The 115,343-nt window shown below is 32.9% G+C and carries 106 protein-coding genes and 3 pseudogenes (2 of these 109 cut by a window edge); 14 read left to right on the top strand and 95 right to left on the bottom strand.

What is annotated here, in order from left to right:
• The 6 genes from ACNQGG_RS08425 to xrtF form a co-directional block, all read right to left on the bottom strand.
• Positions 1–1,174, bottom strand: the 5' portion of a protein-coding gene (locus tag ACNQGG_RS08425; protein WP_417962967.1) for a TonB-dependent receptor plug domain-containing protein. Its footprint begins 836 nt before the window's first position; only the first 1,174 of its 2,010 coding nucleotides appear in the window; it begins with the start codon at positions 1,172–1,174; its stop codon lies beyond the left edge, outside the window.
• Between the two features lie 75 nt (positions 1,175–1,249).
• A complete protein-coding gene (locus tag ACNQGG_RS08420; RefSeq protein ID WP_417962965.1) occupies positions 1,250–1,651 on the bottom strand; it encodes an HYC_CC_PP family protein in 402 nt (133 codons plus the stop codon).
• Positions 1,652–1,704: 53 nt separating this feature from the next.
• Positions 1,705–3,060: an MBL fold metallo-hydrolase RNA specificity domain-containing protein gene (locus ACNQGG_RS08415; RefSeq protein WP_417962963.1), complete on the bottom strand. Its 1,356-nt coding sequence runs from the start codon at positions 3,058–3,060 to the stop codon at positions 1,705–1,707.
• Positions 3,061–3,102: 42 nt separating this feature from the next.
• Entirely contained in the window at positions 3,103–3,933 is an 831-nt protein-coding gene (locus tag ACNQGG_RS08410; RefSeq protein WP_417962961.1) for an ATP cone domain-containing protein, read from the bottom strand.
• A 58-nt stretch (positions 3,934–3,991) separates the two neighbouring features.
• Entirely contained in the window at positions 3,992–4,435 is a 444-nt protein-coding gene (locus ACNQGG_RS08405) for an exosortase F system-associated membrane protein (RefSeq protein WP_417962959.1), read from the bottom strand.
• Positions 4,410–4,961 (bottom strand): exosortase family protein XrtF, encoded by a 552-nt coding sequence (gene xrtF / locus ACNQGG_RS08400; RefSeq protein ID WP_417962957.1) that lies wholly within the window; start codon positions 4,959–4,961, stop codon positions 4,410–4,412. Before xrtF ends, ACNQGG_RS08405 begins: the two co-directional genes overlap by 26 nt.
• Before the next feature lie 76 nt (positions 4,962–5,037).
• Here xrtF and ACNQGG_RS08395 point away from each other — a divergent pair, with 76 nt between their 5' ends.
• From ACNQGG_RS08395 to rpe, 6 genes are all read left to right on the top strand, one after another.
• Positions 5,038–5,493 (top strand): GAF domain-containing protein, encoded by a 456-nt coding sequence (locus tag ACNQGG_RS08395; protein WP_417962955.1) that lies wholly within the window; start codon positions 5,038–5,040, stop codon positions 5,491–5,493.
• A gap of 35 nt (positions 5,494–5,528) precedes the next feature.
• A complete protein-coding gene (locus ACNQGG_RS08390; protein ID WP_417962953.1) occupies positions 5,529–6,536 on the top strand; it encodes an energy transducer TonB in 1,008 nt (335 codons plus the stop codon).
• A gap of 108 nt (positions 6,537–6,644) precedes the next feature.
• Entirely contained in the window at positions 6,645–6,911 is a 267-nt protein-coding gene (rpsO, locus tag ACNQGG_RS08385; RefSeq protein ID WP_066079886.1) for a 30S ribosomal protein S15, read from the top strand.
• A 153-nt stretch (positions 6,912–7,064) separates the two neighbouring features.
• A complete protein-coding gene (locus ACNQGG_RS08380) occupies positions 7,065–9,200 on the top strand; it encodes a polyribonucleotide nucleotidyltransferase (RefSeq protein ID WP_417962950.1) in 2,136 nt (711 codons plus the stop codon).
• Positions 9,201–9,365: 165 nt separating this feature from the next.
• A complete protein-coding gene (locus ACNQGG_RS08375; protein ID WP_007137700.1) occupies positions 9,366–10,229 on the top strand; it encodes a sigma-70 family RNA polymerase sigma factor in 864 nt (287 codons plus the stop codon).
• Positions 10,230–10,662: 433 nt separating this feature from the next.
• Positions 10,663–11,325, top strand: coding sequence for a ribulose-phosphate 3-epimerase (rpe, locus tag ACNQGG_RS08370; RefSeq protein ID WP_417962948.1), 663 nt, complete (start codon positions 10,663–10,665; stop codon positions 11,323–11,325).
• Positions 11,326–11,407: 82 nt separating this feature from the next.
• On the opposite strand, the gene ACNQGG_RS08365 is transcribed toward rpe, so the two are convergent.
• The 8 genes from ACNQGG_RS08365 to ACNQGG_RS08330 all read right to left on the bottom strand — a co-directional run bounded on the left by ACNQGG_RS08365 (position 11,408) and on the right by ACNQGG_RS08330 (position 28,061).
• A complete protein-coding gene (locus tag ACNQGG_RS08365) occupies positions 11,408–12,304 on the bottom strand; it encodes a carbohydrate kinase family protein (protein ID WP_417962946.1) in 897 nt (298 codons plus the stop codon).
• 123 nt (positions 12,305–12,427) lie between these two features.
• Positions 12,428–14,650 (bottom strand): alpha-galactosidase, encoded by a 2,223-nt coding sequence (locus ACNQGG_RS08360; RefSeq protein WP_417962944.1) that lies wholly within the window; start codon positions 14,648–14,650, stop codon positions 12,428–12,430.
• Positions 14,651–14,840: 190 nt separating this feature from the next.
• Positions 14,841–16,583: a RagB/SusD family nutrient uptake outer membrane protein gene (locus ACNQGG_RS08355; RefSeq protein ID WP_417962942.1), complete on the bottom strand. Its 1,743-nt coding sequence runs from the start codon at positions 16,581–16,583 to the stop codon at positions 14,841–14,843.
• Positions 16,584–16,592: 9 nt separating this feature from the next.
• A complete protein-coding gene (locus ACNQGG_RS08350) occupies positions 16,593–19,742 on the bottom strand; it encodes a SusC/RagA family TonB-linked outer membrane protein (RefSeq protein WP_417962940.1) in 3,150 nt (1,049 codons plus the stop codon).
• A gap of 12 nt (positions 19,743–19,754) precedes the next feature.
• A complete protein-coding gene (locus ACNQGG_RS08345; protein ID WP_417962938.1) occupies positions 19,755–21,356 on the bottom strand; it encodes a glycoside hydrolase family 32 protein in 1,602 nt (533 codons plus the stop codon).
• Positions 21,340–22,680 carry a sugar porter family MFS transporter gene (locus ACNQGG_RS08340; RefSeq protein WP_417962936.1) on the bottom strand — a complete coding sequence of 447 codons (1,341 nt, stop codon included), beginning with the start codon at positions 22,678–22,680 and terminating at the stop codon, positions 21,340–21,342. The genes ACNQGG_RS08345 and ACNQGG_RS08340 overlap by 17 nt, the downstream gene beginning before the upstream one ends.
• Before the next feature lie 718 nt (positions 22,681–23,398).
• The gene (locus tag ACNQGG_RS08335; protein ID WP_417962934.1) at positions 23,399–24,937 is read right to left on the bottom strand and encodes a glycoside hydrolase domain-containing protein; all 1,539 of its coding nucleotides are present in this window, start codon (positions 24,935–24,937) and stop codon (positions 23,399–23,401) included.
• A gap of 400 nt (positions 24,938–25,337) precedes the next feature.
• On the bottom strand, positions 25,338–28,061 hold the full coding sequence (locus ACNQGG_RS08330; RefSeq protein ID WP_417962932.1) for a hybrid sensor histidine kinase/response regulator transcription factor: 2,724 nt from the start codon (positions 28,059–28,061) through the stop codon (positions 25,338–25,340).
• 787 nt (positions 28,062–28,848) lie between these two features.
• On the opposite strand from ACNQGG_RS08330, the gene ACNQGG_RS08325 reads away from it, so the two are divergent.
• Complete coding sequence (locus ACNQGG_RS08325; protein ID WP_417962930.1) at positions 28,849–30,051, top strand: DUF6600 domain-containing protein; 1,203 nt, start codon at positions 28,849–28,851, stop codon at positions 30,049–30,051.
• An 859-nt stretch (positions 30,052–30,910) separates the two neighbouring features.
• Entirely contained in the window at positions 30,911–31,651 is a 741-nt protein-coding gene (locus ACNQGG_RS08320) for a tyrosine-protein phosphatase (RefSeq protein ID WP_417962928.1), read from the top strand.
• 556 nt (positions 31,652–32,207) lie between these two features.
• Here ACNQGG_RS08320 and ACNQGG_RS08315 read toward each other — a convergent pair.
• The 43 genes and pseudogenes from ACNQGG_RS08315 to recR all read right to left on the bottom strand — a co-directional run bounded on the left by ACNQGG_RS08315 (position 32,208) and on the right by recR (position 81,283).
• Positions 32,208–34,163, bottom strand: a complete 1,956-nt coding sequence (locus ACNQGG_RS08315) for a polysaccharide biosynthesis protein (protein WP_417963026.1) — start codon at positions 34,161–34,163, stop codon at positions 32,208–32,210.
• 584 nt (positions 34,164–34,747) lie between these two features.
• Complete coding sequence (gene rfbA, locus ACNQGG_RS08310; RefSeq protein ID WP_417962926.1) at positions 34,748–35,617, bottom strand: glucose-1-phosphate thymidylyltransferase RfbA; 870 nt, start codon at positions 35,615–35,617, stop codon at positions 34,748–34,750.
• Positions 35,618–35,751: 134 nt separating this feature from the next.
• Positions 35,752–36,798: a dTDP-glucose 4,6-dehydratase gene (rfbB, locus tag ACNQGG_RS08305; RefSeq protein ID WP_417963024.1), complete on the bottom strand. Its 1,047-nt coding sequence runs from the start codon at positions 36,796–36,798 to the stop codon at positions 35,752–35,754.
• Between the two features lie 356 nt (positions 36,799–37,154).
• The gene (gene rfbD, locus ACNQGG_RS08300) at positions 37,155–38,018 is read right to left on the bottom strand and encodes a dTDP-4-dehydrorhamnose reductase (protein WP_417962924.1); all 864 of its coding nucleotides are present in this window, start codon (positions 38,016–38,018) and stop codon (positions 37,155–37,157) included.
• Positions 38,019–38,316: 298 nt separating this feature from the next.
• Entirely contained in the window at positions 38,317–38,865 is a 549-nt protein-coding gene (rfbC, locus tag ACNQGG_RS08295; RefSeq protein WP_417962922.1) for a dTDP-4-dehydrorhamnose 3,5-epimerase, read from the bottom strand.
• A 132-nt stretch (positions 38,866–38,997) separates the two neighbouring features.
• Positions 38,998–39,878: pseudogene (locus ACNQGG_RS08290) on the bottom strand (IS982 family transposase).
• A gap of 958 nt (positions 39,879–40,836) precedes the next feature.
• Positions 40,837–43,206: a GumC family protein gene (locus ACNQGG_RS08285; RefSeq protein ID WP_417962920.1), complete on the bottom strand. Its 2,370-nt coding sequence runs from the start codon at positions 43,204–43,206 to the stop codon at positions 40,837–40,839.
• A gap of 9 nt (positions 43,207–43,215) precedes the next feature.
• Complete coding sequence (locus tag ACNQGG_RS08280) at positions 43,216–44,007, bottom strand: polysaccharide biosynthesis/export family protein (RefSeq protein ID WP_417962918.1); 792 nt, start codon at positions 44,005–44,007, stop codon at positions 43,216–43,218.
• A gap of 226 nt (positions 44,008–44,233) precedes the next feature.
• Positions 44,234–45,376 (bottom strand): DegT/DnrJ/EryC1/StrS family aminotransferase, encoded by a 1,143-nt coding sequence (locus ACNQGG_RS08275; RefSeq protein WP_417962916.1) that lies wholly within the window; start codon positions 45,374–45,376, stop codon positions 44,234–44,236.
• A 40-nt stretch (positions 45,377–45,416) separates the two neighbouring features.
• Positions 45,417–46,493 (bottom strand): acyltransferase family protein, encoded by a 1,077-nt coding sequence (locus ACNQGG_RS08270; protein ID WP_417962914.1) that lies wholly within the window; start codon positions 46,491–46,493, stop codon positions 45,417–45,419.
• A 43-nt stretch (positions 46,494–46,536) separates the two neighbouring features.
• Positions 46,537–47,429: pseudogene (locus ACNQGG_RS08265) on the bottom strand (IS1595 family transposase).
• A 203-nt stretch (positions 47,430–47,632) separates the two neighbouring features.
• Entirely contained in the window at positions 47,633–48,181 is a 549-nt protein-coding gene (locus ACNQGG_RS08260; protein ID WP_417962912.1) for a sugar transferase, read from the bottom strand.
• Positions 48,182–48,193: 12 nt separating this feature from the next.
• Positions 48,194–48,853, bottom strand: coding sequence for a metallophosphoesterase family protein (locus ACNQGG_RS08255; protein WP_417962910.1), 660 nt, complete (start codon positions 48,851–48,853; stop codon positions 48,194–48,196).
• Entirely contained in the window at positions 48,844–49,734 is an 891-nt protein-coding gene (locus ACNQGG_RS08250) for an NAD-dependent epimerase/dehydratase family protein (RefSeq protein WP_417962908.1), read from the bottom strand. The genes ACNQGG_RS08255 and ACNQGG_RS08250 overlap by 10 nt, the downstream gene beginning before the upstream one ends.
• Before the next feature lie 5 nt (positions 49,735–49,739).
• Positions 49,740–50,786: an ATP-grasp domain-containing protein gene (locus tag ACNQGG_RS08245; RefSeq protein WP_417962906.1), complete on the bottom strand. Its 1,047-nt coding sequence runs from the start codon at positions 50,784–50,786 to the stop codon at positions 49,740–49,742.
• The gene (locus tag ACNQGG_RS08240; protein WP_417962904.1) at positions 50,779–51,408 is read right to left on the bottom strand and encodes a sugar transferase; all 630 of its coding nucleotides are present in this window, start codon (positions 51,406–51,408) and stop codon (positions 50,779–50,781) included. The genes ACNQGG_RS08245 and ACNQGG_RS08240 overlap by 8 nt, the downstream gene beginning before the upstream one ends.
• 235 nt (positions 51,409–51,643) lie before the next feature.
• The gene (locus ACNQGG_RS08235; RefSeq protein ID WP_417962902.1) at positions 51,644–52,870 is read right to left on the bottom strand and encodes a glycosyltransferase family 4 protein; all 1,227 of its coding nucleotides are present in this window, start codon (positions 52,868–52,870) and stop codon (positions 51,644–51,646) included.
• A gap of 18 nt (positions 52,871–52,888) precedes the next feature.
• The gene (gene wecB, locus ACNQGG_RS08230; protein ID WP_417962900.1) at positions 52,889–54,031 is read right to left on the bottom strand and encodes a non-hydrolyzing UDP-N-acetylglucosamine 2-epimerase; all 1,143 of its coding nucleotides are present in this window, start codon (positions 54,029–54,031) and stop codon (positions 52,889–52,891) included.
• A 23-nt stretch (positions 54,032–54,054) separates the two neighbouring features.
• Complete coding sequence (locus tag ACNQGG_RS08225; RefSeq protein WP_417962898.1) at positions 54,055–55,173, bottom strand: polysaccharide biosynthesis C-terminal domain-containing protein; 1,119 nt, start codon at positions 55,171–55,173, stop codon at positions 54,055–54,057.
• Between the two features lie 23 nt (positions 55,174–55,196).
• Positions 55,197–55,616, bottom strand: a complete 420-nt coding sequence (locus ACNQGG_RS08220) for a cupin domain-containing protein (RefSeq protein WP_417962896.1) — start codon at positions 55,614–55,616, stop codon at positions 55,197–55,199.
• Positions 55,617–55,638: 22 nt separating this feature from the next.
• Positions 55,639–56,532, bottom strand: coding sequence for an IS1595 family transposase (locus ACNQGG_RS08215; RefSeq protein ID WP_417962894.1), 894 nt, complete (start codon positions 56,530–56,532; stop codon positions 55,639–55,641).
• 111 nt (positions 56,533–56,643) lie between these two features.
• Positions 56,644–57,678 (bottom strand): polysaccharide biosynthesis protein, encoded by a 1,035-nt coding sequence (locus ACNQGG_RS08210; protein ID WP_417962892.1) that lies wholly within the window; start codon positions 57,676–57,678, stop codon positions 56,644–56,646.
• Entirely contained in the window at positions 57,679–58,794 is a 1,116-nt protein-coding gene (locus ACNQGG_RS08205; protein WP_417962890.1) for a glycosyltransferase, read from the bottom strand.
• Entirely contained in the window at positions 58,778–60,010 is a 1,233-nt protein-coding gene (locus ACNQGG_RS08200) for a hypothetical protein (protein WP_417962888.1), read from the bottom strand. The genes ACNQGG_RS08205 and ACNQGG_RS08200 overlap by 17 nt, the downstream gene beginning before the upstream one ends.
• Before the next feature lie 146 nt (positions 60,011–60,156).
• Positions 60,157–61,206 carry a glycosyltransferase gene (locus tag ACNQGG_RS08195; protein ID WP_417962886.1) on the bottom strand — a complete coding sequence of 350 codons (1,050 nt, stop codon included), beginning with the start codon at positions 61,204–61,206 and terminating at the stop codon, positions 60,157–60,159.
• The gene (locus ACNQGG_RS08190; protein ID WP_417962884.1) at positions 61,196–62,374 is read right to left on the bottom strand and encodes a glycosyltransferase family 4 protein; all 1,179 of its coding nucleotides are present in this window, start codon (positions 62,372–62,374) and stop codon (positions 61,196–61,198) included. The genes ACNQGG_RS08195 and ACNQGG_RS08190 overlap by 11 nt, the downstream gene beginning before the upstream one ends.
• Positions 62,371–62,892, bottom strand: coding sequence for an acyltransferase (locus tag ACNQGG_RS08185; RefSeq protein WP_417962882.1), 522 nt, complete (start codon positions 62,890–62,892; stop codon positions 62,371–62,373). The genes ACNQGG_RS08190 and ACNQGG_RS08185 overlap by 4 nt, the downstream gene beginning before the upstream one ends.
• A gap of 3 nt (positions 62,893–62,895) precedes the next feature.
• Positions 62,896–63,921: a glycosyltransferase family 2 protein gene (locus ACNQGG_RS08180; protein WP_417962880.1), complete on the bottom strand. Its 1,026-nt coding sequence runs from the start codon at positions 63,919–63,921 to the stop codon at positions 62,896–62,898.
• The gene (locus ACNQGG_RS08175) at positions 63,922–65,148 is read right to left on the bottom strand and encodes an oligosaccharide flippase family protein (protein ID WP_417962878.1); all 1,227 of its coding nucleotides are present in this window, start codon (positions 65,146–65,148) and stop codon (positions 63,922–63,924) included.
• Positions 65,145–65,543 carry a polysaccharide biosynthesis C-terminal domain-containing protein gene (locus ACNQGG_RS08170; protein ID WP_417962876.1) on the bottom strand — a complete coding sequence of 133 codons (399 nt, stop codon included), beginning with the start codon at positions 65,541–65,543 and terminating at the stop codon, positions 65,145–65,147. The genes ACNQGG_RS08175 and ACNQGG_RS08170 overlap by 4 nt, the downstream gene beginning before the upstream one ends.
• Positions 65,540–66,445 (bottom strand): NAD-dependent epimerase/dehydratase family protein, encoded by a 906-nt coding sequence (locus ACNQGG_RS08165; RefSeq protein ID WP_417962874.1) that lies wholly within the window; start codon positions 66,443–66,445, stop codon positions 65,540–65,542. Before ACNQGG_RS08165 ends, ACNQGG_RS08170 begins: the two co-directional genes overlap by 4 nt.
• 10 nt (positions 66,446–66,455) lie before the next feature.
• Positions 66,456–67,535, bottom strand: a complete 1,080-nt coding sequence (rfbG, locus tag ACNQGG_RS08160; RefSeq protein ID WP_417962872.1) for a CDP-glucose 4,6-dehydratase — start codon at positions 67,533–67,535, stop codon at positions 66,456–66,458.
• A 4-nt stretch (positions 67,536–67,539) separates the two neighbouring features.
• Positions 67,540–68,310: a glucose-1-phosphate cytidylyltransferase gene (gene rfbF / locus ACNQGG_RS08155; protein WP_417962870.1), complete on the bottom strand. Its 771-nt coding sequence runs from the start codon at positions 68,308–68,310 to the stop codon at positions 67,540–67,542.
• A 372-nt stretch (positions 68,311–68,682) separates the two neighbouring features.
• Entirely contained in the window at positions 68,683–69,666 is a 984-nt protein-coding gene (locus ACNQGG_RS08150; protein ID WP_417962868.1) for a UDP-glucuronic acid decarboxylase family protein, read from the bottom strand.
• Between the two features lie 706 nt (positions 69,667–70,372).
• Positions 70,373–71,330: pseudogene (locus ACNQGG_RS08145) on the bottom strand (GDP-L-fucose synthase family protein).
• Positions 71,331–71,336: 6 nt separating this feature from the next.
• Entirely contained in the window at positions 71,337–72,344 is a 1,008-nt protein-coding gene (locus tag ACNQGG_RS08140; protein WP_417962866.1) for a mannose-1-phosphate guanylyltransferase, read from the bottom strand.
• A 47-nt stretch (positions 72,345–72,391) separates the two neighbouring features.
• Entirely contained in the window at positions 72,392–73,675 is a 1,284-nt protein-coding gene (locus ACNQGG_RS08135; protein WP_417962864.1) for a nucleotide sugar dehydrogenase, read from the bottom strand.
• 399 nt (positions 73,676–74,074) lie between these two features.
• Positions 74,075–74,539: a UpxY family transcription antiterminator gene (locus ACNQGG_RS08130; protein WP_417962862.1), complete on the bottom strand. Its 465-nt coding sequence runs from the start codon at positions 74,537–74,539 to the stop codon at positions 74,075–74,077.
• A 312-nt stretch (positions 74,540–74,851) separates the two neighbouring features.
• Complete coding sequence (locus tag ACNQGG_RS08125; RefSeq protein WP_417962860.1) at positions 74,852–76,243, bottom strand: UDP-glucose 6-dehydrogenase; 1,392 nt, start codon at positions 76,241–76,243, stop codon at positions 74,852–74,854.
• A 67-nt stretch (positions 76,244–76,310) separates the two neighbouring features.
• On the bottom strand, positions 76,311–77,294 hold the full coding sequence (locus ACNQGG_RS08120; RefSeq protein WP_417962858.1) for an SDR family oxidoreductase: 984 nt from the start codon (positions 77,292–77,294) through the stop codon (positions 76,311–76,313).
• 24 nt (positions 77,295–77,318) lie between these two features.
• Positions 77,319–79,787 carry a polysaccharide biosynthesis tyrosine autokinase gene (locus tag ACNQGG_RS08115; protein ID WP_417962856.1) on the bottom strand — a complete coding sequence of 823 codons (2,469 nt, stop codon included), beginning with the start codon at positions 79,785–79,787 and terminating at the stop codon, positions 77,319–77,321.
• Between the two features lie 15 nt (positions 79,788–79,802).
• On the bottom strand, positions 79,803–80,591 hold the full coding sequence (locus ACNQGG_RS08110; RefSeq protein WP_417962854.1) for a polysaccharide biosynthesis/export family protein: 789 nt from the start codon (positions 80,589–80,591) through the stop codon (positions 79,803–79,805).
• A gap of 71 nt (positions 80,592–80,662) precedes the next feature.
• Positions 80,663–81,283 carry a recombination mediator RecR gene (gene recR / locus ACNQGG_RS08105; RefSeq protein WP_417962852.1) on the bottom strand — a complete coding sequence of 207 codons (621 nt, stop codon included), beginning with the start codon at positions 81,281–81,283 and terminating at the stop codon, positions 80,663–80,665.
• A 130-nt stretch (positions 81,284–81,413) separates the two neighbouring features.
• On the opposite strand from recR, the gene ACNQGG_RS08100 reads away from it, so the two are divergent.
• Complete coding sequence (locus tag ACNQGG_RS08100; RefSeq protein WP_417962850.1) at positions 81,414–82,922, top strand: sodium:solute symporter; 1,509 nt, start codon at positions 81,414–81,416, stop codon at positions 82,920–82,922.
• 133 nt (positions 82,923–83,055) lie between these two features.
• Here ACNQGG_RS08100 and ACNQGG_RS08095 read toward each other — a convergent pair whose 3' ends face one another.
• Positions 83,056–83,421, bottom strand: a complete 366-nt coding sequence (locus tag ACNQGG_RS08095; RefSeq protein ID WP_416857776.1) for a CoA-binding protein — start codon at positions 83,419–83,421, stop codon at positions 83,056–83,058.
• A gap of 158 nt (positions 83,422–83,579) precedes the next feature.
• On the opposite strand from ACNQGG_RS08095, the gene ACNQGG_RS08090 reads away from it, so the two are divergent.
• Complete coding sequence (locus ACNQGG_RS08090) at positions 83,580–84,209, top strand: MarC family NAAT transporter (RefSeq protein WP_417962848.1); 630 nt, start codon at positions 83,580–83,582, stop codon at positions 84,207–84,209.
• A 40-nt stretch (positions 84,210–84,249) separates the two neighbouring features.
• Here the strand turns inward: ACNQGG_RS08090 and ctlX are convergent, their stop codons facing one another.
• The 4 genes from ctlX to eno all read right to left on the bottom strand — a co-directional run bounded on the left by ctlX (position 84,250) and on the right by eno (position 88,924).
• Positions 84,250–85,185: a citrulline utilization hydrolase CtlX gene (ctlX, locus tag ACNQGG_RS08085; RefSeq protein ID WP_417962846.1), complete on the bottom strand. Its 936-nt coding sequence runs from the start codon at positions 85,183–85,185 to the stop codon at positions 84,250–84,252.
• A 24-nt stretch (positions 85,186–85,209) separates the two neighbouring features.
• Positions 85,210–86,124, bottom strand: a complete 915-nt coding sequence (locus tag ACNQGG_RS08080) for a dimethylarginine dimethylaminohydrolase family protein (RefSeq protein ID WP_417962844.1) — start codon at positions 86,122–86,124, stop codon at positions 85,210–85,212.
• 65 nt (positions 86,125–86,189) lie between these two features.
• Positions 86,190–87,473 carry a citrate synthase gene (locus ACNQGG_RS08075; protein ID WP_417962842.1) on the bottom strand — a complete coding sequence of 428 codons (1,284 nt, stop codon included), beginning with the start codon at positions 87,471–87,473 and terminating at the stop codon, positions 86,190–86,192.
• Positions 87,474–87,631: 158 nt separating this feature from the next.
• Entirely contained in the window at positions 87,632–88,924 is a 1,293-nt protein-coding gene (gene eno, locus ACNQGG_RS08070; protein WP_417962840.1) for a phosphopyruvate hydratase, read from the bottom strand.
• A gap of 396 nt (positions 88,925–89,320) precedes the next feature.
• Here eno and ACNQGG_RS08065 point away from each other — a divergent pair, with 396 nt between their 5' ends.
• Positions 89,321–90,658, top strand: coding sequence for an erythromycin esterase family protein (locus ACNQGG_RS08065; RefSeq protein ID WP_417962838.1), 1,338 nt, complete (start codon positions 89,321–89,323; stop codon positions 90,656–90,658).
• Between the two features lie 91 nt (positions 90,659–90,749).
• Here the strand turns inward: ACNQGG_RS08065 and carA are convergent, their stop codons facing one another.
• The 33 genes from carA to rpsL form a co-directional block, all read right to left on the bottom strand.
• A complete protein-coding gene (gene carA, locus ACNQGG_RS08060; protein WP_417962836.1) occupies positions 90,750–91,850 on the bottom strand; it encodes a glutamine-hydrolyzing carbamoyl-phosphate synthase small subunit in 1,101 nt (366 codons plus the stop codon).
• A 461-nt stretch (positions 91,851–92,311) separates the two neighbouring features.
• Positions 92,312–92,797, bottom strand: a complete 486-nt coding sequence (rplQ, locus tag ACNQGG_RS08055; protein ID WP_417962834.1) for a 50S ribosomal protein L17 — start codon at positions 92,795–92,797, stop codon at positions 92,312–92,314.
• A gap of 36 nt (positions 92,798–92,833) precedes the next feature.
• Positions 92,834–93,826, bottom strand: coding sequence for a DNA-directed RNA polymerase subunit alpha (locus tag ACNQGG_RS08050; RefSeq protein WP_039110214.1), 993 nt, complete (start codon positions 93,824–93,826; stop codon positions 92,834–92,836).
• A gap of 21 nt (positions 93,827–93,847) precedes the next feature.
• On the bottom strand, positions 93,848–94,453 hold the full coding sequence (rpsD, locus tag ACNQGG_RS08045) for a 30S ribosomal protein S4 (RefSeq protein WP_416850248.1): 606 nt from the start codon (positions 94,451–94,453) through the stop codon (positions 93,848–93,850).
• 90 nt (positions 94,454–94,543) lie between these two features.
• Entirely contained in the window at positions 94,544–94,927 is a 384-nt protein-coding gene (gene rpsK / locus ACNQGG_RS08040) for a 30S ribosomal protein S11 (protein WP_024981527.1), read from the bottom strand.
• Between the two features lie 8 nt (positions 94,928–94,935).
• Positions 94,936–95,310: a 30S ribosomal protein S13 gene (rpsM, locus tag ACNQGG_RS08035; RefSeq protein WP_416842889.1), complete on the bottom strand. Its 375-nt coding sequence runs from the start codon at positions 95,308–95,310 to the stop codon at positions 94,936–94,938.
• 2 nt (positions 95,311–95,312) lie between these two features.
• Positions 95,313–95,429, bottom strand: a complete 117-nt coding sequence (gene ykgO, locus ACNQGG_RS08030; protein ID WP_008992256.1) for a type B 50S ribosomal protein L36 — start codon at positions 95,427–95,429, stop codon at positions 95,313–95,315.
• A 12-nt stretch (positions 95,430–95,441) separates the two neighbouring features.
• Entirely contained in the window at positions 95,442–95,657 is a 216-nt protein-coding gene (gene infA, locus ACNQGG_RS08025) for a translation initiation factor IF-1 (RefSeq protein WP_007136545.1), read from the bottom strand.
• 3 nt (positions 95,658–95,660) lie between these two features.
• Positions 95,661–97,007 (bottom strand): preprotein translocase subunit SecY, encoded by a 1,347-nt coding sequence (gene secY / locus ACNQGG_RS08020; RefSeq protein ID WP_417962830.1) that lies wholly within the window; start codon positions 97,005–97,007, stop codon positions 95,661–95,663.
• A gap of 13 nt (positions 97,008–97,020) precedes the next feature.
• Positions 97,021–97,473 (bottom strand): 50S ribosomal protein L15, encoded by a 453-nt coding sequence (rplO, locus tag ACNQGG_RS08015; RefSeq protein WP_417962828.1) that lies wholly within the window; start codon positions 97,471–97,473, stop codon positions 97,021–97,023.
• Positions 97,474–97,484: 11 nt separating this feature from the next.
• Positions 97,485–97,667, bottom strand: a complete 183-nt coding sequence (gene rpmD, locus ACNQGG_RS08010) for a 50S ribosomal protein L30 (protein ID WP_027310825.1) — start codon at positions 97,665–97,667, stop codon at positions 97,485–97,487.
• Between the two features lie 12 nt (positions 97,668–97,679).
• A complete protein-coding gene (rpsE, locus tag ACNQGG_RS08005; RefSeq protein ID WP_035668102.1) occupies positions 97,680–98,207 on the bottom strand; it encodes a 30S ribosomal protein S5 in 528 nt (175 codons plus the stop codon).
• Positions 98,208–98,213: 6 nt separating this feature from the next.
• The gene (gene rplR, locus ACNQGG_RS08000) at positions 98,214–98,564 is read right to left on the bottom strand and encodes a 50S ribosomal protein L18 (protein WP_416842885.1); all 351 of its coding nucleotides are present in this window, start codon (positions 98,562–98,564) and stop codon (positions 98,214–98,216) included.
• A gap of 11 nt (positions 98,565–98,575) precedes the next feature.
• Positions 98,576–99,118: a 50S ribosomal protein L6 gene (gene rplF / locus ACNQGG_RS07995; protein WP_416842884.1), complete on the bottom strand. Its 543-nt coding sequence runs from the start codon at positions 99,116–99,118 to the stop codon at positions 98,576–98,578.
• Positions 99,119–99,135: 17 nt separating this feature from the next.
• The gene (rpsH, locus tag ACNQGG_RS07990) at positions 99,136–99,534 is read right to left on the bottom strand and encodes a 30S ribosomal protein S8 (RefSeq protein WP_035668108.1); all 399 of its coding nucleotides are present in this window, start codon (positions 99,532–99,534) and stop codon (positions 99,136–99,138) included.
• 123 nt (positions 99,535–99,657) lie between these two features.
• The gene (gene rpsN, locus ACNQGG_RS07985; RefSeq protein ID WP_007136553.1) at positions 99,658–99,927 is read right to left on the bottom strand and encodes a 30S ribosomal protein S14; all 270 of its coding nucleotides are present in this window, start codon (positions 99,925–99,927) and stop codon (positions 99,658–99,660) included.
• Between the two features lie 3 nt (positions 99,928–99,930).
• Positions 99,931–100,482 (bottom strand): 50S ribosomal protein L5, encoded by a 552-nt coding sequence (gene rplE, locus ACNQGG_RS07980; RefSeq protein WP_091173704.1) that lies wholly within the window; start codon positions 100,480–100,482, stop codon positions 99,931–99,933.
• Between the two features lie 2 nt (positions 100,483–100,484).
• Positions 100,485–100,799 carry a 50S ribosomal protein L24 gene (rplX, locus tag ACNQGG_RS07975; RefSeq protein WP_282711769.1) on the bottom strand — a complete coding sequence of 105 codons (315 nt, stop codon included), beginning with the start codon at positions 100,797–100,799 and terminating at the stop codon, positions 100,485–100,487.
• Positions 100,800–100,810: 11 nt separating this feature from the next.
• On the bottom strand, positions 100,811–101,179 hold the full coding sequence (gene rplN / locus ACNQGG_RS07970; protein WP_026717863.1) for a 50S ribosomal protein L14: 369 nt from the start codon (positions 101,177–101,179) through the stop codon (positions 100,811–100,813).
• Between the two features lie 2 nt (positions 101,180–101,181).
• Positions 101,182–101,442, bottom strand: coding sequence for a 30S ribosomal protein S17 (gene rpsQ, locus ACNQGG_RS07965; protein ID WP_039110222.1), 261 nt, complete (start codon positions 101,440–101,442; stop codon positions 101,182–101,184).
• 17 nt (positions 101,443–101,459) lie between these two features.
• Complete coding sequence (rpmC, locus tag ACNQGG_RS07960; RefSeq protein ID WP_035668115.1) at positions 101,460–101,651, bottom strand: 50S ribosomal protein L29; 192 nt, start codon at positions 101,649–101,651, stop codon at positions 101,460–101,462.
• A 13-nt stretch (positions 101,652–101,664) separates the two neighbouring features.
• The gene (gene rplP, locus ACNQGG_RS07955; protein ID WP_007803637.1) at positions 101,665–102,090 is read right to left on the bottom strand and encodes a 50S ribosomal protein L16; all 426 of its coding nucleotides are present in this window, start codon (positions 102,088–102,090) and stop codon (positions 101,665–101,667) included.
• A 19-nt stretch (positions 102,091–102,109) separates the two neighbouring features.
• The gene (rpsC, locus tag ACNQGG_RS07950) at positions 102,110–102,871 is read right to left on the bottom strand and encodes a 30S ribosomal protein S3 (RefSeq protein ID WP_416836432.1); all 762 of its coding nucleotides are present in this window, start codon (positions 102,869–102,871) and stop codon (positions 102,110–102,112) included.
• 2 nt (positions 102,872–102,873) lie between these two features.
• A complete protein-coding gene (rplV, locus tag ACNQGG_RS07945; protein ID WP_035668120.1) occupies positions 102,874–103,287 on the bottom strand; it encodes a 50S ribosomal protein L22 in 414 nt (137 codons plus the stop codon).
• Between the two features lie 6 nt (positions 103,288–103,293).
• Positions 103,294–103,572 (bottom strand): 30S ribosomal protein S19, encoded by a 279-nt coding sequence (gene rpsS, locus ACNQGG_RS07940; RefSeq protein WP_007136562.1) that lies wholly within the window; start codon positions 103,570–103,572, stop codon positions 103,294–103,296.
• Positions 103,573–103,578: 6 nt separating this feature from the next.
• Positions 103,579–104,403 carry a 50S ribosomal protein L2 gene (gene rplB / locus ACNQGG_RS07935; RefSeq protein WP_035668122.1) on the bottom strand — a complete coding sequence of 275 codons (825 nt, stop codon included), beginning with the start codon at positions 104,401–104,403 and terminating at the stop codon, positions 103,579–103,581.
• Positions 104,404–104,409: 6 nt separating this feature from the next.
• A complete protein-coding gene (gene rplW, locus ACNQGG_RS07930; protein ID WP_104000023.1) occupies positions 104,410–104,700 on the bottom strand; it encodes a 50S ribosomal protein L23 in 291 nt (96 codons plus the stop codon).
• Positions 104,701–104,706: 6 nt separating this feature from the next.
• Positions 104,707–105,336, bottom strand: coding sequence for a 50S ribosomal protein L4 (gene rplD, locus ACNQGG_RS07925; protein ID WP_417962818.1), 630 nt, complete (start codon positions 105,334–105,336; stop codon positions 104,707–104,709).
• Entirely contained in the window at positions 105,336–105,953 is a 618-nt protein-coding gene (gene rplC / locus ACNQGG_RS07920; RefSeq protein WP_039110224.1) for a 50S ribosomal protein L3, read from the bottom strand. The genes rplD and rplC overlap by 1 nt, the downstream gene beginning before the upstream one ends.
• 154 nt (positions 105,954–106,107) lie before the next feature.
• A complete protein-coding gene (rpsJ, locus tag ACNQGG_RS07915) occupies positions 106,108–106,413 on the bottom strand; it encodes a 30S ribosomal protein S10 (protein ID WP_011963470.1) in 306 nt (101 codons plus the stop codon).
• 11 nt (positions 106,414–106,424) lie between these two features.
• Positions 106,425–108,581, bottom strand: a complete 2,157-nt coding sequence (gene fusA, locus ACNQGG_RS07910; RefSeq protein WP_417962815.1) for an elongation factor G — start codon at positions 108,579–108,581, stop codon at positions 106,425–106,427.
• 10 nt (positions 108,582–108,591) lie between these two features.
• The gene (rpsG, locus tag ACNQGG_RS07905; RefSeq protein WP_035668130.1) at positions 108,592–109,068 is read right to left on the bottom strand and encodes a 30S ribosomal protein S7; all 477 of its coding nucleotides are present in this window, start codon (positions 109,066–109,068) and stop codon (positions 108,592–108,594) included.
• 74 nt (positions 109,069–109,142) lie between these two features.
• Entirely contained in the window at positions 109,143–109,526 is a 384-nt protein-coding gene (gene rpsL / locus ACNQGG_RS07900) for a 30S ribosomal protein S12 (RefSeq protein ID WP_007136570.1), read from the bottom strand.
• 180 nt (positions 109,527–109,706) lie between these two features.
• Between rpsL and ACNQGG_RS07895 the strand changes: the two genes are divergently transcribed.
• The 3 genes from ACNQGG_RS07895 to ACNQGG_RS07885 all read left to right on the top strand — a co-directional run.
• Positions 109,707–111,410, top strand: a complete 1,704-nt coding sequence (locus tag ACNQGG_RS07895) for a BamA/TamA family outer membrane protein (RefSeq protein ID WP_417962813.1) — start codon at positions 109,707–109,709, stop codon at positions 111,408–111,410.
• A gap of 85 nt (positions 111,411–111,495) precedes the next feature.
• Entirely contained in the window at positions 111,496–114,633 is a 3,138-nt protein-coding gene (locus ACNQGG_RS07890) for a SusC/RagA family TonB-linked outer membrane protein (RefSeq protein ID WP_417962811.1), read from the top strand.
• Between the two features lie 19 nt (positions 114,634–114,652).
• A protein-coding gene (locus ACNQGG_RS07885; RefSeq protein ID WP_417962809.1) for a SusD/RagB family nutrient-binding outer membrane lipoprotein crosses the window boundary here: on the top strand, positions 114,653–115,343 show its beginning. The gene runs 731 nt beyond the window's last position; 691 of the gene's 1,422 nt are visible here — the first part of the coding sequence; it begins with the start codon at positions 114,653–114,655; the stop codon falls past the right edge of the window.

Below are 115,343 nucleotides of genomic sequence, written 5' to 3'. Positions count from 1 at the left end.
AAAAAGTTCCTAAACGATTGTGATTATCAATTCTTCCGCCCAGAATGATACTGAAATTATCTTCATTGTCATAGGTATACTCGAAAAAAGCACCCACTGAATTATCAATTCTAGAAAAGTCATTTATATTGACAAATTCTTGGTATTTATCATATGTAAAATTCAAACCCGCAGCAAACTTATTCATTATGTTACTGATAATCGAATTGAAAATCAAGTTCGAATAATAACTGCTTTGTTTAATATTGTATTGGTTCAAACCAAAATAAGACTGTTGATTATGGCTGTTAAAAGCATTCTGAAAACCTATACTCTGATAAGGCAAGTCTTTAAAAACATACCCCACTTTTGTGGAAACATCAAATCGTTTCGTGTTGATTTCAGAACCCCAATAATTTGTAGTTCCTTTGTCTTTGTCTTGATCAAAGTCTAATTCTCCGGTTTGTTTTTCATCATTCATATACCTGAAATTAATAAAACTCACCCAACCTTTTTCGGGATTGTAATATTGGTATCTATTAAGAATATTGATTTGTTTGGCTAACGGATTATCCAAAAAACCATCATTATTCATATCCGTTTTTGCAATTCTTGTATTTCCGTGAAGAAACAGACTGCTACTCCATTTATCTGATATTTTTCTATTGAAATGGGTGTTCAATTCAAAGCGGGAATCTGACGAACCATAGGCATTCAGAAAAAATGGAATATCATTGATGGGTTTAATTAATTCCGTATTAATTTGCCCCGAAATACTTTCATATCCATTCACTACACTTCCGGCTCCTTTAGTGATCTGGATACTTTCGACCCAAGTTCCCGGCGTAAATGACAATCCGTATGCTTGAGATGCCCCACGGACTGAGGGGATATTTTCTTCGGTAATCATCAAATAGGGACTGGTCAACCCCAGCATTTTGATTTGTTTTGTTCCAGTCAAAGCATCTGAAAAACTAACATCAATCGATGGATTCGTTTCAAAACTTTCGGCTAGATTACAACAGGCTGCTTTAAGTAACTCTTTGCTTGTAATTAGCGTGGTATTACCCGTTACCGTAAATGATTTCTGAATCCCTTTTTGCTTTTTTATCACTTTGACTTCATTCAGTTTTTCTTGAGAAAACAGCGTAATTGAAAACAAAATAATAACAAATAGCGTTATTGATTTTTGCATGGCAAAATATTTTAATGTTTATAAGAAGTAATTTCAAATCATACAAAATGATTTGACTTTTAAAAAACATTAAAATCAGGCGTAGAAAATATATTGGCTGTAAAGCTTAAAAAGTGGCGGCGAATGAGCGTCGCAGTAATAAGAGTTCTTTTCGAAGCTTTTAAAATTGGCAACTCCAGAAAAAACAATTGGATCCCATTCTTCAATTAAAAATGGAATATCCGTATTTAAAGAAAATGCTTTTATAAGTAAATTATCTGATTTCTTTTGAAAATGAACTACTTTATCTTTGCAGCAAGCTGATTTTTTTTCGATTTTTCCGCAACAATTTTTTTCAAAATCCTGAGATAAAAAAGGAGTTTTCAAAGAAACTGAAGCGATTTTATCACCACAATAATGCACATCGAAAGCCAATCCCACATTGGAAACCAACAGGAAAAAAGCAAGAAGAATACTGATGTGCTTTTTGAATTTCATTTTGCAAAAATACTGATTTAATCAATCTATAAAATCAAAGTTCTGTTAAAAAATTAAAGCTCAAACTCTTGTCCCATCAAAGGAACTTTACAATCAAAACCATATTTCTCCTGAATTTTTATTCGAAGTTCATCAGCAGGCGCATTTTCACCATGGACTAAAAATACTTTTTTAGGTTTATTTTCCAATGCAGAAAGCCAATTCAGCAAATCTTTTTGATCACCATGTGCTGACAATCCTTCTATCTCAAGAAATTTTGCAAGAACTTGGTAATATTTACCATGTATTTTAATTTCTTTTGCTCCTTCCAATAATTTTCTTCCGCGTGTTCCTTCGGCCTGATAACCAACTATGATTACCGTCGTTTCAGGCAAACCGATATAATGTTCCAGATAAGTCAAAACCCTACCACCAGTGACCATTCCGCTTGCTGCAATCACTACTTTAGGCTGTTCATCAAAAATAGTTTCAATCGTTTCCTGATAATCAGAAACCAGTGTGAACATTTTACTCATTTCGGTACAATCATGCACCGATAATTTATGCCAATTTTTATTATTGATAAAAATTTCCAACGCATTAATTCCCATTGGAGTATCAATAATATAGGGAATATTAGGAATTTTGCCTTCTTCCTTAAGTTGCCATAGCAAGTACATAATCATTTGGGCGCGCTCAACGGCAAAACTGGGAATAATGACAGTTCCTCCCTTTTCGACTGTATTGTTGATATACATTTCCAGTTCTAGTTTAGCATCCGTATTGGGATGAAGTCGATCTCCATAGGTACTTTCTAGAAATATATAATCCCCTTTTTTAGGCTTGGTTGGCGGATACAGCAGCACATCATTATCACGCCCTATATCTCCTGAAAAAACCAATGTTTTATTTTCAAGCGTTACTTCAATGCTACAGGCGCCAATAATATGTCCTGCATTAAAAAAAACAGCCGAAATTTCTGCATCTAAGGGAATGGATTCATTGATTTTAATGACTCTAAAATGTGGGAAAACTTTTTGCGCTTGCCCTACTGTATAAAGCGGTTCAGCAACTTCATGTTTAGAAAATTTCCCTTCATTAGCAATTCTTGCTTCTTCTTCCTGAATTTTAGCACTGTCCAGAAGAATCAACTTGGCAACAGCCATAGTAGGGCTTGTACAATAAATTTTACCTTTAAAACCTTGATTAACTAATCTGGGTAACCAACCACAATGGTCTAAATGTCCATGGGTCAACAAAACAAAATCTAGAGTTGAAGGTAAAATAGGTAATGGTTCCCAGTTGAGTTCGCGCAAAGGCTTAATCCCTTGAAATTGACCGCAATCTATCAAAATCCGAACTCCATTGCTTTCGATTAATGTTTTAGAACCAGTTACAGTTCCCGCTCCCCCAATAAATTTAATTTTCATTTGATTTGAATTTAAAATTAAACAATCCAAAATCCATTATTTTCAAATATATCCACACAAATCCGAAGCTTCTTTTAATACATTTTTAATTCGGCTATTGCTCAATTCAATTTTTTCTAAACAATCTGAATTATTTATAATCTCTTTCACCAAAATTACATTCAAGATTAACAATTTATCCTTTTCAGCGAGTGATAATGTAGTTAAACAAGTTACAGGATAGAGATTACCGTTGTCATTTTTTGTTTTTAAATTATTGTCCTCAGGATAATTCCAACTTAATAAATTCAATTCTGAACAATTTGCAAAATCGATAGCATCTGTAGTAAACCTGTTATTGGTGACAATCCAACATTTTAAAATAATTTCTTCCTGGCCAAAAACAGCATGCTGACGTCCTTTTAAATCATTAAAACGGGACAATATATACATAGGAACCTTCACATCAGACGCTGCGTCTCTACCGGCATGATATTTACATTCAACCATCGCAACAGTACCATTTTTCTTGACTACAACATCAATTTCATGCGAAACACATTTCCCTTGTAAAGTCAAATTAGTAACGGCTTCATATTGTTCAGCAAAAAAAAGTCGGGCTATATATTTCTCAAAGAAAAAACCTGCTGGCCCTAATAATCGTATTGCTTCTTTCAGATTATAGCGTGCAGCATGCGAATTAGCTGTTTTTTTCAACATCGTAAAAGCCATTTTGTAAATTTGCTTCGTAGCAATTCCTTCGTAGATTTCACTTTGAATTGATTGTAAAATTCTCTCAACAACTTCGTTATTGGCTCCTGATTTTAACAACGATTTTTTTAATTTTTCAGCATTAAATTCAACAATATCACCGGAATTTTTTATTATCTTCATACCCTTATCGTGTTGATAATTAATAAATTAATTCAACATTAAAGATAAATAAAAAAGATTACTTATTTTGTATTTGAAAATAAAATCCCGGGACAAATAACAAAACAAAAATGGGTTGGATTAAAAAGCGTCGAACATAAAAAAGAACTAAATTACTATGTTCTCTGCAGTAGAAAATTATAAAGAAAAAAGTACTAATTAAAATCATAAAGAAAAAATAATATAAAACTAAGGCAAATTTCACCATCTGTATTTCTTCGAAAAAGACATAAATTATCCCTAATGATATAACGGTATTCAATGTATAACGGAAAAGTAGACCCAAAAATAATTGGAATGAATTGAGACTTGGTAATGGTAAATGAGTAAAATCACTTTTGAAGTAATCTAAAAAAGGATCATAAAACAATTGATTCTCATAGGCACGAATAAGCACCAATAATGCAACTAAAAAAACAAACTGTACCAGTCTAATTTTATTCTTTAATAGTTTTTGAAGCATATCTTGAAAATTTATTAACCCAAATTAACCACAAAATAATAACGACTCCGTAAATAAATAAAGGAAAAAGCACTCCGTGTAAAAATTGCTTTTGATTTGGGAAATTAAACATCAATACACATAAAAAACCTATTCTTAATACATTCAGTACATAGATAAATAGGCTTCCGCCAAAAATAAAAAGTAGTGTTGGTTTTAATTTTCCTGAGAAAGCTACCACAAAGGACACAAACAAAATAATAACACTAATAGCATTACAGCCTTCAATAATTCGAGCCATATATTTTTGGTTATAAAATAGCTTAATGTAAGGTTCAAATTTATTCTCTTCAACAGTCGCACTATGATCAAACAATTGCAATACTTGCTTTGTATTTCTACCTACCAATCTTGTAATTGCGTCCAATTTATTTTCTCCAAAACTATTAAGATATTCTTGGTACAAAAACGTAAGAACGATATAGGTCAAAAAAAAGGTAGCCAGAAAAAACAAAAAAGGTTTGTAGAGAATAAAATATTTTTTCAAAATCTATTTTTTTAACAAATTTATATAATTTTTGAAACCTGCTTTAAATACTTTTGTATAAATATAAATAAAAACCATGACATTTCCAGAATTACAGCCAAAAGTAACCGAAATTATACTAAACACAACGCTTTCCAGAGACGAAAAACTTCTATCTGTCTGTCAGCTTCTAAGTGACTCTATTGACCATTACAATTGGGTAGGATTTTATTTTGCCAATCAGGAAAATAAAACTTTACACTTAGGTCCCTATGTGGGAGCTGCAACGGATCATACCGTGATCCCTTTTGGAAAAGGTATTTGCGGACAAGTGGCGGTTTCTAATGAAAATTTTGTCGTTGCTGACGTTGCGGCACAAGACAATTACATCGCCTGTAGCTTCACGGTAAAATCGGAAATTGTGGTTCCGCTTTTTGTAAACGGGGAAAACATTGGACAAATTGATATTGACAGCCACGTCCTAGATCCTTTTACCGGAGCTGACGAACGCTTTTTGGAATTTGTAAATCAGGAAGTGGCAAAGCTGTATTAAAATTATTACATTTGGTTTCTAACTAACCAAATTTCATGAAATCAATTCTACTTTCCTTATTATTTCTTTTTATTCCAAAACTAGCTATTTCGCAGATTATAGAACCAACACGCTATAATCTAGATTCTTTACATCATCCAACAACCAAGAATGATTACAAATACATCAGAGTTGTTGAAAATTACAAAAACCAACCCGATTTATTTATTTTCACTGAATATTATCAATCAGGAACGATCTGTATGAAAGCCATTTCGAAGAACAAAAATGAAGCAAAGTTCGAAGGGCCACGTATTGATTATTACGAAAACGGAAATAAAAAACAAGAGTCAAACTATGTTGATAATAAGATCCGCGGAAAACAAATTGATTGGTATGAAAACAAAGAAAAAAAGTCAGAAAAAGAGATAGTATGGCACTCCAAACATAAAAGATACTACTCAAAAACACTTCAATCTTGGAACAAAGAAGGAAAACAAACGGTAATAGACGGTAACGATCAATTTGAATACTCTGATGACAAACTCTATGAAATAGGCGAACTAAAAAACGGCGAAAAACAAGGTATTTGGGCAGGAAAAGATCTTAAGGAAAAATTTAGTTTTACAGAAATATATAATGAAGGAGTACTCGTTTCAGGCATTAGCACCGATGAAAATAACACTAAATATACTTACAAAGAACTTACAACAAAAACTACTCCTGCTAAAGGATTCACTGATTTTTACACACATGTAGGCAAAAATTTCAAAGCACCCGATGTAAAAGGACTGAAAGGAAAAATATACACAACCTTTGTGATTGATAAAGATGGAAGTATCACCGATATTAGAGTTCTAAGGGATCTTGGTTATGGCTCTGGAAAAGAAGCTATTAAAACCATAGCAAGTTATGGCAAATGGATTCCTGGAAAAACGAGAGGAGTTCCTGTAAAAGCATTGTATTCTTTACCAATAACCATACAAACAGCAGAAGGGAATTATCAAAGACAATCCTCTCAGATGGGAACAGATATCATAAAAAACACGAATTCAAATTGGTAGCAATCAAATTAATTGAATTGCATTGCTAATTCATAATTATTTTCTACCTTTGCAGCCGTCTTACAATGGATGTACGACATACATAAAAATCATTAAACAAATATTGGAATGTATTTAACTAAAGAGATTAAAGAAGAGATCTTCGCTAAACACGGAGAAAAAACAAACACTGGAAAATCAGAAGCACAAATTGCTTTATTTACTTTCAGAATTAGCCACTTAACGGAGCACTTGAAAAAAAATCGTCATGATTATAACACAGAGCGTTCATTAGTATTACTAGTAGGTAAAAGAAGATCTTTGTTAGATTACTTGAAGAAAACAGAAATCAACAGATATCGTGAGATTATCAAAGTATTGAATATCAGAAAATAATCAATCTATAAGAGGTGCGAAAGTGCCTCTTTTTGTTTTTATATACAACAATAAAAAAGTTTGGTTTTTCATTGGGTTTTAGGCATTAACTACGCAAAACAACAACTACAACACAACTAGAACCCATTGTTTAATCTAAAGAGAATTAAAATTATGATTCCACAATTATTTGTAGAAAACATCGATTTAGGAGATGGCAGAAGCATCTCAATCGAGACAGGACGTTTAGCGAAACAAGCTGACGGCGCTGTAGTAGTAAGAATTGGAAAAACTGTTATTTTAGGAACAGTAGTATCTTCAAGAAAAGCAACTCCAGGTATCGACTTTTTACCACTTACGGTAGATTATCGTGAAAAGTTTGCAGCAGCAGGACGTTTTCCTGGTGGTTTCTTCAAAAGAGAGGCTCGTCCAAGCGATAACGAAGTTTTAACAATGAGATTAGTTGACCGTGTATTGCGTCCACTTTTTCCAGATGATTATCATGCTGAAGTACAAGTAATGATTCAATTAATGTCTCATGATGATGAAGTTATGCCTGATGCATTAGCAGGATTAGCAGCTTCGGCAGCATTAGCTTTATCTGACATTCCTTTCGAAACTTTAATTTCTGAAGCTCGTGTAGGTCGTATTGATGGTAAATTTATTATCAATCCAAGTCGCGCACAATTAGAATTATCAGACATCGACATGATGATTGGTGCTTCAACAGATTCTATCGCAATGGTAGAAGGCGAAATGAAAGAAATTTCGGAAGCTGAAATGGTTGAAGCCATAAAATTTGCTCACGAACATATCAAAGTACAAATTGCAGCGCAAGAAAGATTGGTAGCGGCATTTGGAAAAAAAGAAGTTCGTACGTACGAAACTGAAAAATCTGACGATGCCATTTACGCTAAAGTAAAAGCAGTTGCATATACTAAAATTTATGATATTGCAAAGGTTGGATCTTCTAAACAAGAGAGAACTACTGCATTTGCAGAAGTAAAAGAAGAAGTAAAAGCATCATTTACAGAAGAAGAATTGGCAGAAAATGGAGACTTAGTAGGGAAATATTTCTACAAAGTTAACAAAGAAGCTGTTCGTAATGTAACACTAGATTTAGGAACACGTCTTGACGGAAGAAAAACGACAGAGATCAGACCTATCTGGTGTGAAATAGATTATTTACCATCGGTTCACGGTTCAGCATTGTTTACACGCGGAGAAACTCAAGCTTTGGCAACAGCTACTTTGGGAACTTCCAGAGAAGCAAACCAAATTGATTCACCATCTCAACAAGGAGAGGAAAAATTCTATTTGCATTATAATTTTCCCCCATTTTCTACAGGAGAAGCGCGTCCATTAAGAGGAACTTCCAGAAGAGAAGTTGGTCACGGAAACTTAGCACAACGTGCTTTGAAAAACATGATTCCTACAGATTGCCCTTATACAATTCGTGTAGTTTCTGAAGTATTAGAATCTAACGGTTCTTCTTCTATGGCAACCGTTTGTGCTGCAACATTATCATTAATGGATGCTGGAATTCAAATGACACGTCCCGTTTCTGGAATTGCAATGGGATTGATTACTGACGGTGATCGTTTTGCAGTTTTATCAGACATTCTTGGTGACGAAGATCACTTAGGAGACATGGATTTCAAGGTAACTGGAACTTCAGAAGGTATTACGGCTTGTCAAATGGACATCAAAATTGATGGATTGAAATACGAGATTATGGAAGCTGCTTTGGCTCAAGCCAGAGATGGTCGTTTACACATTCTTGGAATTCTAACAGATACTTTAGCAACTCCAAAAGTAGATGTTAAAGCGTATGCTCCAAAAATTATCACAAGAACTATTCCTGGTAACTTTATTGGTGCGTTGATTGGACCTGGTGGAAAAGTAATTCAAGAATTACAAAAAGCTACAGGAACAACTATCGTAATTAATGAAGTTAACGAACAAGGAGTTATCGAAATTCTTGGAACTGATCCTGCTGGAATTGAAGCGGTATTGGCTAAAATCCAATCGATTACCTTCAAACCACAAATGGGCGAAGCGTATGAAGTAAAAGTAATCAAAATGTTAGATTTTGGTGCAGTTGTTGAGTACCTTGACGCCCCAGGAAACGAAGTATTACTTCACGTTTCTGAATTGGCATGGGAAAGAACAGAAAATGTTGCCGATGTAGTAAACATGGGTGATGTATTCATGATTAAGTATCTAGGTTTAGATCCTAAAACTCGTAAAGAGAAAGTATCTAGAAAAGCCTTAATGGCAAGACCTCCACGTGAGGAGAAAAAAGAGTAATCAGATCTTAGTTTACTAAAGGTTTATTTATAGAAAATCCCGTTTCATGTATTTGAAACGGGATTTTTGTTTTTTTCTAAAATTTATTTTCCAAACTATTGTAACTTTTTGGAAACTTCATACGTATAACTAATTGTACACTTAAAATTTAGGAGACAAAAAAACATGAGACAACTAAAAATCACCAAGCAGGTAACCAATCGCGAAACTGCTTCATTAGACAAGTATTTACAAGAAATTGGAAAAGTTGACCTTATTACCGCTGACGAAGAGGTAGAATTAGCACAAAAGATTAAAGCCGGTGACCAGAAAGCATTAGAAAAATTGACAAAAGCCAATTTACGTTTCGTGGTTTCGGTAGCAAAACAATATCAAAATCAAGGGTTAACCCTTCCAGATTTGATTAACGAAGGAAATTTAGGATTGATAAAAGCAGCACAACGTTTTGATGAAACTCGTGGTTTCAAATTCATTTCGTATGCCGTTTGGTGGATTCGTCAATCTATTTTACAAGCATTGGCAGAACAATCCCGTATCGTTCGTTTGCCTTTAAATAAAATTGGTTCTATCAATAAAATCAACAAAATGTACGCTTTATTAGAGCAATCTAACGAGCGTCCACCATCTGCTGAAGAAATTGCAAAAGAACTTGATATGACCGTAAATGACGTAAAAGAGAGCATGAAAAACTCCGGTCGTCACTTATCAATGGATGCTCCTCTTGTAGAAGGAGAAGATTCTAACCTTTACGATGTATTGCGTTCTGGTGAATCTCCAAATCCAGACAGAGAATTAATCCACGAATCATTGCGTACTGAAATCGAGCGTTCATTAGAAACATTAACTCCAAGAGAAGCTGATGTTGTTCGTTTGTACTTTGGTCTTGGTGATCAACACCCAATGACATTAGAGGAAATTGGAGAAACTTTCGACTTAACTCGTGAGCGTGTACGTCAAATCAAGGAAAAAGCAATCCGAAGATTGAAACACACTTCCAGAAGTAAAATATTAAAAACCTACTTAGGTTAATTCACAATATTCCCCAATTAAAATTTTTAAATTTTAAATCTTTTAATTCAAAATGAACAACAGTTTGATTGACTGTTCGTTTTTTGATTGATGATTGAAACTCCGGCTGATTACCGGAGTTTTATTTTTTAATCTGAATTCATTTCAGATTCTTGAATTCATTTCAGATTCTCTTGACCCTATTCCTGTTTAAAATCATTTAGGCGTAACCCTCCGTAAAAACTTCGGGTCGGGCTTTTCGTTACAATCTTTTTATTTTTAAAAAAAATAAAAAGGATTTCCACTTCAATCCCTTACGCAATGTACGCACAACTTGCGAGTTGTCTATTCTTACTAAAAAAATTTTCGCCAATTGCTCCAAAAAAACTACTTTTGCACAAACAATACATCTGTAAAGATGCACTGCAGTGCATCTCAACAAAACAACTATACAATGAAAAACACATTAATTGCTCCATCAGTTCTTGCTGCTGATTTTGCTAATCTGCAACGCGACATCGAAATGATCAATAATAGTGAAGCCGATTGGTTTCATATTGACATCATGGATGGCGTTTTTGTACCAAACATCTCTTTTGGAATGCCTGTTCTTGAAGCTATTTCAAGACATGCAAAAAAAACAATCGATGTTCATTTAATGATTGTAGACCCAGACCGATACATCAAGACTTTTGCTGATTTAGGAGCAAATATCTTATGTGTACACTACGAAGCCTGTACCCATTTGCACAGAACCTTGCAAGCCATTAAAGCTGAAGGTATGAAAGCCGGAGTAGCTTTAAATCCACACACAAACATTGACCTTTTGGAAGATGTAATCAATGATATCGATTTGGTTTGTATCATGAGTGTAAATCCAGGTTTTGGCGGACAATCATTTATAGAAAACACTTACACTAAGGTTCAAAAATTAAAAGAACTAATTACCAGAAAAGGAGCCAATACCATTATAGAAATTGATGGCGGCGTTACTGATAAAAATGCAAAACAACTTGTAGAAGCCGGAGCCGATGTTCTTGTGGCAGGAAGTTATGTTTTTAAAGCAGAAAATCCAACAGTGACGATTGCCGATTTGAAGAAATTAACTTCTTTTTAGTTCACACTAAATTGCATAAAAAAGCCAAAGATATTGCTTCTTTGGCTTTTTTTATACATTTAATTTTATGCTTTCTATTTTATCAAAGCATCATGAATTTAGTTATTTCTTTTTCGGAAATTTTAGGATTGGCTCCTTCATGTCCTGCAACTAATGCCCCAACAGCACAAGCATAATTCAACGATTTTTGTGGTGATTTCCCTCTAAGCAATTTGACTATGAGGGAGGCTAAGAAAGAATCCCCTGCTCCTACAGTATCAACTACTTTTATAAAATAACCGCTATTGTAATAAAATTTATCATTGTAATACAAGACAGCTCCAAATGCCCCTTTGGTAACACAAACATGTTTAGTATTCGTTTTTTCAGCGATAAATTTAATATTCTGCTCAAAGGAATTATAGGGTGATTCCAATTGCTGACTTATCTCATATAATTCTTCATCATTGAGCTTAATGAAATCTGCTTTTAACATTAATTCATAAAGGACATCTGCCGTATAATACGGAGCCCTTAGATTGGCATCCAAAACCTTATATTTAGCTTTGTCCAAAAGGGCATACAGAGTAGATCTGGAAACCTCATCACGGCATATTAAACTCCCGAAAACAAAAGCATCTGATTCCGAAACTTTTTCATCCATTTCTTTACTAGGTGTAATTTTGTCCCAGGAAGACGGGTAATGAATATCATAAGAAGCATTTCCCTTTTCGTTAATCATAACATTTACTACACCTGTTTTATAATCTTCCCCTATTTGGATAGCATCCGAACTCACATCCTGATTATTTATAAAAGATATAATTTCGTTCCCATCTTCGTCGGCACCAACACGACTTATGATTGTTGTTTCTGCCCCCAAAGAATTCATTCGAAGTGCAACATTCAAAGGCGCTCCTCCAATTTTTTTATGAGTTGGGAAAAGGTCCCATAAAACCTCTCCAAAGCTAACTACACTTAGCATATATTTTGTATTCATCTTATAAATTTTAAAAAATTAAGAGCCTGTTTAAGCTACTAAATAAAGCCACAAGCCCTGTTTTATTTTCCCAACTCCTAATCCAATAGTTAAGAAAACTATTGAACCTAAATGTGGTTTTACTTATTTAACTTCATTTATCTCCAGCAACACACTTGTTCTTTGCAAAGTAACATTAGGATTGAATCCTGCTTTCATTAAAAAATCCCCTGTAAATACTTTGTCCGAAGCAATTGTTGAAGTAACACCCGGATACAAATTAATTTCTTTTACGGTATATTTTTTCTTTGGATTTAATCCGTTTAATACAACCGGTCGTTCCGTAGCAGTGATACTAAATCTATTATTCACTAAGTAGTTAAAAACAATTGCTTTGCTTTTATCTGGATTTACATACATCAATGCAGCAATATCATTTTCATGTGGATTGACCAAACGAAACATATCGCCGTGCCACACTATATCTTTAAATGAGTTGTAATTTGTTATGGCTTGTTTGCAAAATAATTTATCATTCTCGTTCAGTTTACCAACAACAATATCAAAACCCAATTTGCCCATACTAGCCACATCCACCCTAAATTTCAGTGGTTGTTTTCCCCAATCGGTGACATGATTATCAGTGGCAATCGAAGGAAAAAAATAAGAATAATCCCATTGCATAAATATTCTTTCTAAAGGTTCCGTGTCATCGCTTGGCCAAAATTCAGTGAAATATTTCAAAAATTCATAATCCCCGCGACCACCTCCTCCGGAACAAAGCATCATAGGAACTTTTGGATATTTTACACGAATGCGTTGAAGGACTTTATACAATCCTTTCATGTAATCCACGTACAAATTAGACTGAGGCAACCCTTTTTTATTGAGATATACAGAATAAGCATTATAAATAACCGCATTACAATCCCATTTTATGAACGCTAATTCTGGATTTTTCACAAATAAATCATCTACTATTCCAAAAACAAAATCCTGCACCTCGGGATTCGACAAATCCAGCACCATTTGATTTCTATAATAAATTTCAGGTCTTTCCGGTTGTCGGATTACCCAATCCAAATGCTTTTCATACAATTCACTTTTGGGATTTACCATTTCAGGTTCAATCCAAATACCAAATTTCACTCCTTCTTTTTTGGCTTCTTTGACCAAATAGCCCAATCCGCTCGGTAGTTTCTTTTTATTCTCCTGCCAGTCGCCAAGCCCCGCATCATCATTGTTTCTTGGGTATTTATTACCGAACCAACCGTCGTCCAATAAAAACAGATCAACCCCTAAATCTTTTGTATCCTTAAATAAGGCTTTTATTTTATTTTCATCAAAATCAAAATAGGTGGCTTCCCAATTGTTTAATAAGGTCAGCCGTTCTCCTTGGCCATCAAGTATTCTGTATTTTCTTGCCCAATCATGCAAATTTCTACTGGCTTCCCCCGTTCCATGATTTGACAAAGCATAAATTAAAGAAGGTGTTTTAAATATTTCGTTTGGAGCCAGAGAATATTCTGAAGCGAACGGATTGATACCCGCGATTAAACGAAGATTTTTATGGGAATCGATTTCAAAATCAAGTTTGAAGTTACTGCTCCAAGCCAACTGTCCCAACAGAACAGTCCCTTCATTTTCTGAAGCTGGTTTACCAAATGACACCATAAAATTAGGCGTTTGCAAAAGCATCGCCCGTGTTCCTAATTTAGAATCTACTGTCCTTATTCCTTGCAAAAGCTTTGTTTCTATAGGCTGCATTTCTTTTAGATATTCTCCCTGAAAACTCGTTAGATAGAAATCTTTATTGGAAAAATATAAATTAGCAGAAGCATATTTTTGCAATAAAACCCGTTTTTTCTCCTGATGCTTTATTTCTGTCCATTGTTCGATTACATTTTCTTTTGCCCAAACTTTGTAGAACAAAGTAACTTCAAAAGGATAAATGGGATCTTTCAGAAGAATACTTGTAACAGAAGTATTAGCATCAATATTTTCTTTTTTATGACTCACATATTTCAGTTCCAAAGAAGGATTTCCGTCTGCATGTTTGACCTGAATGGCGGGCTCGGATAGATTCCAAGTACCTGCAGGTGTGTACGATGAATTGTAAATTCCCGCATTGGCTTCATCATAATTATAATTCGCTGAAACAGCCGCATATTCACTTTCATTGTCAAGGGGTTTTCCAAAATAAATGGTCCTCAATCTATTGTTACTATCCGTTTGCAACAGTAAAACATTGTTTGCAGTCGCAATAGGAATGGTTACTCTTTGAGCTGATAAACTGATTGCAGTAATCATAAAACTAAAAAGGAATACGATTTTTTTATTAAAATAGGACACTCGTTTTTCTTCCATAATACTTATTTTAAAACACAAATTTTTGTAAGTCTAAAAAATCTAATGAAAACATCATCAAACTAAATACGCTTAGCAAAAGCATTTCATGCAAATTACTAAAAAATTTAAAAATTAAAGGCAAGTATAATACTTGCCTTTAACCTAATTTAAAACACTAACCAAACAAACATTATTAGTAACCTTATTTTTAATATCCAGGATTTTGTTTGTATAAACCTCCGGTAAAATCAATTTCTCTTTGAGGTATCGGATAATATTCATCTCTACCGGCAGTAAAATGTGCATTTGAAAGGAAATCTTTCTTTGTTTTTTCTACACCAAGATAAGCGTTCAAAACTTGTTCTGCTTTACCCCATCTTACAAGATCAAAAAACCGAGGACCTTCCATTCCAAACTCCAATCGTCTTTCAAACATAAGTGCTTTCATAGCATAATCTTTTGACGGAAAAGAAGTGTATTGAGCAATTTTATAAACATCTGAAGCTCCTGCTGCCAATGGCATTGCTTTACTAGCTGCAGCTCTTGCTCTAACTTGATTAATTATAGGTAATGCTTCAGTATATCTGTTTAATTGTATCAATGCTTCTGCTTTAAATAATAACACATCTGCATATCTTATAAAATCAACATTTTTTGAAGTACCAATGAACGGTCCATTTTTCACATAACAAGAACAGTCCGGAGATTGTTGCTCTTTCATATTTCCAAAGTATCCATAAACTCCAGGATCTCTGGCCCAACTGAATTTGTAAACCATATCACCAGTTGTTTTCAGTGTGTTTTTGTATTTAAATGGTCTTCCTGGAACGCCCACTGTATGGTCAATCCTAGGGTCAATAGTAACACCTGCAGCAATTGGCGCATTTCCGTTCCCATCCACTGCGTTAAAAATATCTGAATTGTTAAAAGTATCTAATAACGGTAAACCGTTAGCATCTGTTCTAAAAGCATTTACCATATTCTGGCTCGCCATGTGAAAACCACAACATCCATAAAGAGGTGTACCATGAGGAGAATTTAACCCAGTTACAAAACTAACTCTTCCTGTATTGGTACCATCATTGATAGAAAACTGAACAGCCCAAATAGATTCTGATCCATTATCATGACCATCTAAAAAGTTATTCCCAAAGTCCGGTTCTAAACTTCCGGTTACTTTATCAGCATAATCAATAACTTCTTGTAATCTGGCTGCATTAATAGTCGTAACCAAATGTTTATCATTTTGTTCGTAAGCCTGATACAATCTTAATTTTGCTAAATAAGCAGCTGCTGCATTTTTATCTGCTCTCCCAACTTGACCTTGTGATTGCTCTAAATTATCGAATGCAAAACGAAAATCATCTGCAATCTTATTCCACAAATCCTCATTTGACAAATCATTGGAAGTTTTTAGAATTTGTTCCTGAGTCAACTCTTCTGTTATAAAAGGAATTTTCTTAAACAACAATTTCAACATAAAATGAGAATGTGCTCTTAAAAAGCGCAATTCCGCTTGTCTCACTTTTTTTAACGGGTAATCCGCATCAGGAATCGCATTGATTACAGATAAAGCAAAATTAGCTCTTGAAATCGCTTTATAGTGATTCGTCCAAGTTCTAGGTAACATCCAATCTCCATAATCCGGAGTGGTTAGATTATATTGTTCGTAACGATCTATAACATCAACGTCTCCACGACCGCCTCCGCCTTTGTAAGCATCATCTGACCGTACACTTCCATAAACCCATTGGTGCGTTATTGGCCCCACCATTTCATCATTTCCTATTGCTGCATAAGCCGCATTAACAAGGGCATCAGCATTTGCAGCCGTTGCCACATTCCCGGAAGATAATACTCCGGTAGGTTCATAATCTAAAAATTCTTTGCTACAGGATGCCAAAAATAGGATTGACAAGAAGCTGATAACTATTTTATTATATTTTTTCATGAGAATTAATTAAAAATTAAAGTTTACACCTAATGATAAAGTGGTAGGCACTGGTATTCTGTTAACATCTGTTCGCTCTGGATCTGATCCTATGTATCCCTTTGGAGTAAACCAAAATAAATTCTCCCCTTGTGCATACACTCTACATCTGGTTATGAATCCTGTTTTACCTACTAACCCTTCAGGAAGAGAGTATCCAATTTGTAGATTTCTAAGTTTAAAATATGAATTATTTCTAAAAAGATAATCTGAGGTTTGAGTATCATTATGTGCTAATGATAGAGACGGCACATCAGTATTTGTATTCGTTGGTGTCCAAGCGTTAAACGTTCCTGGCCCCGCATTTTCTCTTCCTTGAACAAAATTGTTCCAGAAAATATAAGGATCAACTCCAATTCTTCCTGCTACACCAGAACCAAAAACGGAGAAGTCAAAATTCTTATACGCTAAACTAATATTAATACCATATTCTAATTTTGGAAGTGTTGTTCCAATAAAAGTTCTATCATCAGAATTTATTTTGTCATCACCATTGATGTCTACAAATTTTATTCCTCCCAGTCTAGAACCAACTTGAGTCGCATGAGAATCGATATCTGCCTGACTTTGGAATAATCCATCGGTTTTAAAACCAAAAATTTCAAATTGTGAATGCCCAATTATAGAGTTTAAAGCTGTACCTGGATATGCAGCCCTAACTTCGGCTGGTAAATCTGTAATCTTATTTTTTGTTGCTCCAAAATTTGTGGAAACATTAAAATACAATCCATTATCTAATTTATCAGCATATCCTACCGTAAGTTCCCAACCCTTATTTGCAGTGGAAGCTCCATTTACAAAACGTTGCTGCCCTTCTCCTACAGCAGATGCAACTGGCGGTTTAATTAAAATCCCTACTGTGTTTCTTGAAAAATAATCAAAGGAACCCGATAATTTATTTTCAAAAAAACCAAAATCAAGACCAACGTTAACCTCTTTGGTAGTTTCCCATTTTAGCCCTGAATTAGCTGCTTGTATAGATACAAAACCAGAAGGTAAATTCCCTGTATTAGCCCCATTCAAATCATAGGCAGTTCCAACATTATAATAGATATTGAAAAAATCAGGAAAATATACATTTTGATTCGGTCCGTATCGCGCTTCATACAATCCAAAACGAGCATTGTCTCCAATAGATTGATTCCCCACTTCTCCATAACCAGCGCGAAGTTTAAGTGTTGATATTGCTTTAATATTTTTTAAAAATTCTTCATTATTAATCTTCCAACCTACAGTAGCGGCAGGGAAAATTCCATACCTGTTGTCTTCTCCAAATCTTGACGAACCATCTCTTCTTATGGTGAATGTAGCTAAATACCTGTCGGAGAACGCATAGTTCACTTTACCAAACTGAGAAAGCAGTCTGCTACCTGTTGAAATCCCATTATTTGTTCTAATTCCTGTTGCTGCAGAAAGTGTAAAATAAGATTCTGATTCTACTGCAAATCCTTCGGCACGAGCATATAAAGTATTCAAATCGGTTTTAGTCGATTCAGTACCTACAACTACTCCAATTTTATGATTTGAAACTTTCAAGTTATAACTTAACGTGTTTGAAATTGTTAAACTTGAATATTTATTGGTGTCAAAAGTCAAACTATTGGTACTTCTATTTACAAACCCATTGCTCACAGTTGGCTCAATGTCTTTTCTATTAAAATCATTAAAATCCATTCCGATACTATTTCTGAAGGTAAGATTTTTCAAAATATCAATTTCTGTAAAAACATTACCGTACAAAGCCATTTTTTTGCTATTATCCCATCGGTTTAGATATTGCATCAATAAAGGATTATTTCTGTCTGAATAACCCGATCCTAATGGTCCCGCATACTCACCGGAGGCAGTAAATACAGGAATAGTTGGTGCTAAAGTTATCGCTAAACCTGGTGTTGGTGCATTTCCTACATCATTGGCGGCACTTCTTTCGTTAGACTGTGTAAATTGAGAGTTTACACCAAACCTAACTTTATCATTGAATAACTTGAAATTGGCATTAAGTCTGGCTGAATATCTTTCATAATTAGTATACTTCAACATTCCTGAGTTATCTAAATAACCCATATTCAATACCGCATTTGCTTTATCAGATCCACCAGATACGGATAAATCATTGTTAATTAGCAATCCTGTTTTATACATCGTATCCTGCCAATCGGTATCTCCCACAGGCACATTGGTATTCCCACCCACAAAAGGTTTAACCGTTACGCTGTTTAACACTGGGTTATTAAAATCATTATTCCAGTCAAAATTATATATTTCGCCATACCCACCAGCCGGATCTGCATGATCATTAACTGATGCCTGCCACAAAACCTTACCTCTGTCCAGCGCATTCAACATTTTATAGCGTTGTTTCTTCTCAGAAAGAACAGAAACGCTCGTACTATAAGAAACACTCGTTGCACCACCTTTGGCAGCATTTTTTGTTGTTACAATAATAACACCATTTGCAGCTCTGGAACCATAAATAGAGGACGCAGACGCATCTTTCAAAACTTGAACAGATTCTATAGCACTTGGATTTAAACTGGCAAACACTTCTGGTCGTACTGTAGGAACTCCATCAATCACATACAATGGATCTGTATTTCCCAGCGTACTTACTCCCCTGATTAAAATCCTGCTATTAGCACCACTTGGATCACCCGATTTTTCAATGGTCAATCCGGCAACTCTACCTTGCAAAGCCTGCATAGCATTTCCAGAGCTCATACTTTGACCTGCAATAGGTTTTAAATCTACTACCGTTACGGCTCCTGTTACATCTACTTTTCGCTCCTTTGAATATCCTACTACTACAATTTCGCTTAAATTGATAGATTCAGGTTTTAAAATAACATTGATGGATTCTTGTCCGTTCAATTTAATTGACTGAGCTGTAAAACCTGTAAAACTAAATACCAAAGTAGCATTCTTATCTACATTGTTAAGCATATAATGACCATCAAGATCTGTTGTGGTAGCATTATTTGTTCCGGATACCGTAATTGTTGCCCCAGGAAGCGACATTCCGTCTTCGGAAGAGGTTACCACTCCTTTTATTCCTATATTCTGGGCCGTAAGTGAAAAAAAGGAGCCCATTAAAATTAGATAGAGGATGATTTTTTGTTTCATAATTTAGATAGTTTAGTTAAATTTTAGTTGGTTAATTATTAAATTTTCAATTGTGAAATTGAAATTTGCTTTAGTAACTGAAAATGTTTCCATTGGTTTTTCTGGAAAAAATATTTCGGTCATAACTGTTTGTCCGTTATTGTAAAACACTTCGATTGAGGTTTTATCGATTACTACCCGTACGTCCATTTTATCAAAATCTTTGGTAAATGGCGCTTTAGAAATTTCCTTTGCAAAAACATCTGAAAAAGATAAATTCCCTGATTTTCTTCTATCGATAAAAAAGTATTTGTCTTTTGTATTGATACCAAAATGTATAGCGTTATTAGCATTATTGGAAAGTGAAAAAGTGTAGACATCTTTTTTCAAGTTCTTCATTGTAAAATGAATATCCAATCTTGACAGATCAACTAGTGATTTATCAATTAATACGGTTTTTTTCTCACTAATTTTAAGCACCTCTTTTTTTATGGTCTTTGACACATAATTTTGTAATTCCTTAACGGGCTGAGAAGAAACTCTGAAATGATTCCCTGCTTCTATTAGTTTTAATTCCCTTGGTAGCGTCATACTCCCTCTCCATTTCTCTGTAGGAACTTTATTCGCATATTGCCAATTGGACATCCAACCTGTAAACAATTTTCTACCATCAGTCTCTGAAATATTTGACCAGGTAACACCCGCATAATTATCTCTTCCATAGTCAATCCAAAGTGATTTATGCTGTTTCAAATCCTGAGAAAAGGATTCATCCAATGTAAATGTGGTACCATCAAAATCTCCAACAAAATATTGAGTAGCCGAACCACCATTAGGACCTCCAGGATTTATACTTAGCAAAAGCACCCATTTATATTCATCAGAACCATCTATAAGCATCGGGAAAAAATCTGGACATTCCCAAACACCACCATGAGCCCCAATGTTTTTACCAAAATCAGAAAGTAACTGCCAATCTTTTAAGTTTTTAGAACTATAAAACATCGTTTTATCTCCTGCTGCTAAAACCATTAACCATTGTTTATGGACATTATCCCAAGTCATTTTTGGATCTCTGAAGTCATTAATATTTGGAAATTTGACCACTGGATTTTTCTCATACTTAGTCCAAGTCAACCCTTCGTCTAACGAATACGCAATTCCTTGCGATTGAACACCTGCTTCCCCTGCTTTCTCTTTTACAGGATTGTGATAGGTGAACATGGCGACAATCGGCGGGTTTTGTAAACTACCAAAGCCAGACGTGTTTTTTAAATCAACTACAGCACTTCCCGAAAAAATATATCCTTTTTCATCTGGATAAATAGCTATTGGTTTTTCGGTCCAAGTGATTAGATCGTTACTTATTGCATGGCCCCAGTGCATCGGACCCCATACATTTGAATCCGGATAATGTTGGTAAAAAAGATGGTAATAGCCATTGTAAAAAAACATACCATTGGGATCATTCATCCATCCTTTTTTTGGTGAAAAATGAAAATTGGGTCTGTAAAGTTCTTCCTCTGAATACACTTTTTTATCCAAAAGGGACGATTCTTTGCACCCAAATAAAGTCAGCAATCCCATTGCACAACATATCGACAAGAAGTATCTTTTTTTAGTTACTGTAATCATAGTTTTCTTTTTTTATTAATTTTTTACTTAATTCTTCTAAGGAAATCCCTTTAGTTTCCGGCATCAAAACCGCAACAAACACTAGCTGAAAAACCATCATTACTGCGAAAAACAAAAACACAACTCCAGGGCCTATCGTCGAAAATAGAAATGGAATCAGCGATGGAATTATTGCTGCTAAAACCCAGTGCGTTGTGCTTCCAAAAGCTTGGCCGGACGCTCTAAGATGATTTGGGAAAATTTCTGAAATAAAAACCCAGATTACGGCTCCTTGACCTATTGCATGGGCAGCAATAAATAAGAACAGGAAGATTGGAACTGCCATTCCCTGCCAATGAAAAAAGAAAGCCATAGCAACAAGAGATAGTGAAATAATGTATCCAACCGAACCAATATACATCAAGACTTTTCTCCCTAATCTATCAATTAGAAAAACCCCAATCAGCGTAAAAACTAAATTTATGGCTCCAATTCCGATACTGCTCAGTAAAGCGGTACTTTCTCCCAAACCTGCTTCTTGAAAAATTCTCGGTGAATAATATAAGAAGGCATTAATACCTGACAATTGATTAAACAGTGCTATAAAAAAGGCTAAAATCAAAGGGGTGCGGTATTTTTTCATGAAAATATTTTCATTGGAAAGAGTCGTATCGTTACTATGCTGGTTAATCTCTACCATCATTTTTTCAAAGTCGGCTTCTTGTCCCATTAGTTGCAAGACTTTTTTAGCTTCCTCATTTCTGGATTTAGACAATAGCCATCTTGGGCTTTTGGGAATTGTACAGATAAATACGGTATAAATAAAAGAGGGAATTGCTTGTACTCCCATCATCCATCGCCATGAATTTTCACCCATGTTCCTTAATAAGTAATTGGAAAGAAAAGCAACCAGAATTCCCAAAACAATATTGAATTGATACAAAGCAACCAGTTTACCTCTATCTTTTGCAGGTGCAATTTCAGAGATATAAGCGGGCGCAGCTATTGTTGATGCTCCAACCCCAAGGCCTCCAATAAATCTAAATGCGGCAAAAACAAATGGATCATTTGCAAAAGCAGAACCAATAGCCGAAATGAAGAATAAAATCCCTATCCATAATAGTGTATTTTTTCTTCCTATTTTATTAGTTGGAATACCACCAAATATTGCTCCGAAAACAGTACCCCATAAAGCCATTCCCATAACTACTGTTCCATGGAAAGCATCTGAGGAATTCCATAAAACTTGTAGCTTTTTATCAGCTCCAGAAATAACAACGGTATCAAATCCAAAAAGAAACCCTGCAAGCGAAGCAATCAGCGACCAAACAACAATTTTTTTCATTATCAAAAAATATTAAATTAGATTGCTAAGATATCCGCATAAATTTTGCTTTTATTTTGAGGATGTTACAATTGCATTTAATACTATTTAATAATTTAAAATATTTACATAATAGTCTGTTTTTAAGTACTTTACACTTAAAAACAAATAAAGAACTACCTCGTTGTAGTTTGACTATGTTACACTAGTTACAATTATGTTACGCCAGTTTTAAAAAAAAAATAGATATTCAGGAATAAAAAAAAGTCACTTTATCGATTTTATTCAATTAATAAAATTTTAAATTTATTTTTAGAAGAAGTTTAAAAATTATCGATAAAAAAAATGAATTTATTAAGCAATTCTATATTACGAAGTATTCTAAAGGTTTAAGAAAATTACACAGATGAAAATGCAGTGTAATCTCAAGATTCAAGCATGTTTTTTATATCTGAGTACAGGAATTGTAACAAGAACAAGACAACATATATTAAAACAATTCTCTATACATCTATTTCAAATAGTTGCATCCAGTATGGAAAGCAGTAGAATTATTGCATTGAAATAGAGCCATAAAAAAACCACCAAAATTAGATTTTGATGGTTTTGATTTTTACAAGTAATAAAAGTAAAAAACGAACAGAATTAATTTTAATTACTAAACCTGAATCTTTATAAAAACAAGCGTTGTAATAAAGATTGCAAAGGCTGGGTTCAACATTTTGTATAGAGCCTGCTTTTATTTAAAAATTTTTAAATCTGAAAAAGTTACTTCACCATTATCAGCAAAAATAGCCCACGGATTTTGATTCATTTTATAAATACGATTTGTAAAAGCTATTTCGTCATTAATGTATATCACACATACCGAATTTTCAGAAATAATTGTAATATCAAACTCTTTATTAACAGGAACATTTAGCGGAAGCTTCGTTACATTTAAGGAAGACGCATTTTTTATAACCTTATCTAATCGTAATTGATTTTTGGCTAAATCGAATACAATGGCAAATACTTCATTTCGTGCTCCACAGGCTCCAAATTCAAAACCAAATTGAGTGGATGATGTCGCTTTTATATGTGCTTTAATTTTAAATGCGCCCGTTTTTCTTTCAAACACTGAGAATGCTTTTTCAGTGTCACTACCCTTCAATGTATATACATCTCCTTGCTTAGTAGTTCCAAAGCCTATTTTCGCATTTAAAGCTTCATTAATAATAAACTTGTTGTCTACACCATTGGGTATCGCAATGCCAAATGTTCCATTTGGATGCTGAACAAGTCGATGCGTTACAAGCGATCCAGCCCAATCAAAAACAGCAGCATCACTATTTTTATTTTTAGTAGGACACCATCCGGTTATATATCGGTTTACACCATCGGTAACTGTTTTTCCAGCATAGAAAGCAATTCCATCTAAGGCATTATTTACAGGAGTAATCCAAGTATTGGCAGTCAGTAAACGGTATTTATAGTGTACCATTCGATCATCAATATTAGAATAAATCAAATACTGATAATCACCCATACTAAATACATCTGGGCATTCAGTTATAAAGGTAGTTGCATCCTCATAAAATGGTTTTTCCAAAGTCCAATCTCTTAAATTAGCAGAACTGTATTGAGCAATAACTGCCCGCCATGGCACAGTACTATTAGAAACTAAACCAACCTCAGAACGTGTTGCAATCAACATTTTATACGTCCCTGTACTTTTATCTTCAATGACGATTGGATCTCTAAATTCATTGCGATCATATCCCCAAGAAGCCTGCAACAAAAAGGAAGTATCTTTGGTCCACTTTTTTAAATCTGTAGACGTTGCAAGCATAATTTTTTCTTTAGGATCAAGATTTCCGTTATGTCCTGTATAGAAAGCGTAATAAATTCCATTCAATTTAAAAACGGATCCTGTACCCAATGCTCCATCCTGCTCAGTAGCGGTTCCAGTAGCAATCATTTCGCTATTGCCAGTGAATGTTGCAAAATCAGTTGTCGTTACTTTGTACCAAGGATGAAATGTAGGCAATGTATTTCTCGCATCATACAAATAGAAAATATGGAATATTCCATTTTCATAAAATGGTATAGGATCACCAACCCAGCCTACTGTGGGTCTAAAGAAAGTTCGATATGCATTATCCAATTCATTAGGAGTTTGACACGCAGGAGCGTTTGTTTCTACAATAGGGGTTTCAGTTGGTTTATCCTCTTTAGTGCAATTATTAAATAATGCTAAACAAAGTGGAAGGCATAAAAACGTACGGTTTATTTTCATATTTTGATAGTTTGCGAGGATTATTAAGTACACAAAAAAGCCTTGATAATCTCAGATTAAATATTTTTATCAGAAAAACGAAGCGATCAAAAAGAAATTGAAAACTCCCAAGATCTTTCGCATCAGCACTTTAAAATGAAACAAAAAAATTAGTTCTGTTTAAATCTTAAATTCAATTACTAAGATATTTTTAAAAAACTGGTTTTTATATCAAGAATGTTGCTCTTATATATGCTAGTTTACAAAAAACCATCAAAAACAAAACAACACACTAATTACCAAACAATTAGATACAAAAAAAGAAGAGCAACTACTTTGCTGTAGTTGCTCTTATGTTACCTAAAATACAATTATGTTACGCTATTTTTCTTAGGAAGAAACCCGTTCAATAGAAAACCATCTATTTTTTACTTTTATATTCTTTAGGTGTAACACCAAATTTATTTTTAAAAGAAGTTGAAAAATAATTTGGTGAGGAGAAACCAACCGCATATGCAATTTCTGAAATATTTAAGTCCGCCTTTTTTAGCAACTCTTTTGATTTATCTAATCGCATATTATTAATATGATCACTGACACTAATTCCTAATATAGCTTTAACTTTTCGATACAATTGTACCCGTGAAATAGTTAAACTCCGTGCAAGATCTTCAACGGTGTAAGCAGAATTATCCAAGTTTTTTTCAATAAGATCATTCAACTTTCTTAGAAAATCTTGTTCAGAAACACCAAAATCACCATCCTCAATATTTAAAATACTATTGGTATAATAAAATCGAAGCTTTTCTCTGTTAAAGAGCAATCCTTTAATAGATTGGGCTAATACTTTTAAATTAAAAGGTTTTGTCAAAAAGATATCGGCACCACTTTCTAGAGCCTTCAAATAGGAATCTTGATTATCCGAAGCGGTAAGCATTATAATAGGAATATGTGACGTTCTTAAATCTTTCTTGAGTATTTCACAAATTTGGAAACCATTCTTTTCAGGCAAATTCAAATCACAGATAATAATATCTGGAATTAATTCCAATGCTCTTTCAATTGCATTGGTACCATCAGAAGCAAAAAAAGTATATTCTGCAGAAAATTTATGAGACACAAAATCTAAAAGCTCTTTGTTGTCCTCTATATATAGAATCGAATATTTATCTTCGGTGTTTTTGGGTTCAATACTTTGAATAAACTCTGAATCCAGATAATCCGGTTCATGAACATAATCTAGCATTGGCTCTTTTATTATATATTTTTCATCAAGATGCTCTTTTCCTAATGGTAATGTAATTATGAATTCTGCTCCATTTTTTGAATTAATTTCTATTTTTCCATGGTGTAGATCGACAAAACTTTTTGATAAATGAAGTCCTATTCCAGAACTGTTTCTGTAATTATTTGAACCTTGATAAAAAGCGTTAAAAACCTCCTTCAACTCATTTTCTGGAATCCCTATACCCGAATCTTTAAAGTAAATTTTAACGGAATTATTGGGTTTATCTTCTTTTATTGCAATCGAAATTTTACCCTTTTCAGGAGTAAATTTAAAGGCATTTGACAACAAATTAAAATAGACTTTATCCATTAGATTTCGATCAATATAAACTTCTAATTCCGGATTGTTAGTTATCAATGAAAAATCTATATTTCTTTTCTTCGCTTCCCGATCAAAATCACTAATAATACTTTTTGAAAAATCTAAAATATTAGTTTTTGATGCTCTCAAAGTAAATTTTTGGTCCTCTGTTTTTCTATAGTCTAATAATTGATTAATTAACCGCAGCAACCTTCTGGAGTTGTTATACATCAAATTAATTTCCTTATTCACGGAGACCCCTTTATTTCTAAATTCATTCCCCAAAGATTCTATAGAACTCAATATCAATGTTAACGGCGTTTTGAATTCATGAGACAAACCTGTAAAAAAATTAAGTCTTGCTTCGTTACTTCGCTTTAATTCTTCAGAAAATTTTTCAATCTCGTTTCTTTGACTGACAATTTTTTTATTCGTTTCTTCTAATTCTTTCTTCTTACGACGAATTGTAATTCCAGAATAAATACTATATATCGCTAAACTTAGCACAATTATAAATAGAGAAATTAAAAGTTTCAGAAGGTTACTCTGACTTGAATATTTCTTTTCCTGATTTTTAATAATCTTTTGTTGTTGCTCAATATCAGACTGTTGAATTGTTATTTTATCAAATTGATTGCTCATTATATCTGCATTAAGAGAGTCAATCAATATCGTATTCAATTTATTATTTTTAGGAACAATTTCTTGATTGACTATTTTCAACGCTAATCGTATCGCCTCGCTACCGCCTGTTGGGTATAAAACAGTTGCTTCTAAAATTTTATCTTTAACATATTGAATCCCTCCGAATGGTCCATTAAGCCCATCAACCCCTATAAATTTTATTTTTTTATCTAACCCTTTATCCTTGGCAATTTTCCATGCGTTATACGCAATTAAATCATTAAAGGCATACACGTAATCAATATTAGACAGACTATCTAATAACTTTATATAATTTTTTTTTGGATGCCCAAAATCATCTGAATCGATGTCAAAAACTTTAATACCCGGATATTGTTGAACAATTTGTTTAAACCCCGAGCTTCTTTCTAAACCGGGCGATGTATCTAAATCTCCATAAATTTGAATCACATTTGCATGTCCTTTAGAAATTGAAACGAGATGTTTCCCCGCTAATCGTCCCACCTCAATATTGTCTGCACCTAAATACGCTGTATAATTAGTCGTATTTACTTTTCTATCAACTACAATTACCGGAATACCTTTACTCTTTGCTTTTTCTATTACTGGGACAATAGAATCAGATTCAAAAGGAGAAACTATGATAATATCTACTTTATCTTCAATAAACTTTTCAATATCATGAATCTGTTTTTTGGGTTGACGATTCGCATTATAAATTTTCAAGCTAACCTCTGGATGAAGTGAAGCTTCAACCTCCATTGCATGATTCATTGATGCTCTCCAAATATCGTCATCCACACTTTGTGAAAATCCAATAGAAATTTTCTTTCTATCACCTTCTGATGAATTACAGGAATTCAGTATACATATAAAACTTGCCAGTAGTATAAAACAGCCTCTTCTTGACATACGGTTTATGATTATAAAAATAACAATATAAAAAATTTAGAATGATTTCAGTTATTCTTGTAATTGATTTTTCCAAAATCATGTCTATAATAGTATCCGTGACTATAGACGCTCTTAACTTTACAAAAATGATTCCTGATTATGATAATTTCAAATGGCGTAGTAATTGTTCTTTTTTGTCGAACTAATATCATTTTCTTTTGAGTTTAAAATGATTATTACAATTATGGACAAATATATAAAAAATGGTAGTACTATTTCATTTTACATAATGATTTTCTTTTTAGTAACTTAATTTGTCAATAATAAGAAAATACACAGGCATCAAGAGAAAAAGATTTTTTTGTTTGAAATGTAAGATTTTATATTAGATAAATAAAAGATGCCCTATTCGGATTAGTATCCGAATAGGGCAATTGGTGTATTAAATTTTTAGATTAAACACCGTTTTTCATATACTTCTTTACTATAGAATTAGCAGATTAAAAAATAATTTAAATTCAAGTATTATGCCGTGGACAAAAACAGATTACCTCAATTCCATAAAGAACCTTCCTGCAACAGTATAGAATAAGCCATTGAAATAGCAAATGCTATACTTGAAGATAGGCATACCAATGAAGGGATTGCAATAGCCATCGCCATCAGCCGAGCCAAATGGGCTCCAGAAAATTACGCAAGCTTTTTAAAAGTTATTTAACAGCCAATAATCTATAAAATGCTTACCTTTAATACGATACAATTTTAATTGCGTTTTTAATCAACTGATAATTAAACAATTACTATTATGAAAGCAACGGCTAAAATTTTTATTCTGTTCCTTGCTGTCAATTCGGTTATCTTGATGATTCCTCAAAAAGCAGCTGCACAGGTATCCATTAACTTCCAGATTTTTTATGATGACTTAAGTCCATACGGTTATTGGATTGATACTCCAAAATATGGATACGCTTGGGTTCCCAATGTATCTGCTGCATTTATCCCTTACAGAACTAACGGATATTGGGTATATACTAATGTTGGCTGGACCTGGGTTTCTAATTATTCATGGGGATGGGCGCCTTTTCATTATGGACGCTGGTATTATGATCCTTATCATGAATGGATTTGGATTCCAGGTTATGAATGGGGACCTGGATGGGTCATCTGGAGAAGATCTGAGGGGTATTACGGATGGGCACCAATAGGGCCAGGTATAAGTATTTCTATTGCCTATGGCAGTGGTTATCGTTTGCCCTACAATTATTGGACATATGTACGAGACAGGGATTTTGGAAGAACTAATATTTATAATTATTATGTTCCTTCATCAAATAATGTTACAATCATTAACAATTCTACAGTGATAAATAACATTCAGAGAGACTATTCAACTCAAGTAAGATACAATGCAGGGCCTAATAGAACTGAGGTGCAAAATCGAATTGGTAAAACAATTTCCACAGTAACCCTAAGGGAAAGAAATAGACCAGGTCAGAATCTGAGTAACAGAGAACTTCATATATATAGACCCCGGGTAGAAAAACGCAGAGCTTCCGAACGAGAACCAGCCCCGTCTAAAGTGGTCCCATTGAAAGATGTAAAACCAGCTGGGCAAAGAACTCAGCCACGGAGAGGAAATCAACCAGTCAGACAGCAAGAACCCCAACGACAACCTAATGATCTGCCAGCAAGACAACGGCAACGAATGGAGCAGGAGACTAAAGAACAGCAAGCCAGACTGCAACGAATGCAGCAGGAGACTAAAGAACAGCAGGCCAGACAGCAACGAATGCAGCAGGAGACTAAAGAACAGCAGGCCAGACAGCAACGAATGCAGCAGGAGACTAAAGAACAGCAGGCCAGACAGCAGCGAATGCAGCAGGAGACTAAAGAACAGCAGGCCAGACAGCAGCGAATGCAGCAGGAGGCAAGAGATCAGCAGGTCAGACAGCAGCGAATGCAACCACAAGCGAAACCACAACAAAAACAGGGACGACGAGATGATTAGTAAGCGAAGTACTAACAAAATTACTTACTTCATCATTCCATCCGATAAAAGGCTGCTGTTCCAATATTAAAGTGGACTATTGAAATGGCCGGGAATCGAAATTTCAGAGTATAAAATAAATTTATTCTTTAAATTACATATCATTGAAAAATGAAGTGAAATGGAAACGTTTTAATTCACTTAAAATTAAGGCCATGAAAAAATTAATTTATACAATCAGTTTAGTAATAATCATATCATTGTTTAATGCGTGTTCAGCGGGCTATGTTTCAGTAGAACCTTCGTACCAAGAAACATATAGACCACCGCGTCCCAGCAGTAGCCATATCTGGATAGAAGGCAACTGGTATTGGGACAATAGAACACGCACTTATTATCATAGGGAGGGCAATTGGATTATACCGCGTCAAGGCCGTTATTATGAAACCGGTCATTGGATTCAAACTCGTCGCGGGTATCGTTGGGTCCCGGGCGGATGGCGATAATTGTTGTGTTAACTCCATTAATTGAAAAAAAATTAAAATTTAATCTTAAAAAATAATGATTATCGACTATTTAATTTTCAATCTATACTTACAGTAAGTATCTCCGTAAAAAACGACAACAAAAATTACTTTTAGTTGTCGTTTTTTGCTTTGCTAGCTATGTTATTATTTCTTTGCAGACAGTTAAGAACAATACATCATGTCGGGATTTCATCCCTTTAACAAAAATACAAATATTTCAAAAGCTAGAGGTTTAAATAACACCCCTGACACACAAATAGAAAGCTGTTCAGTGAAGTCTTAATACCGATTCTAACAACTGAAATCTGCAAAGTGAACATTAAATACTGATTACTTTTTTCTACATTTGCACCATGTTTTCACTTTTCAAATCAAAACCCTTACTTAAGGATTTAATTCCGGACAACCACATCGATATTCACTCGCATCTTTTGCCGGGTATTGATGATGGCGCCAAAAATTTTGAGGATACACTAAGACTAACCAAAGCGCTTCAAGGATTTGGAGTTTCACAGTTTATTACAACTCCGCACATTATTCAGCATGTATGGGACAATACGCATGAACAGATTCTATCCAATGCCACAACAACAGCATCTGATTTAAAAAAACAGACTATTACTGTTCCTTTTAAAGCTGCCGCTGAGTACCTGATGGATGATCAGTTTGTAAGGCTTTTTCAATCACACGATTTATTGACGCTCAAAGACAATTATGTATTGGTAGAAATGTCCTATATCAATGCTCCCATTCAATTGTTTTCCATATTATTTGACTTACAGGTGGCGGGATACATTCCTGTTTTAGCTCATCCGGAACGGTATTTATTTTATCATAACAATTTTAATGAGTATCTAAAACTGAAAAGAGCTGGCTGCTTGTTTCAGTTAAATTTACTATCGGTTGTTGGGTATTATGGTCCCGAAATCACTAAAATAGCAGAACAATTACTACAAAAAGGAATGTATGATTATGTAGGCTCTGATGTACATCACAACAATCATATTGCGTCCTTCGGTCAAAAAGTAAAACTAAAAGATATAGTCCCGCTGAAAGAAGCCATTGCCAACAATCAGTTTTTTAAGTTTGAGTAATCCGTTTTTTGGAAGTGAAAAAATCTCGAAATGATGTTGCCAATACACATCAATAGCCTATCATGTCAGTTCAAGTGATTTTATAAGTAGCGAAAGCATTTTTATAAAATTGTATCGAGAACCGTTGCAAAACCAAAACCTCATCTAAACAAACACTTCGTCAGTTCGAGTGATTTTATAAAGTAGCGACAGCGTTTTTATAAAATTGCATCGAGAACCCTTTCAAAACCAAAACCTCATCTAAACAAACACTTCGTCAGTTCGAGTGATTTTATAAAGTAGCGACAGCATTTTTATAAAATTGTATCGAGAACCGTTGCAAAACCAAAACCTCATCTAAACAAACACTTCGTCAGTTCGAGTGATTTTAAAGCTAAGATAATATTCCTAAACAAACGACACAATTAGCTTTAAAAATCGCATCGAGAACCATTGTACAAACTATATCCTTCATCATTACAATGAGTTCAAATTAAGCACTATTTTAAACTAAAAAAGCTTACAAAGAATAGTTCTTTGTAAGCTTTTTTTGAGCAAACCGTTTTAAAATAAATTATTACTTGTCTAATAATTCAAAAGTGGAATTCATACTTTTAAACTCGGGAACAATTTTTTTCATTTTAAGCACAATTTGGTCATTATCAAAATGATTCGCTATCCTTATAAGTTCTTCAATATCGGTATTCAAAACTTCAAAATCGTCTAGAATCTCTTCAGAAATCATAATTTTTTCATGGTAGGTAGGCAATGTTTTTGAGGTATCATTAAGCAACTCTTCGTATAATTTTTCTCCGGGTCTTAATCCGACAATTTGTATTTTTATATCCCTTTCTGGTATAAAACCAGCTAACTTAATCATCTTTCGGGCCAAATCGATAATTTTAACGGGTTTCCCCATGTCAAAAATATAAATTTCTCCTCCATTACCCATGGCTCCAGCCTCTAAAACTAATTGACAGGCCTCTGGTATGGTCATAAAGTACCTGATAATATCTGGATGTGTAATCGTAATTGGACCTCCATTTGCAATTTGCTTGGTAAACAATGGAACAACTGAACCATTAGATCCTAATACATTTCCAAAGCGAGTCGTAATGAATTTTGTTGCATTTTTTTCTCCGTTATCCTTACTCTTCAATTGTAAGGACTGCACATACTTTTCAGCTATTCTTTTGCTGGCTCCCATTACATTGCTTGGGTTTACTGCTTTGTCAGTCGATACCATTACAAATTTTTTAACCTTATAAAAGCACGATAAATCGGCAAGAATTTTTGTCCCTTCTACATTGGTGAGAATGGCCTGAGAAGGATTTTCTTCCATTAAGGGAACATGCTTATAAGCAGCTGCATGAAAAACAACTTGTGGCGCATATTTTTTAAAGACACTATTCATAGCTTCTTTATTCCTTACATCAGCAATAACGGTGTGCATTTTAGAATTAGAATCCAAACCACTCATCTCCAAACACATGTGATGCAACGGTGTTTCTGCCTGATCCAAAATAATAACAACCTTAGGACTAAAACCTAATACTTGACGAACAATTTCACTCCCTATGGACCCTGCTGCTCCGGTAATTAAAACGGTTTTATCTTTTAATTGTTTGGATATTGATTTATTATCTAACACTATAGGCTTTCTTTCCAGTAAATCTTCAATTTGAATACTCTTTACTTTTTGGCTAATCTCTTTTTGATTCTCCCAATCAGAAATCAATGGCACCGTGTACACTGTATAATTGAATTCTAAACATTGATCTACAATAACCAATCGCTCTTCTTTTGATAAACTTTTATCAGCAATAATAACAGCCTGAGCATTAACGGAACGCATTAATGGTGGTAGTTTTTTCTTCTTAACCAATATGGGCAAATCCAACATTCTTTTGGTGGCGTTCTGATTGTTTTTATCGACAAACCCAACAATTTTAAAACGGGAAGGGGTTTCAACTTTTAAAGCTTTTGCAACCGATATTGCATTCGCATCTGTACCATAAATTATCGTTCTGATTAATTTATTCGACCCTCGTTCTGAAAAATAAATTTCAAAAGTTCGTTTGATTATGACACGATATAAAAACAATCCGCAAAAAGAAAGTACTATATTGATAAAAAAAGCAGTATTTAAAAATGCTTTTTGTCCATAAAACAACTCGTAACCAAAGTTTAAGAAAAGAAATAGAACGAGCACAGCCATTTGTGAAAACAAAAGCTTAACGGCATCAATATAGGAAGAGTGCCTAATAATTCCAGAATAGGTCCTAAACAACCAAAAAAAGAAAATATTAATACCAAAAAAACAACTTATGAATAAATATCTTTGTGGCGTAATAATGTAGTCTAATCCAGTTCCCTTAAATATTAGGATAGTAAAAAAAAACGCAAGTACTAAAACCGAAAAATCGATCATAATAATAATCCATCTGGGCAGATAGCTTAAATTATGAATATTAAATTTTAAATTTTCTCTTGAAAAAAAATTAGGACTAGATGATAGCCCCTTGTTTTTAATAGTACTCAAAGTTTTTTTTTTAAAGATTAACTACTTGGCATGCATCAAAAATAACATTTAATGGATGAAAAAAAAAATCATATTGATTCAATTTACTCTAATCTTCGAATAGATACAACAAGATATGTAGTACATCCCTTAGTATCAACCAAAATTCATATTTAATTAGAGAAATAAAATAGGCTAATCCGTTGGGTACAATTGTTTTTTTACAACAAATTTTAGTCAGTTAGAGTGTTTTTCGACAGTTTGTCACGACACTTAAGGATATTGTGGCATAAAGCGCGAAAAAATATACCGATAGCTATCGGGATGAGAATTGTTTTTTAATAATTATATCATCAATCAATAATAAAATTGTTCAATATTTTTTGTCTCATCGAGCCAGTCGAGATGCAATAAAGGGTTTCGACTTAAGCCTGCCCTGAGTTCTTATTGAAAGAGGAAAGCCCCACATAGTAAAAAATCGGGAATGGTAGTGTTTCTAGTCAGTTCGAGTGTTTTTTTTTGTGGAGTAAAACGCAACAAAATATGTATCGAGAACCATTTAATAATAATAATAATAATAATATGCAATCCGTCCTCTAGAGTTTATGCTTCAACAATCCCAAAAGATACTCCCCATAACCTGATTTTTTCAAAGGTTCCGCCAATTCTGTAAGTTGTTGATCTGAAATAAAACCTTGTCTCCAGGCGATTTCTTCGATACAACCTACTTTTAGTCCTTGACGCTCTTCTATAACCTGTACAAATTGCCCTGCCTGCATTAAACTGTTAAAAGTCCCGGTATCCAACCAAGCCGTTCCTCTGCTTAAAATACCCACTTTCAAAGCTCCTTTTTCCAAGTACACTTTGTTCACATCGGTAATTTCATATTCACCACGAGCACTTGGCTTGATATTTTTGGCAATTTCGACTACTGAATTATCATAAAAATACAAACCGGGTACTGCATAATTTGATTTAGGCTTCAAAGGTTTTTCTTCGATCGAAAGGGCTTTGAAATTAGCATCAAACTCAACTACACCATAGCGTTCTGGGTCAGAAACGTGATACGCAAATACCACCCCGCCGTCCGGATTGGTATTTGTTTGCAACAACTCATCCATATTAGAACCAAAGAAAATATTATCTCCTAATACTAAAGCTACACTATCATTACCTATAAATTCTTCCCCAATAACAAAAGCTTGAGCTAATCCATTTGGGATTGCCTGCTCTGCATAACTGAATTGACAACCTAATGCTGCGCCATCTCCTAATAATTTCTTAAAATTAGGCAAATCATGAGGTGTCGAAATAATTAATATTTCATGAATCCCAGCCATCATTAAAGTAGACAACGGATAATAGATCATGGGCTTGTCATAAACTGGCATCATTTGTTTGCTCATCGCTAAAGTTAATGGGTGCAAACGGGTTCCTGAGCCTCCTGCTAATATAATTCCCTTCATATTTTTTGACTTTTAGTCTTTCGACTTTAAACTTTTGACTAATTTTTCACAAAAAAACGAAATACTGAAACCTGAACACTGATTACTGCACTCTGTTTACTATAAACTGATTACTGAACACTGAACACTGATTACTAATGATACTGTTTTTCGTAATAAGTAGCATACTCACCAGAAGTGATATTATTCAACCAGGTTTGATTTTCCAAATACCAATTTACGGTTTTTTCTAATCCCTCTTCAAAAGTAACTGATGGCTTCCATCCCAACTCTTTGTGTATCTTAGAGGCATCAATGGCATAACGCAAATCATGCCCGGGACGGTCTTTTACATAAGCAATTAATTGTTCCGAACTACCGATAGATCTTCCTAATTTTTCATCCATTATTTTGCAAAGCAACTGCACTAAATCAATGTTTTGCCATTCATTAAACCCGCCAATATTATAGGTATCGTGATTGACACCTGCATGAAATACTAAATCAATCGCTACGGCATGGTCTTCAACAAAAAGCCAATCACGAGTATATTTCCCATCACCATATACGGGTAAAGGTTTATTTTGAATAATATTATTAATAAACAGAGGAATTAATTTCTCTGGAAAATGATAGGGCCCATAATTATTGGAACAATTCGTCAATACATAAGGCAAGCCATACGTTTCCCCATACGCTCTTACAAAATGATCTGAGCTCGCTTTAGAAGCAGAGTAAGGAGAATTAGGGGCATAGGCGGTAGTCTCTGTAAACAAACCTTCTGAACCCAAACTACCGTAAACCTCATCGGTACTGATATGGTAAAAACGTTTTCCTTCATAATTACCATGCCAAATAGTTTTAGCCGCATTTAACAAATTCATCGTTCCTATAACATTTGTTTTCACAAAAGATAAGGGATCAGTTATAGAACGATCAACATGAGATTCGGCAGCTAAATGTAAAATCCCATCAAATTGATGCTCAGCAAATAATTGATCGATAAATGACGCATCAACGATATCTCCCTTTATGAAGGTATAATTGGACTCTTTTTCTATATCAACAATATTTTCCAGATTCCCTGCATAGGTAAGTGCATCCAAATTAAAAATTTGATACTGAGGATATTTATTAACGAAAAGTCGTACTACATGGGAACCTATAAAACCAGCACCACCAGTAATTAATATTTTTTTCATCATTATTTCTATATTTATTACTCCTCAGCTCAAGGGATAATTATTATTTTAACAAAAGTTATTATAAATCAATTAAATGGTATCATTTCCATGATCTATATGTCCTTAGCTGCCGCAGTCGAGCGTCAAATGTTTGAAGAATCCGTAAAAGAAAAGCTGTTTGAGCGCAACGAGTTCTTTTCTTTTAGCATTCGAAAACTAATTTGACCGACGAGGGAGCGATGACTTCATTTTTTTATTTCTTTTTAAATCAAGCAAAAGAAAATAATTTTATTTTAACTAGGGATTTACAATAGAAAATCAGTTCGGATAATCAAGACACATGAATCTACCTACCGCCATAGTTTTTCCTATGCTTACTTCTGAAACTCTAACAATCCCATACATTTCCTCAAACTGGCTTCATAATCAGACACCTCCACCCCATAAACAGACCTAATCTTAGTGGTATCCAATAAAGAGTATTGAGGGCGTTTTGCCGGTGTTGGATATTCCGAGGAAGAAATTCCGCTGATTTCACAATCAAAACCTCCAATCTCTTGTATTGCCAATGCAAATTCATACCAACTAATCTCTCCTTCATTGGAAAAATTATAAATACCAGCCTGCCAATTACCATGTGTAATTATCGTCATGATCGCTTGAGCCAAATCGGCTGCATAAGTAGGACTTCCTATCTGATCATTTACAACATGTAAACTATCCCTTTCTTGCATCAATCGGGACATCGTTTTTACAAAATTATTTCCAAAACTGGAATACACCCAAGAAGTCCTGATAACAATTGCATTCGGATTTTGTTCCAGAGAAGCCTTTTCTCCTGCTAACTTAGTTACCCCATACACATTGATAGGATTGGTTTGTGCCGTTTCCGTCAAAGAAATTGCCGCCGTTCCATCAAAAACATAATCGGTAGAAACATGTATTAGTTTACAGCCATTGGCCTGACTCCATTTTGCAATCACAGCAACTGCTTGGTGATTTAAAACAGCCGCTAATTCAGGCTGAGACTCTGCTCTATCCACAGCAGTATAGGCAGCACAATTAATGATGAATTGCGGATTAATTGTAGTTAATTTAGTTTCTAAAGCTTCTAAATCACACAAATCCAGCTCATTTCTATCGGTAAAAAGCCATTCAAACTGAGTATAATTTTTTGACAATACAGCCAATTCAGAACCTAATTGCCCAGTGGATCCGGTAACTACTATTTTTTTCATTTAATCTTTTAAATTTCCAAGACACAGACACGTTTTACAATTACCCTTGCACACTATTTTTTGAACCCAAAACCATTCATCCTGAGCTTGTAGAAACACACTTCACTACTACTTTTCTTAGTGTCAAAACAAATTTACGTTTTGAATTTTCACCTCACTTTAGGGATAGGGTAAAACGAAAAATTATTTCACAACTACTTTAAATCTTAAACACTTTTAAAACTCCCAAAGAGTTAAAGCCCATATTCTAAAGTGTTTGTGGTCCTAGTGACTTCTTTGTAAACTTTGTGGTTAACTATTAAAACTCCCAATCTATTTCGTTAAAACTAGGTAAAATTAAATCCTTTTCTGAAACAATAATTTCATTAGCATCTAATTGCCAGTCAATTGCTAAAGTGGGGTCATCATAACGGATTCCTCTTTCACTTTCTTTATGATACAATTGATCTACCTTATACATAACTGAGGCTGTTTCACTCAAAACTGAAAAACCATGAGCAAAGCCGTGAGGAACCATCAATTGTTTTTTATTTTTCGCACTCAAAACCACACTGTAATACTTACCATAAGTAGGCGAATTTCTACGAAAATCTACCGCTACATCCAGAATTTCTCCTTGCAATACCCGTACTAATTTAGCTTGTGCAAAAGGATTGATTTGCAAATGCAATCCCCGGACCACCCCACGCTTAGAAAAAGACTGATTGTCTTGTATAAATTGATAGTCAATACCATTTTCTAAAAACTGAGCTTGATTGTAAGCTTCAAAAAAATACCCTCTAGAGTCCTCAAAAACTGTCGGAATAATGATTAATAAGTCTTTTATAAATGTAGTCTCAACGCTCATATGTAATTTTTATTTTTTAACGATTCGAATATTTTTAAAGACATAATTTTGGTTTAATTTACAAAAAAACTATTAATCTTTTATAATTAAGTGTATTGTTATTTCACTACAAATATTACCCGTTGTGCTTTATTAAATTAAATTGATTTTCAAATTATTTATGTTTCTATCAAACACGAACATGTTTAGATATTGAACCATTGTTAAAGCGAATAATTTGCTTAATAATCTTGTTTTAAAACCATGAAAAGATTTAGCATAATTCCTTCTAATCATATATTGATCGCACAATTGAGAGAATAAAGTTTCTATTCTTTTTCTGGATTTTATAAAAATATAAGCTTGCTTTTTATACTTTTTTTGGTTGGCTCTCATTGGAGTTTCTAATTTTATATTTACTGTTTCAAAAAGATTTAATTGTATTTCAGCAGACAAGTAACCCCTATCTCCAAGCAATATACAATCAGTCATTTGTGTTTTAATATCTTTCAAGTAATGAATATCATGAACCGATGCGGGACTTATTCAAAATTTCGAAAAACATCTGCAACTGAGCAAACTGCGTGAAGTTTATAACCCTAAAAATGACTTTTTTGAGAAGCACAATATCCTCTATTGGGTATTGCATTTTCAATCTCTTTACATATTTTTGAACGTGTTGATCTAGATAATTTGCATACCTCTAATGGCATCGAATCAACTACATAATAATCTTCAAATTTATTTAATTTCAAGGCTAATTCTTTTCTAATTTCTTCCATCCAATTGAACAACTTTCTCTTTCGTTTATTATAAACACTTCTTTCAATTTTATCAGACAAATAAGTCCCTTTCAAATTTCTAAATAATTGATATTCAAAATCTATTGATAAATATTCTGCTGTAATATTAATTGTAACCAATTCAAAATCAGATAGTTTTGGTTTTATAGGTTTGAAATAATAATTATCACTAAACTCTAATTTTTGTAATTCATTTAAAATTAATTTGTAATTTGCTTCAAAGTTGTTCATAATATATTTGATTGGAAGTCAGTATAATATACTATTTTTTTAGTGTAATGAGCAACTTTTTTATAATGCACTACGGGTAAATATTTTAAATCCAGAAGCAAATATTCTTTTTTTTAATTCCAATAGAAGATAAATTAATATGACTATCCGTGACTAATACCAATTAATTATTTCAGCCATGAATTACAACGAATTCCTTTTTAATTTTTAAAAAATTAGTGAAAATTAGTGTAATTCGTGGTTACCTTTTTCAAAGCGTTTGTGTCCAGTAAATTTAGTCCGTTTTGCGGACAGTCATAAAAATTAATTTTCACAATTTCTCATTTATATTCAAGTAAATTTAAAAAACAACTCCCTAATTAGATTTAATTAATTTTATATTTAGTAATGTCTTTATGTTGATTACAGGTCCCTTTTCATCGAAGAACCGAACCCTTTATTGTAATAATAAAATCCAAAAAAATACATTTTAAATTTACTACAGTTAAAATGATTTAAAAGATATAATCAGGAAAAATAATCTGATTTGGATAAAAAGTATTTTTAAATCTGGCATTACCCACTTCTACAGGCCTCTAGACACTCAAAACACATGAAAATATTTTGATTAAATCTGATTACAACACCTTAATTAATCAAAAATCCACACGGCTTCGCAACTGTAAGCAAATTTTCAAGCCTACTCTTTTTAATTTTTTCTTTACAAAGCTAAAGTAAAATTAAAAGAAAACAGATAGTTTCAATATGAAATATAAATCAAAAAGTCCTTTCTCTTATTTACATTCTAGTATCAGACAACAAACTCTAACATTTTTTTTTTGCAAAAGCAAACACAATTAGTTTTAATCCGTAAAAACTGAATTCTATAAGCAACAACAATCATTAAAAAGAAAAAAAGTTTACAAAATATTTTATTTTGCAAACTTTTTTCTTTTTAATAAATCAAAAACTAGTATTATTATTTTTTAAATAGTGTTTTATACCAAGGTTCTTTTTCAACTTTAATTCCATATCCATATCCATATCCATATCCTTTAGTAGAATCTGTATCATTAAGAAGGATACACATATTAGGCAATTTTTTTTCTTTGTATAATGCATTTGGAACATTCAGCATGCGTTTTTCTAAAAAATTAGCACGTGCCACATAAATAAAGCAATCGGCGTATTTCGCAATCAATAAGGTATCTGTTACTAAACTTACCGGTGCAGTATCCACTATAATATAATCGTATTGTGATTTTAAATCTTTAAAAAACACTTCTACTTTTTTGCTCATCAATAACTCTGCAGGATTAGGCGGTATTACACCTGCTGGCATGACATGAAAATCTTCATATCCATCATACTTGACAATCAAATCCTCCAAAACAAGATCTTTTGAAGACAAATAATTAGTAAATCCTCTATCTGGCAAAGTCAGATATTCATCTAATCTGGGATTTCTAATGTCCATACCTATCAACAACACTTTTTTACCTGATAACGCAAAAGTGGCTGCAAGATTTACTGAAACAAATGTTTTCCCTTCTTTTGGAAAAGTAGAAGTCAAAAATATTGTTTTAGCCTGACCATCAGGAACCTTACCTAGCATAAATTCTAGATTTGTCCTAATAATTCGCAAAGCCTCCGCTGAACTTGTTCTACTCTCTGATCTTATAATTTCCGAAGGACTATCCGAAGTAGGAACATCACCTATAAAAGGAATTTGCGTTTTTCCATCTAAGTCTAAACGACTTTTTATTTTTGTATCCAATAAATCAATAAAATATATAATTGCAAATGGAACAAGTATTCCTAACAGTAGCGCAACAAAATAAATAATACTTCTTTTAGGAGCTACTGGAATTTTTGACCCTTTGGCAGCATCTATTACTCTTGCATTAGGCTCAGTGGCTGATAAAGAAATAGCCGTTTCTTCTCTTTTCTGCAATAAATATAAATACAACTCTTCTTTCACTTTTTGCTGACGAGCAATCATTCTAAACTTACGTTCTTGAACTGGTATTTTCCCAATTTTATTATTCAAAAGTCCTTCCTGACTGTTTAAGTCTCGTTTCTGTATATTCAAACTAGATTGCATCCTCATCAAACTGGTTGCTACATTTGATTTTAAAGAAGATAACTGTTCATCCATTTTAATAACCGAAGGATTTGCATCAGTTGCAGATTTAAGAATCCTGTTTCGATCTAATACTAATTGATTGTATGAATTAACTAACTCAGAAGCATCACCAGTACCGGCTATAATATTTGTTGGTAATAAATCTGATTTTTTGCTTTTCTTCATAAAATCTAACATCGAGGCAATAACATTCAATTGAATATCCGTCTCTACAACTTTTTTATTATACTCTCCAGAACCTTCTATAAAAAGTTTCGCTTCGGTTTCAATATCAGTTAACCTGTTCGTACTTTTAAAATTTTGAACATTTTGTTCTACACCATCAAGTTCTTCCGTTATTAATGCAAGTCTATTATTAATAAATAATGACGTATTTTCAGAAATAAAATTCTTGTCAGCTACGGCGTCTTGGTTATAATTCAAGACTAGATTGTCTAAAAACTCTTCAGCTTTTTCTAATAATGGATCAACAATCGAAATTTCAACAACACTACTTGTTTTACTTAGTGGACTAACTTTCAATCTATTTTTAAAACTATGCACTACACTTTCAAGAGGAGTGATTAAAATATCAATCGGGATAGCATTTTTATAAAAAGCACTATTGCTTTCATTTAATTTATTAATCACCAGCGTTCCATACTTAGTCTTAATAGACTCTCCATATTTAAACTGTTCTTTGTTATTCAATAATACATTTCCACCTGATGAATTATCCACTAATTTAAAAGAAGTAGGTGTAGTTGCTAAGAATTCAAAAGCCATTTTATTTTCATAGAAACTAGGCTCCTGACCAGTAAAATTAACCAGAATTGGCACACTTTTAAACATTTCAGTACTAATTATTTTACCCTTAACAATCAATGCAATATTTAAATTCATTTTCTTGATGGTACTTTCAATCAGTGATCTTGACTTTAAAATTTCAATTTCATTGTCAAGATTATTTTTAATACCGCCACCAATTCCCATATCAGAAAAAGCCGATAATTCAGAAAGCATGCCTCCTTTTTTTTCATCTTTAACCAATATCGTAGTAGATGCCTGATATTGTGGTATACTATATCTCAAATAGAGAAAAGCTATCAATAAACTGATAAAAACACCTAATACAAACCATTTCCAATTAGATAAATACTGTTGTATTACATCCCGAATTTGAAAATCTTGCTCGATAGTTTCATTTGCCATATTATTTTCCATAGAACCGATTTATTTTGAAGAGGTAACAATTAGTGTGATTAATGTAATAATTAGAGAGGAAACTGAAATAATTACTCCAGTATTTGAACCAACTGCAGCTCCGTTTATTCTGGTTTTATTAGGTTCCACATAAACCACGTCATTTTGGGATAAATAATAAAAGGGAGAATTTATAAATTCTGCTTTGGTAATATCAACTCTATTATAAGACTTCACACCATCAATTTCCCTTATAATCAATATGTTATGTCTTTTCCCGTAAATAGTTAAGTCTTTAGCCATACTTAAAGCTTCAATCAAAGTAAGTCTCTCTGAAACTACGGTATAGGTTCCAGGCGAATTAACTTCTCCTTGTAAAGAAACTTTAAAATTCATCACACGAAGGTTAACCATTGGATTTTTAATATAAGTCGAAATCTTTTTGCACAACATTTCCAATACTTCTGAACGAGTCATGCCACTAATTTTCAATTTTCCAAGGATTGGAAAATTAATATTCCCCATCGTGTCAACTAAATACAATTGAGCTGATTGTAGCCCTGGAGTATCCTGCTTATCAACACTTACTACACTAACAGTGTTAAGATTAAAAGGAGCTGCTATTTCAGGATCTTCTGCAGAAACAATGATCATCAACAAATCATCAGGCTGTATTTTAATTTCATAAGAAGTACCTTTTTCTTGCTTCTGTAGAATATCAATATTTTGATAATAAACAATATCTTTTTTTGAGGCACATGAAAAGAATAGCACTATAAAAAAAAACGAAACTGTTTTTTTTATTGAGGAAAAATATCTCATAAATAATATTTTATTTTTTTATTGAACATACTAATTGTAAAAAATTTACTACAAATAAAAACTTAATGATTTTTTTATAATTTTAATTTAACGGTGCAAATATAGGTATTAAGACCTGACAACAGCTAAAAAAATAGCTAAAAAAAACAACCCTATTCGATTGCCTGAAACGCAGCACTTTGTGTGTTTTTCATTCATTTATAATTTTCAAATTTAAGTATGAATTTTATTTACCTATTAATTTCGAAAGAACACCTCTAATTCTCGTACGCTCTTCATCAGTTAAATTAGAACCGGATGGCAAGCATAAACCATTTTCAAAAAGGGTTTCTGCAATTTCGTTGCCATAATAGGGATAGTCTTGAAAAACAGGTTGCAAATGCATGGGTTTCCATAAAGGCCTGGATTCAATGTTTTCCAACTCTAATGCCAATCGAATCGTTTCCCTTGTAATACCGTTAGTTACTTTTGGATCTACTAAAATGGAACTTAGCCAATAATTAGCAAAATAATTATTATTAGGAACTGTAAAAACAGTAATTCCTGATATATCTTTAAAAACATCCACATAAAAATCATGCATGGCTCTTCGCAACGAAACATGCTCATCTAACACTTCCATTTGACCACGACCAATACCAGCACAGATGTTGCTCATCCTATAGTTATATCCTATTTCACTATGCTGATAATGCGGCGCCTCTTCTCTAGATTGTGTGGCAAAAAAAATAGCTTTATCTTTCAAAGCTTTAGTTTTTGTAACTATAGCACCTCCACCAGAAGTTGTGATAATTTTATTACCATTAAATGACAAAACACTAATATCCCCAAAAGTGCCACATTTTCGACCTTTATAACTGCTCCCCAAAGCTTCAGCACTGTCTTCTAAAATAGGGATTTCGTATCGATCAGCAATCGTTCTAACAACCTCTATTTGATATGGAACTCCATACAAATGCACAGAAATAATAGCTTTTGGCTTCTTCCCTTTTGCCATTCTTTCAATAATAGCTTTCTCTAATGCAAGAGGGCATAAATTCCAAGTTTCTGATTCACTGTCTATAAATACTGGGATAGCACCCTGATATAAAATAGGGTTAGCAGAAGCTGAAAAAGTCATACTTTGACAAATCACTTCATCACCTGCTTGTACACCTAATAAAATAAGACCTAAATGAATTGCAGCCGTACCAGAACTCAAAGCCCCTACATGAGATTGACTTCCTAAATAGCTACTAAGATCTTGTTCTAAATTATTTACATTTGGACCAAGCGGTGCAACCCAATTGGTATCAAAAGCTTCTTTTACAAATTTTTCTTCATTTCCACCCATGTGTGGAGAGGAAAGCCATATTTTTGAATTATTCATTGTGCGTGATATATTTAAAAAATTTAATACAAGAAAAAAATTAACTTACTTTTATTGATTTATTATATTCAAATTTAGATTTTAATTTTAGAAATGGTAACTCTATCAAATTAAAACTAATCCAAGAAATCACTATTGTTAATAAAACAACCAAAATAAATCCAATATAGATATCCGTTTGAAAATAATAATCTATTAGTATAATTGATAACATATGCCATACATAAATCCCATAACTTATTTTTCCTAAAAATTGAATAAATTTATTCTGAAGCAATTGACTAATAATTGAATCATCCTTAATTGAAATTACATATAAAATTACACCTAAATAAAGTATTCCAAAAAAAGTGTGCTTAAACACTTCTTTAATAATAATAGAACCAAACAACTCTAACATTAATATTCCTAAAGCTCCTATAACTATTAAACCAATATATTTATACAGATTATCTCTTTTCAGTAAACCTGCTTTTAACTCGTAAACAGCAAGTAATCCACCCAAAACTAATTGATCTAACCTTGTAAAAGTAAAAACATTAATCTCATACCCCTTGTAGGACATAAAAAAACGCAAGAGATGAACTAGAATAATAATAATAAAACTCCAGTTCAAAAGAGTTTTATTATTTATTTTCAAACAAAAATAAACTATTGCAGGCCATAATAAATAAAAATGTTCTTCAACTGATAATGACCAAAAATGCTCTGGTCCAACAGCTCCCCAATTAAAAGTTCTTGCAAAATTTTGGAGATAAAACACATATGCCAACTGTTTAGAACTTATTTCAAAGAACAAATTTCCATCAAGTAAAGACGGAATAAGATAGTATAACACTAACGAAAAATAGTAAAGAGGAAAAATCCTCAAAGTACGTCTCATGTAAAAAGACTTAAAATAATTATCTAGATTAGATGTTTGAATTAAAATTCTTGTAATTACAAAACCGGATAAAACAAAAAATAAAGACACTCCAGAATTCCCTATAGCTGCAATCTTAACCAATAATGTTTCACTTCCTATTCTATTTTTAACAAAATAATGGCAACAAATAACTGCAAATACAGCAAAAGCTCTTAGTGCATCTAAATTTTTATAATATTTTAATTTATTCATAAAGGCGAATTAAATTTTTAAATAACATTTTTGAGGTCAGCATTTAAGCACATATTATTTTTTGGTGAGTAATATTATCTGATTTTACCATACTTTTGATTAAATTATTAAATATTGTGTCTTTGCTTTGAGAACGATTGATTCGGTAAAAAAATTCATTAAAATACCTGTTAATATTATTTTCACTTACCCAAGAATAAGTTGTTCTTAACCAAGATTTTAATTGATAAATCATAATATGCAATGCTTTAAAATTAGAACCTTTGTCACTTAATATCTGACTTAGATCATAATCTTTAGCAATAGGATTGTAACCTTTCCATTTATCAGTAGTGATTTTTGCATGTTTATCTATATGTTTATCGAAGATTTTTCTTAAAGATTTAGCCGAGTAATCCGGGATTTGAAAGGTGTAAAAACGTTTAACTTTCCCATCGTCTGTCAGCTCCACAGCACATACGGCTTTTTTCTTTGTACTGTCATAACTTCTGCCTGGCTTACCTTCTTCATAACCGTCCATAACATATTCATCAACATTAACAACACCTGTCATAGGATGATCTTGGCTAGATCTCATAGCTTCTCGCACTTTCTGCATAAATAATCTGGCGGTTCTTTCGTGAACTCCAAAACGAACTGCTGTTTGAGAAGCCGAAAGACTTTTTGTGCTGGTTGACATTTCAAAACAAATGAAAAATGCCTTTTCAAACCAAATTTTACTTTATGGAATAGGGTATTTGCCATTGCCGATTCAGTATCGCTACAAATATTACAAGTACTTGCAAAATCTTTGTGTATTTGACTCTTCGTATAACCGCACTTTCTACAAATACATTGCTCTGACCATTTTATTTTTGAGAGATATTCTCTAAAATCTTGGTCGATTTTGTAACGTTCAGTAAACTCTATGAGATTTTGACCTTTAAAAATTTTCATTTTTTCTATATTTTTCAACACTTTAAAGATATGAAACTAAATGCCGACCTCAATAACATTTTAATAAATTGAGTTTAATCAAATTTGTATTCTATCCTAAAAACAGTTTAGATATTGATTGATATTTCATTAATGAAGTGTTTTTCACTTCAACATTTAACTACTACATAGTATCATACTCTCTGACAAACAAAATCCTAATTTTATTTTCTGAATATCGTTTTTAAAATTATCTTAATATCTAATAAAATAGATTTGTTATAATAATATTGCAAATTCATTTTTACTTTGTCAGGGAAGATTATTTCATCATTATATTGTAAGAAATCGCTATGAAGTCTTAAAATCTCTTCTTCATTTACATATTTTATTGATGCTTCAGAAGTTAAACCTGGTTTTAGTTCTAGAATTTTTTCATTTTCCCCTTGAAGCTTATCATAATATCCTTCAATATCAGGTCTTGGTCCCACAAAGCTCATTTCTCCTTTTAGAATATTAATCAATTGAGGTAGTTCGTCTATTTTGTATTTACGCAAAAACAATCCAAAATTTGATGAGCTTTTATTGATTTCATGAATTGATTTTATTTTGTAGATAGTAAATAATTTCCCGTATTGTCCAACCCGCTGTTGAAGAAAAAAACCATTAGAGTTTGTATCAAAAGCTGCGATACAAATAAATAGTAAAATGATTAACCCTAAAAAAAACAATCCTAAAATTGAAAATATAAAATCAAAAATTCTTTTTAGCATTACATAAATAATTTATAAAACAACTTGTTGTTTAGACAAATAATAATCTAAACAAATTTTGGGATACTTATCACTTTTCATTTGATTTATCACTTTATCAATGTCATGAACAAATGATTTTAAAGTAATTTTTTTTGTATCAGTATCAAGTTTAAGATAACAAGATTGATTCAAGTACTGCCTGTTTTGACCTATACTTCCTGTGTTACATAAAATTTTATCTCCTATCTTTCTATAAAATTGTTGGTGAGAATGCCCAATAATATAGTTAGAATCAAGATTGAAATGCTCTAATGTAGTATCCGCAAAAATATAAGAATCGTTTAGTGTATGTTGAATTGTAAAATCTTCGATAACTATTTTTTTGTCATATTTTTTTAAAACGTCAACTAAATTTTCATCAAAATTTTCATAACATTTTTTAAAAAATGTTTTTGCAATTACATTATCCCCACCATAATTCCCATCTAAATAAAATTGTTCATGGTTTCCTTTTAATACTTTACAATTAGCTTCATCATTTAGAAGCTGTATGCATTCATTTGTCCATGGCCCATAATTTACAATATCACCATGAGAAATAAACAAATCAGTTGTTTTTTTTTCTAATTTTAAAAATTTTTCTAGAGCAACTAAATTGCCGTGAACATCACCAAAAATTGTTATAACCATACTTTGAATATTCTATTAATCTCTTCCGTTAAATCTAAAAAACCATTCGTATTAATGACGGTATTAAGCTTGTCAACATTTACTTTAGACAAATTAGGAATAAAATTAGTCTCATCGTTATTCTCAATTGCAATGGGTTCTGAAAAATTATTTTTCACAATTGTGGCTAATTTAAATAATGATGTTTCTATACCCGAAGCAACATTTAAAATACCATTAGAGTTTTTTGATTCTATTAAGGCTATTAGAGTTTTAGCAGCATCTTTCACATGAATAAAATCAAATGAAACCTTATTGCCATTAAGTATTTTTATGACACTATTATTTTTTGCTTGTTGACACAATGCCCAAATAACCCCACTTTTAGGCATTCCATCGCCATAGATAGCAGAAAATCTAACATTTACAAAATCAATATTATTTTTTGTAGCAACAGTATCAATTAATAATTCTTGCATCAACTTGGAACTACAATAAAGAACATGATTCCCAACTGGATAAGTTGGAGCATGTTCAGTTACGTCATAAATCCAAGGTTTTTTAATGACAACCAAAGTTGAGCAATTAATTATTTTTTTAACAGATTTCTGAGTTGTTATCCACTTACAAATATTTTGAGCCCCTAGTATGTTAGTATTATAAATTTTATTTAGATAGTCATTATCCAATACATTTCCTCCTGGTAAAACTGTAGCGCAATTAATAACAATATCGAAAAAATCATCTGGAAGATTAGAAAACTCTTCATAATTGCTTATGTCAATTTGATATTTATTTAAAATATTTCTTGAAGCTGAGAAAAAAATATGGTTTGTATTTTTTAATTCATTTTCAATTTCTACACCTAAAAAACCGTTTCCGCCAAAAACTAAAACATTCATTTATCTTATTTTGTTAGATTAAAATTATAAAATTTAGCTTTAGGATTTTCTAATTTATGATTATTTTTCAAGTTATCAAATTCACTTTCAGCAACAAAAATATCAGACCAAGTTCTAAATACCATTCCATTTTTCAATTCAGGTTCTTCAATTTCTTGATTAAAGAGGTAAAACTTCAACAAAGCTTCTAATTCATTAAATCCAAAGAAACTTCTTAATGGAGTTGTGCCACTGAATCTTCCGTTTATTTCAAAGATAATTGGTTTCCCGTCTAAAATTCTAAATTGAAAATTTACAGGACCATCTGGATTTAATTTCTCAGCAATTTCTTTTATAAAACCATTATAAATATCCGATTCTGCATCCCTGTAGGCTCTATAGGTATTTCCATCTCTTAAATCTCTTTTTAAGGTTATAATTGCCTTACATTTTCCTTTAACAACAACACAACCTGATGTAAATTCACCCATTTCATCTGACAAATACTGTTGCACCACAAGGTTGCTTTTTTCATCATAAATAGCCAAAAGTTCTTCTTGATTATTTATTTTAACCAGCCCCATAGAACGTGCTCCATCAATCGGTTTTGCAAATAAAGGAAAACCAACTTCATCTTTCAGTTTCATAAGATTATCCATATTAGTTGCCATTACTGACTTTGGAAAGGGAAAATTATTTTCTTCTAAAAATTTAGCCGTTAAAAATTTATCATTAGCAATATTGATTACTTCCTGACTACTGACTACAACTACACAATTATATTTATCTAAAAACTGATTCTTTACTTCGGCAAATTTATTCAACTCGACATCCGTTCCTACTAGAAGAGCATCAATTTTATATTCAATAACAATTTTCACAATTTCATCTATATAATTAGCATCAGTCGCTTTTGGAATGGTTAATGCGCAATCTCCTAGCCAATGACCTGTCGATCTTGGGTCCGGATCGGCAGTATATATTTTTTTTGAAAAATCAGAAACATTAAGTAATCTTAAAATTCCTTGACCCAATAGAGCTCCTGCCCCTGTAACTAAAATATTTTTAACCATTATTTCTATTTTTTTCTTTACAATATTCTATAAAAGTAGGCATTGTTACATGCCCTTCATTACTAATGCCCTCACTTTTTATAACTTTAAATAAAGTCATAAAAAGTATTTTTAAATCCAATACAAATGAAATATTATCTACATACCAAACATCATATTCAAACTTTTCATCCCAACTAATTGCATTTCTGCCATTAACTTGAGCCCAGCCTGTGACACCTGGCTTCAAATTATGCCGCTTTTTTTGCTTTATATCATATAATGGTAAATATTCTGGCAATAATGGCCTTGGTCCAATCAAGCTCATCTCTCCTTTAAGAACATTTAGCAATTGAGGGATCTCATCAATAGATGTTTTTCTTACAAAAGAACCCGTCTTTGTCAATCGCTCTCCATCTAGCAATAAATCCCCTCTATCATCTTTTTTGTCATTCATAGTTTTGAATTTTATGATTTTAAAAATTTTACCATTTTTCCCTGGACGTAATTGAAAAAAAAATGGTTTACCATTGTTAGCAAACCATAATAAAACAGTAAACATCAATAATAATGGAGATAATAAAACCAATGCAAAAAAAGCTGAAATGATATCGAAAAATGGTTTTATTACAATTTTATACATATTTAATTTTTTTTGCAAAATTAGTCTTTATTTTATACTTAATTCAAATAAAATATTCATGCTTAGCACATCTATCCTATGCTTTCAATTTTAAGCAAACTAAAAATGTATTAATTTTATATACATCATTTATTAAGTTGAATTTCAGAAAAGTGTCTTTTGTAGTTCTTAGTAATTTACTATTGTTTATATTGTAAAAAACTCACCCTCAAATTATAGTCGAATTATAATTTAATCAAGGACTTAAAAAAGGTTTTCTATTTTTAAGTTTATTTATTATTAGGGCATACGATTTGTTAACATGGTATTTCTCTTGCAGCAAATTCCATGCGTTTTCTCCCATTAATTGAATTTTATAATCATCAGAACTTATTTCATCTATTACTGCGGTCATTTTTAGATCATCCCCAGAAATAACCCAATAACCACAATTATTTTTTTCTATAACTTTACCAATATCTGTCGCAATATCTGTCGCAGCAATTATAGGTTTTTTCATTTCTAAATAGGATAACAATCTTGATGGGAAATTAGGTATTGTAAAATCTGAATGCAAAAAAATTAGACCAATATCACAAGATTGCAATAAATCATCATACTCGTTTTTGGGCAACCCAGAGATTAACATAGCATTGTTCGGTTTTTGTACTTCAAACCACCTTTCTATCCTTGAAAATTCAGTACCTGAGCCGACAATTAAAAAATAACAATTTTCATTATTATTCGAAAGTATTGTCCGGAGTAAAAAATCAAGTCCTTGTGGTTTACCAAGATTCCCTCCATAAACAAATATTTTTTTTTCTAATGGTAGATTGTGTTTATCTCTAACCTCATTTTGCCCCTTTTTAGTCAAGTAACTGGAAACAGGGGAAATTGTATTAGGATTGACTTCTATTAGCTTTGGATCTATTGTAGGATTGTGTTTTATTATATATTCTTTATTTGCATCGGACATACACCCTATTACATCAGATATTGCATATAGATTCGCTTCTTTTTTCAGGAAAAACTTATGCAATATTCCATTCTCTTTTATCATTTTCATATCCACAGCATTTTGTGGAAAAATATCTTTCAGTAATAAATAAGAAAAGGCATTATCACGTTTTTTTATATAGCGTATTATTTTAAAAAATGTGATTGGAGGTGTAACGTATATAATCAAATCAAATTTGACCCCGGAAAAATGTTTTTTTATCGCTTTAAGATACTGCCTTTCAATAAGTAAAGTACCAACACCCTTTTCAATTAAATTAGTTTTTTGAATATTTAAAGTTCTTACATTGAGAAGTGTTGTTCCGGACTCTTTTACTACACTAGTTTTTTCATTTTCCCTTCGCTCAACTGGATTAACAACATGTATTTCATGTCCTTCTTCTTTAAACTTTCTGAGCAAATCGGTATAAATTCCTCTCTCATCAAGAGATTTAATTTTTACTAATGTTAAAAAAAGAATATTCATTTTATAATTTATTAATTTTTATAGGATTTCACTCCAAACGGTTCTTTTTATATAATCAGTATAACTCAAAATAATTCGCACCATTTTTTCTGAGACGTTAGGAATTGAATAATCGGCAACTGATCTTAAATTTCTTTCTTCTCCTGTTTTTTGATATTGCAATTGGGTCAAGCCTTGCATTATCCGCTCTGGATTTAATCCTACCATCATCACTGATGCTTCTTCCATAGCTTCTGGTCGTTCATGGGCATCGCGAATATTCAATGCTCTAAAATTTAATATTGAGGATTCTTCTGATATGGTCCCACTGTCTGACAACACAGCAAATGACTTCATTTGCAACGCATTATAATCATTAAACCCCATTGGCTTTAAAAAATGTATTTCTGGACGCATTTTTATTTTTTTCTTTTCAATCATGTTTCGCGTTCTGGGATGCGTGCTTACTATGATTGGAAATTTATATTTTTCTGCTATCAAATTTAAACTTTGCATTAAACCGTTGAAATTTTTCTCGCTGTTTATATTTTCTTCACGATGGGAGGAAACCACAAAAAATTGTTCCTCTTTCAACTCTAATTGTTCTAAAATAGTTGACGCTTTTATTGAAGGCAAGTAGTGATTTAAAACCTCAAACATTGGTGATCCTGTTTTAATGATTTTATCAGCTGGCAAACCTTCTCTAAGCAAATACTCCCTTGCTATATCACTGTATGTGAGATTTATATCTGAGATATGATCTACAATTTTTCTATTAGTTTCTTCTGGAACTCTTTGATCGAAACATCGGTTTCCAGCTTCCATATGAAATATTGGAATATGTCTTTTTTTAGCGGGAATTGCACACAAACAACTGTTAGTATCACCTAAAACTAAGAAAGCATCGGGATTTTCTGTTTCTAATAACGGGTCTATTTTGATTAAAATTTGGCCTATAGTTTCTGTAGCTGTTACTCCTGCTGCATCCAGAAAAAAATCTGGTTTTCTTATTCCTAAATCATCAAAAAATATTTGATTCAATTCATAATCATAATTCTGACCGGTATGAACAATGATATGTTCTATAGCTTCCGAACGATCTAATGCTGCCATAACCCTAGACAATCTTATTATCTCTGGTCGTGTGCCTACAACTGTCATTACTTTTAATTTAGACTTCATTCTGTTTCTTTATTTTTTAATAATTATACTTTTTCAAAAAAAGTATCTGCATCATCTGGATTGAATGGTTCATTAATCCAAAAATTAGTATATAGTGTTTCATCACCAATATTTGTGATGTTGTGTGTGTACCAAATTGGCATGTCTACATAAGCTGGGTTGGTGCCATCTAAATAAAAATCAAACACTTCATCAGTTCCAATTTTTCTTAATTGGATTAAAGCCCTTCCTTTTATTACTGCAAATCGTTCAATTTTTCTGGTGTGAAAATGATCCCCCCGTGTAATTCCTGGAATAGTTGTAGAAAAAGAAACTTGTCCACCAATACCTAGTCTGATTATTTCTACAAAAGAGCCTCTTGGATCAGTGTGTTCCACAAAATTAACTGGAAAATAATTTTTTATATCCATGTAACAACGAAAAGTGTTGAACAAATTCAATTCAAATGTTGAGTTGATTGCAGGTATTTCTCCTTTGTCTTGATAAACTGATTTGTAGTTTTGCAACAAAGTCAATATTTCAGAAACCTTTGCTTCAGCAGTATAATTGACTTGATACGCTGCATTATTTGTTTTGTTTTGAATGGCATTAATTATTTCGGACACCAATTCTGAAACATAAATGAGTTTTAAACTACCGTCAGTATCAATTTTAGGTTCTTCTCCATTAGCTATTTGATGGGCAAACGTAGCTACCACTGAATTGTAATATGGATTTCCAAAAGGACCGAACACATTTGGAATAATCATTCCAGTAAAAAGAGTTTTTACTTTTGAAGCCCAATTTGCACTAATCTCTCTTCCTTCTTTTTTAGATTTTCCATATGGATTATCTCTCTCCTCTTGCGAGGAAGAAGACATAATTAGATGTGGTTTGCTATTTGTTCTTTCTAAAGAAGCTACTAAAATTGAAACCAAATCTATATTAGTTTTATAAATAACCTCTGGATTGTTATGACGATTTAATGCTGCTAGATGGACTATTACATCACATTTGGAAACAAATTCATCTAAAAGTTCGTTGTTTTCAAAAAAATTTCTCTCAAAAACAACTCTCACAAAAACATTGGGCTGTAACCCTAATGTATTGAATAAATGTGAGCCTACAAATCCATTTTGACCGGTAATTCCTATTTTTAACATTATGCTGTTTTTTTTTTAATCAATTATTCTTCATTAAAATAATCTGCATCAAAACGGTATTCGTCTTTTATTTCTCCTAAAAAATAATCTGACATTACCATTAATTTTGAATTTGAATCTAAAGATTGAATACTACTAATATAACCCGCAGGAACATGAAGTACATCAAAATTTGATTTCTTTAGAATGCAATCAAAAATTTTTAAATCCTTTGATGGAATAACCCAATTATCTATGGCTATTAATTGAATTCTAAATTCACCTTGAATGACTGAAAACCAACGTTGTTCTATTTTATGACCTTGCCAACCTCTAATAAATTCAGTATCCTTATTTTCGATAAAATAAATGCGTCTGACAGTGGAAACATCAAAATTATTATTAAATAATAGCATCCCTCTTTCATCTTTATGAGAATTTCCATTAATTATTTTTGGAATCATATACAATTTTTGAGGTCAGCATTTAAGCACATATTATTTTTTGGTGAGTAATATTATCTGATTTTACCATACTTTTGATTAAATTATTAAATATTGTGTCTTTGCTTTGAGAACGATTGATTCGGTAAAAAAATTCATCAAAATACCTGTTAATATTATTTTCACTTACCCAAGAATAAGTTGTTCTTAACCAAGATTTCAATTGATAAATCATAATATGCAATGCTTTAAAATTAGAGCCTTTGTCACTTAATATCGGACTTAGATCATAATCTTTAGCAATAGGATTGTAACCTTTCCATTTATCAGTAGTGATTTTTGCATGTTTATCTATATGTTTATCGAAGATTTTTCTTAAAGATTTAGCCAAGTAATCCGGGATTTGAAAGGTGTAAAAACGTTTAACTTTCCCATCGTCTGTCAGCTCCAGAGCACATACGGCTTTTTTCTTTATACTGTCATAACTTCTGCCTGGCTTGCCTTCTTCATAACCGTCCACAACATATTCATCAACATTAACAACACCTGTCATAGGATGGTCTTGGCTAGATTTCATAGCTTCTCGCACTTTATACATAAATAATCTGGCGGTTCTTTCGTGAACTCCAAAACGAACTGCTGTTTGAGAAGCCAAAAGACTTTTTGTGCTGGTTGACATTTCAAAACAAATGAAAAATGCCTTTTTCAAACCAAATTTTACTTTATGGAATAGGGTATTTGCCATTGCTGATTCAGTATCGCTACAAATATTACAAGTACTTGCAAAATCTTTGCGTATTTGACTCTTCGTATAACCGCACTTTCTACAAATACATTGCTCTGACCATTTTATTTTTGAGAGATATTCTCTAAAATCTTGGTCGGTTTTGTAACATTCAGTAAACTCTATGAGATTTTGACCTTTAAAAATTTTCATTTTTTATTTTTCAACACTTTAAAAATATGAAACTAAATGCCGATCTCAATACAATTTAATTGTTAGTTCATTGTTGTTGTAAACTGTGGTCTGCAACCTGGAATCTAATTTTTAACCCGGCATTTGAGCAACGTCTTCTCCAAAAACTTCTTTTCTAATCAAAGGCAGTTGCGATAACAATCTCTTCATTCCTTCGACATCTTGTTGCTCAGTATTGTGAGAATGATAATCTTCAATTATTGAAATATCCTGTTCCCCTTCTGAAAAATACTGTGCATAATTTAAATCACGATTGTCCGCAGGAATTCTATAGAAATCGCCCATATCTTCAGCCTTAATCATTTCTTCTCGTGTACACAAGGTTTCGTAAAGCTTCTCTCCATGACGAGTTCCGATAATTTTCACTTCGGTCTCTCTATTGCATAATTCCTTTAAGGCTTGAGCTAAATCGCCAATGGTTCCTGCTGGAGCTTTGTTTACAAATAAATCCCCTGCGTTTCCATTTTCAAAGGCAAAGAGTACCAATTCGACCGCTTCATCTAATGACATTAAAAAACGAGTCATGTTAGGATCTGTGATTGTTATAGCCTGATTGTTTTGAATTTGTTTTAGAAATAACGGAATTACGGAACCCCTTGAGGCCATAACGTTACCATAACGAGTTAAACAAACGACGGTTTCCTCTAAATTTCTTGAAGCTGCAACTGCAACTTTTTCCATTAATGCTTTAGAAATTCCCATAGCGTTTATTGGATATGCCGCTTTATCAGTGCTAAGACAAATTACTTTTTTTACTTTATTCGTTGCTGCTGCATCAATAACATTTTGAGTTCCAAAAACGTTTGTTTTTGTAGCTTCCAATGGAAAAAATTCACAGGAAGGCACTTGTTTTAACGCAGCTGCATGAAACACATAATCTACACCACGCATGGCACGCTCAACACTTGCAAAGTCTCTAACATCACCTATATAGAATTTCAACTTATCATTCTTAAATTGGTTGCGCATGTCATCTTGTTTTTTTTCATCACGAGAAAAAATACGAATTTCTTTGAAATGGTCACTATTTAAAAAACGGTTTAGAACTGCGTTTCCAAAAGAACCTGTACCGCCTGTTATTAGGAGTGTTTTATTTTGTATTTTCATTTAATGAGAAGTGATTAATTCTAAATATTTTTTAGCTCTAGTTTGAGAAGTGTCAAATGTTAATAATTGATTATCCCCATTTTTAATTATATGATTTTGAATTTCTTTATTTGTTGCTAAATTATATATTGAATTAGCTATATCTGCTGGATCTATCGGATTAAAGTAACTTGCAGCATTACCACAAATTCCTTTAGCAAAACTTAAATCCGAAGTCAAAATAGGCAATCTCATATACATAGCTTCACAATAAGATGCAGAAAAACATTCAAGTAATGTAGGTAAGAATAAAAAGTCACATTGTTCATATAAACTAGGACACTGATTAATATTTACCTTTCCTAAAAATTGAATATTTTCATTTAAAACATCATTCGCTTCAATTTCAAAATCATCTGCAGTTATACTTAAGTAAAATTTAAATCTAAAATCAGGGTATGTTTTCTTTAAAATTGGAATAACACTTTTAATTATTTTTAAATTTTTATGAGGATAATTAGCTGAAATTGTTAAAAATTTAAAATCAATATTATTAGAATCAATAATCAAAGTTTTATCCCAATTCTTTTCATCTTTAAAAATTTGATTAAAGGTGTTGGTTACGGTAACCACTTTTTGAGAAACCCTGTTAATTAACCTATTAGCAACATCCTTGTTTTCAGTAATTAATAATGAATTATTATTTTTAAAATCAAACATGTGAATAAATTCTATGAAAGCTAATTTTAATTTTTGAAAAAAATTAATTTGATTAAAATACGGAGATTCTTTATATATATAATCGGGTTTAGCAAAACCACAAATATGTTTTGCCTTAGGTTTCCAATAGGTAGAACCAAATACAGAAAATACAACATCCGCATTAAATTCAATTTCTAAAGAAGATAAATAAGCGTCTTTACCCGAAAAAGCTTTATAAATACTCGGTTTTATTGAAAAAGTAATGAATCTAAAGTTTTCACAAAAATATTTTCTTTCAATTTGAATAGAAATAGTATCAGATAGAATCACCAAAAATTCATGATCCTTATTTTGACTTATCTCATTTAAAAATGAATGAGCAACCTGTAAGCCACCACCTACTCTAAGATTAGAACAATTAATTACTATTCTCACTTGTGCTGTTTTTGGGTTTTTTAATAAAATATAAAACTATCAATGGCAAATAATTTAATATTGGAAACAAAATTAATGATATTAATCCGTCACGCCAAGTTTGAAACAATATCATATTATATAATAAGAGTAATAAAAAACCTTTGTGATTATAAGGCAAATTACTGTAACTATAATATAAATAAGAATAAAATCTACCCATAAAGAATGGTATTAAAAAAACACCAAACATTCTAAAATTAGCATACGACTCACCACTAATTAAAGAAATCTGACCCATAGACCCAAAATCTCTACCAGATGTCGATATTTCAAATTGCCAATCGTTTAATCTAGGTTTTTCGGGCCAATAATCTCTGGGAATCCAAAATAATAAAATGGGCACATATGTTGTACCATAAAAAACGATTCCTTTTGCATCAATATTTGAAACCATAGCTGCACTTTGTTCTATAAATTGCAAATCACTTGAATTTCCAGATAAAAATTCATCAAATGAATGTGATGTTATTTCTACGATATCAACATCTCCACCGTTTTGAACTGCTTGCCCAATTTCTTTAAGAGGAAAACTCAATAAAATAAAAACAAAACCAAGTATTGCAAACTTTATAGGTAAAAGCTTTAAATTTTTAGTTTTCAAATAGTATAACGCAACAAATAGTAATGGAAGAACAACTCTGTATCTATAAGATCCCTGTATTGAATAAATAAAAATCATTACTCCAAAAAACAGTAAATATTTCAACTTGAAACCATATTCATACAATAATATTATTGAAGAAATAATCCCTAAACTAGACAAAATAATTGAAAGCGGCGTAGCTTCAATCTCTTCATTTTTAATTCCAGGAATAAAAGAATACAATAGCAACCCTAAAAAACCTAATACAACAACAACGCTTAAATAAAATTTCATCCATCCTTGTCTTTCCTCTACTATGACTATAAACTTTGATTTTAATTTATTGCCTCTTCTTACAAATGAATTTTTAAGAAAATTAAATCCGACAAAGAAACCTATTAAGGAAATATCAGCTAAAGCTATTGCATAGTTGATATCCTCTAAACTAATAAATGTATCATAGAACGAATTCGATGATATTTTTGAATCAAAAATAAAAAGTTGAACTCCTTTAAACGTAATAAAAAAAAGATGGATTATTAAATATAAAAAGGATGGATTATTCAGATCAAGCTGTCTATTTTTAATCAAATACATAATTAAAAAAAAAACTATTATTAAGTCAAAAAATATTATCATTTAAAAAAATAAAAAGGTTAAATAATCTTTTTGCAACGGTGTTAAGATTTTGATACGTTTTAATATCATGAAATCAGATTGCTACTAAAAAGTTCACTTTATAAATTTAATAAAACATCTGACCACATTTCAGGATGAATTTGCTTAGACAACTCAAAACTACGTTTACCCATATTATGTATTTCTTGTTGGTTTTTTCCATTCATTTTTAAAAGTATTTCTTTGAGTTTAAGAGCATTTCCAGGTTCAAAAAAATATCCATTATATCCTTGTTTAACAAAAGCTGTTGCAGCTCCACAATTTGTTGTAGTCACAATAGGCAAACCAGCTGCTGCTGCTTCATGAATAACAACCCCCCAAGGTTCTGAATTACTAGGCAAACAAAAATATTTTACATTTGACATAATGCTAAGTATTTCATTTTGGGACATAAAAGGATAATACACGATATGTTCAGTAGTTAATTCCAATGAATCTTTCAAAGGTCCGTCACCAATAATAATAAGCTTATCTGATATTTTATTTGAGTCAAATAATTCTTTATGCACTTTAATCAGCATATCTATACCTTTAACAGTATGAAGTCTTCCTAAAAACAATATTCCTTTTTTATCTGTTGTTGAATTATTGTATGCTTGTTCAAACAAAAGGGTATCAGCGCAATATTGTGGAAATAATATTTTTTCTCTTTTGAAGCCCAACAAACGTTGATATTCATACTGAAAAATACCTGGTACTAACATAAATTCAAAATATCTTTTATATAAAAAATTTGAAAAAAAAATAGCTAATTTTTGTTTTAAACTTCCGTTATAATGATTATCAGCAGTTCCTACCACTATTTTTGAATCTTTTCTGGCAATTAAAGCTAATTTTAAATAATCTTTTTCCATTCTACCAGAAACGAGTAGAACTTTTGGCTCTATTGTTTTATAAATAGACAATATATCGCTATACTTAAGTTTTGATTTGTCATAATAAGTGATTTTATCATTATTAGGTTGCTGATATTTAGTTAACTTTTTATCTGCCCCCCAACATACAACATGTAAATGATAATTTTTATAATTATTTACCAAAGCATTAAAAGTAGCCACATTATAAGGCATTATTTCAGCGTATAGTATTAACAATGTATTAGTTTCCATTTAAAGTTTCAATTAATTTTGATTTGAATGTTTGCCAAGTATAATTTTTAGACTTTAAAAAAGCTAAATTACCCATTTTCAAACGCTCTTCTATGTTATGCATAAGAAATATTATTTTTTCAAAAATAGCTTCTGAACTTCTAATTGGAATTACAAACCCATCTACTCCATTTTCAATTAAATCTTGTGCTGATGTATGATTTGTTGAAATGACTGGCAAACCCGTAGACATAGCTTCTAAAATTACTTGTGCAAATCCCTCACATAGAGATGGTAAAACAAAAACGTCTGCACTTTTATAACTATTTATAAGTTCCTCAAAAGACACATTGTATTTAATATTTAAATCTTTTATATTAAATAAGTTCATTATTTCTATATCAAAAATCCCTCTTCCTACAATGGTTAGTTGCACATCGTAATTTTCTATTTGTAGCTTTTGAACTGCTTCTAATAAATAATAAATTCCTTTTCTTTGATTCAAACTTCCAACAAAAAGAATATTGAATACAGCTTTTTTCGCTGATTTTCTAGTATAAAAAGGATAATCGTTCAGATTCACACCATACGGAATCACAATTATTTTTTTATTGATGTTTTCCTGTTTTAAAGTGAATTCCGTAAAAGAACTTGCACAAATTATCATATCAGCTTTAGTAGCTTCTAGATTAAGTTGATTAAAATGCTCCACGTCATCATTTAACTCGTGTTCTAAACTCAATGATTTTTTTGATTCGGGAATTAACCCTATTTCTTCTAAAAATAAATTTTTAATAAATTTAGGATGAGGATGAAGCTGAAAAAGAATTTTAGTAATTGATTTTTTTACTATATCAAAAGCTGGAAGTGCATAATAGCTGTATGCTAATAAACTAAAATTATGTCGGTTGGCTAGCTGTGCAGCAGTCAAAGATAATGCCCTGTCTTTATTAACTTGAAAAAATTGATTTTTGAATATTTTATATAAGATCAACCAAAAAACAGCCCTAAAACTTGTTTTAACATTAGATAATGGTATGCTTTTTTCTTTTTTAAGTAAATATCTAAAGACATAATCATCTGTTACCAAAAAACCTAATTGATTGGCTTCATAAAGTGATTCGGCCACTTTGTAAGCATCTCTTTTTCCAGAATGGACAACAATATATTTATTACAATCTTTAATCATATTTTATTCTCTTTTGGCAGGTGTTTAACTAGCTTACAAGGTACTCCTACATTTAATGTAAAATCTTCAATGTCTTTATTCACAATTGAACCAGCTCCAATGACCGCATGCTTACCAATTTTCACACCGCATAAAATAACAGAATTTGTTCCTAACCAAACATGGTTTTCAATTATAACTTTTTTTTGATTAATTTCTTGATAAAAATGTGGGTGGGTAGATTTCTCATTCATTGGATGCTCGTCTAAGCCTACTTTAACATCTGGAGCTAAAGAACAAAAATCTCCTATAATTGCGTTGTGAATATTCAAATTATATCCATAAGTATAAATACCTATCTCCGCTTTGTCTGTGATGATTGTATTTCCAGTAAACACACAGCCTTTACCTATTTTAGCTTTAGTCGAAATAGAACAACTCATTGTTATTCTAACTCCTTTAGAATTCCAATATAAATAAGAATATATTGAATTAAAAAAAAACACAAAATCTGAAAATATTGTTTTTAATAGCCTCATAAATCAAGGATAAATCATATCTACTGTTAGATATTTTTTTAATTTATTTATTAATTTTATTTCGCTTATATACCTCAAAGGCAAAAAAACTAAACTAAAAGAAATCCATGATATTGGGAGTGAAAACAATAATTTTATTCCTTTAAAAAAACCATTTTTAATAATTGCAACAGTAATTATACCCACTGCAGTAGTAATTGGTTTCAAAAAAACTGTAGTTTTTTGTTTTAAAGTAGGTTTAGCTACAATAAAATTTAAATATTCTTTCCAAAATATTTTATGATCCTCTATTGTTCTCAAACTTTTTCTAGCATCAACAGCTACTTGATTACCGTGAATTCGTGTAAGCGTCAGTGCTTTGTCTAATTCTATATAACTATGGGTTTTTAATAATCGCATCCAAAAAAAAATATCGAAATGGATGTATTTTTCATCAAACAACCCAAGCTCAATAAATACATCTTTTTTTACAACAGCAGTAGTTAATGCCGGTAGATAAACTCCATTTCCATTTAAAATATTTATTGCAGTTATATCTTTTTTATGTTCAATAACTTCAACAGTATCAATTTTTGATTTACTAATAAAATCTTGGTATTCAAAAACCTTATTTCCATTGATAGCATTAAAAGGCACATTCACAATGTTATTCATAAACAACCAAGCAGGTTTATGACTTAAAAGTGCAAAATCTTCATAATTAGATGTGTTAATGACCTGCATACAATGATTAATACAACCTTGGAGCATAATGTCATCATGACAAAAAAAATGTATCCAATTATTCGTACACAATTTAGCAGCTCTATTTACATTTTCAACTTGTCCCAAATATTCTTTAAAACAGAATAGTTTTATCCTATCATCTTGTACATATTCATTTATTATAGATATCGTCTCATCAGTTGAAGCATTATCCACTATTACAAATTCAAAATCACTATAATCCTGAATTAGAATACTCTCAATAGCTTCTCTAATAAAATTAGCTCCATTGAAAACTGGAAGTGCTATGGATATTTTATTCATTTAATTGTTTTTTTTTTTAATTTTAATAAATAATAAAAATAAAGTTAAAAATTGTATTAGGTAAGCAAATGAAATTGCTATAGAAGCTCCAATTAATCCATAAGAATTTGTCAATGGATAAATCACTAATAGTAAAGAAACTAAACCAAAAATTTCAGAATAACTTACAAACAATGGCTTTCCTACACCTTGCATTATACTAGCCAACACAATTTTAAAATTAAAAAATAGAAAACCAATTAGCAAAATATACGATATTAGTACTGCTTCATTAAATTCATCTCCAAACAATATCGGAATTATATAAGGATTTATAATAAGACAAGCTATTGTAACACCGAGATTAATCCATAAAAAATTAAAGAGCACTTTGTTGGTTAATTTCAACTTTTCAACCATCAGTTTTGTTGAAGAGATTAATGGCAAAAAAACTGTTTTATATGCGTTAGGAATTATTGTAGTAAAATTAGCAATACTAGTTGCTACTACATAAATTCCTAAATCCTTACTTAATAACATTCCTGAAATTAATATTTGATCCATTTTGACATTTAACCCTTGAGACAAATCTCCTAGCCAAACTTTATAACCATAGTTATAAATAATTTTTATAGTTTTTTTATGATACTTAAAATTTGTTATGGAACCAACTCTTTTATTATAAAGTGCCCCAAAAACAATAAACTGCAGAACTATTAAAATAATTTGTAATATAATAATATTAATTACTGTTAAATATTTAAAAAAATACAAAACTAATATCCCAATTAAGTAAAATAGTGGTGTAAATAATCTTGTGAAATTATATTCTTTGAATAATGATTTAGCTTGTAAAATTGAACTTATAAATTGTGTAATTATATTTAAAGGTAAAAATAATAAAAGATAAAAACTATACCATTTGTATTCTATACTCAACAGTTTTAAGCTCAAAAATATCAATATGATACCTACAATAATACTAATTATTGAATTTAAAATTGTTATGACTAAACAAGAACCCCAGATATTTTCTATTTTTCTATTGCTTTTAGAAAAATGATATATAACAGCTTGATATGTACCAAACGAGCCTAGATACAATAATAATGTAGGCCACAAAATAATGGCTGCTATTTCACCTCGTTGAGAAGGCCCAAGAGAACGGCTAATAAGGATAGAACCTGCCAGGCCAAAAAAAACAATAAGTAAGGAATAAACTATATTAGAAAATATTATTTTTTTCAAAATTCAAAAGATATTGTATCATTAGGATCATACAAAATGTCAGAATACGCTAATAGTATAAATTCTGTATCATCTGTGTTTTTAAAGTTATGCGCAATATTATTAGGGACGTAAATGGTCTTAGGTTCCTTTTCGCTTAATGGAATTGAAACATATTCTTTAGTTTCAACATCTACAAGTTCTAATAGGCATTCTCCTTTAATTAAAGTAAACCACTCTTTTGAAATAAGATGATAATGCCCCCCTTTTGATTGGTTTGGGGTAGCTACAGTAACATAAAATTCGCCAGTTGCACTTGGTAAATTATCCTCTTTACCATTAATAACTTTTAAAAACCAACCTCTATGATCTTCAATTTTTTTTCTTTCAATTATGGTAATTTTATCAACTATCATTTTATATATGTTTTTATACCTTCAATTAAATTAATTTTTGGCTCCCAATTGAATACTTCTTTTGTTTTCGAATTATCTAAAGCAAGATATTTCATATTTTCATCAACTCTTGAAATTATAGTTACATTATCTGCCTTATAATTTGTTGTTTCAAAAACAGTATTTATTAAACCTTTGATACTTATGGAGGTATCAGGCGATATATTGTATATTGATGGTGCTATATTATAGCTTAATAATTTAGTAACAATATCCACTACATCATCAATATGAATATATTGTCTTAGTTGAGTTCCGCTGGTTACCTGAATTGGGCTGTTATTTAAAATAGAAGAAATTAAATAAGGAATTAATCGCAAAGGATTTTCTGAAGGCCCATATATTGTTGGTAAAATAAAATGATACCAATTTATTTTATGAATATTTCCTGAAAAATATCTACTTAGCATTCGTTTAGAATTACAATAATGATTAGGCATATTACCCTGAGAAAAAATCACTTCTTGTTCTGTAAATTCTTTATCAACAGTATTACTTCCTATTTCGAAATAAGATCCGAAAGTAATGTATTTACCCGAAAAATTTTTTTTTTCTAATGCTATAGCTAACTGAATAGGTTCAAAAGTATTTAATCCATAAATATTTTTTTCTTCAACAATTAAATTTGCTTGAACCCCAGTTGCTGAACAAAAATAAATGGCATCTAACCCAGCTAATAAATTATAATCCAAAGAACTATTTGGATATATGAAATTATGAAATTCAACAGCTTCATTATTAACAAAATCGAGATCTAAACCACTTCCAAAAACATATAACTTAGTGTTGCTGTTATCTGCAAGCAACTTAAAACAAATTTGTTTTGCCAAAAAAGAATTCCCCCCAATTATTCCTATTTTCATTTGTAAAATATTAAGTATTTAAAAAGGTTTCAATATCATTTTTTATTAAGTCTATAGGTAATTTACCCGCATGATAATTTTTATACCATTCAATAGTTAATTGTACTGCTTCTTCAGCTGTAAATCTTGGTTGCCAATTTAATTCACTAGAAACTTTACTAATATCTAATCTAAGTAAGCCCGCTTCATGCGGTTGCTCTTTGTCTTCTTTAATTACATAACTCCCTTTTCCATAAGCCTTAATAGCTATGTCAAGAATTTTTTTAACAGAAAGGTTATCGTTGGTCGAGGGTCCAAAATTGTATGATGTCGCAAACTTAATTGGGTCATCATTCATTTTAACAGCTAAAAGTAAATACCCAAAAAGTGGTTCTAAAACATGTTGCCAAGGTCTGACGGCATTTGGATTTCTAACTTCAATTTCTTTATCATTTAATAAAGCATTTACAATATCTGGCAAAAGCCTATCTTTTGACCAATCACCGCCACCAATAACATTTCCAGCTCTAACACTGGTAATACTTTTAAGATGTTCGCTATATTTTTCTGGATTAAAAAAAGAATTTTTATAAGAAGAAATCACAATTTCACAGGCAGCTTTACTAGCACTATAAGGATCATATCCCCCTAATCTATCTGTTTCGCGATAAGGATAGATCCATTCATTGTTATGATATACTTTATCTGTAGTTATGCAAACTATTTCACATTTTTTTTTTAATTTTATAACTGCAGATAATAAATTTGCAGTTCCAATAACGTTGACTTCAAACGTTTCTGCAGGTATTTTATAACTCAGCCTCACTAAAGGTTGTGCTGCTAAATGAAAAATAACATCCGGTTGAAAACTTAAAATCTCATCTTCTAGTTGTTGTAAATTTCTTAAATCTCCAATAATTGATTCAAATGACAAATCATTAAACGAATTGAAAATAGCTTTTTCATCCTCTGGCTCTAAGGAATATCCTTTAACAATCGCTCCAAGTTGATTTAACAAAACTAACAACCAAGCACCTTTAAAGCCAGTATGACCTGTTACAAAAACTTTTGTGCCGTTAAATCTATTTTTTAACAATCCTAATTTATCCATTATTTTACCATTTTTTCCAAGGAGCTTTTCCACTTTCCCATTGCTCTTCTAATTCAGTTTTATCTCTTAACATATCCATTGGTTTCCAAAAACCTCTATGCTTAAATGAATATAACTCACCATCATTGGCTAAATTCTCTAATGGTTTTCTTTCAAAAATTGTAGTATCGTCTTCTAGGTAATCGAATATTTTCGAATCACAAACAAAAAAACCACCATTAATCCACGCTCCATCCCCTTTTGGTTTCTCGGTGAAATTCACTACTTTTTGCTCTGAGTTTAAATCTAAAGAACCAAAACGTCCTTCTGGTTGTACTGCAGTCATAGTAATAGCTCCACTATGTGAATCGTGAAATTTAACTAATTCATTGACATCCACATCTGATAATCCATCTCCATAAGTAAGCATAAAAGAATCATTCCCAAGATATTCTTTTACTCTTTTGATTCGACCACCAGTCATTGTATGCAAACCAGTATCGATTAGAGTTACCTTCCAAGGCTCAGCACTATTTTTATGAAAAGTAACATCATTAGATGCTAAATCAATAGTCATATCGCTCAAATGCCTGTAATAATTAGAAAAATATTCTTTAATCACATATCCTTTATATCCACAAAGAATAATAAACTCAGTGTAACCATAAGAGGCATAAATTTTCATAATATGCCATAAAATAGGTTTCCCCCCTATTTCCACCATTGGTTTTGGTTTTAATGAGGTTTCTTCGGATAATCTTGAACCTAATCCTCCTGCTAAAATGAGTACTTTCATAACTTTTGTTTAAAAATATATTTTATTGAAATTTTGTTTTTAGTTGTAATTAATAATTTATTTTAGAATAAAAATACTACTAAAATTTAATATTAAACAAATTATTTATAATAAATTAAATTCAGAAAACATTATAGTGTAAAACACTGATTTTTAAAACCAGCATCTAATATTGTAACAACATATTCATGAAAAGAATATAAAAACCCAACTTATATTTCCTTTTAAAAAACACCCAATTTTGTCGTAGTTGTAACTTTACAATATTTAAAGCTAGTCTTCAAATACTTAAAAAAAACAAAAAGAGGGGAAAACAATTAATTTCATTATTCTAAAGTGTTTCATAAAATTACTATGTCAATTAAAATGCAATCACAATTTAACAAATTTCTTATTTTCTTTATTCATTTCTAATTCTTCTTTTGAGAAAGATTTAAAATAATCATAAGTGATTCTTAATCCTTCAGCTCTATCAATCTTGGGTTGCCATCCTAATATTTCTTTTGCTTTTGAAATATCTGGTCTTCTTTGTTTTGGATCGTCTGCTGGCAAAGGCAAATTAACAATTTTTTGCTTAGTACCCGTTAACTTAATAATTTCAGTGGCAAAATCATTCATGGTTATCTCATTTGGATTACCAATATTTACCGGTAAAGTATAATCTGACAATAATAACCTGTAAATACCTTCTATTAAATCATCCACGTAACAAAAAGATCTTGTTTGAGTACCATCTCCAAATATAGTTAAATCTTCCCCACGCAAAGCTTGACCTATAAACGCAGGTAAAACTCTTCCATCATTTAACCTCATCCTAGGGCCATAAGTATTAAAAATTCGTACTATCCTAGTCTCAAGGCCATGAAAAGTATGATAAGCCATAGTTATTGCTTCTTGAAACCGTTTTGCCTCATCATAAACACTCCTAGGCCCAATCGGGTTTACATTACCCCAATACTCCTCAGGCTGGGGATGAACTGTAGGATCACCATACACTTCTGATGTTGATGCAATTAAAAACCTTGCCTTTTTTTCTTTTGCAACACCTAATAAATTATGCGTACCTAGCGAACCTACTTTTAAGGTTTGTATTGGAATTTTTAAATAATCAATAGGACTAGCTGGTGAAGCAAAATGCAAAATATAGTCTAATTTACCAGCAACATGAACATAATTTGAAACATCCTGATTATAAAACTCAAAATTCTCTAATGGAAATAAATGCTCAATATTTTTAATATCTCCAGTAATAAGATTATCCATACCTACCACCTTATATCCTTCCGAAATAAATCTATCGCATAAATGCGAACCTAAAAAACCTGCTGCTCCAGTAATTAAAATTCTTTTACTCATATATATTTTATTTAGTGCCTATACGATTAATAGAGCATCTGTATTTTCTAAAGCACGATATTCATTATTATAATACTTAATACCACCACCCAACAACACCTAACTTCATTCACAGCAACTAAACCATATGCTGTACCTTTCTACCAAATTCTGTAATATTTTAATTACTGTTAAAGAAAATATTTCACGCATATCATCTAAATTTCACTTAAACGAAATTCTCCACATTACTATTATTTCTCTTCGAGTTTCTCTTGAAATCGATTAATTAATTTAGTAAACAAAACTATTTTTTTGAAATTCATTAACCTCTTCAAATGCTTGCAATATTTTCATTAAATAAGTATTTTCTGTTGCAATTTACCACAACCCAAAATATCGAAATTTGCTACAGCATAAGGCGAAACAAGGCTAAGAAAGCGTTGTTTCTGATTGTCCCATTTCTTGTCCTTTACCATACAATTCAGGAAGTAGAAGGCTAATAATTCCCTCCCGTATGGAAAAAAATATTTACACGGAATTTTATTCCTAATTTTTTATAACATCATAAAATTCATGTAAAAATTTTCAATCTGTTTTATCTGTCACCTATTTTAAACTTGTGTGCAGATGATAGGATAAATACGATTCTTTGTTAAAAAGTTAAATCGGGAAATTGATTTAATATCAATCAAGCAGTTAAAAAAACTTAACGATTGAATAAAAACTACATCTTAACTTCCTTAAAGGCATCTATATTCTCCAAAAACCAATCATACGTTTTTTGAATCCCTTCTTCAAGATTCACCTTATGTTTCCATCCTAAACTGTGTATTTTGGATATATCCATTACTTTTCTTGGAGTACCATCTGGCTTAGTAGTGTCCCATTAGTAGTGTCCCAAATGATATCTCCTTTATGTCCTGCAATTTTTAGAATTGTTTCAGCCAAACACTTTATGGTTAAATCTTCCCCTGTGCCTACATTATATAAGTAGTCGGGTAATTTGTTTTCTAAAGCAAAAACAACCCTTGGGCCATATCATCTCTACAAAGTGAAATTCTTCTCATAGGAGTTCCACTTCCCCAAAGGGTAATGGGAGCATTATTGTTCTCCTTAGCCTCATGAAATTTTCGCATCATCGCCGGTAAAACATGTGAGGTATTTAAATCGAAATTATCATGCGTACCGTACAAATTGGTTGGCATAAGACTAACATAGTCCTTTCCAAATTGCTTTCTGATTGCTTCACAGGCTTTCACTCCGGTAATTTTTACAATAGCGTACCATTCATTAGTGGGTTCTAAACACCTGTAAGCAGATACTCTTCTTTCAAGGGTTGAGCGCTAGTTTAGGATAAATACAAGAACTTCCAAGAAAACTTCTCTACACCGGATTGCAGTGCAGAATCGATTAAATTATTCTGGATTACATGTTCTCCATAATAAATTGATACGGATAATTATTTTAGCCAATATTCCTCCTACTCGTGTAGCAGCATCAATAATAACCCCCGGATTTTCAATAGCTATGAAATCCTTAACAGCTTGTTGGTTTCCCAAATCTAATTCACGACTTGAAGCTCCCAATAAATTAGCATATCCATTAGTAGACAAGGTTCTCCAGATAGCACTATCTACCATACCATTGTGCCCTGCTATATAAATTTTAGTATCTTTATTCATGCCTTTTTAATTCAACAAATCTGGATTTTGTTGCTCCAACTCGTTATATATATTCTTGACATCCTGTGAACTATCTTTATGCAAAATTAAATTAGCGGTATCCGTATAAACGAAAATGGTGTTTTTCAAACCAACAAAAGCAGTATAATTGTTCGTGCCAATAACCATATTCCCGTTTTTATCGACAGGATGCCCTGTGGAAACCAGATAATCATAAACTGATTCAAAAGAACCCAAATCAGACCAAATGAATTTCGAGGGTACTACTTTTATTTTTTTACTTCTTTCCATAACTGCATAATCAATACTGATGGAAGGTATTTCGAGAGATAATTCTAAATTTAAAGTACCATCAATATTACTATCCCAAGCAATTTTTGATTTTTCATATACTTCCGGTTTAAAGGATTGTAGTTCTTCCAGAAACACTCCCGCTTTAAAACAAAACATACCACTGTTCCAAAGAAAATTTCCTTTGGCAATAAAATCCTTAGCAGTAACTTGATTGGGCTTTTCTCTGAAAGAAATCACATCATCCCCTTTGCGTTCAATATAGCCGTAGCCTATTTCAGGCTTAGTAGGGACAATCCCAAAAGTCACAAGATATCCTTTTGAAGCCTTGGCTATAGCTTCATTAATTGCTACTTCATAATTCTCTATTTCATCAATGATATGATCAGAAGGTGTTACAATTAAAATATCATCCGGATTGGAAGCAAAAGCAGCAAAAGCGATTGCAGCAGCAGTATTTCTGGGAGTTGATTCAATGATATCTACATAGGAAATATTGGACTTTTCCATCACTTTTCTACTGAGATGACAATTATCAATATTACCTACTATCATAATTTTATTAGCTACATTACGATTGCGTTCGACAGTCATCTCAAACAACGACTTACCATCAAATAAATCAAGGTATTGTTTGGGTTGGCTTTTTCGGGAGAGCGGCCATAATCGGCTACCTACTCCGCCAGTAAGAATTACATGTGTAATTGAAGGTTTATTTTCCATGCTTTACGTTTAAATCTCTGCTATATAGGCTTTTTGATTGATACTATTTATAATCTTCCATCAACGGAATCTCCCAAAATTCCTTTTACATCATACAACAAACTGATGTCATTTTGCAATTTAGAAATATCGATGGTCAGAAATTGATGATGCGCCACTCCTAAAACTACCGCATCAAATTTTTGGTTCGGTACTGCAGTTGTGGTTATTAAATCGTATTCTTGTTTGACCGCTGTTGGGTTAGCCAAAGGATCATATATGGTCACTGTAATTCCATAATCCGTTAAGGCTGCGATGACATCTACAATTTTAGTATTGCGAACATCGGGACAGTTTTCTTTGAAAGTGATCCCCAGCATCAGCAGCGTAGCTCCATTAACTGAAATCCCTTTTTTAATCATCAACTTTACCACTTGGGAAGCCACATAATCTCCCATACTGTCGTTCAATCGTCGTCCTGCTAAAATAATCTCAGGATGGTATCCAAATTCTTGAGCACGTTGTGCTAAATAATACGGATCTACCCCTATACAGTGCCCTCCAACCAATCCAGGCTTAAAAGGCAAAAAATTCCATTTGGTTCTTGCCGCTTCTAAAACGGCATTGGTATCAATATTCATCAAATTGAATATTTTAGCCAATTCATTTACAAATGCAATATTAATATCACGTTGGGAGTTTTCAATTACTTTGGCGGCTTCAGCAACTTTTATGGAAGGTGCTAAGTGAGTACCTGCAGTTATAACCGACTGGTATAACTGATCTACTTGCTGTCCAATTTCGGGAGTGGAACCCGAAGTGATTTTTAAAATTTTCTCTACGGTATGTTCTTTATCTCCGGGATTTATTCTTTCTGGTGAATAACCCGCAAAAAAATCAACATTGAACTTTAATCCGGAAACCCTTTCTAATACAGGTACACATTCCTCTTCAGTAACACCTGGGTAGACTGTAGATTCATAAATGACAATATCCCCTTTTTTCAAAACGCTTCCAACAGCCTCACTGGACTTATATAAAGGCGTTAAATCAGGACGATTGTTTTTATCAACAGGCGTTGGAACCGTTACGATGTAATAATTACAATCCGCTATATCAACTAAAACTGTAGTACAATATAATCCAATAGCATCGCTGGGCTTTTCAAGCAATACTTTTTGTAATATGGCATCTTCTACTTCAAATGTAGTGTCCGTTCCTGATTGCAACGAAGCCACTCGAGATAGATTGATATCAAATCCTACAACAGCATGTTTGGTGGCAAATAAGCGTGCTAGCGGCAAACCTACATAACCCAAACCAATCACTGCTATTTTTATAGTTGAACTCATTTTTAAACAATTTTAATTAACTTATGTTAATTATAATTCACGGCTTCGCATTTCAAACTCACATAAATGAGCTGAAATCGGGATAATTTTGTGTGCAAATATAGACATATAGATCAGTATTTTTATTGCATTTTAAAAGATCAATGTTACATAATTATTACATTTGCATAACATTAAAATTAACGCGCTGTAAATCAGATACTAAACAAACCCTAAACGTAAAATAAATTAACGCCATTTAAAACAGCATTACTTGCTGTAAAAAATTGATACAATTAAATCATTTTTACTTAAAAAGCAGCATTTGTAAAACCAACTACAAATACTGCTTTGTATAAAAAAAAAACAGGTTCCTTAATTAATTCATTGCAACGAATTTAGGAACACCCCAAGTATAATTTATTTAAATTTCATTTTTAAAACACATCCTAATGATTCCAAAACAAGAACATAATGAGTGTTATTTACCTCTTGTACAATTGCCTTTTGAGTTGAAAAAGGACCTGATTCTAATTCTATGGTATCGCCTACTTGAAATGAAACTACCGAAACTTCACAACTATCGGGCCCATCCAGCCCTCTTTTAATAATGCTAATTTCTTCATCTCTCACAATCGCAGGTTTGCCTAACCAAAACAAATACCGCACTACACCTGTTGACAGAAACACTAAATTTCTGTCAGAGTCTGCTAATTGAACAAAAACATAGGAATTAAAAAGAGGTACTTCTACCTTTTTTTTTCGATCAGACCATTGACGTACTACAGTAATCAAAGGACAATAGCATTCAATTCCGCTTTTTTTTAATTGCTCCGCTACTTTCTTCTCCCATTTAGGCTTTGTATATACTACATACCAATTCATCTTCCTTTTTGTATTGAAATAAAAATATGACCCTTTATTTATTTGTATTTTCTAAGTACTGTTTATAAGAAACAATAATGTACCTATAGCTTCTTAAATCAATTATTATAATCCATTGAGGTGTAATTATTAAAAACGTCAATTCGAGTATTTTTTGCGCAGTAAAACGGAACAAAAAATATTCGAATTTTTAATGAAATTTTTCCTATCCTCGATACGATTTTCTATTGAAAATCTCTCGAACTGACGAAAAAACATCATCTAAAACTAATTACATCCAACAGATTATTACACTAAAAAGGCACCCTTAACTTAGGAGCCTATCCCTTGATAAATAAACCCAATCGCTTCTAAAGCCGGACCATTAAGTATGTTTCTTCCATCAAATACAAAAGCTGGTTTTTGCATGGAGTCATAAATTTTTTGCCAGTCATACTGGACAAATTCATCCCACTCTGTAAGAACTGCTATTGCATGAGCAGCTTCGCATGCTTCATAAGGGCTCTCAAATGAAAGTACATGGTTTGCATTAGTTGAAGTCGCTCTTGTTTCTAAGTAATCTAAATCAGCCAGCACTTTCTTTCTGGATACTTTAGGATCATATACCGCAATTTTCGCATGCTCATTGATCAAATCATCAGCAACATAAATGGCTGCTGATTCTCTGGTGTCATTCGTATCCTTTTTGAAAGCCCAACCCAGGAAGGTGATTTTTTTATCAGAAACCGTATTGTAAAGTGTTTGAATGATATTATTAGAGAAACGTCTCTTTTGATGATCATTCATTATGATTACTTGTTCCCAATAATCGGCCACTTCGTTCAACCCATACGATTTTGCAATGTAAACCAAATTCAATATGTCTTTTTGAAAACAAGAACCCCCAAATCCAACCGATGCTTTCAGGAATTTCGATCCTATTCTGCTGTCCATTCCTATGGCTTTGGCTACCTCATTTACATCAGCCCCTGTTTTTTCACAAAGCTCTGACATCGCATTAATCGAAGAAATTCGCTGTGCTAAAAATGCATTAGCGGTCAGTTTAGATAATTCTGAAGACCATAGATTAGTGGTCAATAGTTTATCCGCAGAAACCCAATTGGAATACACGTCAACAAGTGCCTGTATCGCTTTTTGTCCTTCTTCTGAAGGATCCCCTCCAATTAAAATTCGATCTGGATTCAATAAATCCTGAACAGCAGTTCCTTCTGCCAAAAACTCAGGGTTAGAAAGAATTTGAAACTGCACCCCATTACCGGTATTATCCAGAATACTTTTAATTGCTTCAGCTGTTCGTACCGGAAGTGTTGATTTTTCAACCACTATTTTATTGTCTTTGGCTACTCTGGCAATTTGTCTGGCGCACAACTCAATGTATTTCAAGTCAGCAGCCATCCCTTTCCCTTTTCCATAGGTTTTTGTAGGCGTATTTACTGATATAAAAATAAGCTGGGCTTCGTCTATTGCTTTATCCACTTCAGTCGAGAAAAATAGATTTCTGCCTCTGGATTCACCAACAATTTTATCTAATCCAGGCTCATAAATGGGAATATTGTTTGTATTTTCATCGTTCCAAGCTGCTATCCGTTCTTCATTTAAATCAACAACGGTAACTTGTATATGTGGGCATTTTTGAGCGATAACCGCCATGGTAGGACCTCCAACATAACCGGCCCCTATGCAACAAATTTTTGTAATTTTCATTTTTATAATTTTCAATTTGCAAATATACTTTATTTAATTATCCCCCTTATTTCTAAAAAAAGGATTTTTATTTAAGATTATCCCAATACCATTCAACTGCTTCTTTCAATCCTTCTTGCATAGAATAGTGTGGATCATAACCTAATACTATTTTAGCCTTATCAATACTTGCCAAAGAATGGGGAATATCTCCCGCTCTGCTGGGTCCATATTCTACTGCTACAGTGGCGATCCTCTCATCATATTTAGATAAAAATTCCTTCAAATAATCAACCAGATTATTCAACGTATTTCGATCGCCATAAGCAGTATTATAAACCGTGTTTACCGCTTCAGGATTTTTTGTTAACATTGCCAACTCGTTCATTTGAATCACATTGTCAATATAGGTGAAATCGCGAGAATAGTTTCCGTCACCATTTATTTTTGGACTTTCCAATTGCATTAATTGCATTACAAATTTTGGAATAACCGCCGCATAAGCCCCATTAGGATCTTGCTTTCTTCCAAAAACATTAAAATAGCGCAAACCTATAGTTTCGAGTCCATACGTTCTGCTAAAAATTTCCGCATACAATTCGTTTACATACTTTGTTATTGCATAAGGGGAGAGCGGTTTACCAATCACCTCTTCAACTTTTGGCAATCCAACAGAATCTCCATAAGTGGAGGAACTTGCCGCATATATAAATCGTTTTACCTTAGCATCACGGGAAGCAACAAGCATATTTAAAAAACCGGAAACATTAACATCGTTAGTAGTAACCGGATCAATCAGAGAACGCGGCACAGACCCTAAAGCCGCCTGATGCAGTACATAATCCACTCCTTTTACCGCATTTTGACAATCAGTTGCATTCCGAATATCCCCTTCGATTAAACGAAAATTAACATTATTAATAAAGTCTTTTAAATTATGCCTGTATCCTGTAGCAAAATTATCAAAGCAAACAACTTCGTGTCCTTTTGACAAAAAATATTCACAAAGATTAGAGCCTATAAATCCTGCTCCTCCAGTAATTAATATCGTACTTTTTGTTTCTTCGATCATCTTATCTCAATTTAGAAAAATCAATTACTTGGTTAGTTTTTTACGAAATTTACCCGCTACGGTTTCAAAAATATTTTTTGGTTTATCCTCATCATGATATCCATTTGAATAAGTCCCATATCCATATCCGTAACCATACCCGTAACCATAACCCGCACCGTATTTAGCTTTATTTTCAAAACCATTCAAAATAATACTCGTATTATTTAACTCTCCACGTTTTACTCGGTTGTTTAACAACGTAATCATTTCTTTTTTTGTGAAATTCTGCCTTACTATATACAACGTAACGTCGCAATATTGTGCTAATTCCAAAGCATCGGATACCAAACCAACCGGAGGTGTATCCAATATAATATAGTCGTATTTTTTCTTTAACTCTTCAATCAATTCTTTCATTCCTTCACTCATAATCATCTCAGCCGGATTTGGCGGAACTGGCCCTGAGAGAATAACGTCAAGATAGGGAACATGAGTATGATTGATGATTTCATCAACTGTTTTTTGCTTAATCAGATAATTTACAATCCCAACTTCGTTGGATAAATTAAATTCAGCAAATAATTTGGGTTTTCTTAAATCAAGACCAATAACTACTGTTTTTTTCTCACTAAGTGCAAATACTGTAGCAATATTTATAGAACAAAATGTTTTCCCTTCACCACTTACTGATGATGTTATCATGAGTGTCTTGGCTCCGTCTAAATTTTGCTGTTTGTATAAAAACTGAAGCGAAGAGCGAATAGCCCGAAAGGATTCGGATAAAGCAGATTTAGGTTTATCAAAAACTGCTAGATTAGTATTCTCTTTACTCATCCCAACAACACCTATCAAAGGAATTTGAGTCAATTTACTAATATCCTCGGTATTTTGAATCGAATTATTGATAAAGAAAATTGCAAATACAAAAAGTAACGGAAATAGAACTCCCAGAAATAATGCCAGTACATAATTTACAGATGTTTTTGGACCGATAAGACCTCCTCCAACATCTTTTGCAGGATCTATAAAATGAATATCCGACAAATTTGCTGCTTTAACAATATCAGCTTCGCTCCTTTTTTGAAGAAAAGTACTGTAAATATTATCGCTTAAATCATATTTCCTTTTAATCTTGATTAGCTCTTGTTGATCTTCAGGAAGTTGTTTTATAGTACTTTCCGTTTCGTTAATTTTACTGCTTACTATTGCCAAATCATATTGCAATGCGGCTTTGGCTGTTGCAATGTTTTCTAACAATACATTTTTAACAGCTTCCATTTGATTGTCAAAATCCTTGAATATTTTATCGCTTTTTACCGCATAAGCCATTTCAGATCTTTGAGTAGACAATGCAATCAATTTTGAAACATTAACTACAACATTAGGATCTTCAATCCCAGCTACTGATGGCGCTGGCAGTTTAGCGTAGTTTACGCTATTTTTCAAATATGCTTTTAGCGAATTATAATAGGCCATTTTTCGGTTGACTTCGTCTTTCTTGACATCAAATTCCAAAATCTTATCCGAAAACTTAGCTCCACCCTCTTCTATATCATAGATATTTTTATCTTTTCTAAAGGATTTCAGCTCATTTCCTGTTTCTTTTAATTGGGATTCCATCGCAACCAATGTACTATCAATAAAAGCAATTGTATTCGTCGCGAATTGATTTTTACTATCTAATTGTCTTTTTATAAGCATTTTAACAGTCGAATTTAAATATTCAACCATTCTCGCTTTATTAGTCCCTTGCATTCCCAAAGTAATTATCGAACCGCCTTTATCATCTGATTTAACGTTTATCCCTTTGTAAGAAGATACTGTTCCATCAAAATCATTAAACTGTACAAAATATTCATTCCCTTTATAAAAACCGGGATTGTCTTTTATTTGTAATTTCCAATTTAAAAAAGGCAATGACACTTGCTCACCCACCTTATATCTTTTTACAAAATCACCCGTTTCAACAGCTGTATTACTATAGAAGTTAGTAGTGTAGGTTATTAATGACACATTTTGATTTTCAAAAGGAATTCGGATTTCATATACATTTTCACTTAAAAATTTAATTCCTATCAGATTTCCTGCCAGTTGACCTTTTGACTTATCAATATTCACATAAAAAGGAACAGCTCCGTAGGCGTCTTCAAGATTGTATTTACCCTGAACTAAGTAATTAATATAGTATTGCAGTTTGTCTACAACCAACTCATTATGAGATCTGGATTGTAACGTAGTCGAAATAGTTTGAACCTGATCTGAAGTTCCTCCCCAATTAAAAACCAAACTAGTATTAGACGTAAAAAGAGGATTACTTTCTTCCTTTACCGCAATAAGCGTTTCCATACCGTAAATTTTTTGTTTACGAATATTAACTTGATAGGCAATTGTGAAAGTGATTAATAGACTCAGCAGAAACCATTTCCAATAACTTCCGATTTTTATTAAGAATCCCTTGAAGTCAAAACTAACTTGGTTTTCAAAAATCGAAAAATCTTTTATATCTAACATTTTTTGAACGCTGTTTTAATTTTTTAATAGTAAAAAGGTAGTTGTAGCCAATGATAAAAGTGTAATAATTGTACCCAATGATTCAATTCCGGTTTTTCCGGTTCCCCAAGTTTTCTGCTTAAGTGGCTTTATGTAAATATAATCATTAGGTTGTAAATAATAATATGGCGATTTCATCACGTTTATATCAGTAAGGTCTAAATCCTGCATTTGAACCCCCGTTGGTGTTTTTCTCATGATTGTAACCGCTTTTCTATTTCCCGTAATGGTAATATCTCCAGCATTTGCGATAGCTTCCATGATAGTTACATGCTCTTGAAATAATGTTTTTGTGCCTGGACCTCCAATTTCCCCATTTATAGTATATCGGAAACCCGCTAATTTTACAGTCACAAAAATATTGGCCTCTTTATTGAAATATTCCGCTAACAGTTGTTTTTCAATTCTAATTCTTATTTCATCCAAAGTATACCCAATCACATTTAATTCTTCTAAAACTGGAACTCTAATATTTCCATGATCATCAACCGTAAATCCATCAAAATACAATCCTGACTCTGATTTTCCAACGGTTCCTTCATTTGAAGGACTAAAAATAGCTACTAATTTTGGATCAATTGCTTTTATGGTAATACTCAAAACATCATTAGTTTGTAATCTGTAAGGCTTTGATTCCACTGCCGAAATAGAAGTATCGTCTTGTGAATTACTCTTTTTTTGAAGATAAATTAAATCTTGAGTTGGAATACAAGAAGAAAACAACACACTAATAATTAGCAATAAATAGACTCCGGATTTACTCATTTTCAATATTTTTAACGACAAATATAGCTTTTCATTTACGATTTAAAAAGTGTAACGATTCATTAAATAGATTAATTACTTTTAAAAGACTTTTCAAAAGGGACTCTTTGCAATATACTTCTTCCCAAGGTAACTTCATCAGCATATTCCAGTTCATCACCCACGGAAATCCCTCTCGCAATTGTGGATATAATTATTTCACAATCGGCTATTTGTTTGTAGATATAAAAATTAGTGGTATCACCTTCCATCGTGGAGCTTAAAGCAAAAATGATTTCGTTTACACTTCCTGATTTCACTTTTTCGACTAATGTCGTAATATTCAACTGACTGGGCCCAACACCGTCAATAGGCGAAATTTTACCTCCAAGAACATGATAAATTCCTCTAAATTGACCTGTATTCTCAATAGCCATTACATCGCGAATATCTTCTACAATGCAAATGATTTGATGATTTCTGTTTTTATTAGCACAAATTTCACACAGTACACTATCCGAGATATTATGACAACTATTGCAATACTTAATATCTTCCCGCATAGCGACCAAAGCCTGTGACAAAAAACTCGTTTGCTCTTTAGGTTGTTTCAATAAATGCAAGACCAATCGCAGCGCCGTTCGTTTACCAATTCCCGGCAACTGAGACATTTCGTTAACTGCTTTTTCTATTAATTTCGAAGAAAATTCCATAAATGCAAATGTAGCAATTTGTTTAATGGTTTAATCGGCTAAATGTTTAATCGAATAAAAACAGTTAAGCGGTTAATTGGCTAAAACAATTAAACAAAAAATCGTATTTTGGTCACTTTAAATTCAACAAATGACTCCCAGCACCATTCTCTTACTTATAATCGTTTATTTTGGAATTTTATTTTACATCTCTCATACTGTAAGTAAAAAAGACAGTGGAAATGATGCTTTTTTTAAAGCCAATAAAAATTCAAAATGGTATTTAGTTGCCTTTGGAATGATTGGAACGGCTCTTTCCGGGGTGACTTTTATTTCGGTACCGGGAGAAGTTGGGGCACCAAGCGGAGAACAATTCAAGTACTTCCAGTTTGTGCTAGGTAATGCCATTGGTTTTGTTATTATTGCAAAAGTGCTGTTGCCGTTGTATTATCGAATGAATTTAACTTCGATTTATAGTTATATAGAACATCGACTAGGAATTTATTCCTATAAAACTGCCGCAACAATTTTCCTGATAAGTCGAACGATAGGCTCTTCCTTTAGATTGTATCTTGTTGTAATTGTTTTACAACGCTATGTTTTTGATTTTTATGGAATTCCTTTTGCCGTTACAGTTATGATTTCACTGGCTTTGATATTTGCGTATACGTATCGTGGCGGTTTAAAAACGATTATAATCACTGATACTTTACAAACCTTTTTCTTAGTTTCTTCTGTATTTTTAACCATTTTCTTTATTTGCAGAAGTTTGAATTTAAATGTTTTTGAGGCTTTTGAAGCAGTAAAAAACAGCAATTATTCTAAAGTATTTTTCTTTGAGGATTTTGTGTCAAGTAAGTTCCATTTTGTGAAACAAATTCTGGGTGGAATTTTCGTAACCATCGCGATGGTAGGTTTGGATCAGGATCTAATGCAGAAAAACCTGAGTTGCAAGAACATTGGTGAAGCACAAAAAAACATGTTCACTTTTACGGGGATATTTGTAGGTATCAATATATTTTTCCTTAGCGTAGGTGCTTTACTTTATATTTATGCCACTAAAAACGGAATTGAAGTACCAACCGATTTAGTCACGGGAAAACCAAGAACCGATTTGCTTTTCCCCGAAATTGCTTTCCATCATTTGACATTGATTCCCTCCGTTATTTTCTTGTTGGGACTGACAGCGGCTACATTTGCCACAACCGATTCAGCCTTAACAGCACTTACAACTTCGTTTTGTGTTGATTTTCTTGGAATGGATAAAGCCGAAAATCTAAAGAAACCAAACATAGTACGAACCAGACATTTTGTTCATATTGTCTTTTCATTTTTGATGTTTCTGGTAATTATTTTCTTTAATGCAATCAATGACAGTTCCGTTGTGGGAATGATTTTTAGGGTGGCTTCCTATACGTATGGCCCACTTTTGGGATTGTACTGTTTTGGATTGTTTGCAAAATCAAAGACTGTTAAAGACAAATTTGTTCCAATAATTTGTTTCATGTCACCTGCTGTAACTTTCCTTATTAGCGAAAATTCGAAAACATTATTTTTTGGATACGTTTTCGACAATGAACTGATTATCGTAAACGGACTAATCACTTTTGTGGGATTGTTATTGATTAGCAAGAACGCCACTTCTACAACGCGATTTTAGTTTTAGCACCTATGTGGCATCCTTTGCCGCCCTGAACTTGTTTCAAGATCCTGAAACAAGTTCAGGGCGGCAAAGATATAGCGAACAGCTGAACACGAGCGAAGCGAACTAAAGCAGTAAATAGCTCTAAAAACTAATATTGATTTGTTGCCAACATAACTAACGTACATGCTATCTCGACTTTGATATCATTTAATTTCAACAATTGATAGAACTCTGGATTCTCAGTACCTGGATTGAAAATAACACGTTTTGGTTGTGCCTCAACGATATAATTGTAGTAATCACGCTGACGCAAAGGATTCAGATAAAGTGTAACCGTATCGATGTTTTTTAAAGGAATAGCCTTAGTCTGGATTTTTATCCCTGCTACTTCACCCGCATTTTGACCAATCGCAAGAACGGAATGCCCTTTATCAACCAATTTCTCAATTGCTAAAAAGGAATATCTGGCCGGTTTTGTTGAAGCTCCAAGAACCAACGTTTTTTTATTTTTTATCATTTTCTGTAATTATATTTTGCAAAAGTAATCAAAAAGAGCCATGAGTTTATGAATTATTAGGTTTAGTTACAAAAGCAATTAAAACAATATCCTAACATTTACGACTTTCATAGCACAAAAAAAAGAGTATTTTTGTGTCATTAAATTAGAAAATTATGGATCTTTTCATCTACTTGTTCGTTGCTCTTTTTTCAGTATTAAACCCTATTGGTACTGTTCCAATATTTGTTGGACTTACGCAAGATGACACCAAGCAAGAACGATCCAGAATTTCCTTATGGACAGCAATAAATGTTTTTGCCATCCTGATAATCTCCTTTTTTATCGGTCAATATGTTTTGCTTTTTTTTGGAATTAGCATTGATGCGCTGCGAATTGCAGGGGGACTAATCATTGTAAGTTCAGGATTTTCACTGCTTTCAGGTAAAATCAATAAAAAAAGGGGGATTAACAAAAAGATAGAAACGGACGCTCAAAAAAGAAATGATATTGCCTTGACCCCTCTAGCAATTCCAATGCTTGCGGGTCCTGGATCTATTTCATTACTTATTGCATTTTATCAGGAACACAACTCAACAGGCGATATTATTATATCCTCCTTAGCCATTCTTGCCATAGCTGTCGCTATTTTTATAATCCTTAGAAGTGCTCATTATTTAGCAAAAATACTTGGAGCCTCAGGGATTGTTGCAATTTCGAGAATCATTGGTTTTATCGTAATTGCAATTGGGATTCAATATATTGTAAGTGCAATTATCAATATTATTAAAGGAAACTTAACCTAAAATAAATCTGACAAAGCGGAGTACTCTGCCAGATTTTAAATTAATTTCTAGGTAAGAAAATCTCTGCCATCATACATCTTGCACTTCCACCGCCACAGGCTTCGATAGTATCTAAATTGGAACTTAAAATCTCAGCGTGTTTTTCCAGTTGTTCAATCTGTTTCGGTGTTAAACTTTGATGTGCCGCTGCACTCATAACCAAATATCTTTTATCATTTTCTCCACGAACTTCAAGCATGTTTCCTGCAAAACTGTTCATCTGGGCTTCGGTAATCAAAATGATTTCTTTTCCGTTTTCTTTAAAGTTGTCCAAAACCATTTTGCGTTCTTTTTTATCATCGATACAATCGGAACAAATCACCGCTAAAGTTTCTCCCACGCACATCATTACATTGGTGTGGTAAATCAATTTTCGCTCTGAATCAATGGTTTGAAAAGCTTCAAAAATTACCGGTGCATAATCAAAATCTTCACAGAATTCGATAAATAATTCTTCATCGGCTCTGGGAGATAAAGCGCAATACGCTTTGCTATTCGTTCTATCCAGCACGATGCTCCCTGTTCCTTCCAAGAAAAAACCATCTTCCTCAGCCGAAGTGTAATCCATTATATTATTAATTACAAAACCCTTGTCTTCTAGAATATCTAAAATATCTTCGCGGCGTTCCTCACGACGATTTTCAGCAAACATAGGATATAATGCGACATCCCCATTCTCGTGAAAAGAAACCCAATTGTTTGGAAAAATACTATCCGGAGTGTCTGGATTTGTAGTGTCGTCAACAACAGTAACATCAACCCCTACAGCCCTTAATTTCTCCACAAAGGCATCAAATTCCTGCTGCGCTTTGGCATTTACCGTAGCAGGTAAAAGCCCATCCAATACTTTTTGGTAATAATTATTTACTGCCGTTTGTTCATTCATTCGAAACGCAACCGGGCGAATCATCAATATGGAGTTTGTTGTCTGTTTCATATTTTTATTTTTTTCGTCAAAAAATTAATCTCTAATTAAAGGCAAAGTAGAACATCGCAATAGTCCTTCTTGTTTTGCAATTTCTGCATATGGAATTTCTTCAACTACAAAACCATTGGCACGCAACCAATTATTTAATCTTGTAAAGTTTTTTTCGGAAACTATAACATTTGTATCTATAGAAAAAACATTAGAATTCATATGATACATTTCGTCTCTTGTAATGTGAAACAAATTTTCTTTTCCAAAAAGATTCACAAGAAACAGATAATCCGCTTCTTCCCGGAATCCTCTTTTATATATAATTCCTTTATCTTTTCCAACCGGTTGAAAACAACAGTCCAAATGCAACGCATTATCTCGGGCTTCGATTTTTGATTTTACCAAATCAAATCCCTTAACAATTTTATTTGGAAACAAATCTTTGATATATTGGACTCCTTGCACATTCGTTCTTGCGGTAATATAGTCTTTGTAGTCACTCCCTTTATATGTTCCAACAAATATGCAATCATTCCACAAAATTACATCTCCGCCTTCAATATGTACTTCTTCCGGAGGGCGGACCACTTTTTGGGAATCTATTTGCTCAATGATGTATTGGATTGCATCTAACTCTCTTTCCCTTTCTGGCAAAATATTAGATTTGACAAAAATATCATCAATGACAAAACCAATGTCTCTGGTAAATATCTGATTGTAACTGGCAATCATTTCTGGTCGAAAAACTGTCACATCATATTTCTGAAGTACTTTATTAAAAGCCTCCATTTCAGCAACCATGTCCGATTCTTTTGGATAAGTGCCCGCTAAAATATGTTCTAATGATTTTGGATCATACGCTTCTTCTGCCTTTGGTGTTGGCCCATTATCAATTGCCGAACCTAAAACTACGGCTCTCAATCTTGAAGTTTCATTCTTTATATTTAACGCTAGCATGTATTTCGCTTTTGGCAAATATAAAAAAAGCTTCACAAATTAGTGAAGCTTTTTTGAATTGAAATTTATCTTTTATCAGATGACACAAAGTCTCTCAAAGGACTACCAGTATATATTTGTCTTGGCCTTCCAATAGGTTCTTTATTTTCACGCATTTCTTTCCATTGTGCAATCCAACCCGGCAAGCGGCCTATGGCGAACATTACCGTAAACATATCTGTAGGAATTCCTAATGCTCTGTAAATAATTCCAGAATAGAAATCTACATTTGGATATAAGTTTCGTGATTTGAAATATTCATCTTCTAAAGCCGATTCCTCCAGTTTCTTAGCGATAGCCAGAATTGGGTCTTCCACTCCTAAAGTTGACAAAACTTCATTAGCTGCTTTTTTAATAATTTTTGCTCTTGGATCGAAATTTTTATAGACTCTGTGACCAAATCCCATCAAACGGAAAGGATCATTTTTGTCTTTTGCTTTAGCTATATATTTATCAGCGTCACCACCATTTTTGTAAATTTCTTCCAGCATTTCAAGTACTGCTTGATTCGCTCCACCATGTAAAGGCCCCCAAAGTGCAGAAACTCCTGCAGATATTGAAGCAAATAATCCCGCATGAGAAGAACCTACCATTCTAACGGTTGATGTAGAACAATTTTGCTCATGATCCGCGTGAAGAATAAACAATCTGTCTAATGCATCACTCACAACTGGATTTGCTTTGTAAGGTTCTGTTGGCAATTCAAACATTAAACGCATGAAATTCTCTACATATCCCTTTGTATTATCGTAATAATTTAAAGGATAACCCATACTTTTTCTATACGTCCAAGTTGCAATCACCAAGAATTTACCCATGGTTTTGCAAACTGCTTCATACATCTCTTTTTCATTTTCAACATTTACTGACTTTGGATTAAATGCTGTCAAAGCACTTGTCAAAGCAGCTAAAACACCCATTGGGTGAGCTGTTTTTGGAAAACCGTCAATGATATTTTTCATTTCCTCGTTGACCAAAGTATATTTTCTAATATCATTTTCAAATTGCTCTAACTGAACTTTAGTTGGCAATTCCCCAAAAATTAAAAGATAAGAAACTTCTAAAAAATCTGCCTTTTCAGCTAAATCTTCTATTGAATAACCCCTGTAACGCAAAATCCCAAGTTCTCCATCAAGGAAAGTAATTTCACTTTTACAAGAACCTGAATTTTTGTAACCCGGATCAATAGTAATCGCACCCGACAAATCACGTAATTTGTTAATATCGATAGCAACCTCATTTTCAGTCCCTACAATGATAGGAAGTTCAAATTTTTTGCCATCTATTTCTAATGTTGCTGTTTTTGACATAATATAATTGGAAATAAAACTTTTAAAATAATAATTTACCAAATCTAGGGAATTTCAAAGTAATTAAAAAATGAATAACACAATGAAATTGTTAAAACTGTCAAAAAAAAGCCACTCACTTTAGGTGAATGGCTTTTTTTAAAAAAATTATTCTGAAATTATTTTATTTTGAAAGCATTTTTACCCGGAAAATAAGCTGTATTTCCTAGTTCTTCCTCAATTCTTAATAGTTGGTTGTATTTAGCCATACGATCTGAACGAGAAGCTGAACCTGTTTTAATTTGACCACAATTCAAAGCTACTGCTAAATCTGCAATTGTATTATCTTCTGTCTCTCCTGAACGGTGTGACATTACTGAAGTATACCCTGCATTTTTAGCCATGTTAACTGCTGCAATAGTTTCAGTTAAAGTTCCAATTTGGTTTACTTTTACAAGGATTGAATTAGCGATTCCTTTTTCAATACCTGTAGCCAAACGCGTCACATTGGTAACGAATAAATCATCTCCAACTAATTGTACTTTATCTCCAATTCTTTCCGTAAGCAATTTCCATCCGTCCCAGTCATTTTCATCCATACCGTCTTCGATAGAAATGATTGGATAATTAGCCACTAATTCCGCTAAATAATCTACTTGCTCAGCAGAAGATCTAATCTTCCCTGTTTCGCCTTCAAATTTAGTATAATCGTATTTTCCATTTACATAAAACTCAGCTGCAGCACAATCTAAAGCGATCATGATTTCATCTCCAAAAGTATATCCTGCAGTTTCAACAGCTTTTTTGATGGTATCCAAAGCATCTTCAGTTCCTCCAGGAAGATTTGGTGCAAAACCACCTTCATCGCCAACTGCAGTTGAAAGACCTCTATCATGTAAAACTTTTTTCAAACTGTGAAAAATTTCTGTTCCCATTTGCATTGCATGTGAAAAAGATGTTGCTTTCACAGGGAAAATCATAAATTCTTGGAACGCGATAGGCGCATCAGAATGAGAACCACCATTGATGATATTCATCATTGGAACTGGTAATGTATTCGCAGAAACACCCCCTACGTATCTATATAAAGGTAAACCTAATTCATTAGCAGCAGCTTTTGCAACAGCTAGAGAAACCCCCAAAATTGCATTTGCTCCTAAGTTAGATTTATTTGGAGTACCATCTAAATCGATCATCATTTGATCAATAACATTTTGTTCGAAAACTGAAACTCCAACAAGTTCTTCAGAAATAATCGTATTAACATTTTTCACAGCATTCAAAACTCCTTTTCCAAGAAATGCTTTTCCTCCATCACGTAATTCAACTGCTTCATGCTCTCCAGTTGAAGCTCCAGATGGCACAGCAGCTCTTCCTAAAACACCATTGTCTGTAATTACATCTACCTCAATTGTAGGATTACCTCTTGAATCGAAAATTTGTCTTGCGTGAATTTTGATAATTATACTCATAATACTAAAATTTAAATTTTAAAATACAAATATATTCTATCTTTTGTAATCATTTAATGAAAATAATGAATGTTATTAACGAAAACGTTATAATTTTTTCACAAACAAAACATTTAAGCTATTTTAAGAATTTATTTTTACATTATTTGTTATTTTTTACAATTCCAACAAAATAAAAACAAACAAGTTTACACCGCATATCCAAAACTTAGCGATGGCAATTTCAATCAAAAAAAACAAATAAGAAACAATAAATAAAAACAAAACTACTTGATTATCAATAATATAAATTAACTTTACATTCATTTTTTGAATCAAAAAAACATTTTATTTCTTATATTTTTTAATTGGAATTTTTTACTATTCAAGCAATAAATTTAAAAAAATAAAAACGAGATGGAAGCTTTAAAAAACCATAACAATTTAAATAATTCTAGTGAAATTATAGCATTATTAAAGAAAACTGCTTCTCCTTTGGAAAATATAGCAGATTTAGATCCTTTAATCGATTATATCGGAGATGCAAAATATGTACTTTTAGGTGAAGCCTCACATGGAACACATGAATATTATGTCTGGAGAGCTAAAATTACACAACGACTAATAAAGGAAAAAGGGTTTTCTTTTGTAGGAGTCGAAGGCGATTGGCCTGATTGCTATCGTGTGAATCGGTATGTAAAAGGATATTTAGATTCAGGGAAAGATATCCATGGTGTCATGGATGAATTTAAAAGATGGCCTACATGGATGTGGGCAAATTGGGAAACTGCAGCATTCATAGATTGGCTCAAGGTTTATAACGAAGACCTATCCGCTGATAAAAGAATAGGGTTTTATGGTTTAGATGTGTACAGCTTCAGGGAGTCTATGAATTCAATTATTCAATATTTAGAAAAAAATGACCCAAAAGCACTGGCAATTGCAAAAATAGCCATGAAATGCTTTGAGCCCTATGGCAAAGACGAAGGCCAAACTTACGCCAGAGCCTCTTCATTCGTACCGGAATTATGTGAAAAGGAAATCCTGCACCTGCTGACGGAAATAATAAAAAATGTTCCGAACTACAATCATGATCCGGAAAATATTTTGAGTACCGAACAAAATGCATTCATTGCCAGTAATGCCGAAAAATATTATCGCGCTATGATAAAAAGAGGACCAGCTTCATGGAATATTCGTGATGAACACATGGTCTCGACTATAGAACGCCTCATGAAATTCCATGGAAAGGAAGCGAAAACAATAGTTTGGGAACACAACACGCATATCGGCGATGCTCGTGCTACAGAAATGGCTTCTGAAGGAATGGTAAATGTAGCACAATTATTAAGAGAGCAATATTTAAGCGAAGGAGTTGTTGCAGTAGGATTTGGATCCTACAAAGGAAGTGTGGTTGCCGGAAGAGAATGGGGCGATTCCATGCGAAAAATAAAAGTTCCTGATGCTGTCGTAGGAAGTTGGGAGCATACTTTTCATCTTGCAGGTAATGGAAAAAATAAATTATTATTAATGAATGAAATAAAGGACGAGAAATGCCTTTCTTCATATATAGAACATCGTGCCATTGGGGTAGTTTATAATCCAGAGCGGGAAAGATTCGGGAATTATGTTCCCACAATCTTACCCGAAAGATACGATGCCTTTATTTTTCTCGATGAAACAAGCGCATTGCATCCGATACATATTCAACCAGATGGAAACCAAATTCCTGAAACATATCCTTTTGGTATGTAAGTTTACATTATTTCATAAAAAAAGGTTTGACTTAATTAAAAGTCAAACCTTTTTTTATAAAACCTAAGCATTAATAAATCATACTAAAACTCTAGCCTTTTATATTTTCAATAAATTGATCGAATAAATAAGAGGAATCATGTGGTCCAGGACTTGCTTCCGGATGGTATTGAACGGAGAAACAATTTTTGTTTTTCATTCGCATACCGGCAACAGTTCCATCGTTTAGGTGAAGATGTGTAATTTCCAAATCAGGATGATTATCCAATTCTTCTTTATTTACGGCAAAACCATGGTTTTGAGAAGTGATTTCCCCTTTTCCGGTAATGATGTTTTTTACGGGATGGTTTATTCCTCTGTGACCGTTAAACATTTTATAAGTTGAAATTCCGTTTGCCAAACCAATCACTTGGTGTCCAAGACAGATTCCGAATAATGGTTTGTCGTTTTCAAGAATTTCTTTTGCTACCTGAATAGCACCAGAAAGAGGCTCCGGATCACCAGGTCCATTCGATAAAAAATAGCCATCTGGATTAAACGCAGCTAAATCTTGGTAAGAAGAATCAAAAGGAAACACTTTGATATAACAATCTCTTTTGGCCAAATTACGAAGGATATTAGTTTTAATTCCTAGGTCAAGAGCAGAAATTTTATAGGTTGCATTTTCATCACCAAAGAAATAAGGTTCAGTAGTAGACACTTTAGAGGCTAATTCTAACCCTTTCATATCTGGAACCTTTGCCAATGCAATTTTTAGTTCTTCAATTGGTGTTTCATCAGTACAAATTACAGCATTCATAGCACCATTGTCACGTATGTAACTTACCAGGGCACGTGTATCTACATCAGAGATACAGATCAGGTTTTGTTTAATAAAATAGTCTTCTAAACTTCCTGAAGCTCCTACTCGAGAATAATTAAAGCTAAAGTTTTTACAGACTAAACCTGAAATTTTAATACTATTTGACTCAACTTCTGAATCGTTTACTCCATAATTTCCAATATGTGCATTGGTCGCTACCATTAATTGACCAAAATAAGAAGGGTCAGTAAATATTTCCTGGTAACCTGTCATTCCTGTGTTAAAACAAACTTCCCCAAAAGTAGTTCCACTGATTCCAATAGATTTACCATGGAATATGGTTCCGTCACTTAATAGAAGAATTGCTTTTTGTCGTGTTGTATATTTCATTCGTTGAATTCTATTATTATTTTTAATAGCCTCATGTAACTCGAAAAAACTCGTTTCATGTGTAGTTAAATATTGTGCAAATTTAATTCTTTAAAGCAATGAATGCAACGTTTTTAAAATTTATATTTTAAACATTCAAACACACAAAGATTAAAGAAAAACAAATTTTGAATTAAACATCATTTTTTTGAAATTTCTTGCGAAAAAAAAAATAATCTTAATTAGCCTAATTACTTCACTTCGCCTCAATTTTCATAGGAATCAGTGAACTTCGTTTGAAGCTACATCCATTTTTTGTTATTCAAGCGAAGGAAGAATTACAAGAAAAAGATATAGCAAAAAACAGGTCAAAAGTTCTTTAAGCATCTAATGTTGTGCATCTGAAATTAAAAAAAAACAAAAAAAAAGGATAAACTAATATTAGCTTATCCTTAAATCTTATTGAATGATTATTTTCATAACTATTCAGCAGTGTCTGTAGTTGTTTCAGTTTCAGCAGCTGGAGCTTCAGTAGCTTCATCTTTCTTAGCTTTTCCACCACGACGGCTTTTTGCTTTTTTAACTTCTTTTTTACCACCATTGTAAAGTTCATTGAAATCTACTAATTCGATCATTGCCATATCAGCATTATCTCCTAAACGATTTCCAACTTTAATGATACGAGTGTATCCACCTGGACGGTCTCCTACTTTAGCAGCCACGTCTCTGAACAAGTCAGTTACCGCATATTTGCTACGTAAGTATCCAAAAACGATACGACGATTGTGAGTAGTATCCGCTTTTGATTTTGTTATTAAAGGCTCAACAAATTGTTTAAGCGCTTTTGCTTTAGCAACAGTAGTGTTAATACGTTTGTGCTCGATAAGAGAACAAGCCATATTAGCTAACATAGATTTTCTATGCGCAGTCTGTCTGCTTAAGTGATTGAATTTTTTTCCGTGTCTCATTGCTTTATGAAATTTAATCCGCCAAGGCGGATTAGATTATTCTTTATCTAGTTTGTATTTTGCTAAATCCATACCGAAGTTTAAATTTTTAACTGCCACAAGTTCATCAAGTTCAGTTAAAGATTTTTTACCAAAATTACGGAATTTCATTAGGTCATTTTTATTGAACGATACTAAATCACCAAGTGTATCAACTTCAGCCGCTTTCAAACAATTTAATGCTCTTACAGAAAGATCCATATCAACAAGCTTAGTTTTAAGCAATTGTCTCATATGCAATGACTCTTCGTCATATGATTCTGTTTGTGCAATTTCGTCAGCCTCGAGTGTAATTCTTTCGTCAGAGAATAACATGAAATGGTGAATTAAAACTTTTGCAGCTTCAGTAAGGGCATCTTTTGGATTGATTGAACCGTCAGTTTTTATTTCAAAAACTAATTTTTCATAATCTGTTTTTTGCTCTACACGGAAGTTTTCAATCGCATATTTTACATTTTTTACCGGAGTAAAAATTGAATCTGTAAAAATAGTTCCAATTGCAGCATTCTGTTTTTTGTTCTCTTCAGCAGGAACATATCCTCTACCTTTTTCGATCGTTAAATCGAAATTAAGTTTGATTTTGCTGTCTAAATTACAGATAACAAGTTCTGGATTCAAAACTTGGAAACCTGAAATAAATTTTTGAAAATCACCCGCTGTCAATTGATCTTTACCGGAAACAGAAATAGTAACTGATTCATTATCTATATCTTCAATTTGACGTTTAAAACGTACTTGTTTAAGATTAAGAATAATTTCGGTAACGTCCTCAACAACTCCTGAAATAGTAGAAAACTCATGATCTACACCTTCAATGCGAACAGATGTAATTGCATAACCTTCTAATGCTGAAAGCAAAACTCTTCTAAGTGCATTACCAACGGTCAATCCGTATCCTGGTTCTAAAGGTCTGAATTCAAATTTACCTTCAAAATCGGTTGAATCGATCATGATAACTTTATCGGGCTTCTGAAAATTAAATATTGCCATAAATTTCGACTAAGTCAATTATTATTTGTTGTACAACTCTACGATTAATTGTTCTTTGATGTTTTCTGGAATTTGAAGTCTTGCAGGAACAGTAACAAATGTACCTGATTTAGTTTCATTATTCCACGTAATCCACTCATAAACATGACTTGAATTTGATAAAGAACGTTCGATAGCTTCTATAGATTTAGATTTTTCACGAACCCCTACTACATCACCTGGTTTCAAGTGGTAAGAAGGAATATTTACATTTTCTCCGTTTACAGTAACATGTCTGTGTGAAACGATTTGACGAGCACCACGTCTAGAAGGAGCAATACCCATTCTAAAAACAACGTTATCTAATCTTGCTTCACACAATTGCAAAAGAACTTCACCAGTAACACCTTTGGTTGCTGATGCTTTTTCGAATAAGTTTCTGAATTGTTTTTCTAATATTCCGTAAGAATATTTAGCTTTTTGCTTTTCCATTAACTGGACAGCATATTCAGATTTTTTTCCTCTTTTTTTAGCCATCCCGTGTTGACCAGGTGGATAATTTCTTTTTTCGAAAGCTTTATCGTCTCCGAAAATCGCTTCACCAAATTTACGAGCGATTCTTGTACTAGGACCAGTATATCTTGCCATTTTAAATTGTTTAAGATTGAGATTATGAATTCAGGTCTTATCCTTCGATAATCGGTATTCAATCTAGATTATACTATTATTTTTTGAGTATTAAACTCTACGTCTTTTAGGAGGACGACATCCGTTGTGAGGCATTGGAGTAACATCGATAATCTCAGTCACTTCAATTCCACCGTTATGTAAAGAACGGATAGCAGACTCACGTCCGTTTCCTGGTCCTTTAACATACACTTTTACTTTTTTAAGTCCAGCTTCAAGAGCTACTTTACTACAATCTTCTGCTGCCATTTGGGCTGCGTATGGAGTATTCTTTTTAGAACCTCTAAAACCCATTTTACCAGCTGAAGACCAAGAAATAACTTCACCTTTTTTGTTAGTCAAAGAAATGATGATATTGTTAAAAGTAGCAGAAATATGAGCTTCTCCCGTTGATTCAACGATAACTTTACGTTTTTTTGCAGTTGCTTTAGCCATATTACTTATTATTTAGTTGCTTTTTTCTTGTTGGCAACAGTTTTTCTCTTACCTTTTCTTGTTCTAGAGTTATTTTTAGTTCTTTGTCCTCTTAATGGAAGACCAGTTCTATGACGGATACCTCTATAACATCCAATATCCATTAAACGTTTGATGTTTAAAGAAACTTCCGAACGTAATTCCCCTTCAATTTTGAAAGTTGATACTGCTTCACGAATTGCTCCGATCTCATCATCATTCCAGTCTTGAACTTTTTTATCTTGGCTAACTTGAGCTTTTGCTAAAATCTCAATAGCTCTACTGCTTCCTAATCCGAAGATATAGGTAAGTGCTATAACACCTCTCTTATTTTTTGGGATATCTACCCCTGCTATTCTTGCCATAATTATCCTTGTCTTTGTTTAAATCTAGGATTCTTTTTGTTTATTACGTACAATCTCCCTTTTCTTCGCACAATTTTGCACTCGGGACTTCTCTTTTTTACTGAAGCTCTAACTTTCATTTTGAATATCCTTTAATATCTATAAGTAATTCTTGCTTTTGACAAATCGTAAGGGCTCATTTCTAGTTTCACTTTATCACCAGGTAATAACTTGATGTAATGCATACGCATTTTTCCAGATATATGTGCGATTACAATATGTCCATTTTCTAACTCTACACGGAACATCGCATTTGATAATGCTTCAATGATCGAACCGTCTTGTTCTATTGCTGATTGTTTTGCCATAAGTTAAGCTACTGCTTTTCTATTTTTACCACTCTTCATTAAACCGTCATAATGTTTGTTTAACAAGTATGAATTGATTTGTTGAATAGTATCTATGGCAACACCAACCATAATTATTAATGAAGTACCTCCAAAAAACATTGCCCAAGATTGTTGAACATCCATAAGACTTACAACAATTGCTGGGAACACAGCTATCAAGGCAAGAAATAAAGATCCTGGAAAAGTTATTAAAGACATCACTTTGTCAAGAAAATCAGAAGTTTCAACTCCAGGCCTAACACCAGGAATAAAACCGCCACTTCTCTTCAAATCATCAGACATCTTATTAGTAGGAACCGTGATTGCAGTATAAAAGAACGTAAATACAACAATTAAAGTTGCAAAAACAAAATTATACCAAAACCCAAACATATCACTAAAAGCGCCAACAATAGATTGCGATGCATCTGATTTTGATAAACCGGCCACTGCAGCAGGAATAAACATAATTGCCTGAGCAAAGATAATAGGCATAACTCCCGAAGCATTAAGCTTTAACGGAATCCATTGTCTATTTCCACCCATTAAATCTTGTTCGTAATCTCCTGAAGAAGTACGACGAGCATACTGAACAGGTATTTTTCGAACTGCCATTACAAGTAATACGCAAGCAATAATAACCAATAACCAAATGATAATTTCAATAACCAATAACATTGGTCCACCATTATTATTAGTAACTCTGGTTGTAAACTCTTGGATAAAAGCTTGAGGAAATCTAGCCAAAATACCAACCATAATCAACAATGATATACCGTTACCAATACCTTTATCAGTAATTTTTTCTCCTAACCACATGGCAAATACCGTTCCTGTAACTAAGATAATTACTGAAGAAAATAAGAATTCAAATGAATCAAATCCTAACAAAAAAGCACTACTAGGTAAAGTTCTATACAAATTATAAATGTACGTTGGACCTTGAACCAGTGTAATACCAATTGTCAGCCAACGAGTAATTTGATTAATCTTTTTTCTACCACTTTCACCGTCACTTTGAAGCTTTTGCAAATATGGAATCGCAATTCCCATTAACTGAACTACAATAGATGCAGAAATATATGGCATTATACCTAAAGCAAAAACCGAAGCTTTAGAGAAAGCACCTCCTGTAAACATGTCTAGAATTGATCCAATACCGTTTTTGGTTTGGCCAGCTAAACTGTTTAATTGAGTTGCATCAATTCCAGGAAGTGTAACGTGTGCTCCAAAACGGTAAACTAAAAGTAACCCTAAAGTGATTAGGATTCTATTTTTCAGTTCCTCAATTTTCCAAACATTACTTAATGATTCAATAAATTTCTTCATCTTAATAGAAAAATTATATTGTTACAGCTTCTCCACCAGCAGCTTCAATAGCAGCTTTTGCAGTAGCAGTAAATTTGTGAGCAGTTACTTTTAATTTCGCTGTCAATTCTCCTCTTCCTAAAATCTTAACGATTTCATTTTTAGTAGCCAAACGATTAGCAACATAAACTGTCATATCAACAGTATCTGTTATCACACCATTATCTACTAATAATTGAAGTGTATCTAGATTAACACCTTCGTATTCTTTACGATTGATGTTTGTGAAACCAAACTTAGGCACACGTCTTTGAAGTGGCATTTGCCCACCTTCAAAACCAATCTTTTTAGAATAACCAGAACGAGATTTTGCTCCTTTGTGCCCTCTTGCAGAAGTACCACCTTTTCCAGAACCTTCTCCTCTACCTAATCTTTTATTTTGATTGTGTGTAGCACCTTCAGCAGGTTGTAAGTTACTTAAATTCATAACAGTATTTGTTATTTAGCTTCTTCAACAGAAACTAAGTGTTTAACTTTATTTATCATCCCAAGGATTGTAGGGTTTGAATCATGCTCTACAACTTGTCCCATTTTACGCAGACCTAAAGCTTCTAATCCTCTCTTTTGAGTAAGAGGACAGTTGATTTTGCTTCTAACTTGTTTTACTAATAATTTAGCCATAATTTCCTTGAATTAACCTTTAAAAACTTTTTCTAAAGAAACGCCTCTTTGTTTTGCAACAGTATAAGCACTTCTCATTTGCAATAAAGCATCAAAAGTTGCCTTAACTACGTTGTGAGGATTTGATGATCCTTGAGATTTAGATAATACATCATGAATCCCAACTGATTCAAGAACCGAACGAACAGCTCCACCAGCGATAACTCCTGTACCATGAGAGGCAGGAATTAAGAATACACGTGCACCACCAAATTTACCTTTTTGTTCGTGAGGAACTGATTGACCATTCAAAGGAATTTTTACCAAATTTTTCTTAGCATCTTCTACTGCTTTCGCAATTGCTTCAGAAACATCTTTAGATTTTCCTAATCCGTGTCCAACCACTCCATTTTCATCACCTACAACTACAATAGCAGAAAAACCAAAAGCTCTACCTCCCTTTGTAACCTTAGTAACACGATTTACACTTACCAAACGATCTTTCAATTCAAGACCACTTGGTTTTACTAACTCTACATTCTTGTATTTACTATTAGACATACTATATTAGAATTTAAGTCCAGCCGCTCTTGCGCCTTCCGCTAATGATTTAATACGACCGTGATATAAATAACCTCCTCTATCGAAAGTTATTACGTCTATCCCAGCTTTTAAAGCTTTTTCAGCAATTAGTTTTCCAACCGCTGTAGCAACTTCAATGTTCGTACCGTTACCTATTTCTTTTTCTCTTGAAGAAGCCGCCAATAAAGTAACTCCGTTTACATCATCAATAAGTTGAGCGTAAATTTCTTTGTTACTTCTAAATACAGATAGTCTTGGATTAGTAGCAGTACCACTAATACTTTTTCTAATTCTGAATCTAATTCTTTGTCTTCTTTCAGGTTTTGTTAATGACATAATCTTATTTTTTAAGCTGATTTACCTGCTTTTCTTCTTAATACTTCACCTACAAATTTAACACCTTTTCCTTTGTACGGCTCTGGCTTACGAAAACCTCTAATTTTCGCTGCTACCTGACCTAAAAGTTGTTTGTCAAATGATGTTAATTTCACAATTGGGTTTTTCCCCTTTTCAGAGATAGTTTCCAAAACAACTTCTGGAGCAATTTCTAAAACAATATTGTGAGAGTAACCAAGTGCTAAATCTAATTTTTGTCCTTGATTTGAAGCTCTATAACCAACTCCTACCAATTCTAATGACTTAGTAAAACCATCTGTTACACCGATAATCATGTTATTGATTAAAGATCTGTACAAACCATGTTTTGCTCTTTGGTCTTTGTGATCAGACGATCTGTCAACTTGAACTTGACCATCTTCAACTGTAACAGTAACGTCCGAAAACTCCTGAGTTAGTTGACCATTTTTTCCTTTTACTGTAATAATACCATTTGCAACTTCAACAGTTACACCAGCAGGGATTACAACCGGACTTTTACCTATTCTTGACATCTTATATAGTCTTTAAATTAGTATACGTAACAAATTACTTCACCACCAACATTTAACTGTCTGGCTTTCTTTCCTGTCATCAAACCTTTTGATGTAGAAACAATAGCAATTCCTAATCCATTAAGGATTCTTGGAATAGTTGAAGAACTTGAATATTTACGTAAACCTGGTTTACTAATTCTTTGGATATCTTTAATTACTGACTCTTTAGTATCTTTATCATACTTCAAAGCGATTTTGATTGAACCCTGAACAGCGTTGTCTTCAAATTTGTAACTCAAGATATAACCTTGATCAAATAAGATCTTAGTTATTTCTTTTTTTAGATTAGATGCAGGAATTTCAACAACTTTGTGGTTTGCAGCCACAGCGTTACGAACTCTTGTCAAGTAATCTGCAATAGGATCTGTATACATGTGTATTAATTTGCGGTTTTGGTTTTCAACAAACTATTTGCCGAACCTGAAACCAATTTATAAATGTTTATGATACAGACAAAACGTAAGTTAAGTCTGTATCAGGACGCAATAAATTACGTCTTACCAAGATGCTTTTTTAACACCAGGTATCAATCCGTTATTTGCCATTTCACGAAATGTAACACGTGAAAGACCGAATTGACGCATATACCCTCTTGGTCTACCTGTTAATTTACAACGATTGTGCAAACGAACTGGCGAAGCATTTTTTGGTAACTTTTGCAAACCTACGAAATCTCCAGCTTCTAACAAAGCTTTTCTTTTCTCAGCATACTTAGCTACTGTTTTTTCTCTCTTAACCTCGCGGGCTTTCATTGATTCTTTAGCCATGTCTTAATTCTTTTTAAAAGGTAATCCTAATTCTGTCAATAGAGACTTTGCTTCTTTATCCGTTTTTGCACTAGTTACAAAAGAGATATCCATTCCTGAAATTTTGTTTACTTTATCAATATCAATTTCCGGGAAAATGATTTGCTCCAAAACTCCAAGGTTGTAATTTCCTCTTCCGTCAAATCCAGTAGCTTTGATACCGCTGAAATCTCTTACACGTGGCAAGGCTGAAGTAATAAGTCTATCTAAAAACTCATACATTCTTTCTCCACGCAAAGTAACTTTTGCTCCAATAGGCATCCCTTTTCTCAATTTGAATGACGCAACGTCTTTCTTTGAAATTGTAGATACTGCTTTCTGTCCAGTGATCTTCGTTAACTCATCAACCGCATAGTCGATTAGTTTTTTATCAGATACAGCTGCACCAACTCCTTTACTTAAAACGATTTTTTCCAATTTTGGAACTTGCATTACGTTTACGTATCCGAATTCCTCTTTAAGAGCAGCAATTACTCTGCTCTTATATTCTTCTTTTAGTCTAGGTATATACGCCATTACTATAGTACTTGATTAGATTTTTTTGAAAATCTTACTTTCTTATCTCCTTCTACTCTAATACCCACTCTAGTTGTTTCCTTAGTTTTAGGATCAATTAAAGAAATATTAGATATCTGTATAGAAGCTTCTTTCTTTACAATACCACCTTGAGGGCTTTTTGCACTAGGTTTCGTGTGTTTTGAAACCATGTTTACACCTTCAACAATCGCTTTGTTTTTCTCGCGGTAAACACGTAATACTTTACCTTCAGCACCTTTATGGTCTCCAGCAATTACTCTTACGATGTCACCTGTTTTTATTTTTAGCTTTATCATCTTAAAACGAATTAAAGCACTTCTGGTGCTAATGATACAATTTTCATGAATTGTTTTTCACGAAGTTCTCTTGCTACCGGACCAAAAACACGAGTTCCTCTCATTTCACCAGCAGCATTTAATAACACACATGCGTTGTCATCAAATCTAATGTATGAACCATCGGCTCTTCTCACTTCTTTTTTGGTACGTACAACAACTGCAGTTGAAACAGCTCCTTTTTTAACGCTTCCGTTAGGAGCAGTATCTTTGATAGAAACTACAATCTTGTCACCAACAGAGGCATACCTTCTTTTGGTACCTCCTAAAACACGGATAGTTAAAACTTCCTTTGCTCCAGTGTTATCTGCTACTTTTAGTCTTGATTCTTGTTGTACCATAATTATTTAGCTCTTTCTAGGATTTCAACTAACCTCCAACATTTTGTTTTACTCATAGGACGCGTTTCGCTAATCCTTACAGTATCTCCAATGTTGCAGTCGTTCTTTTCGTCGTGTGCGTGATACTTTTTAGTTTTCAACACGAACTTACCGTATAATGGGTGTTTAACTTTACGCACTTCTGCAACAACAATAGATTTATCCATCTTGTCCGAAGTTACAACACCAACTCTTTCTTTTCTTAAATTTCTTTTTTCTTCCATCTTTCAGCAGATTACAATTATTGCAACTCTCTTTTAGTAAGTTCCGTAGCTAATCTTGCAACTGTTCTTCTTACACTTCTAATTTGAAGTGGGTTCTCAATTGGAGAAATAGCGTGAGCCATTTTTAGGTCGGCATATGCCTTCTTAGTCTGGCTAAGTTTTTCTTGCAACTCCGCTGCAGAAAGATCTTTTATTTCTGATTGTTTCATAATATAATATAAATTATGCTTCGAAATCTCTAGCAACAACGAATTTAGTTTTTACTGGAAGCTTTTGAGCCGCAAGACGTAACGCCTCTTTTGCAACTGACAAAGGTACTCCTCCAACTTCAAACATAATTCTTCCGGGTTTAACAACAGCAGCCCAATATTCAACGGCTCCTTTTCCTTTACCCATACGTACCTCAAGAGGTTTCTTAGTAATTGGTTTGTCTGGAAATATTTTGATCCATAATTGTCCCTCTCTCTTCATAAAACGAGTTGCAGCGATACGCGCAGCTTCGATTTGACGAGAAGTTAAGAACATTCCATCTTCATGTACAGATTTAATACCAAACATTCCATTAGAAAGTTCATGTCCTCTTTGAGAATTTCCTTTCATTTTACCCTTTTGTACCTTACGGTATTTTGTTCTTTTAGGCTGTAACATTTTTCTTTAGTTTAAAAATTTACTTTCTTTTACGAGCGTCTGGTTTTCCACCTTTATTAAAAGGCTTTCTATCTCCTCTAGGAGACTCGCCACCTTTACCACCACCAGTTCCGGATTGTTTTTTATCCATTCCTGCAAGCGGGGAAAGATCTCTCTTTCCATAAACTTCACCTTTCATGATCCACACTTTGATTCCCATTCTACCATAAGTAGTATGAGCTTCAGCCAAAGCATAATCAATATCAGCTCTGAAAGTTGATAGAGGAATTCTACCTTCTTTGAAACCTTCTGAACGTGCCATCTCAGCACCATTCAAACGACCAGAAATCAAAACTTTAATACCTTCTGCGTTCATACGCATAGAAGCAGCAATAGCCATTTTGATTGCACGTCTGTAAGAAATTCTGCTTTCGATTTGACGACAGATGCTTGTAGCAACTAGATACGCGTCAAGTTCAGGTCTTTTGATTTCAAAGATGTTGATTTGAACCTCTTTGTCAGTAATTTTCTTAAGTTCTTCTTTCAACTTGTCTACCTCTTGTCCACCTTTTCCGATAATAATACCAGGTCTGGCTGTAGTGATAGTAACGGTTACAAGTTTTAAAGTTCTCTCGATGATTACTTTTGATACACTAGCTTTTGATAAACGAGCATGGATATACTTTCTAATTTTGTGATCTTCGGCAAGTTTATCACCATAATCATTTCCACCATACCAGTTTGAGTCCCATCCTCTGATGATACCAAGTCTATTTCCAATTGGATTTGTCTTTTGTCCCATGCTTAAGAATTGCTTTGTGTGTTATTGATAGCTCCAAGCACGATTGTTACGTGGTTAGAACGTTTTCTAATTCTGTGTGCTCTTCCTTGTGGTGCTGGACGAAGTCTTTTCAACATCATTCCACCATCAACACGGATTTCCTTAACAAATAAACCCGCTTCTTCCATATTAGCTTCAGGGTTTTTTGCTTGCCAGTTGGCAATAACAGATAAAACCAATTTTTCTAATTTTCTTGAAGCTTCTTTAGAACTGAATCTCAAGATGTTAAGTGCTCTTTCTACCTTCTGACCTCTTACTAGATCTGCTACTAAGCGCATTTTTCTAGGTGAAGTAGGGCAGTTATTTAACTTTGCGAAGGCCAAAGACTTGTTAGCCTCTTTTCTTGCATCTGCTGTTTCTCTTTTACGAACTCCCATTGCTTCTTATTTTTTACCTTTATTTTTTGCTCCAGCATGACCTCTAAAAGATCTAGTTGGTGAAAATTCTCCTAATTTGTGACCTACCATGTTTTCTGTTACGTAAACTGGTACAAATTGACGACCGTTATGAACTGCGATAGTTTGTCCAACAAAGTCTGGAGTAATCATAGAAGCTCTAGACCATGTCTTAACCACTCCTTTGTTTCCACCTGCAATGTTTTCCTGAACTTTCTTGTCTAACTTATAATGAACGAAAGGTCCTTTTTTTAATGAACGTGCCATATCTTATTATTTCTTTCTACGTTCTACGATATACTTGTTACTCGGGTTTTTCTTAGAACGAGTTCTATAACCTTTAGCTGGTATTCCATTTCTTGAACGTGGATGTCCACCAGAAGAACGTCCTTCACCACCACCCATTGGGTGATCGACAGGGTTCATTGCAACAGGTCTTGTTCTAGGTCTTCTTCCTAACCATCTTGTTCTACCAGCTTTTCCTGACACAACTAATTGGTGATCTGAATTAGAAACCGCTCCAATTGTAGCCGAACACGTCAACAAGATTAATCTTGTTTCTCCAGAAGGCATTTTAATTGTAGCATATTTTCCATCTCTTGCCATTAATTGAGCAAATGTTCCAGCAGAACGAGCTATTACAGCTCCCTGACCTGGTCTCAATTCAATACAAGAAATCACAGTTCCAAGTGGAACTCTACTTAAAGGTAAAGTATTACCAATTTCAGGTTGAGATTCAGGACCAGAAACTAATTTCTGACCAACTTTCAATCCGTTTTGAGCAATAACATACGTTTTCTCCCCATCAGCATACGCTAACAAAGCGATAAATGCAGTACGATTTGGATCATATTCAATTGACTTAACCGTAGCAGGAATTCCTTCTTTTGTACGTTTAAAATCAATGATACGATATCTCTGCTTGTGACCACCACCCGTATAACGCATGGTCATCTTTCCTTGACTATTTCTACCACCAGAGTTTTTTATCGGCGCTATCAAAGAGCGTTCCGGCTTATCAGTTGTAATGGCGTCATAACCATTCACAACTCTAAATCGCTGACCTGGGGTAATAGGTTTTAATTTTCTTACTGACATTTTATCTTAGATATTGTTGTAAAAATCAATTGTTTCTCCTTCTTGTACTTGAACAATTGCTTTTTTAATTGCATTAGTCTTTCCACTGATTAAACCACTTTTAGTGTATTTAGTAGTTCTATCCGGTCTTACGTTCATGGTGTTAACACTCAAAACAGTTACTCCATAAGCAGCTTCAACAGCTTTCTTAATTTGTACTTTGTTTGCTTTTTTGTCAACAACAAATCCGAAGCGGTTTAAAACTTCACTTTCTTTGGTTACTTTTTCCGTTACTATAGGCTTAATTATGATGCTCATATCCTATTATTTACTTAAATTTTCTTCAATTATCTCCAAAGAACTCTCTAAAAGCACTAAATTATTAGCGTTTAAGATAGCGTAAGTACTTAATTCTAAGCTACTTACCACGTTAGAGCCTTTTAAATTGCGTGACGACAAATATACATTTTTATTTGTATCACCCAAGACAAACAGGGATTTTTTATTTTCTAACTCTAAAGCTTTCAAAACGTTGATGAAATTTTTAGTGTTTGGTGTTTCAAAATTAAAATCTTCAAGTACGATAATGTTCGACTCTTTTGCTTTAATTGAGAAAGCAGATTTTCTTGCCAAACGTTTCAAGCTTTTATTCAATTTAAATGAATAACTTCTTGGTCTTGGTCCGAAAACTGTTCCACCACCTTTAAATAATGGATTCTTTGCACTACCCGCACGAGCAGTACCAGTTCCTTTTTGTTTTTTAATCTTACGCGTACTTCCCGCAACTTCAGCTCTTTCTTTAGCTTTGTGCGTTCCTTGTCTTTGATTAGCAAGATATTGCTTTACATCAAGGTATACTGCGTGATTGTTTGGTTCTATACCAAATACTGAATCAGAAAGTTGAACTTTTCTTCCAGTATCTTTTCCGTTGAAATCTAATACTTTTGCTTCCATTACTTCTGAATGATTACATAAGAGTTGTTACATCCAGGAACACATCCTTTAATAACAAGTAGGTTCTTTTCAGCAACTACTTTTAAAACTCTAAGGTTTTGAACTTTTACATTGTCTCCTCCCATTCTTCCAGCCATACGCATTCCTTTAAATACTCTAGATGGATAAGAAGAAGCTCCTACAGAACCTGGCGCTCTTAAACGGTTGTGTTGACCGTGAGTTGCTTGACCAACACCACCAAAACCGTGACGTTTTACAACCCCTTGAAAACCTTTACCTTTAGATACACCTTGTACATCCACAAATTCTCCTTCTTGAAAAATAGAAACATCAATAAGATCTCCTAAATTTTGTTCGGTTGCGAAATCTCGGAATTCAACGACTTTTTTCTTAGCTACAGTTCCCGCTTTTTTAAAGTGACCTAAAGCCGCTTTTGTGGAATGTTTCTCGTTTTTGTCATCGAAACCAAGTTGCAACGCTTCGTACCCGTCAACACCTTTGGTTCTGACTTGGGTAACAACACATGGTCCAGCTTCGATTACTGTACAAGGAATATTCTTCCCGTTCTCGTCGAAAATGCTAGTCATGCCGATTTTTTTACCAATTAACCCAGACATAATTATTAATTATTAATTATTAAATATAAATATAGAACGCAGCTTTTAACCGAATCCTATTTTTTTAGTGGGTGCAAATGTATAACTTATTTACACACAAACCAAAAAAATAATTTTCGATTAAAAACAGCGTCCTTTTTTACTCTTAAACTACTTAAACTTTGATTTCAACTTCAACTCCACTTGGTAATTCAAGTTTCATTAACGCATCAATAGTTTTAGATGAAGATGAATAAATGTCAATTAATCTCTTGTATGACATTACTTCAAATTGCTCTCTCGCTTTTTTGTTAACGTGTGGAGAACGTAGCACTGTAAAAAGTTTTTTGTGAGTTGGCAATGGAATTGGCCCTGTAACAACTGCACCGGTACTTTTTACCGTTTTTACGATCTTTTCAGCAGACTTATCTACCAACATGTGATCGTAAGATTTTAATTTTATTCTGATTTTTTGACTCATTTTCTTAAAGATTATGCGTTTCCTTTTGCTTTTTTGATAACTGCTTCTGAAATATTAGAAGGCGTTTCAGAGTAATGTGAAAATTCCATAGTAGACGTTGCTCTACCAGATGAAAGCGTTCTTAACGTAGTAACGTATCCAAACATTTCAGATAATGGCACATCTGCTTTGATAGTTTTTGCACCAGCTCTATCTCCCATATCATTCACCTGACCTCTACGACGGTTGATATCACCTACGATATCTCCCATGTTTTCTTCTGGTGTAATCACTTCCATTTTCATGATTGGCTCTAATATAACAGCACCAGCTGCTTTAGCCACCTCTCTATACCCCATTCTTGCTGCAAGTTCAAAAGAAAGTGCATCAGAATCCACCGGGTGGAAAGATCCGTCTAATAAAGTTACTTTCAAACTATCTACTTGATATCCTGCTAAAGGACCTGTTTTCATAGCTTCTCTGAAACCTTTTTCAACTGATGGAATATATTCTTTAGGAACGTTACCACCTTTTACTGCATTTACAAACTGCAATCCAACTGGAGCTTTACCGTCAACTTCATCTGCTGGCTCAAGTATAAACACGATATCACCGAATTTACCACGACCTCCAGATTGCTTCTTGTATGTTTCTCTATGCTGTGCTTTTTTAGTAAAAGCTTCTTTGTATTCAACTTGAGGCTCACCTTGGTTTACTTCAACTTTAAATTCACGTTTCATTCTATCAACTAAGATATCTAAGTGAAGCTCACCCATACCTGAGATAATAGTTTGACCCGAAGCCTCATCTGTTCTAACAGTAAAAGTAGGATCCTCTTCAGCTAATTTAGCTAAAGCCATACCCATTTTATCTACGTCAGCCTTAGTTTTAGGCTCAATTGCAATACCAATTACTGGCGCTGGGAATTTCATACTTTCTAGAATAATTGGGTGTTTTTCATCACACAAAGTATCTCCAGTTTTAATATCTTTAAATCCAACTGCCGCTCCAATATCACCCGCTTCGATATATTCGATTGGGTTTTGTTTGTTAGCATGCATTTGATAGATACGAGAAATTCTTTCTTTGTTTCCAGAACGTGTATTCAAAACGTAAGAACCTGCGTCCAAACGACCTGAATAAGCACGGAAAAATGCTAAACGACCTACGAATGGATCAGTAGCAATTTTAAAAGCTAAAGCAGCGAATGGCTCTTTAACATCTGGCTTACGCAAAATTTTAGTTTGATCTTCTTCTAACAAATCAGCATCATCAGGATGAATTCCTTCGATACCCGCTTTGTCCATTGGAGATGGCAAATATTTACATACTGCATCAAGCATGAATTGAACTCCTTTATTCTTAAAGGAAGAACCAGCAATCATCGGGATGATAGCCATATCCATTACAGCTGCTCTTAATGCAATGTTGATTTCCTCCTCTGTAATAGAGTTTTCATCTTCCATGAATTTTTCAAGCAAAGTCTCATCATAATCAGCAACTGCTTCAATAAGAATCGATCTGTATTCTTTAACCTCTTCAAGCATATCTTCTGGAATAGGCACAATATCATAAGTTGCTCCTAGACCCTCTTCATGCCATACTATAGCTTGATTTTTAACTAAATCGACAACCCCTTTAAAATCATTTTCTTCACCAATTGGCAAAGTGATTGCAACCGCATTAGATTTTAACATATCTCTTACTTGTTGACATACCATCAAAAAGTTAGATCCTTGTCTGTCCATTTTATTAACAAAACCAATACGCGGTACATGGTACTGATCTGCCAATCTCCAGTTAGTTTCTGATTGCGGTTCAACACCATCAACCGCACTAAATAAGAAAACCAAACCATCAAGTACACGCAAAGAACGGTTCACTTCAACTGTAAAGTCAACGTGTCCCGGTGTATCAATAATATTAAAGTGATAAGGCAATGTTTCAGGCAACACTTTACCTTGTGTAGTAGGAAAATTCCATTCACATGTAGTAGCCGCAGAAGTAATTGTAATACCTCTTTCTTGCTCTTGCGCCATCCAGTCCATTGTTGCAGCACCATCATGCACTTCGCCAATTTTGTGTGATTTTCCTGTATAGAATAATATACGCTCCGTCGTTGTTGTTTTACCAGCATCAATGTGAGCAGCAATTCCTATATTTCTTGTATATTTAAGATCTCTAGCCATTTCTTAAGAATTAAAATCTAAAGTGAGAGAAAGCTTTATTAGCCTCTGCCATTTTGTGAGTATCCATTCTTTTCTTAACAGCCGCTCCTTCTTCTTTAGCCGCAGCTAAACATTCTGAAGCTAACCTTTGAGCCATAGATTTTTCGTTTCTTCTTCTAGAATAAAGTATTAACCACTTCATTGCCATAGAAATTTTTCTATCTGGACGAATTTGCATTGGAATCTGAAATGTAGCTCCACCTACTCTACGACTACGTACTTCTACGTGAGGCATAACATTAGTTAACGCATCTTTCCAAATTTCTAATGATGGTTTCTCTGCATCTTGTTTTTTAGACTCAATGATGTCAATCGCATCATAAAATACTTTAAACGCTGTCGATTTTTTTCCATCCCACATTAAGTTGTTCACAAAACGTGTTACCAGTTGGTCATTAAACCTTGGATCTGGTAAAAGTGGTCTTTTCTTTGCCGCTCTTTTTCTCATGTCTTTTTTTTAATAAAATGTCATACCCATACAGCTGTAACGAATCACATCTCTACAAGAAATAACTTTTTAAATTACTTTTTTGCTTCTTTTGGGCGTTTTGCTCCATACTTAGATCTTCTTTGCGTTCTTCCTGCTACTCCTGACGTATCAAGCGCACCACGAACGATGTGATATCTAACTCCTGGTAAATCCTTTACCCTTCCACCCCTAACTAATACTATCGAGTGCTCTTGTAAATTGTGTCCTTCACCAGGGATGTAAGCATTCACTTCATTACCATTTGTCAAACGTACACGCGCTACTTTACGCATTGCAGAGTTTGGTTTTTTTGGTGTTGTAGTGTAAACACGCGTACAAACCCCTCTTCTTTGAGGACAAGAATCTAAAGCAACCGATTTACTCTTCTTAGTTATCTGAGTTCTTCCTGTTCTTACTAATTGTTGAATTGTTGGCATAATTAATACTAAAAATTTCTTATTATATTAAATTCCCGCTTTTTACGGGGTTGCAAATGTAGAAAATATTTTCCACTCTACAAACGTTAAACTATTAATTTTCAATAACATTATTTTGCCGTTTGATTTTTATTACAAACCACAGATATTTGTATTACATTTATTAAAACACATACTCATTTGAAACCTTTGCTACTTTTAATTTTATTATTGAACTTTGGATTGCGTTGTCCTGCTCAAAATTTTCAATTGCAAATAATTGGCAACTCAGATTCCGAAACAAAAACTATAGATTCATTGAATTACAATTCAAATCATAAAAACACAAAATCTATCCTTGACGAAACAACTCGAATATCAGACAAACTCTCTAAAATAGGATTTATTGAAAACAACATAACTGACAATATCAAATTAAATGACTCTAGCTATGTCACAAAAATAATTCTCGGAAAAAAAATCAAAACAATACATATATATATAGGTAAAAACAAAGAACTGTTTAACTCTATTAGAACTAACAAAACAAAAGACACCATCGTTATCGGATATAAAGAAACAGAAACCTTCTTAAACAACGCTCTACATAAGTTTCAACAAAAGGGTTTTGCTTTAGCGAAATTAAAGCTGATTAATATTTTAAACATAAACCAAACACTTTACGCTGATTTAGAAGTCACATCCGATAAGAAAAGAAAATTAAATGCAATTGAAATTATACATATTGAAAAGAACAATAAAACAAACTTCCCTAAAGGATACACAACACAAATCAATCACAAATACCAAAACAAAACCTTTAATAAAAACATTGTTGATGAAATACACAATGAATTCGAAAAATTTAAATTTGTAAGTCAAGTAAAATATCCTGAAATTTTATTCACAAAGGACACTACAAAAATATACGTCTATCTTCAAAAAAGAAAGTCAAATACTTTTGACGGGTTCCTAGGATTTTCTAACAACGAGAACAAAAAAACAACTTTTAACGGCTATTTGGACATACACTTAGAAAACACTTTACGAGCAGGAGAAGAATTTTCAATCTATTGGAAAAACGACGGAAACAAACAAAAAACATTTAAAACTAATATAGAATTACCCTATTTACTTAGAACTCCAATCGGATTAAAAGCCCACCTTGCCATTTTCAAACAAGACAGCACCTACCAAAACACAAAAACAGGAATCAATTTAGGTTATTTCATCAATTACAACACTCGATTTTACGTAGGCCACGAATCAACTGAATCCAGCGATATTCAAAACACTAACAACGAGGAACTCCGAGACTACAAAAACTCATTTTGGACTTTAGATTTCGAATACACAAAAAATAACACCAATTCCGTTTTTTCAAAAAAACCAACCCTCATACTTACAATTGGATTCGGAAAAAGAAACTCCCATAATTTATCCGAAACAACGGCAAACAAACAATTTTATATCAATCTCGAAGCTACGCATAATCTCAATCTAGACGAAAAGAATAGCATCAACATAAAAAGTCAAAATTATTTTTTACAAAGCAATACTTACATCATAAATGAATTATTTCGTTTTGGCGGAATAAATTCCATTCGAGGATTCGAAGAAAACAGTCTTCAAGCAAATTTTTTAACATCAATATTAACAGAATATCGACATACTCTTTCCCCTAGTTTATACATTCATTCCATTATAGATTACAGCACATACAAAGACCCAACAATTACAAAAGAGAGCAATCAAAAAACGGGACTAATAGGACTGGGACTAGGATTAGGCATACAAACAAAAAATGGATTATTAAAATTAGCTTTTGCAAACGGAGGCACTAAAATCCAAAAACTAAATTTTTATAACACTATCATTCACATATGTTATAATGTTAAATTTTGAATGCGTGCATAAAAAATCATTTCAAATGTTAGGAAAGTTAACAAATTATTAAGATTTTTGTCTCACTAATTCAAAATTATAAAAAATGAAACTAAAGTTCAATGGATTCTTAGTACTATTAATAGTACTTGTGGCGCAACTAACTTTTGCGCAAGAAAGAGCTGTTTCAGGAATTGTTTCTGATAATACCGGATTACCTATACCAGGTGTGAGTGTATTATTAAAAGGGACAAATACTGGAACACAAACTGATTTTGACGGGAAATATTCTATCAAAGCAACACCAAGTCAGGTCTTGGTTTTTAGCTACATCGGAATGAAAACCCAAGAAGTTAAATCGAGTTCATCTGTTATCAATGTAAAATTAGCAAGTGTCGCTTTAGAACTTGAAGGTGTTATTGTAACAGCTTTAGGAATCAAGAGATCAGAAAAAGCAATAGGCTATGCTGCACAAAGTGTAAAAGGAGAAGCCCTTACTGAAGCAAGAGAAAGCAACTTAGTAAATGCCTTGAGTGGTAAAATTGCCGGAGTTCAAGTAACCAATAGCTCAGGAGCGGTTGGGGCATCTTCAAGAGTAGTATTAAGAGGAAACTCTTCAATTACTGGAAATAACCAAGCTTTATTTGTTGTTGATGGCGTGCCTTTTGACAATTCATCAGCTGGTAATGCCGATGCTAATGGTGGTCGTGATTTACCTAATGGTGTTGCTAGTATTAGTCCTGATGACATCGAGTCTATGACCGTTCTTAAGGGACCCAATGCTGCTGCATTATATGGTCTTAGAGCAAGTAATGGTGTAATTATAATTACAACCAAATCAGGAAAAACAGGAAAAGGGAAAAGCATAATTTCATTCAATACAAACACGACTTTTTCAAACCCTTTAGTTGTACCAAATTACCAAAATTCATACGGTCAGGGTGCAACTTCAGATTATTTTGAATTTGTTGACGGTGCAGGTGGAGGTTACAATGATGGAGTGGATGAAAGTTGGGGTCCAGCATTAGACAAAGGATTATCTTTTGTTCAATGGGATTCATACAAAGTAGGTGGAGCTCCATTACCTTGGATTTCCCATCCTAATAATGTAAGAGATTTCTACGAAACAGCTATATCAACAACGAACAACTTATCCTTATCTTCAGGTACTGAAGAAGCTAACTTTAGAATGTCTGTTGGTAACTCTGATGAAAAAGGTATGTTACCCCATACTGATTTTAAAAAATTCAATGCTAGCATAAATGGTAACCTGAAAATTGGTGAAAAACTAAGATCAGGTGTATCATTAATGTTTTTTAATGATAAAAGTAATAATTTACCAACAGGTGGATATGATAATGAGAATGTGGCACAACAGTTTATCTGGTCTGCAAGAAATGTTAATTTCAGTGATTTAAAAGATTTTAACAATTTGCCTTTAGCTGCTGAAGGAACTGCTGCGCAAGGAACTCCTCTTAACTGGAACACCAACTTTCAAAACAATCCTTACTGGGTTTTAGCGACTAATAGAAATACATTTGATAAAGACAGAATAACTGGTTCTGCATATTTAGCATATGATATTTTCAAAAACTTCACTGCAACTGGTAAAATTTCATTAGATCAATACTCTCAACTAACCACTGGCAGACAAGCAATTGGATCAAACAGTGCTCCTAGTGGATCTTACACTCAAAATTCTTTAAGATATTCTGAAATAAATTCAGAAATGCTTTTAGGGTACAAAAATAACATTACTGAAGACATTGCCTTCACAGTAAATTTTGGTGCCAACCACATGAGAAGAAAATCTACTCAAACATTTGGAACTATAACTGCTTTGGAATTGCCTAATTTTTACAGTTTAGCTAATATTAAATCAGGAACAACTCCTATTTTTGGAAATAATTACAATGAAGTAAGAATTGGATCTATGTATGGTTTTGGTCAAGTGTCTTACAAAAATTATTTCTATGTTGATTTTTCTGGTAGAAATGATTGGGCAAGTGTATTACCATCAAAAAACAATTCATTTTTCTACCCTGCAGTATCTGGATCTTTAGTTTTATCTGAACTTTTAAATACAACTGGATCGGCTGTTAATTATATCAAATTAAGAGGTGGATGGTCTAAAGTAGGTGGAACTGGAGCTTTAGGAGCGTATAATTTAAACTCTACTTACAATCTTCAAAATAATGGTTGGGGAAATCAGGCTTCTACGCCAAATACCCAATTTAATCCAAACTTAAGACCGGAAACAATTATTGGAACGGAATTTGGTATTGATTTAAATGCTTTCCAAAACAGATTGCGTTTTGCAGGTACGTATTACACAAAAAAGAGTTCTGATTTATTAGTGCCGATTCAAGTTTCAGCATCAACAGGATTCACAAGCGTTTGGGACAACATTGCCTCAATGGAAAACAAAGGTATTGAGTTGCAATTAGGCGTTACCGCTTTAAAATCTAAAGATTTTAGCTTTGACATCGATTTAAACTTTGCCAAAAATAAGAATACTGTAACTTCACTTGGTGGATTAGATACTTACATATTAGGTCAACAATGGGGTATTACTTTAGAAGCTAGAGAAGGTCAGCCTTATGGTTCTCTTGTTGGTAGAGGATTCTCAAAAGATACTGATGGAAATGTAATTTATGCAAATGGAATACCTGTTATAGAAACTGATAAAAAAGTATTAGGTAATATCACTCCTGATTGGACTGGTGGAGCAAACTTTACTTTGAAGTACAAAGGTTTTGATATGACTACATTAATTGATGCTAAGGTTGGTGGTGATGTTCACTCTATGACCTATGCCTGGGGTAGATATGCTGGTACTTTAGAAGAATCTTTGATTGGTCGTGAAACTGGCGTTGTAGGTAATGGAGTTATGTCTGATGGCGCAGGTGGTTTTGTTCCTAACAATGTAGTTGTAAGTGCAAAAGTATTTAATCAATCAGCGTATGGTAACACAATTGAAGAAAGTGCTATTTTTGACGCAACGTATGTTAAATTAAGACAAATGTCTTTAGGGTATACTTTCCCAAAACAATGGTTTAACAGTACAGCAATCACAGACATTAAATTTTCTGTAGTTGCAAGAAACTTAGCCATTTTATACAAAGCGGCTCCACATATTGATCCAGAAACTGGGTTTAGTAGCAGTAATGCAAATCAAGGTATGGAATTTGGTCAAATTCCTTCAGCAAGGTCTTATGGGTTTAACTTATCAGTTAAATTTTAAATCTAATAATTAGAAAATCATGAAAAAAATATCAATTTTATTTATTGCATTGATTGCGCTTTCGAGTGCAAGTTGTGATAAAGACTTCGAAGAAGTGAATACAGATCCAAATAATGCTGTAGCAGTTCCTGCACATTTATTACTAGGAAACATTGTTCGTGTCAACCAGAATACTATTTATGGTATGCAACAAGGTGGAGATATGGGTATGGTGTGGGCTCAGCACCTGTCTAAAGTTCAGTACAACGATGAGGAACGATATGTTCCTAGAAGAGGTGCTATAGACGGCATATGGACTAATTTATATGCCTCTGTTATAGCTGACGCTCAATCTATGTACACATTGGCTGACGCCGAAGGAAATAGTAATCTTAAAGGAATTTCATTAGTCCTTCAGGCAAATGGATTTCAAATTTTGACTGATTTATATGGTCCAATTCCATTTAAGGAATTTAATCAAGTTGGAAATTTAAAACCAGCTTATGACAGCCAGGAAGTTGTTTACGATGGTATACTAGACATGTTGACTCGTGCAGATGTACTATTGGCAAATGGTACAGGTCTTGTTCCTGTTACTTCTGATTTAGTATATGCTGGAAACACTTCAAAATGGAGAAAATTAGCTAATTCATTAAAGTTAAAAGCTCTAATGAGAATTTCTAAAGCTAAAAATGTCAGCGCTCAACTTCAAGCATTAGTAAATGCAGGAC

The organism is Flavobacterium esculini (genome assembly GCF_048284325.1).
Classification (GTDB): Bacteria; Bacteroidota; Bacteroidia; order Flavobacteriales; family Flavobacteriaceae; genus Flavobacterium.
This window is presented reverse-complemented; position numbering and strand designations above follow the sequence as displayed.

Excerpts from the sequence above, each read along its gene's own strand:
- ACNQGG_RS08115 (WP_417962856.1), bottom strand. The coding sequence starts at position 79,787 with ATGTTAGATATAAAAGATTTTTCGATTTTTGAAAACCAAGTTAGTTTT.
- ACNQGG_RS08390 (WP_417962953.1), top strand. The coding sequence starts at position 5,529 with ATGAAATCAATTCTACTTTCCTTATTATTTCTTTTTATTCCAAAACTA.
- recR (WP_417962852.1), bottom strand. The coding sequence starts at position 81,283 with ATGGAATTTTCTTCGAAATTAATAGAAAAAGCAGTTAACGAAATGTCT.
- ACNQGG_RS08270 (WP_417962914.1), bottom strand. The coding sequence starts at position 46,493 with ATGAATAAATTAAAATATTATAAAAATTTAGATGCACTAAGAGCTTTT.
- ACNQGG_RS08355 (WP_417962942.1), bottom strand. The coding sequence starts at position 16,583 with ATGAAAAAATATAATAAAATAGTTATCAGCTTCTTGTCAATCCTATTT.
- rpsQ (WP_039110222.1), bottom strand. The coding sequence starts at position 101,442 with ATGGAAGAAAAAAGAAATTTAAGAAAAGAAAGAGTTGGTGTTGTAACT.
- rpsE (WP_035668102.1), bottom strand. The coding sequence starts at position 98,207 with ATGTCTAATAGTAAATACAAGAATGTAGAGTTAGTAAAACCAAGTGGT.
- rplR (WP_416842885.1), bottom strand. The coding sequence starts at position 98,564 with ATGTCATTAACAAAACCTGAAAGAAGACAAAGAATTAGATTCAGAATT.
- rpmC (WP_035668115.1), bottom strand. The coding sequence starts at position 101,651 with ATGAAACAATCAGAAATAAAAGATCTTTCTGCAGCGGAGTTGCAAGAA.
- rpsL (WP_007136570.1), bottom strand. The coding sequence starts at position 109,526 with ATGCCAACAATTCAACAATTAGTAAGAACAGGAAGAACTCAGATAACT.
- ACNQGG_RS08350 (WP_417962940.1), bottom strand. The coding sequence starts at position 19,742 with ATGAAACAAAAAATCATCCTCTATCTAATTTTAATGGGCTCCTTTTTT.
- ctlX (WP_417962846.1), bottom strand. The coding sequence starts at position 85,185 with ATGAAACAGACAACAAACTCCATATTGATGATTCGCCCGGTTGCGTTT.
- ACNQGG_RS08285 (WP_417962920.1), bottom strand. The coding sequence starts at position 43,206 with ATGGAAAATAATATGGCAAATGAAACTATCGAGCAAGATTTTCAAATT.
- ACNQGG_RS08100 (WP_417962850.1), top strand. The coding sequence starts at position 81,414 with ATGACTCCCAGCACCATTCTCTTACTTATAATCGTTTATTTTGGAATT.
- rplE (WP_091173704.1), bottom strand. The coding sequence starts at position 100,482 with ATGGCGTATATACCTAGACTAAAAGAAGAATATAAGAGCAGAGTAATT.
- rfbA (WP_417962926.1), bottom strand. The coding sequence starts at position 35,617 with ATGAAGGGAATTATATTAGCAGGAGGCTCAGGAACCCGTTTGCACCCA.
- rplC (WP_039110224.1), bottom strand. The coding sequence starts at position 105,953 with ATGTCTGGGTTAATTGGTAAAAAAATCGGCATGACTAGCATTTTCGAC.
- ACNQGG_RS08375 (WP_007137700.1), top strand. The coding sequence starts at position 9,366 with ATGAGACAACTAAAAATCACCAAGCAGGTAACCAATCGCGAAACTGCT.
- ACNQGG_RS08075 (WP_417962842.1), bottom strand. The coding sequence starts at position 87,473 with ATGTCAAAAACAGCAACATTAGAAATAGATGGCAAAAAATTTGAACTT.
- ACNQGG_RS08395 (WP_417962955.1), top strand. The coding sequence starts at position 5,038 with ATGACATTTCCAGAATTACAGCCAAAAGTAACCGAAATTATACTAAAC.
- ACNQGG_RS08260 (WP_417962912.1), bottom strand. The coding sequence starts at position 48,181 with ATGCTAAAAAGAATTTTTGATTTTATATTTTCAATTTTAGGATTGTTT.
- rplO (WP_417962828.1), bottom strand. The coding sequence starts at position 97,473 with ATGAATTTAAGTAACTTACAACCTGCTGAAGGTGCTACACACAATCAA.
- infA (WP_007136545.1), bottom strand. The coding sequence starts at position 95,657 with ATGGCAAAACAATCAGCAATAGAACAAGACGGTTCGATCATTGAAGCA.
- ACNQGG_RS07890 (WP_417962811.1), top strand. The coding sequence starts at position 111,496 with ATGAAACTAAAGTTCAATGGATTCTTAGTACTATTAATAGTACTTGTG.
- ACNQGG_RS08405 (WP_417962959.1), bottom strand. The coding sequence starts at position 4,435 with ATGCTTCAAAAACTATTAAAGAATAAAATTAGACTGGTACAGTTTGTT.
- rpsD (WP_416850248.1), bottom strand. The coding sequence starts at position 94,453 with ATGGCAAGATATACTGGTCCTAGTACAAGAATCGCTCGTAAATTTGGT.
- rpsN (WP_007136553.1), bottom strand. The coding sequence starts at position 99,927 with ATGGCTAAAGAATCAATGAAAGCCCGCGAGGTTAAGAGAGAAAAAACA.
- rfbF (WP_417962870.1), bottom strand. The coding sequence starts at position 68,310 with ATGAAAGTACTCATTTTAGCAGGAGGATTAGGTTCAAGATTATCCGAA.
- rpmD (WP_027310825.1), bottom strand. The coding sequence starts at position 97,667 with ATGGCTAAATTATTAGTAAAACAAGTTAGAAGCAAAATCAACTGTCCT.
- rpsM (WP_416842889.1), bottom strand. The coding sequence starts at position 95,310 with ATGGCAAGAATAGCAGGGGTAGATATCCCAAAAAATAAGAGAGGTGTT.
- ACNQGG_RS08255 (WP_417962910.1), bottom strand. The coding sequence starts at position 48,853 with ATGGTTATAACAATTTTTGGTGATGTTCACGGCAATTTAGTTGCTCTA.
- ACNQGG_RS08250 (WP_417962908.1), bottom strand. The coding sequence starts at position 49,734 with ATGAATGTTTTAGTTTTTGGCGGAAACGGTTTTTTAGGTGTAGAAATT.
- ACNQGG_RS08335 (WP_417962934.1), bottom strand. The coding sequence starts at position 24,937 with ATGAAAATAAACCGTACGTTTTTATGCCTTCCACTTTGTTTAGCATTA.
- rplV (WP_035668120.1), bottom strand. The coding sequence starts at position 103,287 with ATGGGAGTTCGTAAAAGAGAAACAGCAGATGCAAGAAAAGAGGCTAAC.
- rplB (WP_035668122.1), bottom strand. The coding sequence starts at position 104,403 with ATGTCAGTAAGAAAATTAAAACCTATTACCCCAGGTCAGCGATTTAGA.
- rplX (WP_282711769.1), bottom strand. The coding sequence starts at position 100,799 with ATGATAAAGCTAAAAATAAAAACAGGTGACATCGTAAGAGTAATTGCT.
- rplF (WP_416842884.1), bottom strand. The coding sequence starts at position 99,118 with ATGTCAAGAATAGGTAAAAGTCCGGTTGTAATCCCTGCTGGTGTAACT.
- ACNQGG_RS08380 (WP_417962950.1), top strand. The coding sequence starts at position 7,065 with ATGATTCCACAATTATTTGTAGAAAACATCGATTTAGGAGATGGCAGA.
- ACNQGG_RS08280 (WP_417962918.1), bottom strand. The coding sequence starts at position 44,007 with ATGAGATATTTTTCCTCAATAAAAAAAACAGTTTCGTTTTTTTTTATA.
- ACNQGG_RS08365 (WP_417962946.1), bottom strand. The coding sequence starts at position 12,304 with ATGAATACAAAATATATGCTAAGTGTAGTTAGCTTTGGAGAGGTTTTA.
- ACNQGG_RS08240 (WP_417962904.1), bottom strand. The coding sequence starts at position 51,408 with ATGTATAAAATTGTAATAAAACCATTTTTCGATATCATTTCAGCTTTT.
- rpsC (WP_416836432.1), bottom strand. The coding sequence starts at position 102,871 with ATGGGACAAAAGACAAATCCAATTGGAAATAGACTTGGTATCATCAGA.
- rplP (WP_007803637.1), bottom strand. The coding sequence starts at position 102,090 with ATGTTACAGCCTAAAAGAACAAAATACCGTAAGGTACAAAAGGGTAAA.
- ACNQGG_RS08125 (WP_417962860.1), bottom strand. The coding sequence starts at position 76,243 with ATGAAAATTACAAAAATTTGTTGCATAGGGGCCGGTTATGTTGGAGGT.
- rplD (WP_417962818.1), bottom strand. The coding sequence starts at position 105,336 with ATGGAAGCAAAAGTATTAGATTTCAACGGAAAAGATACTGGAAGAAAA.
- rplW (WP_104000023.1), bottom strand. The coding sequence starts at position 104,700 with ATGAGCATCATAATTAAGCCTATAGTAACGGAAAAAGTAACCAAAGAA.
- ACNQGG_RS08110 (WP_417962854.1), bottom strand. The coding sequence starts at position 80,591 with ATGAGTAAATCCGGAGTCTATTTATTGCTAATTATTAGTGTGTTGTTT.
- ACNQGG_RS08410 (WP_417962961.1), bottom strand. The coding sequence starts at position 3,933 with ATGAAGATAATAAAAAATTCCGGTGATATTGTTGAATTTAATGCTGAA.
- rpsG (WP_035668130.1), bottom strand. The coding sequence starts at position 109,068 with ATGAGAAAAAGAGCGGCAAAGAAAAGACCACTTTTACCAGATCCAAGG.
- ACNQGG_RS08340 (WP_417962936.1), bottom strand. The coding sequence starts at position 22,680 with ATGAAAAAAATTGTTGTTTGGTCGCTGATTGCTTCGCTTGCAGGGTTT.
- ACNQGG_RS08050 (WP_039110214.1), bottom strand. The coding sequence starts at position 93,826 with ATGGCAATATTTAATTTTCAGAAGCCCGATAAAGTTATCATGATCGAT.
- ACNQGG_RS08210 (WP_417962892.1), bottom strand. The coding sequence starts at position 57,678 with ATGAAAATACAAAATAAAACACTCCTAATAACAGGCGGTACAGGTTCT.
- ACNQGG_RS08150 (WP_417962868.1), bottom strand. The coding sequence starts at position 69,666 with ATGAGTAAAAGAATTTTAATTACTGGAGCAGCAGGTTTTTTAGGTTCG.
- rplN (WP_026717863.1), bottom strand. The coding sequence starts at position 101,179 with ATGGTACAACAAGAATCAAGACTAAAAGTAGCAGATAACACTGGAGCA.
- rfbD (WP_417962924.1), bottom strand. The coding sequence starts at position 38,018 with ATGAAAAAAATAGTAGTTACCGGATCCACTGGGCAATTAGGTTCTGAA.
- ACNQGG_RS08345 (WP_417962938.1), bottom strand. The coding sequence starts at position 21,356 with ATGATTACAGTAACTAAAAAAAGATACTTCTTGTCGATATGTTGTGCA.
- ACNQGG_RS08325 (WP_417962930.1), top strand. The coding sequence starts at position 28,849 with ATGAAAGCAACGGCTAAAATTTTTATTCTGTTCCTTGCTGTCAATTCG.
- fusA (WP_417962815.1), bottom strand. The coding sequence starts at position 108,581 with ATGGCTAGAGATCTTAAATATACAAGAAATATAGGAATTGCTGCTCAC.
- ACNQGG_RS08220 (WP_417962896.1), bottom strand. The coding sequence starts at position 55,616 with ATGATTCCAAAAATAATTAATGGAAATTCTCATAAAGATGAAAGAGGG.
- ACNQGG_RS08360 (WP_417962944.1), bottom strand. The coding sequence starts at position 14,650 with ATGGAAGAAAAACGAGTGTCCTATTTTAATAAAAAAATCGTATTCCTT.
- ACNQGG_RS08135 (WP_417962864.1), bottom strand. The coding sequence starts at position 73,675 with ATGAGTTCAACTATAAAAATAGCAGTGATTGGTTTGGGTTATGTAGGT.
- rfbG (WP_417962872.1), bottom strand. The coding sequence starts at position 67,535 with ATGGATAAATTAGGATTGTTAAAAAATAGATTTAACGGCACAAAAGTT.
- ACNQGG_RS08190 (WP_417962884.1), bottom strand. The coding sequence starts at position 62,374 with ATGATTAAAGATTGTAATAAATATATTGTTGTCCATTCTGGAAAAAGA.
- ACNQGG_RS08330 (WP_417962932.1), bottom strand. The coding sequence starts at position 28,061 with ATGTCAAGAAGAGGCTGTTTTATACTACTGGCAAGTTTTATATGTATA.
- ykgO (WP_008992256.1), bottom strand. The coding sequence starts at position 95,429 with ATGAAAGTTAGAGCTTCAGTAAAAAAGAGAAGTCCCGAGTGCAAAATT.
- rfbB (WP_417963024.1), bottom strand. The coding sequence starts at position 36,798 with ATGAAAAAAATATTAATTACTGGTGGTGCTGGTTTTATAGGTTCCCAT.
- ACNQGG_RS08170 (WP_417962876.1), bottom strand. The coding sequence starts at position 65,543 with ATGATAGTTGATAAAATTACCATAATTGAAAGAAAAAAAATTGAAGAT.
- rpsS (WP_007136562.1), bottom strand. The coding sequence starts at position 103,572 with ATGGCACGTTCATTAAAAAAAGGACCTTTCGTTCATTATAAGTTAGAC.
- eno (WP_417962840.1), bottom strand. The coding sequence starts at position 88,924 with ATGAGTATAATTATCAAAATTCACGCAAGACAAATTTTCGATTCAAGA.
- rpsJ (WP_011963470.1), bottom strand. The coding sequence starts at position 106,413 with ATGAGTCAAAAAATCAGAATAAAATTAAAATCTTACGATCACATGTTG.
- ACNQGG_RS08140 (WP_417962866.1), bottom strand. The coding sequence starts at position 72,344 with ATGGAAAATAAACCTTCAATTACACATGTAATTCTTACTGGCGGAGTA.
- rpsO (WP_066079886.1), top strand. The coding sequence starts at position 6,645 with ATGTATTTAACTAAAGAGATTAAAGAAGAGATCTTCGCTAAACACGGA.
- ACNQGG_RS08215 (WP_417962894.1), bottom strand. The coding sequence starts at position 56,532 with ATGAAAATTTTTAAAGGTCAAAATCTCATAGAGTTTACTGAATGTTAC.
- carA (WP_417962836.1), bottom strand. The coding sequence starts at position 91,850 with ATGAAATATACAACACGACAAAAAGCAATTCTTCTATTAAGTGACGGA.
- rfbC (WP_417962922.1), bottom strand. The coding sequence starts at position 38,865 with ATGAGCGTTGAGACTACATTTATAAAAGACTTATTAATCATTATTCCG.
- ACNQGG_RS08245 (WP_417962906.1), bottom strand. The coding sequence starts at position 50,786 with ATGGTTAAAAATATTTTAGTTACAGGGGCAGGAGCTCTATTGGGTCAA.
- ACNQGG_RS08420 (WP_417962965.1), bottom strand. The coding sequence starts at position 1,651 with ATGAAATTCAAAAAGCACATCAGTATTCTTCTTGCTTTTTTCCTGTTG.
- ACNQGG_RS08225 (WP_417962898.1), bottom strand. The coding sequence starts at position 55,173 with ATGTTAAAAATAGGAATTACCGGTCAAAATGGATTTGTAGGCTCACAT.
- ACNQGG_RS08080 (WP_417962844.1), bottom strand. The coding sequence starts at position 86,124 with ATGCTAGCGTTAAATATAAAGAATGAAACTTCAAGATTGAGAGCCGTA.
- ACNQGG_RS08180 (WP_417962880.1), bottom strand. The coding sequence starts at position 63,921 with ATGAATAAAATATCCATAGCACTTCCAGTTTTCAATGGAGCTAATTTT.
- rpsK (WP_024981527.1), bottom strand. The coding sequence starts at position 94,927 with ATGGCTAAAGCAACTGCAAAAAAACGTAAAGTTATCGTTGAATCAACG.
- ACNQGG_RS08235 (WP_417962902.1), bottom strand. The coding sequence starts at position 52,870 with ATGAATATTCTTTTTTTAACATTAGTAAAAATTAAATCTCTTGATGAG.
- wecB (WP_417962900.1), bottom strand. The coding sequence starts at position 54,031 with ATGAAGTCTAAATTAAAAGTAATGACAGTTGTAGGCACACGACCAGAG.
- ACNQGG_RS08165 (WP_417962874.1), bottom strand. The coding sequence starts at position 66,445 with ATGAAAATAGGAATAATTGGGGGGAATTCTTTTTTGGCAAAACAAATT.
- ACNQGG_RS08185 (WP_417962882.1), bottom strand. The coding sequence starts at position 62,892 with ATGAGGCTATTAAAAACAATATTTTCAGATTTTGTGTTTTTTTTTAAT.
- ACNQGG_RS08320 (WP_417962928.1), top strand. The coding sequence starts at position 30,911 with ATGTTTTCACTTTTCAAATCAAAACCCTTACTTAAGGATTTAATTCCG.
- secY (WP_417962830.1), bottom strand. The coding sequence starts at position 97,007 with ATGAAGAAATTTATTGAATCATTAAGTAATGTTTGGAAAATTGAGGAA.
- ACNQGG_RS08415 (WP_417962963.1), bottom strand. The coding sequence starts at position 3,060 with ATGAAAATTAAATTTATTGGGGGAGCGGGAACTGTAACTGGTTCTAAA.
- ACNQGG_RS08195 (WP_417962886.1), bottom strand. The coding sequence starts at position 61,206 with ATGGAAACTAATACATTGTTAATACTATACGCTGAAATAATGCCTTAT.
- ACNQGG_RS08120 (WP_417962858.1), bottom strand. The coding sequence starts at position 77,294 with ATGATCGAAGAAACAAAAAGTACGATATTAATTACTGGAGGAGCAGGA.
- rpe (WP_417962948.1), top strand. The coding sequence starts at position 10,663 with ATGAAAAACACATTAATTGCTCCATCAGTTCTTGCTGCTGATTTTGCT.
- rplQ (WP_417962834.1), bottom strand. The coding sequence starts at position 92,797 with ATGAGACACGGAAAAAAATTCAATCACTTAAGCAGACAGACTGCGCAT.
- ACNQGG_RS08065 (WP_417962838.1), top strand. The coding sequence starts at position 89,321 with ATGGAAGCTTTAAAAAACCATAACAATTTAAATAATTCTAGTGAAATT.
- ACNQGG_RS08275 (WP_417962916.1), bottom strand. The coding sequence starts at position 45,376 with ATGAATAATTCAAAAATATGGCTTTCCTCTCCACACATGGGTGGAAAT.
- ACNQGG_RS08130 (WP_417962862.1), bottom strand. The coding sequence starts at position 74,539 with ATGAATTGGTATGTAGTATATACAAAGCCTAAATGGGAGAAGAAAGTA.
- ACNQGG_RS08090 (WP_417962848.1), top strand. The coding sequence starts at position 83,580 with ATGGATCTTTTCATCTACTTGTTCGTTGCTCTTTTTTCAGTATTAAAC.
- rpsH (WP_035668108.1), bottom strand. The coding sequence starts at position 99,534 with ATGTATACAGATCCTATTGCAGATTACTTGACAAGAGTTCGTAACGCT.